The organism is Rhizobium pantanalense (assembly GCF_030182525.1).
In the GTDB taxonomy this organism is placed as follows: Bacteria; Pseudomonadota; Alphaproteobacteria; order Rhizobiales; family Rhizobiaceae; genus Rhizobium.
This window is the reverse complement of record NZ_JAQJCH010000017.1, coordinates 1-95,490: the sequence shown is the minus strand read 5'-3', so window position 1 is coordinate 95,490 and position 95,490 is coordinate 1. Positions and strand designations below refer to the sequence as shown.

The 95,490-nt window shown below is 61.0% G+C and carries 95 protein-coding genes, 1 tRNA gene, 1 other RNA gene and 1 pseudogene; 62 read left to right on the top strand and 36 right to left on the bottom strand.

Features of this window, described 5'->3' with window-relative positions; genetic code table 11:
• The first annotated feature begins 361 nt into the window (after positions 1 to 361).
• On the top strand, positions 362 to 568 hold the full coding sequence (locus PH558_RS31525) for a hypothetical protein (RefSeq protein ID WP_092720247.1): 207 nt from the start codon (positions 362 to 364) through the stop codon (positions 566 to 568).
• 66 nt (positions 569 to 634) lie between these two features.
• Here the strand turns inward: PH558_RS31525 and PH558_RS31520 are convergent, their stop codons facing one another.
• Both PH558_RS31520 and PH558_RS31515 read right to left on the bottom strand, forming a co-directional pair.
• Positions 635 to 1,987 carry an ATP-binding protein gene (locus PH558_RS31520; RefSeq protein WP_285208211.1) on the bottom strand — a complete coding sequence of 451 codons (1,353 nt, stop codon included), beginning with the start codon at positions 1,985 to 1,987 and terminating at the stop codon, positions 635 to 637.
• A 3-nt stretch (positions 1,988 to 1,990) separates the two neighbouring features.
• Entirely contained in the window at positions 1,991 to 2,710 is a 720-nt protein-coding gene (locus tag PH558_RS31515; RefSeq protein WP_285208210.1) for a response regulator, read from the bottom strand.
• A 359-nt stretch (positions 2,711 to 3,069) separates the two neighbouring features.
• Here PH558_RS31515 and PH558_RS31510 point away from each other — a divergent pair, with 359 nt between their 5' ends.
• The 5 genes from PH558_RS31510 (at position 3,070) to PH558_RS31490 (ending at position 9,023) form a co-directional block, all read left to right on the top strand.
• Complete coding sequence (locus PH558_RS31510; RefSeq protein WP_095433534.1) at positions 3,070 to 3,870, top strand: pseudouridine synthase; 801 nt, start codon at positions 3,070 to 3,072, stop codon at positions 3,868 to 3,870.
• Between the two features lie 12 nt (positions 3,871 to 3,882).
• The gene (locus tag PH558_RS31505) at positions 3,883 to 4,566 is read left to right on the top strand and encodes a phosphoribosyltransferase (RefSeq protein WP_285208209.1); all 684 of its coding nucleotides are present in this window, start codon (positions 3,883 to 3,885) and stop codon (positions 4,564 to 4,566) included.
• A 143-nt stretch (positions 4,567 to 4,709) separates the two neighbouring features.
• The gene (locus PH558_RS31500; RefSeq protein WP_285208214.1) at positions 4,710 to 5,654 is read left to right on the top strand and encodes a phosphoribosylaminoimidazolesuccinocarboxamide synthase; all 945 of its coding nucleotides are present in this window, start codon (positions 4,710 to 4,712) and stop codon (positions 5,652 to 5,654) included.
• 349 nt (positions 5,655 to 6,003) lie between these two features.
• A complete protein-coding gene (locus PH558_RS31495) occupies positions 6,004 to 7,467 on the top strand; it encodes an efflux transporter outer membrane subunit (protein WP_095433532.1) in 1,464 nt (487 codons plus the stop codon).
• A 707-nt stretch (positions 7,468 to 8,174) separates the two neighbouring features.
• The gene (locus PH558_RS31490) at positions 8,175 to 9,023 is read left to right on the top strand and encodes an SH3 domain-containing protein (protein ID WP_285208208.1); all 849 of its coding nucleotides are present in this window, start codon (positions 8,175 to 8,177) and stop codon (positions 9,021 to 9,023) included.
• A gap of 228 nt (positions 9,024 to 9,251) precedes the next feature.
• Here the strand turns inward: PH558_RS31490 and PH558_RS31485 are convergent, their stop codons facing one another.
• From PH558_RS31485 to PH558_RS31475, 3 genes are all read right to left on the bottom strand, one after another.
• Positions 9,252 to 9,494, bottom strand: a complete 243-nt coding sequence (locus tag PH558_RS31485) for a DUF982 domain-containing protein (RefSeq protein WP_095433530.1) — start codon at positions 9,492 to 9,494, stop codon at positions 9,252 to 9,254.
• A gap of 232 nt (positions 9,495 to 9,726) precedes the next feature.
• Positions 9,727 to 9,849, bottom strand: a complete 123-nt coding sequence (locus PH558_RS31480; RefSeq protein WP_274538723.1) for a hypothetical protein — start codon at positions 9,847 to 9,849, stop codon at positions 9,727 to 9,729.
• A gap of 86 nt (positions 9,850 to 9,935) precedes the next feature.
• Positions 9,936 to 10,124 (bottom strand): hypothetical protein, encoded by a 189-nt coding sequence (locus PH558_RS31475; protein ID WP_095433529.1) that lies wholly within the window; start codon positions 10,122 to 10,124, stop codon positions 9,936 to 9,938.
• A gap of 335 nt (positions 10,125 to 10,459) precedes the next feature.
• Here PH558_RS31475 and PH558_RS31470 point away from each other — a divergent pair, with 335 nt between their 5' ends.
• The 3 genes from PH558_RS31470 (at position 10,460) to dnaJ (ending at position 16,423) form a co-directional block, all read left to right on the top strand.
• Complete coding sequence (locus PH558_RS31470; RefSeq protein WP_113408830.1) at positions 10,460 to 12,874, top strand: transglycosylase domain-containing protein; 2,415 nt, start codon at positions 10,460 to 10,462, stop codon at positions 12,872 to 12,874.
• A gap of 397 nt (positions 12,875 to 13,271) precedes the next feature.
• Positions 13,272 to 15,191 carry a molecular chaperone DnaK gene (dnaK, locus tag PH558_RS31465; RefSeq protein ID WP_095433527.1) on the top strand — a complete coding sequence of 640 codons (1,920 nt, stop codon included), beginning with the start codon at positions 13,272 to 13,274 and terminating at the stop codon, positions 15,189 to 15,191.
• 86 nt (positions 15,192 to 15,277) lie between these two features.
• Complete coding sequence (gene dnaJ, locus PH558_RS31460; protein ID WP_095433526.1) at positions 15,278 to 16,423, top strand: molecular chaperone DnaJ; 1,146 nt, start codon at positions 15,278 to 15,280, stop codon at positions 16,421 to 16,423.
• Between the two features lie 83 nt (positions 16,424 to 16,506).
• On the opposite strand, the gene PH558_RS31455 is transcribed toward dnaJ, so the two are convergent.
• Positions 16,507 to 17,310: an APH(3'') family aminoglycoside O-phosphotransferase gene (locus PH558_RS31455; RefSeq protein ID WP_285208207.1), complete on the bottom strand. Its 804-nt coding sequence runs from the start codon at positions 17,308 to 17,310 to the stop codon at positions 16,507 to 16,509.
• Positions 17,311 to 17,492: 182 nt separating this feature from the next.
• Between PH558_RS31455 and recF the strand changes: the two genes are divergently transcribed.
• The 3 genes from recF to PH558_RS31440 are packed head-to-tail and all read left to right on the top strand — an operon-like array spanning position 17,493 to position 19,903.
• Entirely contained in the window at positions 17,493 to 18,620 is a 1,128-nt protein-coding gene (gene recF, locus PH558_RS31450; RefSeq protein WP_113232716.1) for a DNA replication/repair protein RecF, read from the top strand.
• A 36-nt stretch (positions 18,621 to 18,656) separates the two neighbouring features.
• Positions 18,657 to 19,427 carry a molybdopterin-synthase adenylyltransferase MoeB gene (locus tag PH558_RS31445; RefSeq protein WP_285208206.1) on the top strand — a complete coding sequence of 257 codons (771 nt, stop codon included), beginning with the start codon at positions 18,657 to 18,659 and terminating at the stop codon, positions 19,425 to 19,427.
• A 5-nt stretch (positions 19,428 to 19,432) separates the two neighbouring features.
• Entirely contained in the window at positions 19,433 to 19,903 is a 471-nt protein-coding gene (locus PH558_RS31440; protein WP_285208213.1) for a GNAT family N-acetyltransferase, read from the top strand.
• A 257-nt stretch (positions 19,904 to 20,160) separates the two neighbouring features.
• Here the strand turns inward: PH558_RS31440 and murA are convergent, their stop codons facing one another.
• Together murA and PH558_RS31430 are read right to left on the bottom strand one after the other, a co-directional pair.
• The gene (murA, locus tag PH558_RS31435; RefSeq protein ID WP_285208205.1) at positions 20,161 to 21,507 is read right to left on the bottom strand and encodes a UDP-N-acetylglucosamine 1-carboxyvinyltransferase; all 1,347 of its coding nucleotides are present in this window, start codon (positions 21,505 to 21,507) and stop codon (positions 20,161 to 20,163) included.
• Positions 21,508 to 21,637: 130 nt separating this feature from the next.
• Positions 21,638 to 22,639 carry a 2-hydroxyacid dehydrogenase gene (locus tag PH558_RS31430; protein WP_285208204.1) on the bottom strand — a complete coding sequence of 334 codons (1,002 nt, stop codon included), beginning with the start codon at positions 22,637 to 22,639 and terminating at the stop codon, positions 21,638 to 21,640.
• A gap of 192 nt (positions 22,640 to 22,831) precedes the next feature.
• Between PH558_RS31430 and PH558_RS31425 the strand changes: the two genes are divergently transcribed.
• Together PH558_RS31425 and PH558_RS31420 are read left to right on the top strand one after the other, a co-directional pair.
• Complete coding sequence (locus PH558_RS31425; RefSeq protein WP_095433519.1) at positions 22,832 to 23,371, top strand: SH3 domain-containing protein; 540 nt, start codon at positions 22,832 to 22,834, stop codon at positions 23,369 to 23,371.
• A 117-nt stretch (positions 23,372 to 23,488) separates the two neighbouring features.
• Complete coding sequence (locus tag PH558_RS31420; RefSeq protein ID WP_244575296.1) at positions 23,489 to 24,082, top strand: cadmium resistance transporter; 594 nt, start codon at positions 23,489 to 23,491, stop codon at positions 24,080 to 24,082.
• Between the two features lie 75 nt (positions 24,083 to 24,157).
• On the opposite strand, the gene PH558_RS31415 is transcribed toward PH558_RS31420, so the two are convergent.
• Entirely contained in the window at positions 24,158 to 25,150 is a 993-nt protein-coding gene (locus tag PH558_RS31415; protein WP_285208203.1) for an adenosine kinase, read from the bottom strand.
• Between the two features lie 394 nt (positions 25,151 to 25,544).
• Between PH558_RS31415 and PH558_RS31410 the strand changes: the two genes are divergently transcribed.
• Positions 25,545 to 26,489 carry an AEC family transporter gene (locus tag PH558_RS31410; RefSeq protein ID WP_285208202.1) on the top strand — a complete coding sequence of 315 codons (945 nt, stop codon included), beginning with the start codon at positions 25,545 to 25,547 and terminating at the stop codon, positions 26,487 to 26,489.
• Positions 26,490 to 26,610: 121 nt separating this feature from the next.
• Positions 26,611 to 27,768: a patatin-like phospholipase family protein gene (locus tag PH558_RS31405; RefSeq protein ID WP_285208201.1), complete on the top strand. Its 1,158-nt coding sequence runs from the start codon at positions 26,611 to 26,613 to the stop codon at positions 27,766 to 27,768.
• A gap of 61 nt (positions 27,769 to 27,829) precedes the next feature.
• Here the strand turns inward: PH558_RS31405 and PH558_RS31400 are convergent, their stop codons facing one another.
• On the bottom strand, positions 27,830 to 28,408 hold the full coding sequence (locus PH558_RS31400; RefSeq protein ID WP_095433515.1) for a c-type cytochrome: 579 nt from the start codon (positions 28,406 to 28,408) through the stop codon (positions 27,830 to 27,832).
• 151 nt (positions 28,409 to 28,559) lie between these two features.
• Between PH558_RS31400 and PH558_RS31395 the strand changes: the two genes are divergently transcribed.
• Both PH558_RS31395 and PH558_RS31390 read left to right on the top strand, forming a co-directional pair.
• Complete coding sequence (locus PH558_RS31395; RefSeq protein WP_095433514.1) at positions 28,560 to 29,312, top strand: 3-deoxy-manno-octulosonate cytidylyltransferase; 753 nt, start codon at positions 28,560 to 28,562, stop codon at positions 29,310 to 29,312.
• 28 nt (positions 29,313 to 29,340) lie between these two features.
• Positions 29,341 to 30,195 (top strand): prephenate dehydratase, encoded by an 855-nt coding sequence (locus PH558_RS31390; RefSeq protein ID WP_285208200.1) that lies wholly within the window; start codon positions 29,341 to 29,343, stop codon positions 30,193 to 30,195.
• A gap of 10 nt (positions 30,196 to 30,205) precedes the next feature.
• On the opposite strand, the gene PH558_RS31385 is transcribed toward PH558_RS31390, so the two are convergent.
• From PH558_RS31385 to PH558_RS31360, 6 genes are all read right to left on the bottom strand, one after another.
• Positions 30,206 to 30,601 carry a VOC family protein gene (locus PH558_RS31385; protein WP_285208199.1) on the bottom strand — a complete coding sequence of 132 codons (396 nt, stop codon included), beginning with the start codon at positions 30,599 to 30,601 and terminating at the stop codon, positions 30,206 to 30,208.
• Between the two features lie 307 nt (positions 30,602 to 30,908).
• The gene (locus PH558_RS31380) at positions 30,909 to 31,277 is read right to left on the bottom strand and encodes a VOC family protein (protein WP_095433512.1); all 369 of its coding nucleotides are present in this window, start codon (positions 31,275 to 31,277) and stop codon (positions 30,909 to 30,911) included.
• 273 nt (positions 31,278 to 31,550) lie between these two features.
• Positions 31,551 to 31,778 (bottom strand): hypothetical protein, encoded by a 228-nt coding sequence (locus PH558_RS31375; protein ID WP_095433510.1) that lies wholly within the window; start codon positions 31,776 to 31,778, stop codon positions 31,551 to 31,553.
• Positions 31,779 to 31,964: 186 nt separating this feature from the next.
• A complete protein-coding gene (locus PH558_RS31370) occupies positions 31,965 to 32,651 on the bottom strand; it encodes a helix-turn-helix transcriptional regulator (RefSeq protein WP_095433509.1) in 687 nt (228 codons plus the stop codon).
• Positions 32,652 to 32,664: 13 nt separating this feature from the next.
• On the bottom strand, positions 32,665 to 33,624 hold the full coding sequence (gene nudC / locus PH558_RS31365) for an NAD(+) diphosphatase (protein ID WP_285208198.1): 960 nt from the start codon (positions 33,622 to 33,624) through the stop codon (positions 32,665 to 32,667).
• Positions 33,621 to 34,031 carry an HIT family protein gene (locus PH558_RS31360; RefSeq protein WP_095436118.1) on the bottom strand — a complete coding sequence of 137 codons (411 nt, stop codon included), beginning with the start codon at positions 34,029 to 34,031 and terminating at the stop codon, positions 33,621 to 33,623. The genes nudC and PH558_RS31360 overlap by 4 nt, the downstream gene beginning before the upstream one ends.
• A gap of 91 nt (positions 34,032 to 34,122) precedes the next feature.
• Here PH558_RS31360 and ffs point away from each other — a divergent pair.
• The 3 genes from ffs (at position 34,123) to PH558_RS31345 (ending at position 36,590) form a co-directional block, all read left to right on the top strand.
• An RNA gene (ffs, locus tag PH558_RS31355) (signal recognition particle sRNA small type) lies at positions 34,123 to 34,220 on the top strand.
• 65 nt (positions 34,221 to 34,285) lie between these two features.
• Positions 34,286 to 36,160 (top strand): DNA polymerase III subunit gamma/tau, encoded by a 1,875-nt coding sequence (locus tag PH558_RS31350; RefSeq protein ID WP_095433507.1) that lies wholly within the window; start codon positions 34,286 to 34,288, stop codon positions 36,158 to 36,160.
• A gap of 106 nt (positions 36,161 to 36,266) precedes the next feature.
• The gene (locus tag PH558_RS31345) at positions 36,267 to 36,590 is read left to right on the top strand and encodes a YbaB/EbfC family nucleoid-associated protein (RefSeq protein ID WP_037155519.1); all 324 of its coding nucleotides are present in this window, start codon (positions 36,267 to 36,269) and stop codon (positions 36,588 to 36,590) included.
• A 16-nt stretch (positions 36,591 to 36,606) separates the two neighbouring features.
• Here PH558_RS31345 and PH558_RS31340 read toward each other — a convergent pair whose 3' ends face one another.
• Positions 36,607 to 37,083, bottom strand: coding sequence for an Lrp/AsnC family transcriptional regulator (locus PH558_RS31340; RefSeq protein WP_285208197.1), 477 nt, complete (start codon positions 37,081 to 37,083; stop codon positions 36,607 to 36,609).
• 112 nt (positions 37,084 to 37,195) lie between these two features.
• Between PH558_RS31340 and PH558_RS31335 the strand changes: the two genes are divergently transcribed.
• Together PH558_RS31335 and PH558_RS31330 are read left to right on the top strand one after the other, a co-directional pair.
• Positions 37,196 to 37,732, top strand: coding sequence for an RBBP9/YdeN family alpha/beta hydrolase (locus PH558_RS31335; protein ID WP_285208196.1), 537 nt, complete (start codon positions 37,196 to 37,198; stop codon positions 37,730 to 37,732).
• A gap of 94 nt (positions 37,733 to 37,826) precedes the next feature.
• Positions 37,827 to 38,438, top strand: a complete 612-nt coding sequence (locus tag PH558_RS31330; protein ID WP_113410214.1) for a LysE family translocator — start codon at positions 37,827 to 37,829, stop codon at positions 38,436 to 38,438.
• A gap of 2 nt (positions 38,439 to 38,440) precedes the next feature.
• Here the strand turns inward: PH558_RS31330 and PH558_RS31325 are convergent.
• Positions 38,441 to 39,065, bottom strand: a pseudogene (locus PH558_RS31325) (MOSC domain-containing protein).
• A 57-nt stretch (positions 39,066 to 39,122) separates the two neighbouring features.
• Here PH558_RS31325 and recR point away from each other — a divergent pair.
• The 13 genes from recR to PH558_RS31260 all read left to right on the top strand — a co-directional run bounded on the left by recR (position 39,123) and on the right by PH558_RS31260 (position 54,447).
• On the top strand, positions 39,123 to 39,728 hold the full coding sequence (gene recR, locus PH558_RS31320) for a recombination mediator RecR (RefSeq protein WP_113410212.1): 606 nt from the start codon (positions 39,123 to 39,125) through the stop codon (positions 39,726 to 39,728).
• A gap of 85 nt (positions 39,729 to 39,813) precedes the next feature.
• On the top strand, positions 39,814 to 41,196 hold the full coding sequence (locus tag PH558_RS31315; RefSeq protein ID WP_285208212.1) for a lytic murein transglycosylase: 1,383 nt from the start codon (positions 39,814 to 39,816) through the stop codon (positions 41,194 to 41,196).
• 159 nt (positions 41,197 to 41,355) lie between these two features.
• Positions 41,356 to 41,961 (top strand): ribosome maturation factor RimP, encoded by a 606-nt coding sequence (gene rimP, locus PH558_RS31310; RefSeq protein ID WP_069613596.1) that lies wholly within the window; start codon positions 41,356 to 41,358, stop codon positions 41,959 to 41,961.
• A gap of 63 nt (positions 41,962 to 42,024) precedes the next feature.
• Positions 42,025 to 43,635: a transcription termination factor NusA gene (gene nusA, locus PH558_RS31305; RefSeq protein WP_047635759.1), complete on the top strand. Its 1,611-nt coding sequence runs from the start codon at positions 42,025 to 42,027 to the stop codon at positions 43,633 to 43,635.
• The gene (locus PH558_RS31300) at positions 43,632 to 44,324 is read left to right on the top strand and encodes an RNA-binding protein (protein ID WP_095433501.1); all 693 of its coding nucleotides are present in this window, start codon (positions 43,632 to 43,634) and stop codon (positions 44,322 to 44,324) included. The genes nusA and PH558_RS31300 overlap by 4 nt, the downstream gene beginning before the upstream one ends.
• 101 nt (positions 44,325 to 44,425) lie before the next feature.
• Positions 44,426 to 47,173 carry a translation initiation factor IF-2 gene (gene infB / locus PH558_RS31295; protein WP_095433500.1) on the top strand — a complete coding sequence of 916 codons (2,748 nt, stop codon included), beginning with the start codon at positions 44,426 to 44,428 and terminating at the stop codon, positions 47,171 to 47,173.
• A 57-nt stretch (positions 47,174 to 47,230) separates the two neighbouring features.
• Positions 47,231 to 47,866: a hypothetical protein gene (locus PH558_RS31290; RefSeq protein WP_285208195.1), complete on the top strand. Its 636-nt coding sequence runs from the start codon at positions 47,231 to 47,233 to the stop codon at positions 47,864 to 47,866.
• A gap of 68 nt (positions 47,867 to 47,934) precedes the next feature.
• Complete coding sequence (rbfA, locus tag PH558_RS31285; protein WP_113410211.1) at positions 47,935 to 48,342, top strand: 30S ribosome-binding factor RbfA; 408 nt, start codon at positions 47,935 to 47,937, stop codon at positions 48,340 to 48,342.
• A 12-nt stretch (positions 48,343 to 48,354) separates the two neighbouring features.
• Positions 48,355 to 49,287 carry a tRNA pseudouridine(55) synthase TruB gene (gene truB / locus PH558_RS31280; RefSeq protein WP_285208194.1) on the top strand — a complete coding sequence of 311 codons (933 nt, stop codon included), beginning with the start codon at positions 48,355 to 48,357 and terminating at the stop codon, positions 49,285 to 49,287.
• Positions 49,288 to 49,379: 92 nt separating this feature from the next.
• Positions 49,380 to 50,231 (top strand): alpha/beta fold hydrolase, encoded by an 852-nt coding sequence (locus PH558_RS31275; protein WP_113410232.1) that lies wholly within the window; start codon positions 49,380 to 49,382, stop codon positions 50,229 to 50,231.
• Positions 50,232 to 50,383: 152 nt separating this feature from the next.
• The gene (gene rpsO, locus PH558_RS31270; protein ID WP_069613589.1) at positions 50,384 to 50,653 is read left to right on the top strand and encodes a 30S ribosomal protein S15; all 270 of its coding nucleotides are present in this window, start codon (positions 50,384 to 50,386) and stop codon (positions 50,651 to 50,653) included.
• Between the two features lie 325 nt (positions 50,654 to 50,978).
• Positions 50,979 to 53,117 (top strand): polyribonucleotide nucleotidyltransferase, encoded by a 2,139-nt coding sequence (gene pnp, locus PH558_RS31265; RefSeq protein ID WP_095436114.1) that lies wholly within the window; start codon positions 50,979 to 50,981, stop codon positions 53,115 to 53,117.
• 313 nt (positions 53,118 to 53,430) lie between these two features.
• A complete protein-coding gene (locus PH558_RS31260; RefSeq protein WP_113410209.1) occupies positions 53,431 to 54,447 on the top strand; it encodes a class I SAM-dependent methyltransferase in 1,017 nt (338 codons plus the stop codon).
• Between the two features lie 305 nt (positions 54,448 to 54,752).
• Here PH558_RS31260 and PH558_RS31255 read toward each other — a convergent pair whose 3' ends face one another.
• From PH558_RS31255 to fabA, 4 genes are all read right to left on the bottom strand, one after another.
• Positions 54,753 to 55,331: a GNAT family N-acetyltransferase gene (locus PH558_RS31255; protein WP_095433496.1), complete on the bottom strand. Its 579-nt coding sequence runs from the start codon at positions 55,329 to 55,331 to the stop codon at positions 54,753 to 54,755.
• Positions 55,332 to 55,408: 77 nt separating this feature from the next.
• Positions 55,409 to 56,215: an enoyl-ACP reductase FabI gene (gene fabI, locus PH558_RS31250; protein ID WP_112338882.1), complete on the bottom strand. Its 807-nt coding sequence runs from the start codon at positions 56,213 to 56,215 to the stop codon at positions 55,409 to 55,411.
• A 4-nt stretch (positions 56,216 to 56,219) separates the two neighbouring features.
• Positions 56,220 to 57,443, bottom strand: a complete 1,224-nt coding sequence (gene fabB / locus PH558_RS31245; protein WP_095433494.1) for a beta-ketoacyl-ACP synthase I — start codon at positions 57,441 to 57,443, stop codon at positions 56,220 to 56,222.
• 53 nt (positions 57,444 to 57,496) lie between these two features.
• Entirely contained in the window at positions 57,497 to 58,012 is a 516-nt protein-coding gene (gene fabA, locus PH558_RS31240; RefSeq protein WP_015338264.1) for a 3-hydroxyacyl-[acyl-carrier-protein] dehydratase FabA, read from the bottom strand.
• Between the two features lie 297 nt (positions 58,013 to 58,309).
• Between fabA and irrA the strand changes: the two genes are divergently transcribed.
• A complete protein-coding gene (gene irrA, locus PH558_RS31235) occupies positions 58,310 to 58,732 on the top strand; it encodes an iron response transcriptional regulator IrrA (protein ID WP_095433493.1) in 423 nt (140 codons plus the stop codon).
• Between the two features lie 119 nt (positions 58,733 to 58,851).
• Here irrA and PH558_RS31230 read toward each other — a convergent pair whose 3' ends face one another.
• Positions 58,852 to 59,487 carry a trimeric intracellular cation channel family protein gene (locus PH558_RS31230; RefSeq protein WP_112340118.1) on the bottom strand — a complete coding sequence of 212 codons (636 nt, stop codon included), beginning with the start codon at positions 59,485 to 59,487 and terminating at the stop codon, positions 58,852 to 58,854.
• A 140-nt stretch (positions 59,488 to 59,627) separates the two neighbouring features.
• Here PH558_RS31230 and PH558_RS31225 point away from each other — a divergent pair, with 140 nt between their 5' ends.
• On the top strand, positions 59,628 to 60,107 hold the full coding sequence (locus PH558_RS31225; protein ID WP_113410208.1) for a hypothetical protein: 480 nt from the start codon (positions 59,628 to 59,630) through the stop codon (positions 60,105 to 60,107).
• A gap of 86 nt (positions 60,108 to 60,193) precedes the next feature.
• On the opposite strand, the gene PH558_RS31220 is transcribed toward PH558_RS31225, so the two are convergent.
• From PH558_RS31220 to PH558_RS31205, 4 genes are all read right to left on the bottom strand, one after another.
• The gene (locus PH558_RS31220) at positions 60,194 to 60,985 is read right to left on the bottom strand and encodes a YdcF family protein (protein ID WP_113410207.1); all 792 of its coding nucleotides are present in this window, start codon (positions 60,983 to 60,985) and stop codon (positions 60,194 to 60,196) included.
• A gap of 425 nt (positions 60,986 to 61,410) precedes the next feature.
• Positions 61,411 to 61,653: a GIY-YIG nuclease family protein gene (locus PH558_RS31215; RefSeq protein WP_113410206.1), complete on the bottom strand. Its 243-nt coding sequence runs from the start codon at positions 61,651 to 61,653 to the stop codon at positions 61,411 to 61,413.
• A gap of 187 nt (positions 61,654 to 61,840) precedes the next feature.
• A tRNA-Ala gene (locus tag PH558_RS31210) sits at positions 61,841 to 61,916 on the bottom strand.
• A 151-nt stretch (positions 61,917 to 62,067) separates the two neighbouring features.
• The gene (locus PH558_RS31205) at positions 62,068 to 62,448 is read right to left on the bottom strand and encodes a TIGR02300 family protein (protein WP_095436113.1); all 381 of its coding nucleotides are present in this window, start codon (positions 62,446 to 62,448) and stop codon (positions 62,068 to 62,070) included.
• Positions 62,449 to 62,721: 273 nt separating this feature from the next.
• Between PH558_RS31205 and aroA the strand changes: the two genes are divergently transcribed.
• The 4 genes from aroA to rpsA all read left to right on the top strand — a co-directional run bounded on the left by aroA (position 62,722) and on the right by rpsA (position 67,348).
• Positions 62,722 to 64,071: a 3-phosphoshikimate 1-carboxyvinyltransferase gene (gene aroA, locus PH558_RS31200; RefSeq protein WP_113410231.1), complete on the top strand. Its 1,350-nt coding sequence runs from the start codon at positions 62,722 to 62,724 to the stop codon at positions 64,069 to 64,071.
• A gap of 95 nt (positions 64,072 to 64,166) precedes the next feature.
• Entirely contained in the window at positions 64,167 to 64,802 is a 636-nt protein-coding gene (locus PH558_RS31195) for an FMN-binding negative transcriptional regulator (protein ID WP_113410205.1), read from the top strand.
• A 29-nt stretch (positions 64,803 to 64,831) separates the two neighbouring features.
• A complete protein-coding gene (cmk, locus tag PH558_RS31190) occupies positions 64,832 to 65,464 on the top strand; it encodes a (d)CMP kinase (protein ID WP_285208193.1) in 633 nt (210 codons plus the stop codon).
• A 180-nt stretch (positions 65,465 to 65,644) separates the two neighbouring features.
• Complete coding sequence (rpsA, locus tag PH558_RS31185; protein ID WP_092720370.1) at positions 65,645 to 67,348, top strand: 30S ribosomal protein S1; 1,704 nt, start codon at positions 65,645 to 65,647, stop codon at positions 67,346 to 67,348.
• A 103-nt stretch (positions 67,349 to 67,451) separates the two neighbouring features.
• Here rpsA and PH558_RS31180 read toward each other — a convergent pair whose 3' ends face one another.
• From PH558_RS31180 to PH558_RS31170, 3 genes are all read right to left on the bottom strand, one after another.
• Positions 67,452 to 69,137: a hypothetical protein gene (locus PH558_RS31180; RefSeq protein WP_113410203.1), complete on the bottom strand. Its 1,686-nt coding sequence runs from the start codon at positions 69,135 to 69,137 to the stop codon at positions 67,452 to 67,454.
• Between the two features lie 236 nt (positions 69,138 to 69,373).
• Positions 69,374 to 70,000: a ribonuclease D gene (locus PH558_RS31175; protein WP_095433486.1), complete on the bottom strand. Its 627-nt coding sequence runs from the start codon at positions 69,998 to 70,000 to the stop codon at positions 69,374 to 69,376.
• 83 nt (positions 70,001 to 70,083) lie between these two features.
• Entirely contained in the window at positions 70,084 to 70,914 is an 831-nt protein-coding gene (locus PH558_RS31170) for a MerR family transcriptional regulator (RefSeq protein WP_113410202.1), read from the bottom strand.
• Between the two features lie 222 nt (positions 70,915 to 71,136).
• Here PH558_RS31170 and PH558_RS31165 point away from each other — a divergent pair, with 222 nt between their 5' ends.
• A complete protein-coding gene (locus PH558_RS31165) occupies positions 71,137 to 72,408 on the top strand; it encodes a 4-aminobutyrate--2-oxoglutarate transaminase (protein WP_113410201.1) in 1,272 nt (423 codons plus the stop codon).
• A gap of 71 nt (positions 72,409 to 72,479) precedes the next feature.
• On the top strand, positions 72,480 to 73,961 hold the full coding sequence (locus PH558_RS31160; protein ID WP_285208192.1) for an NAD-dependent succinate-semialdehyde dehydrogenase: 1,482 nt from the start codon (positions 72,480 to 72,482) through the stop codon (positions 73,959 to 73,961).
• Between the two features lie 7 nt (positions 73,962 to 73,968).
• Here PH558_RS31160 and PH558_RS31155 read toward each other — a convergent pair whose 3' ends face one another.
• Complete coding sequence (locus tag PH558_RS31155; RefSeq protein ID WP_483314215.1) at positions 73,969 to 74,742, bottom strand: metallophosphoesterase family protein; 774 nt, start codon at positions 74,740 to 74,742, stop codon at positions 73,969 to 73,971.
• Between PH558_RS31155 and PH558_RS31150 the strand changes: the two genes are divergently transcribed.
• Positions 74,741 to 75,103 (top strand): hypothetical protein, encoded by a 363-nt coding sequence (locus tag PH558_RS31150; RefSeq protein WP_162751523.1) that lies wholly within the window; start codon positions 74,741 to 74,743, stop codon positions 75,101 to 75,103. The two genes, PH558_RS31155 and PH558_RS31150, sit on opposite strands and share 2 nt — an antisense overlap.
• An 18-nt stretch (positions 75,104 to 75,121) precedes the next feature.
• On the top strand, positions 75,122 to 76,006 hold the full coding sequence (gene copD / locus PH558_RS31145; RefSeq protein WP_113410199.1) for a copper homeostasis membrane protein CopD: 885 nt from the start codon (positions 75,122 to 75,124) through the stop codon (positions 76,004 to 76,006).
• 97 nt (positions 76,007 to 76,103) lie between these two features.
• On the opposite strand, the gene PH558_RS31140 is transcribed toward copD, so the two are convergent.
• Positions 76,104 to 76,874: a TIM barrel protein gene (locus PH558_RS31140; RefSeq protein ID WP_285208191.1), complete on the bottom strand. Its 771-nt coding sequence runs from the start codon at positions 76,872 to 76,874 to the stop codon at positions 76,104 to 76,106.
• Positions 76,875 to 76,934: 60 nt separating this feature from the next.
• Positions 76,935 to 77,888, bottom strand: coding sequence for a helix-turn-helix domain-containing protein (locus PH558_RS31135; protein WP_244575294.1), 954 nt, complete (start codon positions 77,886 to 77,888; stop codon positions 76,935 to 76,937).
• Between the two features lie 86 nt (positions 77,889 to 77,974).
• Between PH558_RS31135 and PH558_RS31130 the strand changes: the two genes are divergently transcribed.
• From PH558_RS31130 to PH558_RS31110, 5 genes are all read left to right on the top strand, one after another.
• Complete coding sequence (locus PH558_RS31130; RefSeq protein WP_069615354.1) at positions 77,975 to 79,249, top strand: ABC transporter substrate-binding protein; 1,275 nt, start codon at positions 77,975 to 77,977, stop codon at positions 79,247 to 79,249.
• 165 nt (positions 79,250 to 79,414) lie between these two features.
• Positions 79,415 to 80,275: a carbohydrate ABC transporter permease gene (locus tag PH558_RS31125; RefSeq protein ID WP_095436111.1), complete on the top strand. Its 861-nt coding sequence runs from the start codon at positions 79,415 to 79,417 to the stop codon at positions 80,273 to 80,275.
• Positions 80,272 to 81,108, top strand: a complete 837-nt coding sequence (locus PH558_RS31120; protein ID WP_095433478.1) for a carbohydrate ABC transporter permease — start codon at positions 80,272 to 80,274, stop codon at positions 81,106 to 81,108. Before PH558_RS31125 ends, PH558_RS31120 begins: the two co-directional genes overlap by 4 nt.
• Before the next feature lie 15 nt (positions 81,109 to 81,123).
• Positions 81,124 to 82,212 carry an ABC transporter ATP-binding protein gene (locus PH558_RS31115; protein ID WP_112722951.1) on the top strand — a complete coding sequence of 363 codons (1,089 nt, stop codon included), beginning with the start codon at positions 81,124 to 81,126 and terminating at the stop codon, positions 82,210 to 82,212.
• A 51-nt stretch (positions 82,213 to 82,263) separates the two neighbouring features.
• A complete protein-coding gene (locus PH558_RS31110; protein ID WP_285208190.1) occupies positions 82,264 to 84,267 on the top strand; it encodes an aldo/keto reductase in 2,004 nt (667 codons plus the stop codon).
• Positions 84,268 to 84,362: 95 nt separating this feature from the next.
• Here PH558_RS31110 and PH558_RS31105 read toward each other — a convergent pair whose 3' ends face one another.
• The gene (locus PH558_RS31105; protein ID WP_113410196.1) at positions 84,363 to 84,896 is read right to left on the bottom strand and encodes a methylated-DNA--[protein]-cysteine S-methyltransferase; all 534 of its coding nucleotides are present in this window, start codon (positions 84,894 to 84,896) and stop codon (positions 84,363 to 84,365) included.
• 254 nt (positions 84,897 to 85,150) lie between these two features.
• Here PH558_RS31105 and PH558_RS31100 point away from each other — a divergent pair, with 254 nt between their 5' ends.
• Entirely contained in the window at positions 85,151 to 85,486 is a 336-nt protein-coding gene (locus PH558_RS31100; RefSeq protein ID WP_112722954.1) for a DUF6665 family protein, read from the top strand.
• A gap of 3 nt (positions 85,487 to 85,489) precedes the next feature.
• On the opposite strand, the gene PH558_RS31095 is transcribed toward PH558_RS31100, so the two are convergent.
• Entirely contained in the window at positions 85,490 to 86,692 is a 1,203-nt protein-coding gene (locus tag PH558_RS31095; protein WP_285208189.1) for an ROK family transcriptional regulator, read from the bottom strand.
• 212 nt (positions 86,693 to 86,904) lie between these two features.
• Here PH558_RS31095 and PH558_RS31090 point away from each other — a divergent pair, with 212 nt between their 5' ends.
• From PH558_RS31090 to PH558_RS31050, 9 genes are all read left to right on the top strand, one after another.
• Positions 86,905 to 88,143 (top strand): extracellular solute-binding protein, encoded by a 1,239-nt coding sequence (locus tag PH558_RS31090; protein ID WP_113410194.1) that lies wholly within the window; start codon positions 86,905 to 86,907, stop codon positions 88,141 to 88,143.
• A 73-nt stretch (positions 88,144 to 88,216) separates the two neighbouring features.
• The gene (locus PH558_RS31085) at positions 88,217 to 89,101 is read left to right on the top strand and encodes a carbohydrate ABC transporter permease (protein ID WP_095433471.1); all 885 of its coding nucleotides are present in this window, start codon (positions 88,217 to 88,219) and stop codon (positions 89,099 to 89,101) included.
• Positions 89,101 to 89,946, top strand: a complete 846-nt coding sequence (locus PH558_RS31080; protein ID WP_095433470.1) for a carbohydrate ABC transporter permease — start codon at positions 89,101 to 89,103, stop codon at positions 89,944 to 89,946. Before PH558_RS31085 ends, PH558_RS31080 begins: the two co-directional genes overlap by 1 nt.
• On the top strand, positions 89,943 to 90,965 hold the full coding sequence (locus PH558_RS31075) for an SIS domain-containing protein (protein ID WP_285208188.1): 1,023 nt from the start codon (positions 89,943 to 89,945) through the stop codon (positions 90,963 to 90,965). The genes PH558_RS31080 and PH558_RS31075 overlap by 4 nt, the downstream gene beginning before the upstream one ends.
• Positions 90,966 to 91,895 (top strand): PfkB family carbohydrate kinase, encoded by a 930-nt coding sequence (locus tag PH558_RS31070; protein WP_285208187.1) that lies wholly within the window; start codon positions 90,966 to 90,968, stop codon positions 91,893 to 91,895. It abuts the gene before it with no gap.
• Positions 91,892 to 92,956 carry an ABC transporter ATP-binding protein gene (locus tag PH558_RS31065; RefSeq protein WP_285208186.1) on the top strand — a complete coding sequence of 355 codons (1,065 nt, stop codon included), beginning with the start codon at positions 91,892 to 91,894 and terminating at the stop codon, positions 92,954 to 92,956. The genes PH558_RS31070 and PH558_RS31065 overlap by 4 nt, the downstream gene beginning before the upstream one ends.
• Before the next feature lie 18 nt (positions 92,957 to 92,974).
• Entirely contained in the window at positions 92,975 to 93,148 is a 174-nt protein-coding gene (locus PH558_RS31060) for a hypothetical protein (protein WP_285208185.1), read from the top strand.
• Between the two features lie 228 nt (positions 93,149 to 93,376).
• Positions 93,377 to 94,006 carry an outer membrane protein gene (locus PH558_RS31055; protein WP_285208184.1) on the top strand — a complete coding sequence of 210 codons (630 nt, stop codon included), beginning with the start codon at positions 93,377 to 93,379 and terminating at the stop codon, positions 94,004 to 94,006.
• A gap of 265 nt (positions 94,007 to 94,271) precedes the next feature.
• Positions 94,272 to 94,544, top strand: coding sequence for a hypothetical protein (locus PH558_RS31050; RefSeq protein WP_285208183.1), 273 nt, complete (start codon positions 94,272 to 94,274; stop codon positions 94,542 to 94,544).
• Between the two features lie 282 nt (positions 94,545 to 94,826).
• On the opposite strand, the gene PH558_RS31045 is transcribed toward PH558_RS31050, so the two are convergent.
• Positions 94,827 to 95,198, bottom strand: coding sequence for a hypothetical protein (locus PH558_RS31045; RefSeq protein WP_483314216.1), 372 nt, complete (start codon positions 95,196 to 95,198; stop codon positions 94,827 to 94,829).
• A gap of 64 nt (positions 95,199 to 95,262) precedes the next feature.
• Between PH558_RS31045 and PH558_RS31040 the strand changes: the two genes are divergently transcribed.
• A complete protein-coding gene (locus PH558_RS31040) occupies positions 95,263 to 95,445 on the top strand; it encodes a hypothetical protein (RefSeq protein ID WP_285208181.1) in 183 nt (60 codons plus the stop codon).
• The last annotated feature ends 45 nt before the right edge of the window (positions 95,446 to 95,490 follow it).

Below are 95,490 nucleotides of genomic sequence, written 5' to 3'. Positions count from 1 at the left end.
ATCGGGCTTATAGACCCTACCTCCGAACCAAGTCAACACTCCAACTGTAAAAATTCTGACATTTTTGTAACTGACTGATTTACAATGGCAATTTGTGGGAATGGACGGAAAGCCGGTGGTTTTTACCTCAAAAGCTGCAAAAATCTTGTCCAAAAGGTCAAATTTTGCTCAGGCGTCAGAATCCGAAGACGTTCTCCCTATTATGCGCCCTGCGCATCCATTAAAGCCCGTCCTTTCAAGCAACCGGATGCCGGATCGAGTTTCTGGGCAAATCCACCGGCTGCAAGCCTCAGAAAAACCAAGATTTTCCATAAGGTTTCTGCTATGGTTGAGGCCAGATATAAAGGGAAGGGAGGAAACAATGCATACAACAAGACCGGAAAGCATCATCGAAGTCAGCTTCGACAGCGCCAATGGCCGCCGTGCGCTCGGTATTATGAGCATGCGCCAGGCATTGGATCTGCCCGACCTGCCGAGCTTCACCTATACGCATCCTGATCCGCAGAAGGCGGCTGCCGGCATTGTCTTGAGCCGGCAAGAGCTGCAGAGCTTCCTGACCTGCCATTGAGCAGGCGACCTTGCACAATGCGTCGATCGTGCCCGGGCGCGATCGACACTTAAGCGACGCCTGTCTTCAGGCCGCTCTTCTTTCCATTACCGCCAACGGCAGCAGGACGACGGCATTCAGGCCGCCTCCTTCGCGGTCTTCCAGACAGAGTGTGCCGCCATGCGCATCGAGAATCTGGCGGACGATCGCCAAGCCGAGCCCGCTGCCACCGAGATCGCGATTGCGCGATTCCTCCAGCCGCACGAAGGGTTCGAGGACTTCTTTCCGCCGCTCCGCCGGAATGCCCGGTCCGCGATCGCCGACGACGATGGCGCAGTGATCGCCACGACGCTCGGCGACAATATCGGCCCGGCCACCATAGCGCAGCGCATTGTCCATGAGATTGTCGAGCACCCGTACCAGAGCGGTCTCGGTCATAGTCACGCCGATCGGCTGCCCGATCGGCGCAAAACCCACGAGGCCCTGCCCGTCCTGCCGCTCCGCAAGGTGACCTCGAATGGCCGCATCGAGATCGACGATGGTCTTGCCATCCGAGACGACGGTGCTGCGGGCAAAGCCGAGCGCATCCTCCACCAGCCGCTGCATGGCCTCGACATCGGCGATCGCCCGCTCTCGATGCGGCGTGTCGGGCATCATTTCCATGCGCAGGCGGAAGCGGGTGAGATAGGTCCTCAGATCATGCGAGATCGCTCCGAGGATCAGGGTACGATTACTGACCAGGGCGGCGATGCGCAGCTGCATGGCGTTGATCGCCTTGATCAGCATGCGCAGCTCGCAGGCGCCTCTTTCGGGAATATGAACTGGCTGCAATCCGTTGCCTATCGAGTTCACGGTTCGCGACAGGCGCGTCAAGGGCCGGGTTTCGCGCGCCACCGCGGCAATGGCGATGACCGCGACCAACATGCCGAGAATGCCCGAGATAAGGCCGATGGGAATTCCGCGCAATCGCACAGTCGGGGTCTCGGGAAGATTGAAGACCGCAATCTTGCCGCCGACGACGCCGATCGACACTTCCATGATCCGGTCCGGTGCACCGACCGAGAACCAGCCTTGCGGTCTTTCCGACAGCGAGCGCATGTTGAAGTAGCGGTTGCCGAAGGCGATGTTGGCGAATTCACGCGCCAGCTTGCCGGTGAGCGTCAGATCCGAAGTGTCGCTCTTCTCACCGGCTGCCGGTGCATCGGCGAGCCGTATCGCCAAACCATTGGCATGCAGCGCCCGCACGGCGATCGGCTGCACCTCAGGCGGAACGGCGTCGAGAAGACGGATCGCCGTCTTGACCTGCATGGCCGGCGACAGCTCCGGATTGAACGGCGTATCCGGCTTGAGCTGCGCGGCAACGAAAGCCGCAAGCTGGATGATGAACAATGCCACGGCGACGATCATGATGATGCGGGCGACGAGACCGAGTTTCAGCATGGCTCAGACATCTTTCACGTCCATTGTAAGGAGATAGCCTGCGTTGCGCACGGTGGTGATGATATGGGCGCCATCGGGCAGGCAATGGCCGAGCTTGGTGCGCAGGCGGGAGACCGTGACATCGATGGTGCGATCGAAAGGATCTGCGCCGCGGCCGCGCGTCCAGTCGAGCAATTGCTCACGCGACAGCACACGGCGCGGCCTTTCGAGGAAGCAGACGAGCAGATCGAATTCGGCCGTCGTCAGATGCACGACCCGCCCGCCGTCCATCTCGATCACCCGTCCATCAAGGTCGACCGTCAACCCGGCAAAGCTCTTTCTCCTCGACGGACGGCTGATATCTTCCGGCCGCTCCGGGCCGGAACGTCGAAGGACGGCGCGGATGCGCGCCAGGAGCTCGCGCGGATTGAAAGGCTTGCCGAGATAATCGTCGGCCCCCATTTCGAGGCCGAGGATGCGATCTATATCTTCCGTTTTCGCCGTCAGCATGAGGATCGGTACCTTGCTGCGGGCGCGGATTCGGCGGCATGCCGACAGGCCGTCTTCGCCTGGCAGCATCAGATCGAGAATGATCAGATCAGGAAAGCCCTTGGACAAAAGGCGATCCATGGCAGCGGCGCTGTCGGCTGCCTGCACGGAGAAACCCTCACGGCTCAGGAACTCCTCCAGGAGCGCCCTAATCTCGCGGTCGTCCTCGACCAGAAGCAGCGATGCGGAAACCATGGCTCTTCCATGCGGGGCGAGAGGCGGTCTTGGCAACAGGGAAACGGCCAGCGTTACAAACTGTAACAAATTTCCCTTCTTTTGAAAAATCCCAGCAAAAGGAGCAGTGCAGTTTCTCTGCAGCCGCGATCCCTCCGGAGCGAATGGCGGCAGCCACCTTGCCGTCTACCCGACCCCATCGCTCGCTCCGGTCCGCGACAGGGCTCGTATCCACGAAATGCGAGCCCTGTCTGCCTTTCAGGCCGGCCTTTCGGTTCTGCCTCGACAATGCGATTTGCGTCCGGTTCGCTGCCATGCGAAAGGATGGTGCTTTCCGGCTCCATGCCGGGCTACGGCAACAAGCACATGAGGCAAGACGGGTGAGCCAACGGCAATCACCGCAAAGAGCCGGCAGGGCGGCGAAAGGCAGGCCGGAGCCAGAGGGCAAGCGCGTGACCTTGCCGCGGGCGCTTTCCAAGCTCGGCTATTGCTCCCGCACCCAGGCAGAGGCACTGATCGCGGCCGGCCGCGTGAGCGTGGATGGGCGCAAAGTGTCGGATCCAACCACCTGGGTTGATCTGGAGCATTCGAAATTCGCGGTCGACGGCACGGAGATCGCTGCGGAGAAAAAGCTCTATTTCATGCTGAACAAGCCGCGCGGGCTGGTGACGACGCGCGACGATCCCGAAGGAAGGCCGACGGTCTATGATTGCCTGAAGGAGATCGATGCCCGCCACCTCGCTCCCGTCGGGCGACTGGACAAGGCGAGCGAGGGGTTGCTGCTCTTTACCAATGATACGGTGCTGGCGCAGGCCCTGCTCGATCCGGTCAGCCATGTCGGCAAGACCTATCATGTGCAGGTCGACCGGATCATGGATCACGAGCAGCTTTCGCGCATGGAGCGCGGCATCATCGACGATGGCGAACTGCTGACCGCCAGTTCCGCCCGCCTCCTGCGCAGCGGCGATCGCAATGGCTGGATCGAGATAGAACTCAAGGAAGGCCGCAACCGTCAGATACGGCGCATGCTCGAGGCGCTCGGCATCGAATGCCTGCGGCTGGTGCGGGTCGCGTTCGGCGATATCGCGCTCGGCGATCTGCCGAAGGGAGCCGTGCGAGCCCTGACCGAAGCCGAAATCCTCGGGTTGCACCGGCGGGCAGGAATGAAGATCAACAGATAGAGGCAGGCTGCCATGCAACCCCATGACTTCTGGCAGGAGCTGCATGCGCCTGACACGTTCGACCCCAAGGAGGAGCACGCGGATTTTCATGTCGCCGAATTGCCGGACGGGCGTCAGCTGCGTCTGCCGATCCGGGTGCTTGCCGATGGCGAACATGCGCTGGCGTCACTGATCGTCAATCAGGCAAGCTTCACCGTGCTGGAAGCTCTGGCGGAGGCGCTTGCGGAGCGGATCGCAGCTTATGATGTCGATGTCGTCGCCGGTTTGCCGACCCTCGGCCTGACACTGGCAGCAGCAACGGCCCGCGCACTCGGCCATGCGCGCTACGTGCCGCTCGGGACATCGCGCAAGTTCTGGTATCGCGACGAGCTATCAGTCGCGCTTTCCTCCATCACCACGCCGAACCAGGAAAAGCGTCTTTATATAGATCCGCGCATGTTGCCATTGCTGCAAGGCAAGCGCGTAGCGCTCATTGACGACGTCATCTCCAGCGGCGCGTCGATCGTTTCCGGGCTTGCCCTCCTGGCATCCTGCGATATCGAGCCTGCCGTGATCGGCGCGGCCATGCTGCAATCCGATCGCTGGCGGGATCGCGTCGACCTGAGCGGCAAGCGATGGAGCGAGAGGATCGTCGGCGTGTTTTCGACACCGATCCTCGAGCAGGGTGAAAACGGTTGCTGGCGCCGGCCGGGCTGACATTTTTCGCGCCCGCAACCCGACGAATGGAGCCGTTTACATATTATTATGTGTGAAAACCGTTCCGATTCCGGCTGCAATGCGCTAAGGGTCCGCTCAAGAAGCACCCGCTAGGCGGATGCACGAGCCTGTTGGTGGACGCGTTGCGAATTCTCTCCGAAGCCCATTTCCCAGAATTGCCCAACTACTATCGCGGCAAGGTGCGCGAGAATTACGATCTGCCCGATGGCAGCCGCATCATCATCAGCACCGACCGGTTGAGCGCCTTCGACCGCATCCTTACCTGCATCCCCTACAAGGGCCAGGTGCTGACGCAGACGGCCCGCTACTGGTTCGAACAGACACGCGATATCTGCCCGAACCACGTCATCGACTATCCGGACCCCAACGTCGTCGTCGGAAAGCGACTGAATATCCTCCCCGTCGAGGTCGTCGTTCGCGGCTATCTCGCCGGCACCACGGGCACCTCGATCCTGACACTTTACAAGAAGGGTCAGCGCGAGATGTATGGCATCACGCTCCCCGACGGCATGCGCGACAACCAGATCCTGCCCGAGCCGATCATCACGCCGACGAGCAAGGAATTCGACGGCGGCCATGATGAGCCGCTGACGCCGACCCAGATTGTCGAGCACGGGCTTCTGACAAAAGAGCAGTGGCAGACGCTGACAAATTACGCTTTTGCCCTGTTCGTGCGCGGGCAGGACATCGCCCGCAAACGTGGGCTGATCCTCGTCGATACCAAGTATGAGTTCGGGACTGATGAAAACGGCACCATCATCCTTGCCGACGAAATCCATACGCCTGACAGCAGCCGCTACTGGCTGGCCGACAGCTATCAGGACAGATTCGAAAAGGGCGCGCGCCCGGAAAGCTTCGACAAGGATTTCGTCCGCGCCTGGGTCACGGAGCGCTGCGATCCTTACAAGGACGAGATTCCGGAGATTCCGAGCGACCTCGTCGAACAGACGTCCAAAGTCTATATTCGTGCCTATGAAGCAATAACGGGCATGTCTTTCGCGCCTGATGATCGCGGCGCGACACCGCTTGACCGGGTTCGCGCAAGCCTCGCCCGCTACTTCCCATAAGGACAGTCCGAACGGACTTTTGTCTGGAGCGATTCTGCGAAGCAACTCCCTGGAGTTGCAGCGTGCGCCGATTTTTGGCCGCGCCACATCCTTGAGTGGTGTGCAAAAGGGTATGTTTTTTGCAACACCTTAGATTTTTTTTAACGGCGCACTGATATTTCGGCCGATCCCACATATGTTCGCAGCCGAGAATTCGTAAAAGCCACTGTGCTATTGCAAAACTCATTGCTAGATTGACGCCGACCGCTTCGGGTCATTGTTTGTATTGCGTAAGACTGGAGCGCCAGCATATGGGGTCACGTCGATCCCGAAAAAAACTGATCAGTAAATTGAATTGTGGGACAATGTGATGGTTTCCATTCGTACTGCCGCCCCCGCCCTGCTGCTTGTTTTGGCAGGCTGCGTCAGCGGCCCAGACCATAAGCCACCGGAAATGCCTCTCCCGGCCAAATTCTCGGAGGGCGGTACGAAGGCGAACGGCGATATCGCCGGCTCGCAATGGTGGACCGCTTTCGGCGATCCCAAGCTGAATGCCTTCGCCGCACAAGGACTTGCCCAAAACCTTACCATCCAGCAGGCACTGGAACGCATCAACCAGGCTGAAGCTGCCGTCGTCACTGCAGGTGCAGGCGGCCTCCCAAGCCTCACCGTCAGCGGCGACAACACGACCAGCGGCCAGAAGGGTGGATCCACGGTTTCTTCGTCGACTGGACGGCGCAACACCACGACCGGCACTGCTTCGGCTTCCTGGCTGCTCGACCTCTGGGGTCAGTATCGCCGCGCAACGGAAAGTGCAAACGCCTCGCTCGACGCCGCCTACTCGACCGTCGACGTCCAGCGTCTGACCTATCTGCAGGATCTCGCCAACAGCTACGTCAATGCCCGCTATTATCAGGCCCTGATCTCGATCGCTCAGGAAAACCTGAAGTCGCGGCGCGACACGCTCTCGCTGACCAAGTTCCAGCTCGAAGCCGGTGCGGCATCCCGCCTCGACGTGGTTCAGGCGGAAGGCCTCGTCAACCAGACGCTGGCACTGGTGCCTGGTTATGAAATCAGCTACCGCCAGCAGGTGCATCATATTGCAACGCTGCTCAACGTTCCCTCATCGACGATCATCGCGCAGATGCAGGGCGGCGGCAGACAGCCGATCTTCCGCGGCAGCGTCCGCACCGGTGTTCCGGCCGACCTGATCCGCAACCGTCCGGACGTTCGCGTTGCAGAACGCACCCTCGCAGCCTCGACGGCCCAGATCGGCGTGGCCGAAGCCAAGCTCTTCCCGTCGATCACGCTCAGCGGCTCGATTTCGCCGACCTACATCCATACTTCGTCGGCGAGTGGCGGTCTGACCACCTGGTCGTTCGGCCCGTCGCTGAACCTGCCGATCTTCGATGGCGGCGCCCTGCGCGCTGGCGTCAAGAGCGCTGAATCGACAAGCCGTGAGAACTATCTCGCCTGGCAGTCGACGGTACGCTCGGCGATCGAAGACGTTGAAAACGCGCTCTCGGCCGTCAGCCGCGACGCACAGACGGTCGCTGCGCTGCAGGCTCAGGTCAAGTCCTACCAGGAAGCTCTGCAGCTCTCGACGGCAAGCTACAAGGACGGTGCATCCTCGCTGCTCGACGTTCTCGATGCCCAGCGCAACGTGACCGCAGCCCAGCAGAGCCTGGCGCAGGCCGTCCAGCAGAGCGCCCTCGACTACATCTCGCTGAACGTCAACATCGGCGCGGGCTATGTCCCGGCCGGAAAGGCGACTGTTGCCCAGGCTCCGGCCAAGGCCAAGGTCGTCAAGGTTTCGGCCAAGAAAGCGAGCTAACGATATCGCCTGCCTGGCGGGCGCATCGCTTAAGGTGAAAAGCCGTCGCGGGCATCTGCGGCGGCTTTTCTTTTGTCACACGAGAGAGGTGAAAATGAAAATGGCGCACTCCGCTTTCGCCGGAAGCACGCCATCGCCGAAAAAACAAAAAGGCCGGAATGATCCGGCCTTTCGCTATCCGCCTTCGCATCAGTGCCAGTACATCCGTGGTCAAAGGCAAGGGCGGAACTGCAGCCAGATTGATCATGAAAGGTCAACGAAGAGTTAACGCTGCTTCCATGATATCGACGGACCAAACGGCTCGCTTTCCAGCGCGCCAGCGCCCATCGGCTGCATGACTGGATGGTATATCGGCGTCCAAGGTGTCAATTTCAAGGCTGCTTTTTAGTTTCTTCGAAAAAACTCTTGAAGCAGCCGACGCTGCCACGTCGGTAGCACCGATGAAGGCAAGTAAGCCTTGTCAAAAAGACTCGCAGCTTTTCAGTTTCGAACTGATGCCGTTCAAGCTGCATTCATGCAATTACTTCTACAACACATGCAAAGATTGAAGAGGCGCCATGGAATCCTATCAGATTCCGTGCAGCGCCAGGTCTTTATCTTGCCGAAATTGGAAGGTCTTACCGAAGAGCGCCGGGGTAGGCGCACGACAGCGGAACAGGCACCAGCCGGCGATTTCGCGGCACGGGTGCGCAAAGGGAGAGTAATCTATGAGGTTCAAGATTCTTGCGGCGGGCATTCTGGCGGCGCTTGTGGCGCTACCAGCCATCGCGGAGGCGGCAGAAGGCTTTGCCACCGCGAACGTCAACATGCGGTCCGGTCCGAGTACCGCCTATCCGGCAGTGACGATGATCCCCGTTGGGGTGCCGCTTCAGATCAACGGCTGCCTTAACGATACGCCATGGTGCGATGTTTCCTTCTATGGCGGCCGCGGATGGGTTGCGGGTCGTTATATCCAGGCAACCTATCAGTCACGCCGCATCTATGTCGGTCCGCAATATTACCGCCCGCTCGGCATCCCGACGGTGGTCTTCAACTTCGACGACTACTGGGGTCGCTATTATCGCGGCCGCGACTTCTATCGTGACCGCGACCGTTGGCGCCGCGGCCCGGGCTGGGTCGATCGCCGCCCGGACAGCGGCTGGGACCGCAATTCCCAGGGCTGGGATAACGGGCCGGACCGCAATTGGGACCGTCGCCCCGATCGCAACCGCGATTGGGATCACGGATCGGACTGGAACGACAGACCGGACCGCAACTGGGATCGCCGGCCCGACCGTGATCGCGACTGGGGCAGACAGCGCCCGGACAACAACCAGGATTGGGGTGACCGGCCGGACCGCCAGCGCGACAACAATCGCCCGGACAATAATCGTCCGGACAACCGCCCGCGTCCGCAACCGCAGCAGGCTCAACCGCAACCACAGCCACAGCCGCAGCCGCAGGCCAATCCGCGAACGAATGCAGGCCAGCCGGGGCCTTATAGCCCTGATCACAGGGATCCATGCCCCGCGTCGGAGCCCAATTGCCGGATGTCCGTGAGAGGCTCGAACCGCTGACGGCCAGCTCTGCGACCGCCTGAAAAATCAAAAGGCCGGCGGCTTCGAAAGTCGCCGGCCTTTTGATGAGATTGCATCGCCTCCGAGGAGAACGCGCTCACCATCATGCGGGAGCTGCATTCAGGAGATGCTTTCGTGGAAGAACACGCGCCCAAAACTCTCTACTTCTACCGCGCTTCCGCCGGTTCGCAAGATTGGACGGTTGATCCGCGATGGTAGCGACATGCTTCAATGCATCTTGAGATGCGCTTCCCGCGTCGCCGAGATGAACATTTCCCGAGCCTCTTCGGCGGACTTGCGGCCGTCGATGGCAGCCCGGCAAAGGCTTCTTGCCGCCACGTAAAGCGGACCGCGCCGGTCAGGCCAGAGATTGGCCATGCAGTTGAGGGCCTCGGATGGGCCTGTGACGACCTGGAACGTACCCTGAGCAAAACCGATCTCGATTGGATTGCTCCATTTGATGTGTCGCATGAACACTCCTCCTCACGCGCTACCAATTGCTTGGAACCGCCCTGCAAGACGGCCACATGCCAATACTATAACCTTGATCAGCCCATTCGAAAATATGGAAGATTGCCTGCGCCGCGCGAAGTATCGACGCATCGGGATCGCAGCCTCGCTCCGTATGGAGGCAAGCGAGAGGCTGTCCTGAGATTTCAGGAGAACGGGCATAGTTGCGGATAACCGAAGCCGCACGGGTGATCTATTTTTCACGTGCGATCCGCCTCGCCTCATCCGGGGAAAACCCGGCGCGGCGTGCAAGCCGTTCGACACCGAATATCCGGTCGATCTGGTCGACCAGCCACAATTCAAAACGTTTCCACATCGGCATAGCCTCCTCCACTGCGAATCCGTCGGGTCGCAGCAGCTCACGAAACATCGCGCCGGCCTGCCAAATCCTTCAGCGACCCCTCAACGGAATTGGGGCGGCCTTTGCGCGTTTGAGAGCAATTCCTGTTTTGTTGCGAAGTCGCCAAACAGCTTTTTCAGCCGGGCTTCCTCCTCCTTGCAAATCCGATGGCGCCGGACAAAATCCTCGACGCTCCAGACCTCGCGCAACTTGCTCTCTACAACTTCCTCTATCTTCAGCAATGAACTCATGGGTTCGCCCTCTATCGTTTTTATGAGGGGATAATGCTCAGGATAGCGAAAAGTTCCCTGCACACGCCTGGCAGGCGCCGGGCGAAGGCAGCGGCAAGCGGACCGGAATGTTCTTAATCCCTCCTTAAATCGCCGCATTTACAGTTCAGGCGGGACTTGATGTCTTCACGAGGGGTGCGTGGACGAATAGCGGGTTGCTCTGCCTTGAAAGCCAATGACGGTTTTCGGGCACGCGCCGCCAGACAACGGAGCAGGTTCAAAGATTTCTACCGCTCCCATAGTCAGCCTGATAGAAGACATGGATTACAAGGGCACCGAGGTACGACCGGCCGGCAATGGCAGATAAGAAGAAATCACGCCAGAGGATAGAACCATCCTTTTCCAGCGGCCGGGAACGCAGCGATGACGGATTCAATGCCGGCGAACGCATCGTCGGCAGCAGGCGTTCGGCCAAGAAATATTCGTCTTCTTCCAAGACATACTACGAAGAGCCGGAACCCGACGAAGAAGAGGATGAAGACGACGAGGATGAGCCCGTGGTCGCAAAGCCTCGTCGCACGCGTAGCCGCCGCAAGCCCGCACGACGTGCGCGGCCGCGACGCGGCTTTTTTGGCTTCATTCGTTCGACGATCTATTGGGGTCTCGTGCTTTGCCTCTGGGCCGGTATCGGCCTTGCTGGGCTTGTCGCCTACTACGGGTCGCGCATGCCGAGCGCCAGCACCTGGTCGATCCCGGAGCGGCCTCCGAACGTCAAGATCAACGATCTCGACGGCAGCCTGATCGCCAATCGGGGCACGACGGGCGGTGAAGCGGTCGCGCTCGGCGACATGTCCCCCTATATCCCGGAAGCCATCATCGCCATCGAGGATCGGCGCTTCTATTCGCATTTCGGCTTCGACCCGATCGGCCTTGCCCGCGCCGTCGTGACCAACGTGGTAACGGGACACGCCGTGCAGGGTGGCTCGACGCTGACGCAGCAGCTCGCCAAGAACCTGTTCCTGTCGCCGGACCGCACGCTGGAACGCAAAGTGCAGGAAGTGCTGCTAGCGCTGTGGCTGGAGCACAAGTACACCAAGGACCAAATCCTGACGATGTACCTGAACCGCGTCTATTTCGGCTCCAACGCCTATGGCGTCGAGGCCGCCTCGCGGCGCTACTTCAACAAATCCGCCAAGGACGTCAATCTCGGCGAAGCCGCCATGCTCGCCGGCCTGGTCAAGGCTCCCTCGCGGCTATCGCCGGCGCGCGATCCCGCCGCCGCCGAGGCGCGCGCGCAGCTGGTGCTGCAGGCGATGCACGACCAGGGCTTCATCAGCGAATCCGACATCAAGACGGCGATGGCGCAGCCGCCGACCCGATCGAAGAGCTATTGGAGCGGCGCCGAGAATTACGTCGCCGACATGGTCATGGACCAGCTCCCGAAACTGATCGGCGGCGACGTCAAGGAAGACCTGATCGTCGACACCACGCTCGACATGTCGCTCGAAGAAAAGGCCGAGAAGGCGCTGAGCGATGTGCTCGAAAAGGAAGGCAAGAAGCTGAATGCCTCGCAGGCCTCGCTCGTCTCCGTCGATGCAACGGGCGCCATCCGCGCGCTCGTCGGCGGCCGCGACTATGCGCAGAGCCAGTTCAACCGCGCTGTCACCGCCAAGCGCCAGCCTGGCTCCGCCTTCAAGCCCTTCGTCTATACCGCAGCACTTGAGATGGGATTGACGCCGAATTCGATCCGCAACGACATGCCGGTCAAGATCGGCAACTGGGCGCCTGAGAATTACGAGCAGCGCTACAGCGGGCCGGTGACGCTGGCGACCGCCGTGGCAAAATCGCTGAACACCGTGGCGGCGCAGCTCGTCGCCGAAGTCGGGCCGGATCAGGTCATCAAGGTTGCCCGCAGGCTCGGCATCGAATCCGACCTGCAGGCCAATGCCTCGATCGCGCTCGGCACCTCCGAAGTGTCGCTGCTGGAGCTTACCTCCGCCTATGCCACCTTCATGAACGGCGGCTACAAAGTGGCTCCCCATGTGATCACCAAGGTGACGACCGCCTCCGGCAAGGTGCTCTACCAGGCCAATACAGACAATCCGGAGCGCGTCTTGAACCCGGATATCGTCACGAACATGAACGCCATGATGGCCGGCGTCATCGCCAATGGTACCGGCAAGGCGGCGCGCATTCCCGGCTGGCAGGCGGCCGGCAAGTCAGGCACGACGCAATCCTTCCGCGATGCGCTGTTCGTCGGCTTCACCAGCCACCTGACGACGGGCGTCTGGTTCGGCAATGACGACGGCAAATCGATGCGCAAGGTGACCGGCGGTGGGCTGCCGGCAAAGGCATGGAAGGAATTCATGGTCGCCGCCCACAAGGGCATTACGCCGACCCCAATCTTCGGCGGCGGCCAGATCATCGACAACGGCCTGCCGATGGCGCAGACGGCGCCGAACGGCGACCAACCGACCACCATCGGCAACATCATCTCCGGCGTCGCCGACGGTGGACAGCCCGTGCAGCAGCCGACCTTGCAGCAAAGGCCATCGCAACAGCCGATCCAGCCGCAGGTTGTCAACCAGACCGCCGCAAACGACGAACCGCTGGACCTGCCGCCGGCAAATCTTGCCGACGACAGCAACCCTTACAGCTCCAATCCCTATGACAGCGATATCCCGCCCGCCGATGTCGGCGAAAGCGGCGCTCCTGTCTCCACCACACGGCCGCACCGCTCGTCGCTGCTTGACGTCATTCTCGGACGATAAAATCGCAATTTTGCGCCTGCAGCGCCGCGCGTTATATATCGCGTGCAAAGGCCGCCGCAGCCCTTCAGATCTGCTGCATAATTTTTTCCTTAAATCGATGCCGATTTAAGGAATCATGCAGCAGACGCTTGCATGGCCGCGGCAAGGCTGCTCTGATACGCGGTCGCGTCAAATCCGCTGATCCCCGGCGCATACGGGACCACGTGGAATTTGGGCGACAAACCATTTGTTTTGCTGGATTTCAGGCCATTTCCTGCCTTGCAGTCAGTAAAACCGCTACTTATATACGCGGCATCACCGCAGTCATGGCTGCGCAATCCTCAAGACCATCCCGTAAGGGGCTGTCAATGGAATGCCTGACAGGGGTTCCGATAGCTTGCTTCAAGGAGAGAATGACATGGCAAAAGTAATTGGTATCGACCTTGGAACGACAAATTCCTGCGTCGCCGTCATGGACGGTAAGGACGCAAAAGTGATCGAAAATGCCGAAGGCGCCCGGACCACCCCCTCTATGGTTGCCTTCACCGACGATGGTGAACGTCTCGTCGGCCAGCCGGCCAAGCGCCAGGCTGTCACCAACCCCACAAACACCCTCTTCGCTGTCAAGCGCCTCATCGGCCGCCGCTACGAAGATCCGACCGTCGAGAAGGACAAGCATCTTGTTCCCTTCAACATCGTTCGGGGCGACAATGGCGACGCCTGGGTCGAAGCCAACGGCAAGGGCTATTCGCCCGCACAGATTTCCGCAATGATCCTTCAGAAGATGAAGGAAACCGCCGAATCCTATCTCGGCGAAAAGGTCGACAAGGCCGTTATCACCGTTCCTGCATACTTCAACGATGCTCAGCGCCAGGCAACCAAGGATGCCGGCAAGATCGCCGGCCTTGAAGTCCTGCGCATCATCAACGAGCCGACCGCTGCAGCACTCGCCTATGGCCTCGACAAGAAGGACGGCAAGACCATCGCCGTATACGACCTTGGCGGCGGCACCTTCGATATCTCCATCCTCGAAATCGGCGATGGCGTCTTCGAAGTGAAGTCGACCAACGGCGACACTTTCCTCGGCGGTGAAGACTTCGACATGCGTCTCGTCGAATATCTCGTTGCCGAGTTCAAGAAGGACAACGGCATCGATCTCAAGGGCGACAAGCTCGCTCTGCAGCGCCTCAAGGAAGCTGCCGAAAAGGCCAAGATCGAACTGTCGTCTTCGCAGCAGACTGAAATCAACCTGCCCTTCATCACGGCAGACGCAACCGGCCCCAAGCACCTGACGCTGAAGCTGACCCGCGCCAAGCTGGAAAGCCTGGTCGACGATCTCGTTCAGCGCACCATCGCTCCGTGCAAGGCAGCGCTCAAGGATGCCGGCGTTACTGCTGCCGAGATCGACGAAGTCGTTCTCGTCGGCGGCATGAGCCGCATGCCGAAGGTACAGGAAGTCGTCAAGCAGCTGTTCGGCAAGGAGCCGCATAAAGGCGTCAACCCGGATGAAGTCGTCGCACTCGGCGCCGCCATCCAGGCCGGCGTTCTGCAGGGCGACGTCAAGGACGTTCTGCTCCTCGACGTGACCCCGCTGTCTCTCGGCATCGAAACGCTGGGCGGCGTCTTCACTCGTCTGATCGAACGCAACACCACGATCCCGACGAAGAAGTCGCAGACCTTCTCGACCGCCGACGACAACCAGTCGGCCGTGACCATCCGCGTTTCGCAGGGCGAGCGCGAAATGGCTGCCGACAACAAGCTGCTCGGCCAGTTCGACCTCGTCGGCCTGCCGCCGGCACCGCGTGGTGTTCCGCAGATCGAAGTCACCTTCGATATCGACGCCAACGGCATTGTTCAGGTTTCGGCCAAGGACAAGGGCACTGGCAAGGAACAGCAGATCCGCATCCAGGCTTCCGGCGGTCTTTCCGACGCCGACATCGAAAAGATGGTCAAGGATGCCGAAGCTCACGCTGCTGAAGACAAGAAGCGCCGCGAAGGTGTCGAAGCCAAGAACCAGGCTGAAAGCCTGATCCACTCCAGCGAGAAGTCGCTGAAGGATTACGGCGACAAGGTCACCGAGGCAGATCGCACCGCGATCTCCGACGCGATTGCAGCGCTGAAGGCGGCAACTGAAGCTTCCGAGCCGGATGCCGAAGACATCAAGGCCAAGACCCAGACGCTCATGGAAGTTTCCATGAAGCTCGGCCAGGCGATCTATGAGTCCCAGCAGGCGGAAGCAGCTTCGGGTGATGCCTCGGCAGCAGCCGGCAAGGACGATGTCGTCGATGCCGACTACGAGGAAATCAAGGACGAAGACGACCGCAAGCGGTCTGCATAAGCGCGAATCGAAAGATTCTCGAGGAAACTTAGCTCCGGCTGCCTTTGGGCAGCCGGAAATCCATTTCCGGGGTTCTAATCCTTAATATGGCAAAAGCGGATTTTTACGAGACGTTGGGCGTCTCCAAGACGGCGGACGAGAAAGAGCTGAAGAGCGCCTTTCGCAAGCTGGCAATGCAATATCATCCGGACAAGAACCCGGACGACAGCAACGCCGAGCGGAAGTTCAAGGAAATCAACGAAGCCTACGAAACGCTCAAGGACCCGCAGAAGCGCGCAGCCTATGACCGCTACGGCCATGCTGCTTTCGAGCATGGCGGCATGGGCGGCGGTGGCGGCTTCGGAGCCGGTTTCGGTGGCGGCGGATTCTCCGATATTTTCGAGGATATTTTCGGCGAGATGATGGGTGGTGGACGCTCGCGCGGGCGTTCATCCGGCGGTCGCGAACGTGGCGCCGATCTTCGCTACAATATGGAAATCTCGCTGGAGGAGGCCTTCAGCGGCAAGACGGCACAGATTCGCGTGCCGACCTCGATCACCTGCGACGTCTGTGCCGGCTCGGGCGCCAAGCCCGGCACGCAGCCGAAGACCTGCGGCACCTGCCAGGGTTCCGGCCGCGTCCGCGCCGCCCAGGGCTTCTTCTCCGTCGAACGCACCTGCCCGACCTGTCACGGTCGCGGCCAAATCATTCCCGACCCTTGCACGAAATGTCATGGCCAGGGCCGCGTAACCGAGGAGCGTTCGCTCTCCGTCAATATCCCGTCGGGCATCGAAGACGGCACGCGCATCCGCCTGCAGGGCGAAGGCGAAGCCGGCCTGCGCGGCGGTCCCTCGGGCGACCTCTACATCTTCCTCTCCGTCAAGCCGCATGAATTCTTCCAGCGGGATGGTGCTGACCTCTATTGCGCCGTGCCGATCTCGATGACGACGGCGGCGCTTGGCGGCACTTTCGATGTCGCGACCCTCGACGGCACGAAATCGCGCGTCACCGTTCCCGAAGGCACGCAAGTCGGCAAGCAGTTCCGTCTGAAGGGCAAGGGCATGCCGGTGCTGCGCTCCAGCCAGGTCGGCGATCTCTATATCCAGATCCAGATCGAGACGCCGCAGAAGCTGACCAAGCGCCAGCGCGAGCTGCTGCAGGAATTTGAGCAGATCTCTTCGAAGGACAACAATCCCGAATCGACGGGCTTCTTCGCCCGCATGAAGGATTTCTTCGACACGTTCAGCGACTGATTCGCCGGACTGTGCAGCGAATCAAAATGTTTCACATGAATCCGGCCGATGATTCGGCCGGATTTTTTGTTGGCGTACGCGAATCAGCCCCAGGTCAGGGGGTCGAGCCGGAGATAGAAGGCGAGACGCTCGCGATCCGGTTCAGCGATCTCCAGGGTTTCGAACAGGATCGAAAAGGCTCGCTCTCCTTGTTCGGGCGTCATCCAGCTCTCCTCGGCATTGGCAATCATCAGCGAGAGATCGACATAGCGATCGGCCTTGCCGACACGACCGAGATCGATGAGCCCGGTACATTGCAAGCTGTGCGGATCGACCATGAAATTGGGCATGCAGGCATCGCCATGACAGAGTACCCTATCGACGACCTCCTGATCGAGCCGAAGTGGCAGGTCGCGCTCGACGCGATCAAGCAGTTCGCGGGCGGGCCTATCCTGATCCTCCGGCGGCAGGAAATCCGGGTTTACGGCATCTCGCGAAACCACATCCTCTGCCTTTGCGAACATCAGCGACAGGCTGCGATCAAAGGGGCATCGATCCGCCAGCACCTCGTGAAGAGATTTCAATTGCCGCGCCATCGATGGCCAGGCCTTCAGCAGCGCATCTCCATCCAGCTCGGCTGCCGGTACGCCTGGAATTGCTATCATGGTCAGGCACGCACCCTCCTCTACCTGCTGCCAATCAATGACTTCGGGGATGGCGATGCCCTTGCCCTGTAGCCAAAGCAGCCGATCACGCTCGCCGGCAAGTTCTGCCGAGCGGGCTGACGTTGCGATTTTCGCATAGGCAAGACCATCCTCACGTCGATAGACGAGATCACCCGATTCGCCCGCCTTTACGCGTGTCCAGTTGCCCTGCGTATCCGCGAGAAGTGTCTTTGCAAATTCCAATTGATGCGCCCCTCATCCAAAACTTTCCCGAGTATCGCGATATAGGAAGCGCGGCCGGCGAGTGCCAGAGCCTCATTGCAGCCAACACGCTTTCGTCCAGAAGGGAGAAAAGCCGCAAAAACCTTGCACTTGTGCGGGGTTCGGCATACGCCTCGGCCATCGATTGCGAATCCTAGGGATCCATGCCGAACAAGGTTTCCATCTCGCGCCTCAAGCTCACGGACTTCCGCAACTACGCGGCGGCAGCGCTGGCGCTTGACGAACGGCATGTGGTGCTGACCGGCGACAATGGCGCCGGCAAGACCAATCTCATGGAGGCGGTCTCGCTGCTGTCGCCCGGCCGCGGCCTGCGCCGCGCTGCCTATGCCGATGTTACCCGGGTCAATGCGCCGGGTGGCTTTTCCATCTTCGCCGAGCTCGAGGGGATGGATGGCAGCGTCGAAATCGGTACCGGTATCGATACGACCGACGAATCGGCCGCCCGCCGGCTGCGAATCAACGGCACGCCGGCCAAGACCGTCGACGAGCTGACCGATCATTTGCGCGTTCTCTGGCTGACGCCGGCGATGGATGGCCTTTTTACCGGCGGTTCCTCGGAGCGTCGCCGCTTCCTCGACCGGCTGGTCCTGTCGCTCGATCCCGCCCATGGCCGCCGCGCCAGCGATTTCGAGCGCGCCATGCGCAGCCGCAACAAGCTGCTATCCGAAAACCGATTCGATCCATCCTGGCTCGGCGGCATCGAGGAACAGATGGCAAGCCTCGGCATCGCCATGGCGATCGCCCGGCATGAAATGCTCGGCCTTCTCTCGCGGCTGATTGCCGAGTCGCGCGAGACGACACCGTTTCCTTCGGCGGCGCTTGGTCTTTCCGGCTTTCTCGACGGACAGTTCGACCGGCCGGCCGTCGATCTGGAAGACGCCTATGCCGATATGCTGCGCGAGGGGCGTTACCGCGATGCAGCCGCCGGTCGGACGCTGGACGGACCGCATCGAGCCGACCTTCTCGTACGCCACCGCGAAAAGGACATGGAAGCGGAACGCTGCTCGACGGGTGAGCAAAAAGCCCTTCTTGTCGGCCTCATCCTTGCCCATGCACGCCTTGTCGGCAACCTGACGGGCTATGCGCCGATCCTGCTGCTCGACGAGATCGCCGCGCATCTCGACGAGGGGCGGCGTGCAGCCCTCTTCGATCTCATCGACGGGCTCGGCGGCCAAGCCTTCATGACCGGCACGGACAAATCCATGTTCTCGGCCCTTGGCGAACGGGCGCAATTCTTTACCGTGGCGCATGGCGGCATTACGAAAACCTAGCGCCTCCTTCGGCGCGATTGTGCTAGACTAGCACCTATGGATCCTCTGAGCTCAGACGAAATCGCCCGCTATCACCGTCATATCCTCCTGCCGGAGGTTGGCGGAGCCGGCCAGCAAAAATTGAAGGCGGCCCGGGTGCTTGTCATCGGTGCCGGCGGCCTTGGCGCGCCGGTACTGCAATATCTCGCTGCCGCCGGTGTCGGGACACTCGGTATTGCCGATGACGACCGCGTTTCGCTGTCCAACCTGCAGCGGCAGGTCATTCACGACACGGGCACGATCGGCGAACTGAAAACCCAGAGCGCGGCAGACGCCATCGCGCGGCTGAACCCGCATGTTCGTGTCGTCCGCTTCGAGGAACGGTTCAGTGCCGATACCGCCACGCGGCACCTTGCCGGTTTCGATCTCGTCATCGACGGCTCCGACAATTTCGATACGCGCTATGCGGCTGCCGATGCGACCGAGGCAGCGCATTTGCCGCTGGTGACCGGCGCTGTCGGGCGCTTCGATGGATCTGTCACCACGTTGAAGCCCTATGAAAGCGATGCGAATGGCAATCCCAATCCGCGCTATCGCGATCTCTTCCCGGCACCACCGCCGGAAGGGCTCATCCCGAGTTGTGCGGAGGCGGGCATCATCGGCGCCCTGACCGGCGTCATCGGCACGCTCATGGCGATGGAAGCGATCAAGCTCATCACAGGCATCGGCGAGCCGCTGATCGGCCGCCTGCTGCTTTATGACGGGCTTTCCTCGCGCTTCGAAACCGTACGCTATCGCCGTAGACGTGCCCGGGCTGCTGCCGAATGAGCGATATGACGCTTCGTCGCCTCGATGGCGGCTTTGATCGTTGGGATGCCTTGCTGGACCTTATCCTGACGTCCTTCGCCTATATGAACGGACGCATCGATCCGCCATCCTCCGCGCTGGCGCTGACATCCGAAACGCTGAAAGCGAAGGCACTCTGCGAGATCGCTTATGTGGCGCTCGATGGCGAACAGTTGGTCGGCTGCATTTTCTGCCGGCCGGAGGCAGGGAGCCTTTATGTCGGCAAGCTCGCTGTGCTGCCGGAAGCACAGGGTAAGGGTATCGGCAAGCGACTGCTGGGCTTGGCCGAGACAACAGCGCGAGAGCTCGGCCTCAAGGCGTTGCGACTGGAAACGCGGATCGAGCTGATCGACAACCATGCCACATTCGCCGCATGGGGCTTTCAGAAGACGGCCGAAAATCGCCACGCCGGTTTCGATCGGACGACATCAATCGAGATGCGCAAGGCGATTGCCTAGAGCAGTTCCAGCAAAAGTGCGAAGCGGTTTTGCGTCCGGAACTGCGTAAAAACAAGAAGGTAGAGCGTTTTCGCGATTCGAAGAAAAGCGGAAATGCTCTAGTATCCTTTCTCCCGCTGAAAGGGCGGGGCCGCAGCATATGGAGCGAACGAGCACCGGAAGCTCCTTCTCCCCTCAGGGAGAAGGTGGCCCGAAGGGTCGGATGAGGGAGCTGGGCGACTTGAATTCGTGGATTTTCGTGCTCTTAGCAGCCCCCCTCATCCGCCTGTCGGCACCTTCTCCCCGAGGGGAGAAGGAGTGCGCGGCGGAATGCGTGTAATGCGGGCACCCATGGCATTCAGCCTCTCTTCGATGCGCTCGTAGCCACGCTCGATCTGCTGGGCATTGTTGATGACGCTCGTGCCCTCGGCGCACATGGCAGCGATCAACATGGCCATGCCGGCCCGGATATCCGGGCTTTCGAGCTGGGCGGCGCGCAGCTTGGAGGGGCCGGCGACGATGGCACGATGCGGGTCGCACAGCACGATACGGGCGCCCATGGCGATCAGCTTGTCGACAAAGAACATGCGGCTTTCGAACATTTTCTCGAACATCAGCACGACGCCATCGCATTGGGTAGCGGTGACAATGGCGATCGACATGGTGTCGGCCGGAAAGGCGGGCCAGGGCTGATCTTCGATCTTCGGAATATGGCCGCCGAAATCAGGCTGGATTTTCATCTCCTGGCCGGAGCGAATGATGAGATCATCGCCGTCGATCTGGCAGCGGATGCCGAGGCGCTCGAAGGTCATCAGGGTGGAGCGCAGATGCTCGACGCCGGCACGGCGGATGGTGATTTCAGAGCCGGTGACGGCGGCAAGGCCGATCAGCGAGCCGACTTCGTTATGATCGGGACCGATGCGATGCGATGCACCGCTCAGCCGCTGGCCACCATGAATGGTCATCATATTGGTGCCGACGCCCTCGATTCGGGCGCCCATGGCAATCAGGAACCGCGCGAGATCCTGCACATGCGGCTCGGAGGCGCAATTGCGCAGGATCGTCGTCCCCTCGGCGAAAACGGCGGCGCAAAGAGCATTTTCCGTCGCCGTCACGGAGGGTTCGTCGAGGAAGACATCGGCCCCACGCAGCCCTTCGGTGCGGAAGCTGTAGACGCTGTTGACCTCGATCCTGGCGCCAAGCTGTTCCAGCGCCAGGAAGTGCGTGTCGACGCGCCGGCGGCCGATGACGTCGCCGCCAGGCGGCGGCAAGGTGATCTCGCCGCAGCGCGCCAGCATCGGGCCGGCAAGCAGGATGGAGGCGCGGATGCGGGCACAGAGATCGGGATCGAGATTGGCGGGACGAAGCTCACGCGCTTCGATTTCGAGTTCGTTGCGACCGAGCCAGCGCACCTTGGCGCCGACGGATTGAATCAGCTCCACCAGCGCCTCGACATCGCGGATACGCGGCACATTGCTGAGTTCGACGCGCTGATCGGTCAGAAGCGATGCGGCGATGATCGGCAATGCGGCGTTCTTGTTGCCGCTCGGCTCGATCTCACCGGAGAGCTTGAAGCCACCCTCGACCACATATTGAATCCGCTCATGCGGCAGCGCTCGCGCCATGATTTCCGCCCTTCCTGATTTGTGTTTGTGGTCACCTCTGGGCCGGCTTTATGACATGCACATGACCGGCGAGAGGGAAGTGAGATCAAATTTGCAGCCGCGTTTCGGCTAGCGAATCAGCATGCTTCCATCATCGAAATGGCAGCACGCGATTGGGCGGGCGATGGCCATCGATGAAGGTGCGGATGTTGATGATGACCTTGTCGCCCATATCGATACGACCCTCAAGTGTGGCCGAACTCATATGCGGCAGGATGACCACCTTGCCCTCATTGGCGAGCTTCACCAGCTTCGGATTGACGGCCGGCTCATTCTCGAACACGTCGAGGCCGGCACCGGCGATCTTGCCCTCGCGCAGAATCTTGATCAGCGCCGTCTCGTCGATGACGTCGCCACGCGCCGTGTTGACGATGTAGCTCGTCGGCTGCAACAGCGCCAGGCGACGCGCCGAGATCAGATGATAGGTGGCCGGTGTCGACGGGCAATTGACCGAGACGATATCGACGCGGGCGAGCATCTGGTCGAGGCTGTCCCAATAGGTCGCTTCCAGCTCGTCTTCGGTCGCCGGATTGACGCGCTTGCGATTGTGATAGTGGATCGAAAGGCCAAAAGCCTTGGCGCGGCGGGCAACGGCCGTGCCGATCCGCCCCATGCCGACGATGCCGATGCGCTTGCCGTGAATGCGGCGGCCGAGCATCCAGGTGGGCGACCATCCGGCCCATTCGCCGGGGCTGTCGGTCAGCACGCGCGCACCTTCCGCCAGTCGCCGCGGCACGGCGAGGATGAGCGCCATGGTCATGTCGGCGGTATCTTCGGTCAGCACATTCGGCGTGTTTGTCACGGTGATGCCGCGGCGCGCTGCGGCCTCGACATCGATATGATCCGTGCCGTTTGAGAAGCTGGCGATCAGCTTCATCTGCGGGCCGGCTTCTTCGATGATCGCGGCATCGATGCGGTCGGTGACGGTCGGCACGAGCACGTCGACCGAGCGGACGGCCTCGATCAATTCGTCCTTGGTCCGCGGGCGATCATCGATGTTGAGTTCGGCATCGAAGAGCTCGCGCATGCGCGTCTCCACTGCATCAGGCAGTTTGCGCGTGACGTAGACCTTCGGTTTTTTCTTCGTCGTCATGGCGAGCGGCGATGCCTTGTTCAGATGTTCTTAACCAAGAAGCAGGATAATTTTCCCGTTCCGGGCATTTCTACCAGACCCGCAGGCGAAGACAAACAAAACTCGCTGACGCGATCCGAGGATTTGCCGCTCACCGGAGCGAAAGGTCGCCGGAATGGCGCGCCTTTGTCATGACGAACGAACGGAAATCCCATGCGTGGCAACGTCTTGAAGTCCTGCGCCATTTTCGCAATCGGCCTAATGATGGCTGCTGTGTCGGCCGATCTTGCCGCCGCCCAGGCCGCCAAGGGTCCGAGCGGCCTGCCGCTGCCGCGCTTCGTCACGCTGAAGTCGAAGCGGGTCAATCTGCGCATCGGGCCAAGCGCGGACTACGCCGTGTCGTGGCTCTATCTCAAGCAGGGCCTGCCGGTCGAAATCATCCAGGAATATGATAACTGGCGGCGGGTGCGCGATGCTGACGGCACCGAGGGTTGGGTCAACCAGTCGCTGCTGTCGGGTCAGCGCTCGGCGATTGCCGCTCCCTGGATGAAGGGCAAGGGCAAGGCCGTGTTCGTCAACATGCGCCGCGAATCCCAGCCATCCGCCGCTGTCATCGCCAAGCTTCAGCCCGGCGTGATGATGACCATCAAGGAATGCACCGGCGACTGGTGCCTCGCGAGTGCCGATGGTACCGAGGGATGGGTGGCGCAATCCGAGATCTGGGGCGCTTACCCCGGCGAAGCCTTCAAGTAACGACCGCTCGCTTGACGCCGAACGCAGCCACACGACTTTCGCTACACAATGCTATATCCGGGCTGTATCCGGGGCTGTATCCGGGATCGGATAGGGAGATCGGCGATCTTGGGTTATGTGCTAGGCGTTTTCGGCGTTGCCATTGTCATGTTCGCATCGACGAACATAGACGACATATTCGTCCTTCTCGGTTTTTTCGCCGATCGGAAATTCCGCCTGAGGCAGATCGTCATCGGTCAATATCTCGGCATCGGCGCACTCTATGGCTTCAGCGCCCTCGCCTCGTTTCTGGTTTTCGTCATTCCAGCCACCTATATCGGCCTGCTCGGCCTTGCTCCGATCTACTTTGGCGTCAGGCGATTGTGGGAACTCTGGAACGGCATCGAGACCGACGAAGATCATGCGAAAGCGTCGGCGGGACATGGAAACATTGTGGCGGTCGCGCTGGTGACGATCGCCAATGGCGGCGACAATATCAGCATCTACACGCCGCTCTTCGCGACGCGTTCCGCCTATGAGATCCTCGCCATCGGCTGCATCTTCGCAATCCTGACAGCGGTCTGGCTTGGCGCCGCGCACTCGCTCGTCAATCATCCGACCTTGGGTGCACCGATCCGTCGCCATGGCCACAGGATCGTGCCCTTCGTTCTGATCGCTCTCGGCATCCTCATCTTTTACGAGGGAGGGACCGCAACGCTCTTCTGGCGCTAGGCAGCCGTGTCAAACGCAAAAGCCGCCCGGCGCTCGGCAGCGGGTGGTTTTACGATCATGTGCGACGGATTTCCGTCAGAGCAGGCCGAATTCCTTCGCAGCCTCTGAGAGTGACCGCATCGGCCGCGGGCCGATCTGCTCGATGACGATGGCAGCAGCGAGGTTGCCGAGCTTGGCGCAGTCTTCCAGGCCGCGGCCCTGCGTATAGCCGAAGAGGAAGCCGGCAGCGAAAAGATCGCCGGCGCCGGTCGTGTCGACACGTTCCTCGATCGGATGGGCATCGACGACATAGCGTTCGCTGCCGCGCACGATGACGGCGCCGTCCTTGCCCGTCGTCACGGCGGCGATCTTGCAATCGGCCGCAATGAGCTTCAAGGCCTTCTCGAAATCGTCGGTCTCGTAAAGCGAGAGGGCTTCGTCGCGATTGGCAAAGACGATATCAACCGTACCGGAGCGCATGAGATCGAGGAATTCGTCGCGGTAGCGGCCGACGCAGAAGCTGTCCGAGAGCGTCATCGACATTTCCCGACCATTGGCATGGGCGATACGGGCGCATTCGCGGATGGCTTCCTTGGCGCGCGGCGGATCCCAGAGATAGCCTTCGAAATAGGTCACCTTGGCATCTGCCACGACCTGTTCCTCGACGTCTTCCGGACCGAGCTCGACGCAGGCGCCGAGATAGGTATTCATGGAGCGCTCGCCATCCTCGGTGACGAAGATCATCGAACGGGCAGTCGGCGGGAAAGTGCCCTTCGCCTTGGTCTCGTAATGCACGCCCTGGGCGCGGATATCGTGGGCGAAAATCTCTCCGAGCTGATCCTCTGCGACCTTGCCGAAATAAGCTGCCCTGCCGCCGAAACTCGCAACACCCGCAGCCGTATTGCCGGCGCTGCCGCCGGAGGCTTCGAGAGCCGGGCCCATGCGCGAATAGAGAAGTTCGGCGCGCTCGGCATCGATGAGGTTCATCGCGGCTTTGGTGATGTTGTTGTCGATCAGGAACTGATCATTGCAACGGGCGATAATGTCGACGATGGCATTGCCAACGGTCAGTACATCGAAGCGAGTCATCTATAGGAAGGTCCCGGATACTGGTGATAGCCGGTATCCGGTATTATCGGTTTTTGTGAAGTTTGGAAGAAAAATCAGCACCAGCGCGGTGAAGTTAATTGCATTCAGTCATTTGCCTGTCACTTTCTATCTTTAAATGCTTATCAAGCGGCTGGAATGGGAAGCTCGAAAGACTTCCGAGCCAGCCTGGGAAGGAATGATGCCTTCCGCCTCACCGGTACGCGGGCCGACCACGGATGAACTGGCGGCATGTGCACCGGGGGGAACCTCCCCACCGGGGCAAGATCGACAAGAGCGGGCCAAGCCCGCTTTTTTTGTTTTGCGGGTTTCCAGCCCCGGGCAAGCTGCTACAAGTTTCGGGTCCAATTTCTCGAATCCAGAGCTTCATACCCGCGTGTCCGAAATCCTCACAGACGTTCTTCCCGTCTTCCTGCTCATTCTCGTCGGCTGGGTCATCGTGCGCACGGGGCTGCTGAAGGCCGAGGTCGGCGAAGCCATGAGCGAGTTCGTCTTCAAGATCGCCGTGCCGCTCTTGCTGTTCCAGACCATCGCCGAGGCGGATTTTCGCGGCGCATCGCCGTTTCGCTTATGGATCGCCTATTTCTCCGGCGTCGCCATCACCTGGGCCGCCGGCCATATTGTGGCGACACGCATGTTCGGCCGGGACGCACGGATCGGCGTGCTTGCCGGCGTCTCGTCCGCCTTCGCCAACACGATCTTCATCGGCCTGCCACTGGTCGGGCGCACGGTCGGGCCTGATGGCGTCATGGCGATGTCGATCCTGATCGCCGTGCATCTGCCGACCATGATGATCGCCGGCACGCTGCTGATGGAACAGGCGGAGCGCAAGGAAAATGCCGGCGCCGGCCGCAGCACCGCCGAACTGCTGCGGCAGGTCGGCAGCAATCTCATGCGCAATCCGCTCGTTATCGGCCTTTTCTGCGGCCTCATCGTCCACCTGACCAGCCTTCCCATTCCCGCAACGCTTGGCACGGCCGTCGACAACATTGCCAACATCGCCGGCCCGGCGGCGCTGATCTCGCTCGGCATGGCACTGCGCCAATACGGGATGTCAGGCAATCTCGGCATCACCAGCGTCATTGCCGCCTTCAAGCTTTTTCTGCTGCCGGCCTGCGTGCTGGCTGCCGGACTTCTTCTCGGCCTGAGCCCAGAATGGCGGGCCGCACTCGTCCTCACGGCCGCCGTTCCGACAGGTGTGAACGCCTGGCTGATTGCCAATCGTTTCGGCGTGGGCCACAGTCTCGCGGCCTCGACGATTACCTTGACGACAGCGCTCGGCGCATTCTCGGTGTCGCTCTGGGCCTATCTGCTCGGATGACCGAGGCCAAAAACCGTCGACGGTAACGGTATCTCTCGGCACTTGGAGAGACAGGCAGGAAAATGGTCATATATTTTGCGCATCTCGGCCTTCCCACCCGGAGCGCAGCAAAGGATGGCACATGAATATTGCAGCTCCGCTCACCAATCCCGCGTCAGCCTATGCGCAGAAAGTCTTCGTGCTCCAAGGCGGCGGCGCGCTCGGCTCCTATCAGGCGGGTGCCTTTCAGGCGCTTAGAGAACAGAATATCGAGCCGGACCGGATCGCCGGCATCTCGATTGGCGCGATCAACGCCTCGATCATGGCCGGCAACGTGCCCGGCGAACGGCTTGAGGCTCTGCGTTCCTTTTGGAACAAGGTGACCGTGCATCTTCCCGTCGATCTGCTGATGGAGGATCGGCGCGAGACCAATCCCTTCTATCGCTCGGTCAGCAGCTGGTGGGTTTCGACCTTCGGGGTGCCCGGCTTCTTTTCCCCCTGGCAGATTCCGGCCTGGTTCCAGACACGAGGTTCGGCGGGCGCAACCAGCATCTACGATACCGAGCAATTGCGCCAGACGTTGCTCGATCACGTCGATTTCGACCGAATCAACCATGGTCCGGTGCGTTTGAGCCTCGGCGCCGTCAATGTCCGCACCGGCAATTTTGCCTTCTTCGACAACAAGGACATCAAGATCGAGCCTGAGCATGTGATGGCAAGCGGTGCCTTGCCGCCGGGTTTTCCGGCGGTCAAGATCGGCAACGAGCATTATTGGGACGGCGGGCTGGTCTCGAACACACCCCTGACCTACGTGCTGCGCAACGGCGCCGATATCGACACGGTCGTGTTCCAGGTCGATCTCTTCAGCGCCATCGGGCCGCTGCCGCAAGATCTCGAGGAAGTGGAAGAACGGCGCAAGGACATTACCTATTCCAGCCGCACCCGGCTCAACACCGATCTCTTTCTCGAGCGTCATCGCCTTCGGCGGGCCATATCCGATCTTTATGCCCGCCTTCCCGAGGAAGCCAAGGCCGATCCGGAGATCAAGAAGCTGGAGCAGCATTGCTCCGATTACGGCGTGACGATCATCCACCTGATCTATCGCAACAAGCAGTTCCGCTCGCATTCGAAGGACTACGAGTTTTCGGCGCTGTCCATGCACGAGCATTGGGAGGCCGGCCTGCGCGATGCGCGAAAGGCGCTGATCGCCGAGGATTGGCGCATGCCGCCAAGCGCCGAGGATGGATTGAAGGTCTTCGACCTCGATCAGCGGACGCGCTCACGCCGTCACGCAATCTGAACGATCAATACAAAAACGCGGCCTGGCGACCGCGTTTTTTCAATCGATCCGCCAATTTGCTTCAGTTCGTCGCGGCCGGTGCGTTCGGATCCGGCAGCGGCACCTGGGTGTCGGCGAGCGTGCGCAAATAGGCGATCACGTTGGCGCGATCCTCTTCCTTCGGCAGGCCGGCAAAGCCCATCGCGGTTCCGGCGACGAATTTCTTCGGAGCGGCCAGGAAGTGATAGAGGTGGTCATAGGTCCACTTTTCCGAACCGCCCTTGGAGAAGTCCTTCATGCCGGCCGAATAGGCAAAGCCCTCGTGCTCGGCCACCGGGCGGTCGACAATACCCCAGAGATCCGGGCCAACCTTGTTTGGCCCTCCCTTCTCTCCGGAATGACAGGCCTGACACTTCTTGAAGATCGTCTCGCCGGCCTTGGCATCAGCCTTCTGCAAGAGCTGAGCGATCGGCGTTTCCGCCTTGGCAGCCGCACCTTTGTCTCCACCTGCAGCCGGTTCTTCGGTTGCGACGATGGCGAAACCGGGCTTTTCCGGCGCCTCCGAATGGAAAATAAATCCTGACGCGAGCGACACGGACTTCAACACGAACAGCGTGGCCAAAAGCGCCCCGACTCCCATGTTCACGTAGGATGAATTCATCTGCTATGCTCCCCTCGCCGCCGGCATCCTCCGCCGGCCCATCTTGAATTCGCGCGAAACCTATGTCTTTTGGCTGTTTCTTGCAACTCTGTAAACGGTCTCCACCATGAGACGTTTTGACACTTTTCCCTTGGGAATAGAAGGCCCAACAATGACTGATCCGAATTTAGACAAGACGCTGGTCCTCATTCCCGCTCGCATGGCCTCCACGCGCCTGCCGGGCAAGCCGCTGGCTGACATTTGCGGCCTGCCCATGATCGTACAGGTTGCCAGGCGCGCGCGCGAGGCGGCGATCGGTCGCATCGTCGTCGCCGTCGACCATGAGGATACCTATGCCGCAGTCGCCAATGCCGGCTTCGAGGTCGTCATGACACGCACCGATCATCAATCCGGCTCGGACCGCATCTACGAAGCGCTGCAGGCCGTCGATCCTGAAGGCCGCGCGGAGATCATCGTCAATGTGCAGGGCGACCTGCCGACCATCGATCCAGCGACCATCCGCGCCTCGCTGCGTCCGCTCGAAAACCCAGCCGTAGACATCGCAACGCTGACGGTCGAGATCAAGGACGAGGAAGAAAAGACCGCGCCGAGCGTCGTCAAGGTCGTCGGCTCACCGATCTCGGACAGCCGTCTGCACGCGCTCTATTTTACCCGCACGACCGCACCGTATGGCAAAGGGCCGCTCTATCACCATATCGGCCTCTACGCCTACCGCCGCGCCGCCCTTGCGAAATTCGTGAGCCTCGGCCCATCGACGCTGGAGCGACGCGAATCTCTGGAACAGCTGAGGGCGCTGGAGGCCGGCATGCGCATCGATGTCGAGATCGTTGACACGATACCGCTCGGTGTCGATACTCCCGCCGACCTCGAAAAGGCCAGACGTATCCTCTCCGCCGCCTCTTAAACGACGGCATTCCCCCAAGGGCAGCCCCATGATTACCAAGACCAACAAGATCTCCTTCCAGGGCGAGTACGGCGCCAATTCCGATATGGCCAGCCGTGACATGTTCCCGACCATGGAGCCGCTGCCCTGCCAGACCTTCGAGGATGCGCTGACTGCCATCGACAATGGCGACGCGGATCTCGGCATGATCCCGATCGAGAACACGATCGCCGGTCGAGTCGCCGACATCCACCATCTGCTGCCGGAATCGCGCCTGCATATCGTCGGCGAATATTTCATGCCGATCCGTTTCCAGTTGATGGTTCTGCCGGGCGTGAAGAAGGAAGAGATCCGCACGGTGCATAGCCACATCCATGCGCTCGGCCAATGCCGCAACATCGTGCGCCAGAACGGCTGGAAGCCTGTCATTGCAGGCGATACGGCGGGCGCTGCCAAGCTGGTGAAGGAAACCGGCGATCGCAGCATGGCGGCGCTGGCGCCCCGGCTTGCGGCCGATCTCTACGGGCTGGAAATCATCGCCGAGAATGTCGAAGACACCGAAAACAATATGACGCGCTTCGTCATCCTGTCGCGCGATGAGGACTGGGCGGAGCGCAGCTCGCCCGACGAAAAGATCGTCACCACCTTTGTCTTCAACGTCCGCAACATTCCGGCCGCGCTCTATAAGGCGCTCGGCGGCTTCGCCACCAACGGCATCAACATGACGAAGCTTGAAAGCTATCAGCTCGGCGGCCGTTTTGTCGCAACGCAGTTCTATGCCGATATCGAAGGCCATCCCTCCGATCCGCATGTGCGCCGCGCGCTAGAGGAACTGCGCTTCTTCTCCGAAAAGGTCCGCATCCTCGGCGTTTACAAGGGTCATCCGATGCGGGGCGATCTTTAAGAAGCGGTTATCACACCGCCTTGGTCACAACCTCGATGCGATGCCCATCGGGATCGATGACGAAGGCGGCGAAATAAGTCGGTCCGTAATGCGGTCGAAGACCAGGTGCGCCATTGTCCTTGCCGCCATGCGCCAATGCGGCCTGATGGAACAGGACGACAGCCTCGCGGCCCGATGCAGCAAAGGCCAGATGAAAGCCCGGGCCTGGCGCATGAGCCTCTTTGCCGCGTAATTTGATGGCGAACTTGTCGCCCCCACCCGGCGGGCCATATCCGATCGCCTGATCGGGATCGCCGGGGCTCAGGTCCTCCCAAACCCTGACATAGCCGAGTGGCGCGAATGCTGCGTCGTAGAATGCAGCGGCTTTCTCGATATCTGCGACACCGAACGAAATATGATGGAGCAATTGGTTCTCCTCTGGCTTTGGGTGCATCGATCAGTGTCTTTTGCAAATGCTGGAAGTCAACTCGGACGAGGGACGCCAGTTCCGTAAAGTGCTGTTATGATCTTTGGTCATCGTCTCAAGCCCCTCATCCGGCCTCCTGAGCTTGCAGAAGGGCGGCCACCGTCTCCTCGTTTTGACGGGGAGAAGGGGATGGAGGCACCCACAGCCTTCTTTCCAACCACCTTCTTAAGCGAGGGAACTGAGATCGTCCCCTCTCCCCGCGTGCGAGGAGAGGGTTAGGGTGAGGGGCAAGCCATTCGCTCAGCACTTACTTATCCGGCTCACAAACGCGAAGGCGGTGGCCGTCGGGATCGAGCACGACGAAAGTCGGGCCGAAATCCATCGTCGTCAGCTCCTGCGCGATCGGCAGGCCGCGTGCCTTCCAATCCTTGTAGTGCTGTTCGACGGCGCCAGCACCTTCGACCATGAAGCCCAGTTCGCCGCGATTGCCGATGGCGGAGGGCTGGGGTTCGACGCTGCTTCGGCGCCAGAGGCCGAGACTTAGGCCGTTGTCGAGCGAGAAGGCCACGAAATTCGGCGATGCAAAGGCCGGTTCGCGACCGAACAGGTCGCGGTAGAACGGCGTGCTTTCGCTAGGGTCCTTGACATAGAAGATGATGAGGTTCGGGCTGGTCATCTGAATAATCCTCTTGTTTTGATGGATTTAAGGGCATGCGGCTGCAGTCCGGCGGACGGAGCTCAGCCCGCCGAAGATGGCTTGGTCTGTCATGATGAGTGCTTGCGAAGCCGCAGTTCCGAAGCCTGCTGCAGCCTTCGGGGTCAACGTCTTACGCTTTAATTTCGATTTTACCGATGTCGTTATTGCAAAGTCGCGGCGAACTTCGCGCAGGACGCTCTGGGGCGGTTCAGTTTTTCACGAACCGCCCTACCTCGTTATTTTCCCGCAATTCTAATGCATCCGCTCTTCCTCACGGTAAGGGGCGCGGCCATCGAGAAAACCGAGATCCCGCATCACGGAACTCGGCGCCTCCTCGATATCGAGACGATTCCAGCGGCGGGTGAAATAGCCAAGCGCGACCTCAGAGAGACGAGCCGGCCATGACTGATGCTTGCCTTTAAGCGCCTCGACGCTACCGCGATGCACATGTTGCGAAATGATGGAAACGTTGCCTGCCATGATCGGTCCTCCTTCCTGATTGGATGGATCCATCATAGCCGCATCTACTGACAGTTTCTGGCAGTAGCATCACACTGAAGCGCGTCGCGATCTCTAGGATTCGCCTCCTGCGCTTTAGGTCTTCGATTTTACGCATGTCGTTGTCGCAGAAACGCTGCACACTTTTGCGCGACATGCTTTGCCGGATCAATTGTGGACCATGCCCTCACGGGCATGCCATTCCCTGGCGAGCGCCACACGCCGGCGCGGATAGCGGGCCTCCAGCACCGCGAAATCGACGATGCGATCGGCGCGGAAATGGCGGAAATCCTGACGCAGCTCGCACCAGGCCATGATGATGCGGGCATTGTCGAAATAACCGAGCGCGAAGGGCCAGATACGCCGGGTGGAAATGGCGCCGTTCACATCGCCATAGGTCAGCTGCACCATGCGCTCCGTGCGGATCGCCTTGCGCATGAGGGAAAGATCGGCCTTGTCTTCGGTGACTCGGCGCGTGGCAACGACCACCGCCGCCTGGTCGACCTCATCGCGAAGGTCGGCCGGCAGCACGGCGGCGATCTTGGCAAGCGCGTCGGCGCCGGCTGCCGCCAGGCGGGCGTCGGTAGCGCGCGCTACCCATCGCGATCCCAGAACCAGCGCCTCGATCTCATCCTGCGAAAACATCATCGGCGGCAGCATGAAGCCGGGCTTCAGGACATAGCCGATGCCCGGCTCGCCCTCGATCATCGCACCCTGCGACTGCAGGCTGGCGATATCGCGATAGAGCGTGCGCAGGCTGACGCCGGTCTCCTCCGCCAGAACGGCACCGCTGACCGGTCGGCGATAGCGTCGCAGCGTCTGCAACAGCGTCAGCAAGCGTTCGGAGCGGGCCATGACACAACAAGACCTAGCGTTTCCATTCCACCCAATCGCGCATCAGGCGATGGGCGATGGCGCCCTTGGGTGGAGATGTGTTGCCGGAGGCCGAAACGCGGTCGAGCATGGCGAGCGTCTCTTCCGGAGTGAACCAGCGGCAATCCTCGAGCTCGGCTTCGTCCATGTGGATTTCCGTGGACTTCGCCTCGGCGTAGCAGCCGATCATGAGGGAATGCGGCATCGGCCAGGGCTGGGAAGCATGATAGCGCACACGGCCGATCTGAATACCGGATTCCTCATGCGTCTCGCGGCGCACCGCATTCTCGATGGTTTCGCCCGGCTCGACGAAACCGGCGAGACAGGAATACATGCCTGGTGCGAAGTGATGGCTGCGGCCAAGCAAGCAGCGATTCCGTTCCTCGTCGATCGTGAGCATGATGACGACCGGATCGGTGCGCGGGAAGATCATATGTTCACAGGCCGTGCAGACGCGCTTGTAGCCACCGATGCGGCTTTCCATGACCGAGCCGCAGCGGCCGCAGAAGCGATTGTCGCTATTCCAGCGGATGAGGCTTATGCCCTGTGCGGCTTCGCCGAGGATTTCGCCTTCGAGCAGAAGATCGCGCCAGAGCGCGCGCATGTCAGCCGGCTTGTACTGGCTGGCAAGCTCGTCTGGATTGACGCGCACGGGCACGGCAAGCCGGGGCTCACCGGTCTTGCGGTAGCCGAGGAGAACGGCCTCATCCCAATTCGGATCGAGATCCTTCAACTCGTAGCGGGCAAAAAGAGGATCCAGCACCTGCCCGTCATGCTTCAGGACAAGCCGGTCCTGAGCGAAGGCCAGGATGTGCGTGCCTTCCTTGGCGAGCGCCTGCTTGATCGATTCCTCGTCGCGATGCTCGGCATCCCGGTTGAGCTGGTTTTCCGCAAAGGCGGTGAGACTGCTGGCTTCCGGATGCGGCGCATCCGAGGAAAAGATGGAATGGCTCATTGTGAAAGCGTTTCCCGCAACTTAGCTATGAGGCTGTTCATGTCTTCGTCCGAATAGGGTTCCGCCTTGCCGTAGCCCCAGACGGGGCCCGGCCAGTTGGCGTCACCTTCGAACCGCGCGATGACATGAACATGCAGCTGACGGACGATATTTCCAAGTGCCCCGACATTGATTTTTGTCGCACTCGTCACCGTCTTCAGGGCGCTTGCGACCTTATCCGTTTCGAAGGTCAGCAGGATCCGGTCGAGCGGGGTCAGCTCGAAAACCTCCGATTTGCCGGGCCTGCGGGGGATCAGCACCAGCCACGGCCAGCGGCTATCCTTCATCAGCCTGACGTCGCACAGGCCGATGATGGCGACGGAAACGCTGTCATTCGCCAGACGGTCGTCGAGCGTAAACTCTTTCAAGGGGGCATCCTCCATTGTTTTATCAAATGTTTAGCAGTTTTTTTTGACCTTGGCTTGCTTTTGATGACGATATTGCCGATATGTGCATCCGGGAGGTTGGTGGTGGACGAGCCACTCGCCAACCGGGTCAGGTCCGGAAGGAAGCAGCCCTAACGAGCCCGGCACGGGTCATTCGTGCCAGCCTCCCACCACTCCGAAAGCAAGACCCGGCTTTCGCCGGGCGACGAGCTAGGCACCGGGCAACAAGCAGGGCGATGAGCGACACCGAGCGACAAGCAAAAGATGCCGCCTCGACCGGCACCGGTTACCGGGTGCTGGCCCGCAAATACAGACCCAAGGACTTCACGGACCTGATGGTCGGCCAGGAGCCGATGGTTCGAACGCTGACCAACGCCTTCGAGACCGGCCGTATCGCCCAGGCCTATATGCTGACCGGCGTGCGCGGGGTCGGCAAGACCACGACCGCCCGCATTCTTGCCCGCGCGCTCAATTACAAGACGGCTGACATCGATCGGCCCACCATCGACCTGCGCGAGCCCGGCGATCATTGCCAGGCGATCATGGAAGGCCGGCATGTCGACGTCATCGAGATGGACGCCGCCTCCCATACCGGTATCGACGATATCCGGGAAATCATCGAGCAGGTACGCTACCGGCCGGTCTCGGCCCGCTACAAGGTCTATATCATCGACGAAGTGCACATGCTGTCGACGGCCGCCTTCAACGGGCTCTTGAAGACGCTCGAAGAGCCGCCCGAGCATGTGAAGTTCATTTTCGCCACCACCGAAATCCGCAAGGTGCCGATCACGGTGCTGTCGCGCTGCCAGCGATTCGACCTGCGCCGCATCAGCGCCTCCGATCTCGTCGGGCTCTTCACCACCATTGCCGGCAAGGAAGGTATCGAGGCCGAGCCGGAAGCGCTCGCCATGATCGCCCGCGCCGCCGAAGGTTCGGCGCGCGACGGCCTGTCGCTGCTCGATCAAGCGATCGCCCATGGCAGCGGCTTCGTTGCCGCGGATGCCGTGCGCGCCATGCTCGGGCTTGCCGACCGCGCCCGCATCGTCGATCTCTTCGGCCATGTCGTCAAAGGCGATGTCTCGGCAGCCCTTGCCGAATTCAACAGCCAGTACGAGGCCGGCGCCAATCCTGTCGTCGTGCTGACCGACCTTGCCGATTTCACCCATCTCGTGACCCGCCTCAAATATGTGCCCGATGCCGCCGACGATCCGTCGCTCAGCGAAGTCGAGCGCACGAAAGCGGCGGAATTCGCACAAGGCGTCGCGGTAACCGCACTTTCCCGCATCTGGCAGATGCTGCTCAAGGGCATTGCCGAGACGGAGAATGCCTCGCGCACCGCCGGCGCTGCGGAAATGGTGCTGATCCGGCTCGCGCATGCGGCTCATCTGCCGGCACCGGAGGATGCGGCGCGCAGGCTGGCCGAATTTTCTGATGGGAATGGCGGCTCCCGCCCCTCGCCGTCTCCGAGCGGCGGCAATGGGGGCGGAGCAGTGTCCTATCAGGGCAGCGCCATGGCCCGCGCGGTCGAAACGCCGGCGCCAAGACCTACGCCTTCCGCACCGGTCGCCATGCTGCGCTCCGTGCCGAATACGCAGCCGGATCCGCAACCCGTCGGCCGCATCGAACCGAAACCCGCGGAAGCGCCGAAGCCGCTCGTGCCTGTTAATTCGATGGCCGATATCGCCGAACTCGCCAGCCAGAAGCGCGATCCGAAGCTGAAGGCGCTGGTGCGGACCTTCGTGCGCCCGGTCAAGCTGGAGCCGGGAAGGCTCGATGTCAGCCTGGCCCCCGGCGCGCCCGGCACGCTGCTGAACGAGCTCGCCGTCAAGCTGAAGGAATGGACAGGCATCCACTGGATCGTCAGCCTCAGCCGCGAGGAAGGGCAGCCGACGTTGGTCGAGGCCGAGGCGAATGCCCAGAAGCAGCGTGTCGCAGATGCACGCCAGGACCCGGATGTCGCTGCGATCCTGGCGCAGTTTCCCGGTGCAAAGATTATCGACGTGCGGGTGCGTGCCCCTGAGGCGGAAGACGAAGAGGAGACTGCTGCTCCTCCGGCTGTCGCCGAATCCATCGATGGCGATATTCTGCCGGGCGACGACATAGAATTCTAAGGCTAGGATGGACGTTGACGGAACCGCTTCGGCTTGAGGCGGTTGACGACCATGACGACATATCCTGCCGCTCAAACAGAGACTTGGAGAAGAAGGACCAAAGACGATGCGCGACATCATGGGCATGATGGGCAAAGTGAAGGAAATGCAGGCGAAGATGGAGAAGATGCAGTCGGAGATTGCCGACATCCGCGTCGAAGGCAAGGCCGGCGGCGGCCTCGTCACCGTCACCGTCAACGGCAAGGGCCTCATGGTCGGCCTCAAGATCGATCCCTCGCTCTTCAAGGAAGACGATGTCGAGATCCTCGAAGACCTGATCGTCGCCGCCAATAAAGATGCTCAGGAAAAGGCCGAGGCGATCGCCGCTGAAAAGACGCGCGAACTGACCGCAGGCCTGCCGATCCCACCGGGCTTCAAGCTGCCGTTCTGAGGCGAGACTATTTCTTTCAGCGGGCGGCCGCCTTGCGAATGAGATCGCGGCCGATCGCCTTTATGGGTTCGTTTCGCAGCACCAGCGATGTTGTCACCGCGCCATGACGGGCAATGGAATCGACGATGGTTTCAAGGTCCGATGGTGTCGGCACGAGAACCTTGAGCAGGAAGCAATCCTCGCCCGTCAGCCTCAGCACTTCGATAATTTCAGGCATTTCCGAAAACTGCTTCAGATACGGCCGGATATGCTCATGCGTGGTCCTGAGGCGTATGATCGCCATCATGCCGAGCCCGACGGCAGCGGGATCGACGACCGCTCGGTAACCAGCGATGACGCCGCGCTCCTCCAGCCGCTTCAGCCGCTCCGATGCCGCCGGCTGCGACAAGCCTATGCGACGGCCGAGCTCCGATACCGAGATTCGTCCGTCCTGTTGCAGGATTTCGATGATCGATAGATCCGTCGGATCCAACCCTCTTTCGATAGTATCCATTGCTGACCTTCAATTCATCGGTTGGGGCAAGTTTTATCCGATGGATTGCAATGTCAATCGACATCCCGACATGCCAGCTTTTCTCCATGAGAGACCATGGAGAAGGATTGGCATGAGCGACATCATCACGCTGCCGGGGCTGGGCGGCTCGGGCGAAAATCATTGGCAGACATTATGGGAACGGGACGATCCGACCATACGACGCTTCCAGCCGTTAAGCTGGGACAGACCGATCCTTTCGGATTGGATTGCCGCGCTCGAGCACGAAATCTCGCGCTCCAAAACGCCACCGATCCTGATCGCGCACAGCCTTGCCTGCCAGCTGATCGCCCATTGGGCGCCAATCAAGAAGACGGCGATCCTTGGCGCGTTCATGGTGGCCGCGCCCGATCCCACCGGCGAAATCTATCTTGCCGAGGCCGGCAGTTTTGCCGATCCGCCACGGCAACGGCTGCCGTTTCCATCCCTGCTGGTCGCCAGCACCGACGATCTGTTCGGCTCCTTCGACCATGCGCGTCGCAGCGCCGAAATCTGGGGTAGCACCTTCGTCGATATCGGGCCACGTGGCCACATCAATGCCGCATCGGGACTGGGGAATTGGCCTGAGGGCAAGGCAATCTTCGAGCGCTTTCGTGGTCAGCTTGGCTGACCTCAAATCAGGCATTTGGAAAAGCCGCGCCGGAATGCTATTTCTGGCCCCTTCTTTCAGAGATCGTCTGGCGTGCCTGACCGGAGGGAATGCGATGAGCCTATCGACGCTGCTTGTTTTTGCCGGTGCCTTGTTCATTGCGGCGGGATCGCCAGGACCGAACATCGCGGCACTCGTGGCGCGCGTGCTGACGAAGGGCGCGCGCAACGTACTGCCGTTCCTGTCCGGCATGTGGCTCGGCGAGGCGATCTGGCTCACCTGCGCCGTTGCCGGCCTTGCGACCATTGCCGAAACCTTCCATTTGGCCTTCGTTGTCATCAAGTGGCTCGGTGTCGCCTACCTGCTCTATCTCGCCTGGAAAATGTGGTTTGCTTCCTCCGATACGGCGGGAGAGGAACTACCGGACGAGCAATCGGCAACGCGCCTCTTCCTCGCAGGCTTCACAGTTACCATGGGCAATCCAAAGATCATGGTATTTTACGTGGCGCTGCTGCCCTCGATTATCGATCTGCATGGCGTGACGATTTCGGGCTGGGCCGAGCTGGTTGCGACGATGTTTGCGGTGCTTGTCGTCATCGACCTCTCCTGGGCGATGCTGGCGGCCAAAGCCAGAACCTTCCTTAGGAGTCGCCGAGCCGTGCGTATCGCCAACAGGGCCAGCGCCGGCACCATGGCAGGCGCGGCCGTTGCGATTGCCATGCGGTGATTTCAGACTGCTGCGTCGCTTTCGATGAGCGCATCGCAGCTTGTGATGGATGGGCGCCGCCAGATAGCGCGCCCGATCCTCCGGTGACAATCGCCTGCCGAATGTCGCCATCATTTCCGGCATGGTTACCCTCTCGCCGGCATAGGGCAGGTAGGTGACCGGCATATCAGCGCTCACTGTGCCGCTCGCAAGAACGCGGCAATAGATGCCGGGCCGCCCCGCCCGGATGTATCGCTTGACGAATTGCGGATCGCCCATCTTGGCCGCGAAGGTGGAGCAGGGAATGCGGGCCGAGTTCACTTCCATAACAAGATCGCCAGCTATGAATTGATCGCCGACAGCGATCTTGCAATTGTCCAGGCCTTCGATGACGAGGTTTTCGCCAAAGGCTCCGGGGTTCAGCAATCGCCCAAGCTCGCTTGCCCACCAGTCCAGAGTCAGCGAGCCCTCGACATAGACGGCCTGATCACGGCCGCCGTGATGCTTGCGATTGCAGATGGCATCGCCGAGCAGCCCCAGCTCGTCGATCATGACGGCACCGCTGACCGCGTGCTTGTTGATCCCGGTCTTCGCCTTCTTGCCCGGCAGCGTTTCCGGAGCACCACAGCAAACGGCCAGAATTTTCATTGCTCCACCATCCCTTCCGTGATTCCGTTCCTTGAGCATATGAGCTAAAAGCCTCCCATGGCAAAGCGAGTCACCGGCCCCGAAATCGAAAAACTCATCCAGCTCCTGGCGAAGGTGCCAGGCCTCGGGCCGCGCTCTGCGCGCCGCGCGGCGCTGCATTTGATCAAGAAGAAGGACCAGCTGCTCGGCCCGCTTTCCCATGCCATGGGCGATGCCTACGATAAGGTGAAGATCTGCTCGCGGTGCGGCAATGTCGATACCATCGACCCCTGCACCGTCTGCACCGACGATCGCCGCGACCAGTCCGTCATCATCGTCGTCGAGGACGTCTCCGATCTCTGGGCGCTGGAACGATCAGGTGCGATGAACGCCGCCTATCACGTTCTCGGCGGCGTCCTGTCGCCGCTCGATGGCGTCGGACCTGACGATCTCAACATTCGCGGGCTAATCGCGCGCGTCAGCGAAGGCGGCATCCGCGAGATCATCATCGCCGTCAACGCGACGGTCGAGGGGCAAACTACAGCACACTATATAACCGACCAGCTTGATGGCCTCGAGGTCAAGATCACCCGCCTTGCCCATGGCGTGCCCGTTGGCGGCGAACTCGATTATCTTGACGAAGGCACGCTTGCGGCGGCGCTGAGGGCGCGGACGGCGATTTGAGAGCCGCAACAAAGGAAAGAGTATGAGGAGAGTTTTTACCCCCCTCTGTCAGCTTTCGCTGACATCTCCCCCACAAGGGGGCAGATTGGTAGCCCGTGGCGCCATCTTCACCAAGCAATTTAATACTGCAATCGCAGAAACTTCAGACCTTCGGTGTGACGCGAAACTCACCGCCAACAATCTCCCCCCTTGTGGGGGAGATGTCCCGAAAGGGACAGAGGGGGGTATCTCGCGGCGCGTTCTACCGCTGCTCATCCTCCTCCTCGCCCTCCTTCCCCTCCCCGCGCTCGCCGCCTCGAAAGCCGATGTCGAAGCGCAGTTTCAAACCTGGATTCAGAAGGATCTCTGGCCGGAGGCGCGAAAGACCGGAATTTCGGAAAAGACCTTCCAGGCTGCCTTTGCCGGCGTGACGTTGAACTGGGATCTGCCTGATCTCGAACCGCCGGGCTTCCCGAAGCCGAAGCAACAGGCGCAGAGCCAGGCCGAATTCTCCTCTCCCGCCCCCTACTTCAATGAGGGACGGCTGCAGAAATTGGCCGCAACGGGGCGAAGCTTCGCCTCGCAATACGGGCCGGTGCTGCGGCGGATCGAAAAGACCTATGGCGTTCCGGGGCCGATCCTGCTTGCCATCTGGGGCCGCGAAACCGGCTTCGGCGCCGCCAAACTGCCGAATTCCGCAATTCAGGTCCTGGCGACGAAGGCTTTCATGTCGACGCGCAAGGATATGTTCCGCAATGAGCTAATCGCTGGCCTGCGCATTCTCGAGCATGGCGACGTCACGCCCGATCAGTTCAAGGGCTCCTGGGCCGGCGCGCTCGGCCAGCCGCAATTTATGCCGACCAACTATCTGAAATATGCCGTCGATTTCGATGGCGACGGCCACCGCAACATCTGGACTTCGGTGCCGGACACCCTGGCATCCATAGCCAACTACATGGTTGAGAAGGGTTGGCAGCGCGGTCGTGGCTGGGGATACGAAGTGACCATTCCGCAGAACGTGTCCTGTGCGCAGGAGGGGCCTGATCTCGCCAAGCCGATCTCGCAATGGGCCTCGCTCGGGATCAAACCGGTTTCCGGCAAGGCCCTCCCGGCGGACGAAATGCGCGCCAGCGGCATGATGCTGGTGCCGGCGGGCCGCGACGGGCCGGAATTCATCGTGACGCCGAATTTCTACGTCATCAAGGAATACAACAATTCCGATCTCTACGGCCTCTATATCGGCAATCTCGCCGACCGCATTGCCAATGGCAGCGGCGCCTTCCAGGAAAAATGGGGCGATGTCGGCAAGATGCTGCGCTCTGACGTCGCTAATATGCAGAAGGTTCTGGAGCACAAAGGCTACGATGTCGGCGGCACCGACGGCCTGCCGGGCTACAAGACCAGGCGCTCGATCGGCCAGTGGCAGGAAAAGAGCGGCATGAAGCCCACCTGCTATCCCGACAGCTCGATGCTAGGTGTGCTGAAATAGCTGCGGAAAAGGCTTTCGGCGCGAATGCCTTGCAATTTGCCGGAAAGAGGCTTATATCCGCATCAAATTCTTGATCGTGTGATGAAGAGTGGGCCGCAAGGACCCGCTCTTTTTTATTAGCGCGATCTCCCAATGCATGAACAATGCAGGAGTGAATGCTTGTCGGACGTGACAAACGCAGACAATACCAATGAACCCCGGCTGATCGTCGAAACCGGCCTTGATCAGCGCGTCGCCGCGATCATCGAGCCTGTGCTTGTGGGCATGGGCTTCCGCCTGGTGCGCGTGCGCCTCCTCAATCTGAACGGGCTGACGCTGCAGGTCATGACCGAGCGCAACGACGGCACCATGACCGTCGAGGACTGCGAAGAGGTCTCCATGGCCATTTCTCCGGTCCTGGATGTGGAAGATCCGATCGATAAGGCGTATCATCTCGAAGTGTCTTCGCCCGGCATCGACCGCCCGATGGTGCGAAAGTCGGATTTTCAACGCTGGATCGGCCACATCGTCAAGTGCGAAACGTCGATCCTCGTCGATAACCGCAAGCGTTTCCGCGGCAAGATCGCCGCCGTCGACAATGACGGCTTCACGATCGAACGCGACCAGGTCGCCTATGGCGAGGAGCCCAAGGTGACCATTCCGTTCAGCACGCTGGCCGAAGCCAAGCTGATCCTGACGGACGATCTCATCCGCGACGCGCTGCGCGCCGACAAGCTGGCGAAAGCCGAGGCAGCGAACCAGAACGAAGCGGACGACCAGGAATAACCGATCAACGAACCGCCTGACGGAACGGGAAACCTGAAGGCAGGAAGACGGAGACTAAGAACAATGGCAGTCAGTGCGAACCGGCTAGAACTTCTGCAGATCGCAGATGCAGTGGCGCGCGAAAAGGTCATCGACCGCGAGATCGTGCTTGCCGCAATGGCGGATGCGATCCAGAAGGCCGCGCGCTCGCGTTACGGCACGGAATCGAACATCCGCGCCGACATCAACCCGAAGACGGGTGAGATTCGTCTGCAGCGTCTGCTCGAAGTCGTCGAGAAGGCCGAAGATTATTCCACTCAGATCCCGCTGGAACTGGCCCGCGACCGCAACCCGGACGCAGCTCTTGGCGATTTCATCGCCGATCCGCTGCCACCGATGGATTTCGGCCGCATCGCTGCCCAGTCGGCCAAGCAGGTCATCGTGCAGAAGGTGCGCGAAGCCGAGCGTGACCGCCAGTTCGACGAATTCAAGGACCGTGTCGGCGAAATCGTCAACGGAACCGTCAAGCGCGTCGAATACGGCAACGTCATCGTCGATCTCGGCCGTGGCGAAGGCATCATCCGCCGCGACGAAATGATCCCGCGCGAGAACTTCCGCTACGGCGATCGCGTCCGCGCCTATGTCTACGACGTCCGTCGCGAGCAGCGCGGCCCGCAGATCTTCCTCTCGCGCACGCATCCGCAGTTCATGGTCAAGCTCTTCACCATGGAAGTGCCGGAAATCTACGACGGCATCATCCAGGTGAAGTCGGTTGCCCGCGATCCCGGCTCTCGCGCCAAGATCGCCGTCATCTCGAACGACTCGTCGATCGATCCGGTCGGCGCCTGCGTCGGTATGCGCGGTTCGCGCGTTCAGGCCGTCGTCGGCGAGCTGCAGGGTGAAAAGATCGACATCATTCCCTGGTCCAGCGAGCCGGCGAACTTCGTCGTCAACGCGCTGCAGCCGGCCGAAGTCGCCAAGGTCGTTCTCGACGAAGATGCAGAGCGCATCGAAGTTGTGGTTCCGGACGAGCAGCTTTCGCTTGCCATCGGCCGCCGCGGCCAGAACGTCCGCCTCGCTTCGCAGCTGACCGGCTGGGATATCGACATCATGACGGAAGCCGAGGAATCGGAACGCCGTCAGAAGGAATTCAACGAGCGTACGAACCTGTTCATGGACGCGCTCGACGTCGATGAGATGGTCGGTCAGGTTCTGGCCTCGGAAGGCTTTGCCGCCGTCGAGGAACTGGCTTACGTCGATCTCGACGAAATCTCCTCGATCGATGGTTTCGACGAAGATACGGCGCAGGAAATCCAGACCCGCGCCCGCGAATATCTCGAAAAGCTCGAAGCCGAAATGGACGAGAAGCGCAAGGCGCTCGGCGTCTCCGACGAGCTGCGAGAGATCAACGGCATGACCGCACAGATGATGGTCGCCCTCGGCGAGGACGGCATCAAGACGATCGAGGACTTCGCCGGCTGCGCCGCCGACGATCTCGTCGGCTGGTCCGAGCGCAAGAACGGCGAAACGAAGAAGTTCGAAGGCCTGTTCTCCAAGCTCGAAGTCTCGCGTGTCGAAGCCGAACAGATGGTCGTGCAGGCTCGCCTGCTGGCCGGCTGGATCACCGAAGCCGATCTCGCCGCCGAAGCCGAAGAGGCGTCGGAAGGTGAAGGCGAGGCCGAGCAGGAAGCATGATGAGCGCAGAGGGGCCGAAGGCCTCGCCCGAAGACGACGATCTTTCGGGTGACGGCGCAAATGGCCGTATGTGCATCGTAACACGCGAAAGCGGATCGCCGGACGAGCTGATCCGCTTCGTAGCCGCTCCGGACGGAACAGTCGTTCCGGATCTGAAGCGGCAGCTGCCGGGACGCGGATGCTGGGTCAAGATTGACCGGGCGCTCGTGGACAAGGCAGTGGCAAAGAAGTTGTTCTCCCGCGCCCTGAAGGCGGAGGTGACCGCGCCGAGCGATCTTGGCGCCACCGTCGACCGTCTTCTAGCGGCGCAACTGGCCGGGATGATGAACATGGCACGCAAGGCGGGTCAGTTCGTCTCCGGCTCGTCGAAGGTGGATGGCGCCGTTCGCAACGGCTCGGCACTTGCCGTGTTCCATGCGATGAACGCCGCCGCCGATGGCGTGCGCAAGATCGATCAGGCAAGGAAGGCCTGGCATCTCGGCATGGAGACCGAAGCGGAAATACCGTCCTTCCGTGTCTTTACGGAGGCGGAAATGGACGAACTGATGGGCCAGAATGCTTTTATCCATGCCGCAGCGCTTGCAGGGCAGGCGGGTGAGGGTGTAGTGAAGCGCGCAAACCTGCTCGAACGGTACCGCAACGGCGGTCAGTCCCGGGCAACGGGCGGCGCTGGCCGGCGAAAACAATGACGCGGTCACCGGCCTTTGCCGGACGCCTCATTAAGGTACATGCATTGAACGACAGGGTCTGACGGACGTTTCCGTGCCCTGTCCGAAGGAACAGGAACGGAATGACCGACAATCAAGACGACAAGACGCTGAGTGTTTCGGGTAAGAAGACCCTCACCTTGAAGCCTTCAGGCGTAAACCAGGGCACCGTGCGCCAGGACATGGGCCGCGGTCGCACCAAGGCGGTCGTGGTTGAGACCCGTAAGCGCCGCCCGCTACGTCCTGAAGACGAAAAGCCAATCACGCCGGTAACGACATCGGCGCCGTCGGTGACGCGCGTCGCGGAACCGACGCCACAGCCGCCGCGCCCGCCGCAGCCGGCTCCGCGCATTCATCAGCCGGGTGGCCAACAGCAGCGACCCGCGCAGTCCAATCAGGGCTATCAGCAGCGCCCGCAGCAGGAACGCCAGTCGCGTCCGGTGGTTCTGAACCACCTGTCGGCCGACGAAATGGACGCTCGACGCCGCGCGCTGGCTGACGCACAGGCCCGCGATGCCGCGGACGCCGTTCGTCGCGCCGAGGAAGAAGCGCGCCGCCGCCAGGAAGAAGAAGCACGCCGCGTCGCCGAACAGGCCGAAGCTGCCCGTCGTGCTGCAGAAGAGGCCGCTCGCGCCGCAGAAGCAGCCAAGGTCGCCGAACAGGCTCCGGCCGCTCCGGTCGAGGCGAAGATTGACGCTCCGAAGCCGGCTACGCAGCCTGCTCCGGCACCGGCCGTTGTACGCCGCCCGGATGCTTCCGCTCCGCAGTCTGCCCGCCCCGGCGCAGCCGCCGCGGAAGCGCCGGCCAATCGCCGTCGCCCCGGCAATGAGGAAGAGGAAGGCCGTGGCCCGTCCCGCGGTGCCCCGGTCCGTGGCAAGATCACCCGGCCTGAGCCGGCAAAGCCCGTCACCACGCGTCCGAAGACCGACGAAGAACGCCGCCGCGGCAAACTGACGGTCACCACGGCCGATGTCGACGAAGACGGCAACGCACGCGGCCGCTCGCTTTCGGCCATGCGCCGCCGCCAGGAAAAGTTCCGCCGCAGCCAGATGCAGGAAACGCGCGAAAAGATCTCGCGTGAAGTCGTGCTGCCCGAGACCATTACCATTCAGGAACTGTCGCAGCGCATGTCCGAACGCGCCGTCGACGTCATCAAGTACCTGATGAAGGAAGGTCAGATGATGAAGCCGGGCGACGTCATCGACGCCGACCTGGCAGAGCTCATCGCCGGCGAATTCGGCCATACGGTCAAACGCGTTTCGGAATCCGACGTCGAACAGGGCATCTTCAACGTTGCCGACGAGGAAGGCGAACTGGTTTCGCGTCCGCCCGTCGTCACCATCATGGGCCACGTCGACCACGGCAAGACCTCGCTGCTCGACGCCATCCGTCATGCGAACGTGGTCGCCGGCGAAGCCGGTGGCATCACCCAGCATATCGGTGCCTATCAGGTCGAGCAGAACGGTCAGAAGATCACCTTCATCGACACGCCCGGCCACGCCGCCTTCACGGCGATGCGTGCTCGCGGCGCCCAGGCGACCGACATCGCGATCCTCGTGGTTGCGGCCGACGACAGCGTAATGCCGCAGACGATCGAATCGATCAACCACGCCAAGGCGGCCGGTGTTCCGATCATCGTGGCGATCAACAAGATCGACAAGCACGAGGCCAATCCGCAGAAGGTCCGCACGGAACTGCTGCAGCACGAAGTCTTCGTCGAATCGATGGGCGGTGAAGTTCTTGACGTGGAAGTCTCCGCTAAGAACCGCACGAACCTCGACAAGCTGCTCGAAGCCATCCTGCTGCAGGCGGAAATCCTTGATCTCAAGGCCAATCCGAACCGCACGGCGGAAGGCACGGTCATCGAAGCCCAGCTCGACCGCGGCCGCGGCTCCGTCGCCACCGTGCTCGTGCAGAAGGGCACGCTGCGTCCAGGCCAGATCGTCGTTGCCGGCGATCAGTGGGGCCGTGTGCGTGCGCTCGTCAACGACAAGGGTGAGCATGTGAAGGAAGCAGGCCCGGCCATGCCGGTCGAACTACTCGGCCTTTCCGGTGCACCGCAGGCCGGTGACAAGTTCGCCGTCGTCGAAAGCGAAAGCCGCGCCCGCGAAATCTCGGAATACCGCCAGCGCCTCACCCGCGACAAGGCAGCCGCTCGCCAGTCCGGCCAGCGCGGCTCGCTGGAGCAGATGATGTCGCAGCTGCAGACCTCGGGCATCAAGGAGTTCCCGCTGGTCATCAAGGGCGACGTGCAGGGCTCGATCGAAGCCATCGCCGGCGCGTTGGAAAAGCTCGGCACCGACGAAGTGCGCGCCCGCATCGTCCACTCGGGCGTCGGCGGCGTGACCGAATCCGATATCTCGCTCGCCGGTGCATCCGACGCAGCGATCATCGGCTTCAACGTCCGTGCGAATGCTCAGGCCCGCACGCTGGCGGAGCGCGAAGGCATCGAGATTCGCTACTACAACATCATCTACGATCTGGTGGATGACGTGAAGGCAGCGATGTCGGGCCTGCTCTCTCCGGAGCGCCGCGAAACCTTCCTCGGCAATGCCGAGATCCTCGAGGTGTTCAACATCACGAAGGTCGGCAAGGTCGCGGGTTGCCGCGTCACCGAAGGCAAGGTCGAGCGTGGCGTCGGTGTTCGTCTCGTTCGCGACAACGTCGTCATCCACGAAGGCAAGCTCAAGACGCTCAAGCGCTTCAAGGACGAAGTCTCCGAGGTCAACATGGGCCAGGAATGCGGCATGGCCTTCGAGAACTACGAAGACATCCGCGTCGGCGATACGATCGAATGCTTCCGCGTCGAGCATATCACGCGCACGCTGTAAGCAATCCTTCGATTTGCCAGATATCAAAACCGCCGGCCGAAACCGGCGGTTTTTTAGATGCCGCCGAATGGGTATGCCATCGAGATGACGACAGAGCTTGCAGACGATCAATCCGTCACCGTCTCCTTCGTTCGCCAGCCGGCGGAACATGTCGCCGTGATGCGCCAGGCAGGACAGCGTTTTGCCCTTCGCCGTCCAAGGAATGCACAGAGCGAGACGGCCTGGTTCTTCGTGTCGGCGATCGTGGTCGGCGCAGCGCTTCCCGTCTTTTTCCATCTCCTTCGGGAATATGTGTTCATTCCCGTGTTCGGGTTGTCGCGGTCGATCGGCTTGGGTGAGATGGCGATCATTTGGCTCGTACCGACACTGATCGTCTACGCACTGATCTTGCTCTATTTTAGGTGGGCCACACGCCGACGCCTAAGGGTGATGCAATCGCGCCTGCGCCTTGATGTCACCGTCACTGTCACGATCACCCCCGAAGGTGCTGCCTGGAATTCGGCGCAGACATCGATTTGGCTTGGCTGGAGCGAGATCTTGAAAATCAGCCGCCGTAGCGGACGGATTGAATTCGATACCGAAACCTTTGTCACCTACATCCCGGCATCCGCCTTTTCCGATCAGCAGGCGCAGGATGCCGCTTTCGCAAGGATTCTCGGCCTCTGGCGGGCCGCAAAGCCTGTCCAGCCTTGACCTTTGCGCCGGATCGAGTCATTTGACCCGCTTTATCGCGTCCAAGGGACGCTGCTAACGGAACAACCATGACCAGACCAACTTCTTCCGCGCCTTCGCAGCGCATGCTTCGCGTCGGCGAGCAGGTGCGCTCAGCGATCACGCAGGTTCTGCAGCGCGGCGAAGTGCGCGACGACCTGATCGAGCGCACTGTGATCTCCATTTCCGAAGTGCGCATGTCGCCCGATCTGAAGATCGCCACCGCCTTCGTGACCCCGCTCGGCGTTGCCGACCACGGCGCCGTCATCGAGGCGCTGAACCGCCATGCGAAATACATCCGCGGCCGCCTCGGCCCGCAGCTTCGCCAGATGAAGTACATGCCGGAAGTCCGCTTCCGCGACGATACGAGCTTCGACAATTACAAGAAGATCGACGCGCTTCTGCGCTCGCCCGAGGTCAGCCGCGACCTCGAAGACGACAACGACCAAGATCAATAACAGAGACAGAGAATGTCCAAACCACGCAAGCCCAAGGGCCGTCCGATTTCGGGCTGGCTCATCCTCGACAAGCCGATCGATTTCGGCTCGACCGAAGCCGTCTCCAAGATCAAGTGGCTGTTCAAGGCCCAGAAGGCCGGCCATGCCGGCACACTCGATCCGCTCGCCTCCGGCATGCTGCCGATCGCACTCGGCGACGCCACGAAGACGGTTCCCTACGTCATGGACGGCCGCAAGATCTATGAATTCACCGTGACCTGGGGTGAGGAACGCGCTTCCGACGACCTTGAGGGCGAAGTCACCGCAACCTCCGACAAGCGTCCGAGCGAAGAGGATATTCGCGCGCTGCTGCCCAAATATACTGGCGTTATCCAGCAGGTCCCGCCGCAGTTCTCCGCCATCAAGATATCAGGCGAGCGGGCCTATGACCTCGCCCGCGAAGGCGAGACGGTCGAGATCCCCTCGCGCGAAGTCGAGATTTTCCGCCTGACGCTGCTTGCCTGCCCGGACGCCAATACGGCGCATTTCGAGGTCGAATGCGGAAAGGGTACCTATGTGCGTGCGCTTGCCCGCGATTTCGGCCGCGATCTCGGCTGCTACGGCCATATTTCCGGTCTGCGCCGCAGCTTCGTTGCCCCCTTCGCCGAAGAAGCGATGGTGCCGCTTGCCGATCTCGTGGCGCTGGAAGAGATCGAGGATGCGGACGAGCGGCTCGCAGCCCTCGATGCGCTTCTGATCGACACGGCGGAAGCGCTGTCTTCGTTGCCGCATCTCGTCATCAGCGACGACCAGGCGCACCGCCTGAAGATGGGCAACCCGATCCTGGTGCGCGGCCGCGACGCGCCGGTTGCCGAAACCGAGGCCTATGCCACGGCCCGCGGCAAGCTGATCGCGATCGGCGAGATCGGCCAGGGCGAATTTCGTCCGAAGCGCGTGTTCGGCTAGTTAAATTCAGCCGGAAATAGCGCTATTGCGAGGCAATGGCGATGCGATATGCTCCCCGGCGGGCCGTCATGGCCCGTTCAAAGGGGGCAAACATGCGCAGAGTTGCATTCGGAATAGTTGCATTCCTTTCCCTGTTCCTGACGGTAACGAACGCCCAATCCGCCGAACGGTGGGCCGGGCTGCCGCCGTTTCCGCCAATGCCGCAGCCGAAGGCGAGCGGCATGGCCGATGTCAATGACATCAAGATGTATTATGCCGAATATGGCGAAGGTGACCCGATCCTCTTCATTCATGGCGGTCTCGGGAATGCCGACGTCTGGGGCGCTCAGGTCGCCGATTTCGCGAGAGATCATCTCGTCATCGTCGCCGACAGCCGCGGGCACGGCCGCTCGACGCGCAGCGAGAAACCCTTCGGCTACGATCTGATGACTTCGGACTACGTTGCGCTGCTCGACTATCTGAAGGTCGGCAAGGTGACGCTGGTCGGATGGTCTGACGGCGGCATCATCGGCATCGACATGGCGATGAAACATCCCGAAAAGCTGAGCCGAGTGATCGCCCAGGCCGCCAATGTCACGACCGACGGCGTGAAGCCCGATGTCATGAGCAACAAGACTTTCAACGACTACATCAACGTCGCTGGCGAGTATTACAAGAAGCTGTCGCCGACCCCGAACGAATATGAGGCCTTCGTCAACCAGATCTCGCAGATGTGGGCGACGCAGCCGGCATGGACCGCAGCCGACCTCGGCAAGATCACGGTGCCGGTGACGCTTGCCATCGGCGACCATGACGAGGCGGTGAAGCTGGACCACACCGAGATGATGGCGAAGGAGATCCCGGGCGCCAAGCTCGTCATCCTGAAGGACGCCAGCCATTTCGCCATGCTGCAGGATCCGAAAGGCTACGATGCCATGATCCGGGATGCCATGGCGGGGCGCTGAAAGGCGCCCAGGGAGAACCCTCTTTCAATTGGCGCTCATTTGGTTTATAGGCAGCGCCAGCATCAGGCACGCCTGATTGCATTCGCGGCCAATGCTGGACGACATCCCGGCGTTTGGCGACTTCAATCTCCTCTCATAGAAAGGACCATCCGATGTCGATCACTGCTGAGCGCAAGGCTGCGCTGATCAAGGAATACGCTACCGCCGAAGGCGACACCGGTTCTCCGGAAGTCCAGGTTGCGATCCTGACCGAGCGCATCAACAACCTCACGGAACACTTCAAGGACCACAAGAAGGACAACCACTCCCGTCGTGGCCTCCTGACGATGGTTTCCAGCCGGCGCTCGCTTCTTGACTACCTCAAGAAGAAGGACGAAGGCCGTTATACCAAGCTGATCACCAGCCTCGGTATCCGCCGCTAACGGAATTTCCGGCGGGCGTTCACCTGAACGCCCGCCGGATGCTTATGAAGGGTATGAACCCTTGAGACCAGTTTCCCTCGCGCCTTATGCCGGTGCGATGCGAAACCGCCGGCAGGCCGGATGGGCCGGTGCTGCCAACAACAACCGTTGACCTGTCATGGGGCAGGATTGCCGGATGCTTTCAGCCGAAGCTTCACGCTTCGGCCGATCTTCGAAAGCCTCTCGTTGTCTTGCCCGTGATGCGTCACATTTCGTGCGGTCGAAGATGTGCCCTGCCGAATTCGTCGGCGACGGCGCCTTTTCCCGCATCATGCAAGGACAAGATATGTTCGATATCCATACCGTCGAAATCGAGTGGGCAGGCCGTCCGCTGAAGCTCGAAACCGGCAAGATCGCCCGTCAGGCCGACGGCGCCGTCGTCGCCACCTATGGCGAGACCGTGGTGCTTGCGACTGTCGTTTCCGCCAAGGCTCCGAAGCCGGGCCAGGACTTCTTCCCGCTCACCGTCAACTATCAGGAAAAGACCTACGCAGCCGGCAAGATCCCCGGCGGCTACTTCAAGCGCGAGGGCCGTCCGAGCGAAAACGAAACGCTCGTTTCCCGCCTGATCGACCGCCCGATCCGTCCGCTCTTCCCGGAAGGCTACAAGAACGACACGCAGGTTGTCGTCACCGTCATCCAGCATGACCTCGAAAACGATCCGGACATCCTGTCCATGGTCGCGACCTCGGCAGCCCTGACGCTCTCCGGCATCCCCTTCATGGGCCCGATCGGCGGCGCCCGCGTCGGCTACATCAACGGCGAATACGTGCTGAACCCGCATCTCGACGAGATGGACGAGTCGAGCCTCGACCTCGTCGTCGCCGGTACGCAGGACGCCGTTCTGATGGTTGAATCCGAAGCCAAAGAACTGCCTGAGGACGTCATGCTCGGCGCCGTCATGTTCGGTCACCGCGGCTTCCAGCCGGTTATCGACGCGATCATCAAGCTCGCCGAAGTGGCAGCCAAGGAGCCCCGCGACTTCCAACCGGAAGATTATTCCGAACTCGAGAAGGAAATGCTCGGCCTTGCCGAAGCCGAACTCCGTGACGCCTACAAGATCACCCAGAAGGCCGATCGCTACGCTGCCGTCGACGCCGTCAAGGCGAAGGTGAAGGCACATTTCTTGCCGGAAGAAGGCGAAGCCAGGTACACGGCCGAAGAAGTCGGCGCCATCTTCAAGCACCTGCAGGCGAAGATCGTTCGCTGGAACATCCTCGACACGTCGAGCCGTATCGACGGCCGTGACCTGCAGACGGTTCGCCCGATTGTCTCGGAAGTCGGCATTCTGCCGCGCACGCACGGTTCGGCGCTGTTTACCCGCGGTGAAACGCAGGCAATCGTCGTCGCCACGCTCGGCACCGGCGAAGACGAACAGTATGTCGACAGCCTGACGGGCATGTACAAGGAGCGCTTCCTGCTCCATTACAACTTCCCTCCCTACTCGGTTGGCGAAACCGGCCGCATGGGCTCCCCGGGCCGTCGCGAAATCGGTCACGGCAAGCTCGCATGGCGCGCTATCCGCCCGATGCTGCCGTCGGCTGAGCAGTTCCCCTACACGCTACGCGTCGTCTCCGAAATCACCGAATCGAACGGTTCGTCCTCGATGGCAACCGTCTGCGGCACCTCGCTCGCTCTGATGGATGCCGGCGTGCCGCTGGCCAAGCCGGTTGCCGGCATTGCCATGGGTCTGATCCTGGAAGGCGATCGCTTCGCCGTTCTCTCCGACATTCTCGGCGACGAAGACCATCTCGGCGACATGGACTTCAAGGTTGCCGGCACGGAAGCAGGCATCACCTCGCTGCAGATGGACATCAAGATCGCCGGCATCACCGAAGAGATCATGAAGGTCGCTCTCAGCCAGGCCCAGGGCGGTCGCACCCACATCCTCGGCGAAATGGCCAAGGCCATCTCCGAGAGCCGTGGCCAGCTCGGCGAATTCGCACCACGCATCGAGGTCATGAACATTCCGGTCGACAAGATCCGCGAAGTCATCGGCTCCGGCGGCAAGGTCATCCGAGAAATCGTCGAAAAGACCGGCGCCAAGATCAACATCGAGGACGACGGCACCGTCAAGATCGCCTCCTCCTCCGGCAAGGAAATCGAAGCGGCCCGCAAGTGGATCCACTCGATCGTCGCCGAGCCGGAAGTCGGCCAGATCTACGAGGGTACGGTTGTGAAGACCGCCGACTTCGGCGCCTTCGTCAACTTCTTCGGCGCCCGCGACGGCCTCGTCCACATCTCGCAGCTCGCTTCCGAGCGCGTGGCGAAGACGCAGGACGTCGTAAAGGAAGGCGACAAGGTCTGGGTCAAGCTGCTCGGCTTCGACGAGCGCGGCAAGGTTCGCCTCTCCATGAAGGTCGTCGACCAGGCTACTGGCCAGGAAATCGCGGCCGACAAGAAGAAGGACGACGCGGCCGAATAAGCCGCGCCTTCATCCAAGTTCCGGGGCGCGGGATCTTTTCCGCGCCCTTTTTATATTGAATGCCGTTCGTTTCGCTGGGTCGTGGAAGCTGCGTGCCTGGCCCCTCACCCTAGCCCTCTCACCGCACATGCGGGGCGAGAGGACATGACTGAACTCGATAACGGCCTCCACACCAAGGGGCATGTTTTTCGGCTCTGTCGTCCCCTCTCCCCGTTCCAACGGGATAGGGCTAGGGTGAGGGGAAAGCGCGAGATACGATAACGCCACAGATATCTGACGGTTCAAGTTCACCTTTCAAGACGAGACCACGCCCATGAGCCGCGATGCCCTGAAGACCCTCTTCCATCCCTTTGCCTCCGGCACTATCGATGCGCCTGGCGAGGGTCAGCGGATCCTGTTTCTCGGTGCCGAGGCCGGCTTTGCGCTGCCGGAGGGATTTGCTGCCGAGCTTTCCGCCGTCCAGGGCTTCCGCCCCTTCTATCGCCAGCTGCAGGCGCAGCGCATCAACGTGACGCCGGAGATCGAAGGCGAAGGCTATGACGGCGCGCTCGTGCTCTGCGGCAAGCACAAGGGCGAGAATGAGGATCACATCGCCGAAGCCCTGGCACGCGTCAGGGAAGGCGGCCTCATCGTCGTTGCCGGCGGCAAGGAAGACGGCATCCAGCCATTGCGCAAGCGCATCGAGGCTTTCGGTCTTGCGATCGAGCATATGCCGAAATATCACGGCGTTGCCTTCTGGTTTGCCCGCCCTGCCGATATCAAGCTGCTGACGGCGCAGCTCGCGAAGCCGGCGACGCTCGTCGACGACAGCTTCACGACGGCGCCCGGCATGTTCTCACATGACCGTATCGATGCCGGCTCCGAACTGCTCGCCTCACGCCTGCCGACCGATTTTACCGGCGATGCCGCCGACTTCGGCGCCGGCTGGGGCTACCTTTCCGTCGAGCTCGCAATGAAATCGCCGAGGATCGAGCGCATCGACCTCTACGAGGCCCATTATGGCTCTCTGGAGGCCGCGCGCACCAATCTGCTGTCGCACTGCCCGAAGGTCGCCCAGCGCTTCTTCTGGCACGATCTGGCGAGCGAGCCGGTCAAGGACAAGTACGACCTGATCATCATGAACCCGCCCTTCCATGAGGGTCATGCCGCCGAACCTTCACTCGGCCAGGCGATGATCAAGACGGCCGCTTCGGCGCTGCGCGGCGGCGGACGGCTGATGCTGGTCGCCAATCGCGGCCTCCCCTATGAGCCGGTGCTGGCGGAAAACTTCAAGGAATTCGGCGAGACCTGCCGCAACGCCCGCTACAAGGTACTCTGGGCAAAGAAATAAGCAATGAATGGCGGTCACAGATGGCCGCCATTTTTATGCGAGACTCAGCCCGCGCTGCTTGACGCCGCAGAGTACCCCAGGGCTCTTCCTCCACCATCTGTACCGTGTCATCCTCGGGCTTGACCCGAGGATCCACGCACACGCGTTCCAATCGGACACGTCATCTCCGGTTGAGCCACAAACGAGAGTGCGGCACGGATCGTTGTTACAACGTCCGCCGACGCGACAACGCACACGGGCTTGTGTCTGGATCCTCGGGTCAAGCCCGAGGATGACGAAGTGCGGTAGCTGCAGTGGCAAAAAGATCACGCCTTACGCGGCGTTCTGGCGGCCCATTCGCGGTTCAGCACGGCATAGACGCATTCGTCGCCCCAGACACCATTGAAGCAATCGTTTTCGATCAGAAGCGCCTCACGGCGCAGGCCGAGCCGTTCAACGACACCGACAGAGCCGGCATTTTTCGCATCTAGCCGTGCAAAAATCCGGTGGAAGCCGAATTTTTCGAAACCGAGGGTAATCATGGCTTCCGCCGCCTCGGTAGCATATCCCTTCCTGGCATAGGCTGGATTAGAGGTATAGCCGAGCTCGGCCTGAAGTGCGGCCTTGTTTGCAAATGTTAGGCTGACATCACCCACCAAAGCGCCATCCTCCCGCCGGATGGCCGCACATAGCAGCGTATCCCCGTCCTCGGCGAAAGGGGAATTCAGCCTGATATCGAAACGTTCCCTCATCACGTCAGGCGAAGGAGGGTCGCGGTAAAGGAAACGATAGATTTCCGGCAGGGAGCGATAGGCGCTATAGGCGGCAAAATCTTCCGGCACAAAGCGGCGGAGGATAAGACGGTCGGTCGATGCCAAAGGTTCTGCGTTGTCGGTGGACGTCATCGGGAATCCTCTGAAAGGATATCCGGAAATTCGATCCTCCCGGCCAAAACCGGGAGGGCACGACTGAGATCGGGAGCTTATTCCGTATCTGCGCTCGACAGCGTTTCCAGCGTCGGCATAGAGGTGATGTTGTAGCCGGCATCGACAAAGTGGATTTCGCCCGTCACGCCGGCCGAGAGATCCGACAGGAGATAGAGCGACGACGAGCCGACCTGATCGATGGTGACGGACTTGCGCAGCGGCGCGTTGCGCTGGTTCCACGACAGGATGGCACGGGCGTCGGAAATGCCGGCGCCGGCGAGCGTGCGGATCGGGCCGGCGGAAACGGCGTTGACGCGAATGCCGCGCGGGCCGTAATCGGCGGCGAGATAGCGAACGGAAGCCTCGAGCGCCGCCTTGGCGACGCCCATGACGTTGTAGTTCGGGATCACGCGTGTCGAACCATTATAGGTCAGCGTCAGCATGCTGCCGCCTTCCGTCATCAGTTCGGCGGCGCGCTTTGCGACCTCGGTGAAGGAGAAGCAGGAAATCACCATCGTGCGAGTGAAATTCTCCCGCGTGGTGTTGGCATAAAGCCCCTTCAGCTCGTTCTTGTCGGAAAAGCCGATGGCGTGGACGATGAAGTCCAGCTTGCCCCAGCGCTCCTTGATGGCGTCGAAAACGGCATCGACCGAAGCGAGATCCTCGACATCGCAAGGCAGAAGGAAATCCGAGCCGACTTCGGCTGCCAGCGGCTTGACGCGCTTGCCGAGCGCTTCGCCCTGAAAGGTGAAAGCCAGTTCCGCGCCTTCGGCTGCCAGCGCCTTTGAGATACCCCAGGCAATCGAGTGATTGTTTGCGACGCCCATGATGAGGCCGCGCTTACCCTGCATAATTCCCGTCATTGCCTTATCCGTTGTAGCGCTGGAATACGAGCGTGGCGTTGGTGCCGCCGAAGCCGAAAGAGTTCGAAAGAGCGATATCGAACTTGGCGTTGTCGATACGCTTGCGCACGACCGGCACGCCTTCGAATTCCGGATCGAGTTCGGTGATATGGGCGCTTTCCCCGATGAAGCGCTCCTGCATCATCAGGATCGAATAGATCGATTCCTGAACGCCCGCTGCGCCGAGCGAATGGCCCGTCAGCGACTTGGTCGACTGGATCGGCGGGATCTTGTCGCCGAAGACTTCGCGGATCGCGCCGATTTCTTTGCTGTCGCCCACCGGCGTCGAAGTGCCATGGGTGTTGATGTAATCGATATCGCCCTTCACCGTAGCAAGCGCCTGGCGCATGCAGCGCACGGCACCCTCGCCCGACGGCGCGACCATGTCGTAACCATCCGAGGTGGCGCCGTAGCCGATGATTTCGGCATAGATCTTGGCGCCGCGGGCCTTGGCATGCTCAAGCTCTTCCAGAACCAGCACGCCGGCGCCGCCGGCGATGACGAAGCCGTCACGCTTGGCGTCATAGGCGCGCGAGGCGGTTTCCGGATGGTTCTCGTTGAAGTCGGAGGACATGGCGCCCATGGCGTCGAAGAGGTTCGACATGGTCCAGTCGAGATCCTCATGACCGCCGGCGAACATGACGTCCTGCTTGCCCCACTGGATCATTTCGGCGGCATTGCCGATGCAGTGCGCCGAGGTCGAGCAGGCGGATGAGATCGAGTAGTTGACACCATGGATCTTGAACCAGGTCGCAAGCGTGGCCGACGCGGTCGACGACATCGACTTCGGCACGGCAAAGGGACCGATGCGCTTCGGGCTGTTGTTCTTGCGGGTAATGTCGGCCGCCTCGATCAGCGTGCGGGTCGACGGGCCGCCGGAGCCCATGATGATGCCGGTGCGCTCGTTGGTGATATCGCTTTCCTCGAGGCCGCTATCGGCGATCGCCTGCTTCATGGCGACGTGGTTCCAGGCACCGCCCTGCGACAGGAAGCGCATGGCCCGGCGATCCACCAGGTCGGTCGTATCGATCTTCGGCGCGCCCCAGACCTGGCACTTGAAGCCATGCTCGGCGAAATCGGGGGAGAAGGAAATGCCGGATTTGGCGTCGCGCAGCGAGGCGGTCACTTCTTGAGCATTGTTTCCAATCGAAGAGACAATACCCAGACCCGTAACAACTACCCGTCTCATGTCGATGACCTTTTCTAAAACATCTGTCTTTGTGGAGGCGGCGATGCCGCGGTTCAGGCAACCTTGTCCTTGGACAGGCCCACGCGCAGGTCCGTCGCCTGATAGATGGTCTCGCCATCGGCCTTCAGCCAGCCGTCGGCGGTGCCGAGGACGAGACGCCCGCGCATGACGCGCTTGAAGTCGATGCCGTATTCGAGAAGCTTCGTGTCCGGACGAACCATGCCCTTGAACTTCACTTCGCCAGTGGAAAGCGCCATGCCCCGGCCGGGCTCGCCGAGCCAGCCGAGGAAGAAGCCGGTCAGCTGCCACATGCCGTCGAGGCCCAGGCAGCCCGGCATGATGGGATTGCCGGCAAAATGGCAGGGGAAGTACCAATCGTCGGGGCGCACGTCGTATTCGGCGCGAATATAGCCCTTGTCGAAGGCTCCGCCCGTTTCGGAAATATCTGTAATGCGATGGACCATCAGCATCGGTGGCAGGGGAAGCTGTGCGTTGCCCGGGCCGAACAGCTCGCCGCGGCCACAGGACAGGATTTCCTCGTAATTGAAGCTGGATTGTCTCGTCGTCATAAAAATTCCGTTTCCCCCGCATGAATGCCGATGGATGTGAAGCTTTAGTGCAAGATCGACAGAAAATGAAGCGTAACCATCACACTCTCATTCAGCCGTTCGATCGAACACAGTAGCTCCTATGTGGTGGTCGCATACAGGAACGCCAGAGCCGCTACCAGTGCCAAATGCGGCAAAAGCCCGATTTTTCCGGCTTTTGAGCACCTTCCCACCCCATGGAAACTATTGAAAGCAATCAAGGCAAAAGTTATATGGCTTAGTAAAGAATTATAGAGATCAGGAATCCGGAGTCCCTGAATGGCGGAAGAAGCCGAAATCGCGATCGAGAGCAGGCTGCGCAGCGTGGGCCTGCGACCGACCAGGCAGCGCATCGCGCTCGGCGATCTTCTCTTCGCCAAGGGGGACCGCCATCTGACGGTCGAAGAGCTTCATGAGGAAGCCGTTGCCGCCGGCGTTCCGGTTTCGCTCGCGACCGTCTACAACACGCTGCATCAATTTACCGAGGCAGGCCTGATCCGGGTGCTCGCCGTCGAAAGCACCAAAACCTACTTCGACACCAACGTCTCCGACCACCATCACTTTTTCGTGGAAGGCCACAACGAAGTGCTGGATATCCCGATCAGCAACCTGACGATCGACAATCTACCCGAGCCGCCGCAGGGCATGGAAATCGCCCATGTCGACGTGGTGATCCGCCTGCGCCGCAAGCAGAGGCAATAGGCAATAGGCAATAGGCAATAGGCAATAGGCAATAGGCAATAGGCAATAGGCAATAGGCAATAGAATTGTTTCATAGCGTCCCGCTATTGCCTACTGCCTAATTCCTAATGCCTCACAGCTCACATAACATCGTCCGGATGCCGGCCTGGCTTGTGGTGATAGGTCGGAAAGGTCCAGCCGAACCAGAGCGCGCCGCCGCGCACCGCAAAGGCCGCGATCACACCCAATCCCGCAGAGGCATAAAGCGGCAGCATCGTCGCATTGGCGGCGGTGAAGACGCCGGCGCCCACGATTGAGGCCGTCACATAGATTTCCGGGCGCAGCAGGACCGAAGGCTCATTCGCCAGCAGATCGCGCAGGATGCCGCCGAACGTTGCCGTCAGCGCGCCGGTGACGATCGCGACGGTGGGCGAGCCTGTCGCCGCCATGCCCTTGGCGGCTCCCATCACGCAATAGGCCGATAGTCCCACGGCGTCGAGCCAGATGAGCAGCCTGTAGCGCGATTCAAAGAGATGCGCGGTGAAGAAGACCAGGACGCCGACCACGGCGCAGATGATGATATAGGTCGGATTCAGCACCCAGAAGACCGGCACCCGGCCAAGGACGATATCGCGCAGCGTGCCGCCGCCGATACCGGTGACGGCCGCCAGGAACAGGAAGCCGATCAGATCGAGCTGCTTGCGCGAGGCTGCGAGCGCGCCGGTTGCGGCAAAAAGAGCGACGCCGGCATAATCAAGAAACGAGAGAAGCGACATCGAAAACTCCAACGGGAGGCCGGCAATTTTTCCGAAATGAATCACGACGGCAAGGGCCGCGCAAGCAGGCACGTGCAAAGATGTCGCAGCGGCTGCGGCTGTTATCGTGGCCGTAACGGCGCTTCGAAAAGGAATCCCCCGTGAAATCCCTGGTGATCGTAATCCTCAACCTCTTCGCTTTCGTGATCATGCCTGCCGTGGCCGAGGCGCAGCAATCGATCCTGCAGGACCCCGTGGCCTTCGAGAAGGACCATTTCACCAAGAGCTGCGACAGCCAGGTGAGCTTCGGCGATCATTTCGCCACCCAGCAGGACATCAACAACGACAAGCTGATGGATATCGTCGTCAACGAAGGCGAGATCACCTGCAAGGGCGAAAAGGGACCCTACTGCACGGACGAAGGCTGCCCCTACAATTTCTACGTCCAGGTGGCCGAGGGCGGCTATCTGCTCGTTGCCACGGCGAAGATCTACGGCTACGATTTCATCCAGCGTTTCGGCAACATGGTGCTCGTCATGAAAATGCATCCGCGCTTCTGCGACCGCAAGGATGGCGAAGCCGTCTGCGAAATCACCGTCAGAGTGCGCGGCGTCAAATTCGTCACGATCTCGAAGAAATAGGCAATTTCAGGAAAAGGCGGATAGGCAAGTTACGGTCCGGACACGTGGTGACGGTCCGAGGCACGTAGTACGGCCTGGGCACGTAGCTACGGCCTGGGATAGAGCGCCGAGGTACGGCCGACGGCGTAATAGCCGACCAGACCGACCCACTCGCGCAGGCCCGTCGCCAGCAGTTGGGCATTGCGCGATGGCTGAGTGAAATCGAAACCGAGGCTTTCCTTGCCGGTGCTCCGATAATCGACCGGCCAAGGCACGACATCAATGCCCTGCTTGCGGAAAATGCCTATCGACCGCGGCATATGGAAGCCCGAGGTGATGAGCAGGCAATCCGAAAGACCGTTCTGCGCCAGCAGCTCCTTCGTGTTAACGGCATTCTCGAAGGTGGTGCGCGAGGTCTTGTCCTCGACCATGCGGCTTGTCGGAATGCCGAGCGCGGTGAAGAAGCGTTCGGAAATCACGGCATCGCCCTCATAGGTGCCACCGATCGAGCCATCGCCACCTGAGATCACGATGCGTGACTGCGGGTATTTCTGTGCCAGTCGCAGCGCTTCAATGAGGCGATCGCCGGCCGAATCAAGCTCGTAGCCGCCACGCGCCGTCGTCACCTCATTCTGCGTGGCGCCGCCGAGAACGATCATGCATTTGAGATCCGCAGGGTCGGCGGCTGGATGCGGAAAGCGCTCTTCCAGCCCCTGAACGACATAGGCACCGGCCGTCGTATAGAGCGAAACGAACAGAATCAGCGCCGACAAGAGTGCAGAGGTGATGACGGTCGCGCGCCAGCGCAGCAGAGCGGCGATGAATGCCAGAAGGACAAACAGAAAGGCCAGCGACAGCGGCTGACCGAAAATCCAGACAAGTTTCGAAAAAACGAACACGGCACATCCTTACGCTTGTCGGCAAAACGATTCGCTTTACTCCCTAGCAGATTTTTGTGCACTGCAATGTGGCTATTTCGCCCGCCGCGCCGTCGAGGCCGCCACCGTCGACCGCTAGCTGAAGCGGAGCTGCAGCGGGCATGGGATAAACAGAGTGACGAGCGCGGCCATCGAAACCAGCCAAAGCGCCCGGGCGCCAAAGGTGCGGGCGAGGAGAGCTCCGACGGCGGCGCCTAATATCATGCTGCTTAAGGGCACGATCTGACCCTATCGGCAAGATTCCGGTCGCCCAGCAGAAAGCGGCCAAATCGCGAGAGCCCACCGATCCGCCGCATGGGCGACGACGATGTAGAGCGCATTGCCGGCAATGAAGGTCAGGATGGCGGAAACAGCGTCGCCGCATGGCCGAATCCCCTGCCTGTCTCTTAGAGCAACCTTTTCCTTGCAAATGCTCTACCAGAATGAGACTTCAGATAGGCCTCAAATTCAAGAGCACGGTATTTGTCAGGAAAGGCAGAATACCAGAGGAGAACCCACGGCGTGAACTTTGCGGTGTGGGTCGACTTACCAGCATTGTGGTCGGCAAGCCGCTGCTTAAGGTCCGAAGTCGATCCGGTATATTGCTGGTCGGGAAAATCAGCGCTTTGAAGGATGTAAACGTACCACATCCGCCCCTCGCTCAATCGGCATCCGGTGATTCGAACGCAAATTCTATATGCAATCGAGCTTATCGCTGTATCTGGAAATATCTGGTGGGGATTTCAGCCCGTCGTCGCCCTACAGGCTTTGCCGGGCACTGCTTCGGCCTAACGCTTTCCCGCGGCTGCGCCACGCGAAGCCCGTAAGGGCGAAGCGTGGTGGAGCTAAGCGGGATCGAACCGCTGACCTCTTGCATGCCATGCAAGCGCTCTCCCAGCTGAGCTATAGCCCCATCAAGATGGTGCCGTTTGACCGGCCCTGGGTCCCTTCCGAGCGCTTCGCCCGTCGGGGTGGCGGCTTATTACTTGTGGTTTTCACAGATAGCAAGCCGAAAAATTCGGCCCGGGAAATTTTTTCTTTCACCGGGCCGATTGTCTTTCAGATCAGACGTCGTCTTCGTCGCCGGTGACGCCGATGATGTCGCTCATGTCGTCATCATCTTCATCTTCGTCGGCTTCGAGGAAGGTGTCGTCGTCATCGTCGCCGATTTCGACATCATCATCGCCGATATCCGGAATGTCGTCGCCGCCGGCAGCGTCGTCGGCATCCTCGAGCGAGACCAGTTCGACTTCCGTGTTTTCGGTATCGACTTCGGCCACTTCGTCTTCTTCCGGAACTTCCTTGGAAGCGGAGGTTTCTTCGAAGAAGGACAAGGGCCAGGACTTGCCGGTATAGGGCGAGACCACCGGATCCCGGTTCAGGTCATAGAACTTCTTGCCGGTATCGGGATCGGTACGTTTTGTTCCAAGTTCCGCTTTCGCCACTGTCAAAGCCTCATGAATGGCCGAATGAAAATTCGGCAATGCCGGGGAAGCCGGCGTTTTAAGGGAAATATCAGCCGGTCCCCTTAATCGTTGCGGCCGTTTCTGTCAAAGCTAAAGTTCAAGCTACCTCGCACGTGCTTTTTGCTTATGGCGGGATGACTGGGGAACGGGCCTGTGCTAACCAGCTGGCGTGAACCGCAGAACATCTGGCGCAAGAGCAACGCAGCCAGCACAGAATGCGGATGGAATACCGGCATCGCAAAGGAATTGCCCATGCCGCACGATACCCTTCCCCAACCAGCCGTGGCACGCCGCTCGGCCGGCCTTTCCGGCACGATCCGCATTCCCGGCGACAAATCCATTTCCCATCGCTCCCTCATGTTCGGCGGCTTAGCCGCGGGCGAAACCCGCATCACCGGCCTGCTCGAAGGCGAGGACGTTCTCAATACGGGCAAGGCCATGCAGGCGCTCGGTGCTGCGATCCGCAAGGACGACGACGTGTGGATCGTCGACGGCACCGGTAATGGCGGGCTGCTGGCGCCGGAGGCACCGCTCGATTTCGGCAATGCCGGCACCGGCTGCCGCCTGACCATGGGCCTGGTCGGCGCTTATGATTTCGCGACAACCCTCATCGGCGATGCCTCGCTTTCGAAGCGGCCGATGGGGCGTATCCTCGATCCGCTGCGCCTCATGGGAACGCAGATCAGAGCCGTCGCGGGCGACAAGCTACCCGTCACCCTGCGCGGCCCCGGAGTGGCAAGCCCGCTGACCTATCGCGTGCCGATGGCTTCGGCGCAGGTCAAATCGGCGGTGCTGCTGGCAGGACTCAATGCGCCCGGCATAACAACAGTCATCGAACCGGTCATGACCCGCGACCACACGGAAAAAATGCTGGCCGGTTTCGGCGCAGCACTTTCGGTCGAGACCGATGCGGCAGGCGTCCGCACCATTCGCCTTGAGGGTCAGGGCAAGCTCACCGGCCAGACGATCGATGTCCCCGGCGATCCCTCCTCCGCGGCCTTCCCGCTGGTGGCGGCATTGATCGTGCCCGGCTCCGACATAACCATCCGCAACGTGCTGATGAACCCGACGCGCACCGGCCTCATCCTGACGCTGCAGGAGATGGGCGCGGATATCGAGATCCTCGACCGGCGCATGACGGGCGGCGAGGATGTCGCCGACCTCCGCGTGCGCTCTTCTACGCTCAACGGCGTGACTGTGCCGGCTGAGCGCGCGCCGTCGATGATCGACGAATATCCGGTGCTGGCCGTCGCCGCCGCCTTTGCCGAGGGCACGACCATCATGCAGGGGCTGGAAGAGCTGCGGGTGAAGGAATCCGACCGGCTTTCGGCCGTCGCCGAGGGGCTGAAGCTCAACGGTGTCGACTGCATCGAAGGCAAGGATATGCTGACGGTTCAAGGCAGGCCTGACGGCAAGGGTCTCGGCAATACCGGCGGCGCCAAAGTGAGCACCCATCTCGACCACCGCATCGCCATGAGCTTTCTCGTCATGGGACTTGTGAGCGAACATCCTGTCACGATCGATGATTCCGCCATGATCGCCACCAGCTTTCCGGAATTTTTTGCTATGATGACAAGATTGGGCGCGACGATCGAAACTTAAGCCTGATAGACCGCGCCATTGGCCATCCGAAGCCTTATCGCACAAGGTTTCCCGGCAAGGCTCCCTGGGAATGGCACAGCAAACGGACCGAAGCCATGTATCAGCCGCCCCATCACCGCGAAGACGATCTCGGCACGCAGCACCAGCTGATCCGCGCGCACCCGCTGGGAATGCTCATCACTGCTGGTGACGGCGGGCTGATCGCCAATGCCGTGCCGTTTCACCTGAACGCGGAGCTTTCGCCGAAAGGGGCGCTGCAGGCGCATGTGGCCAGGGCGAACGACCAGTGGAAGGAGATTGCGGCCGGCGCGCCAGTGCTAGTCGTCTTCCAGGGCGCCGACACCTATATCACGCCCTCCTGGTATGCGACCAAGCGGGAGACCGGCAAAGTAGTGCCGACCTGGAACTATGCGATCGTACAGGTGCGCGGGAAGGCGCGAACGATCGAGGACCCCGCCTGGCTGCGCGCGCAGATCGGTGCGCTGACCGGCGAGAATGAGAGCGATCGCGCCCAGCCCTGGACGGTGGAAGATGCGCCGCCGGAGTTCATTGCCGCCCAGCTGAAAGGCATCATCGGCATCGAAATCGACATCGAGACGATTGACGGAAAATGGAAGGTGAGCCAGAACCGGCCGCTGGCTGATCGACAGGGCGTGGCCGAAGGTCTTGGCGCAATCGATCGAACGGATGCCGCCGAGATGGCCGATCTGGTGCGTCGCTACAGCAAATAACGGGATATCGGGTAGGGACGGAAGAAGACATGATCATCGCCATCGACGGACCAGCGGCTGCCGGCAAGGGAACTCTGGCGCGCCGGATCGCCGAAGCCTATGGTTATCATCATCTCGATACCGGCCTCACCTACCGCGCCACCGCCAAGGCCCTGCTCGATGCCGGACTGCCGCTTGACGATGAGACGATTGCCGAAGGCATGGCGCGCAAGGTCGATCTCGCCGGGCTCGACCGGGCCGTTCTCTCCCGGCACGAGATCGGCGAGGCCGCCTCGAAGATCGCAGTCATGCCGGCCGTGCGCCGCGCTCTGGTCGAAGCGCAGCGTCGTTTTGCGCAGAAGGAGCCGGGCGCCGTGCTCGACGGCCGTGATATCGGCACCGTGGTCTGCCCGGATGCGCCGGTAAAACTCTATGTGACGGCTTCGGTCGAAGTCCGGGCGAAACGGCGCTACGAAGAAATCATCGAAGCCGGTGGCAGCGCCGATTACGACGCCATTTTCGAGGATGTGAAGCGCCGCGACGAACGCGATATGGGCCGCACCGACAGCCCTTTGAAACCAGCTGAAGAGGCATACTTGCTAGATACCTCAGAAATGAGTATAGAAGCGGCGTTTCAGACGGCAAAGTCGATCATCGACGCCGCTCTGAGCCGAAATGCCTGAAAATTTGAGCGGCCTTCGCGCGCCTCGCGCCGGAAACCGCCGATTTCAAGATAGCCTGACATTCCGTCCAAGCGCCGGATAGCTTCCCGAAGGGAGGCGGACTGGGGTCAGGCCTGTTCAACGCGAACCACCGGCGCATCAGTGTCCAGATTGCATGATCGGGACACGCCAGGAGATTTTATGTCTGTAACTTCCCCCTCTCGCGAAGATTTCGCGGCCCTTCTCGAAGAATCCTTTGCCAAGAACGATCTGGCTGAAGGCTATGTCACCAAGGGCATCATCACCGCCATCGAAAAGGATGTCGCCGTTGTAGACGTCGGCCTCAAGGTCGAAGGCCGCATCGCCCTGAAGGAATTCGGTGCACGCGCCAAGGACGGCACGCTCAAGGTTGGCGATGAAGTCGAAGTCTATGTCGAGCGTATCGAAAACGCGCTTGGCGAAGCTGTTCTTTCGCGCGAAAAGGCTCGCCGCGAAGAAAGCTGGATCAAGCTCGAAGCCAAGTTCGAAGCTGGCGAGCGCGTTGAAGGCGTTATCTTCAACCAGGTCAAGGGCGGCTTCACCGTCGATCTCGACGGCGCTATCGCCTTCCTGCCACGTTCGCAGGTCGACATCCGTCCGATCCGCGACGTGACCCCGCTGATGCACAACCCGCAGCCCTTCGAAATCCTCAAGATGGACAAGCGCCGCGGCAACATCGTCGTTTCGCGACGTACGGTTCTGGAAGAGTCCCGTGCCGAGCAGCGTTCTGAAATCGTTCAGAACCTCGAAGAAGGCCAGGTTGTTGACGGTGTCGTCAAGAACATCACCGATTACGGTGCGTTCGTTGACCTCGGCGGCATCGACGGCCTATTGCACGTCACCGACATGGCATGGCGCCGTGTGAACCATCCGTCGGAAATCCTGTCCATCGGCCAGCAGGTCAAGGTACAGATCATCCGCATCAACCAGGAAACCCACCGCATCTCGCTCGGCATGAAGCAGCTCGAGAGCGATCCGTGGGATGGCATCCAGGCCAAGTATCCGGAAGGCAAGAAGATTTCCGGTACCGTCACGAATATCACCGACTACGGTGCGTTCGTCGAGCTGGAGCCGGGCATCGAAGGCCTCATCCACATTTCGGAAATGTCCTGGACCAAGAAGAACGTTCACCCCGGCAAGATCCTGTCCACGAGCCAGGAAGTCGAAGTCGTCGTTCTCGAAGTCGATCCGACCAAGCGTCGTATCTCGCTCGGCCTGAAGCAGACGCTGGAAAATCCGTGGGCAGCATTCGCCCGCAACCATCCGGCTGGCACCGAAGTCGAAGGCGAAGTCAAGAACAAGACCGAATTCGGCCTGTTCATCGGCCTCGACGGCGATGTGGACGGCATGGTTCACCTCTCCGACCTCGACTGGAACCGTCCGGGCGAGCAGGTCATCGAAGAGTACAACAAGGGTGACGTCGTCAAGGCTGTCGTTCTCGACGTTGACGTCGAGAAGGAACGCATCTCGCTCGGCATCAAGCAACTCGGCAAGGACGCAGTCGGCGAAGCAGCAGCTTCCGGCGACCTGCGCAAGAATGCAGTCGTTTCCTGCGAAGTCATCGCAGTCAACGACGGCGGCATCGAAGTGAAGCTCGTCAACCACGAAGACATCACCTCGTTCATCCGCCGCGCCGATCTGTCGCGTGACCGTGACGAACAGCGTCCGGAGCGTTTCTCGGTTGGTCAGGTTGTCGACGCCCGCGTCACCAACTTCTCCAAGAAGGACCGCAAGATCATGCTGTCCATCAAGGCTCTGGAAATCGCAGAAGAGAAGGAAGCCGTTGCTCAGTTCGGTTCGTCCGACTCGGGCGCTTCGCTCGGCGACATCCTGGGTGCGGCTCTGAAGAACCGCAACGCCGAATAATCTTCGGTAGATGCCTGAAAACAAAAGACCCGCCGGAGCGATCCGGCGGGTTTTTCTTTGTCCGTTCTGCGGCGTCCATGCCGCCTGTCCGTTGCAAGGTCGCCTATTCCCAGGTCACCATGCGCCGATAGAAATCGAAAGCGTGGTCTTGAAGCGGGTCGCGCAGAGGCTGCGGCAAGGCAACGAGTTCCGGCCTGACATTATCGTCCCCCGCAGAGGCCGGGCCAGCTTCCGCTTCGTCGGATGCCCCGCCCTCTGCCTGTGCCGACGATTCCTCCGCATGGGCCTGCTCTTCATCCTGATCTTGCGGGTTCTCCTCGTCCCGAGCTTGGCCGCCCTCCTCATCGCCGACGGGATCGACGCGATTGAGCAATTTCGATTCGCTGTGCTTATCAGGAGTGTCGACCGGCAGATAATTGGCCACAACGAAGGGAACGCCGAGCGGCAGGGGCGCCGACATCATCGCCTGCTCCGCAGCCTCATACACCCCTATCGGCGTTGCAGGCGACGTCTGCAACGGCGGCTTGCCGGAAGCGATGGGAAGAGCACCGGATGTTTCAGGCCCTTCCGCCAATGACGCCGGCATGGCCGCCACTGCGACCGGGCGATTGGGGCCTTCGTTAACGGCCGGTGGCTGCGTTGACGATGCCTGCGCCGCGCTATTGCCGGTCAGCGCCTGGGCGATGATCTTCTCCACGGAAGAGGAGGGATTGTTGATGATCTGCAAAAGGTCTGGATCGGTCGCCATCGCGGGCGGACTGATGACGACCTGCAGGCCCTGTTTGATGTCGGCTTCTATCTGCTGGATATCGCGCGGCACGGGCGGCGGTGTCAGCGGCGACCGGATCAATGCGACTTCGGTCGGGAGTTCGGCTTCGGCGGCAATTGCCGTCAGCAGCACGCTTGCAGTGAGATCATCGACAAGAGACGCGAGCGCGGAAGGCTGGACAGTAGCGGCCGTGGCGGCAGTGCTGCCGGCAGGTGCAGTTTGCGGGGCGGCGGCAACGTTTTGGGCGGCCGCCTGTGCTTGGGTCGGCTGTGCTTCGGCCACAGCCGACGCGGATTGAAGTTGTACGGAAACGCTCGATTGTGGCGTCTGCTGTAGCGCAGTCGGCTGTGCGGCGGGCTGAGCCGCCGCCGGTGTACCCACCGCAGGCGCAGGGGTCGGGATAGCGGAGGCCGGTTCGTCTGCAGCAGCGGCAAGCGCCGTTGCCAGGGCGGCCAGATCGGCTGCCTTCTGCAGCGGGGCAGATATAGGTGCCTGGGGGGCTGGCGTTTCCACTTCCCCGGCGTTCTGCCCATAGGAATTGACGACGGCCTTCAGCACGGCATCCGGCTCGGTGACCGACGCCTGTTCAAGGCTGAGGGCCAGCTGTACCGCTTGCGGGCTTTCGGGGTCCTCCAATGCTGCGGCCAGAAGCGGCAACGGCACCGGCGTCCTCATCTGCGCATCCATACGCTGCTGCGCGGCGGCGAGCTGCGGTGGCGTCAGGCTGCGGATTGCGGCGGCAACACGCTGCGCATAGGCAGTATTGCTTTCACCCGGCTCACGGGAAACATTCACCACCTTGCTGGCGGCATCGATCGCGGAAAGCAGACTGTCGAGCATGCGTTCGCGGGCCGCGACCAGCAGCATGTTCAGCTTGCCCTCGACGCTGGCATTGACCGCACTCGACAGGACGGCGAGCGGCGTTGCCGTCGTCTGAAGCCCGGAGGTCTCGGCCGTTGCGGCGATCGGCTTCTCAATGGACACACCCACAGCGGACACGGCACCAACGGGAAGCAACATGACATGCTCCTTTGTCTGGCAAGGCGACGATGGAAGCGGGAAGCAGGTTCAATCGAGGTCGCTCATGCGGCCTGTGGATTTCCTAGCGCCGAGTGGCCGAATTGGCGAGGCGCGAACGCGCAGACCTGGAAATCATCCGCAAAATAGCAGTCGAGTCCTTAACAGATCCCTAAATAAAGGAGCCGATGCCGCTTGTGCAGCACCGGCCCCTGGATTTCGCCCTGCAAGCCAAGCAATCAGCTGTGCGCGAAGATATCCGCCTCTTCCCAGCCGAGAAGGTCGAGCTTGGCGCGCGTCGGCAGGAAGGCGAAGCAATCATCCGCATAGTCCATGCGGCCATCGCGCAGCAGGCGTTGCGTCAGCTTTTCCCGTAGCGCATGCAGATAAAGTACGTCGGAGGCGGCATATTCGAGCTGCGCCGGGGACAGCGTTTCCGCCGCCCAGTCTGACGATTGCTGCGCCTTGGAAATATCGACGTCCAACATCTCCTTGAGATTGTCCTTCAGGCCGTGACGGTCGGTATAGGTACGGCAGAGACGCGAGGCGATCTTGGTGCAGAAGACCGGCGTCGTGGTAACGCCGAACGTATGGAACAACACGGCGATATCAAAGCGGCCGTAATGAAAGATCTTCTGATGCGTCGGGTCGGCGAGCATGGCAACGAGATTGGGCGCCTGCTTCTGGCCGGCCGCGATGCGGATGATGTCGGCCGTGCCGTCGCCCGGCGAAAGCTGCACGAGGCAAAGCCGGTCACGGCGCGGAACGAGGCCGAGGGTTTCGGTATCGATGGCAATGGCGCCGGTGTAGCGTGCGGCATCCTCAGTGGAAATATCGCCTTCGTGATAGCGGATGGTGGCAGCCATGAGATTCTCCCGGCTCTGTCCTTCTGAATTCGCTTTTCGTCCGTTCTATAGAACAGATGGGGTGAGAACCATACCGGCGCCTGTCAAAAAGTCGGCGGCGTATTGATCCAGAGCAATATGGTCTCACCATCATGGCGGTTGCGCCAGGAATGATAGCGGCGGCTTTCGAAATAAAGGGAATCACCCGGCAGGAGATCGAAGAATTGGTCGCTGTCGAGCACCAGCTCCAGGCGACCGGCGAGAACGTGAATGAATTCCTCTCCCTCGTGGCGATAAGCGCCTTCGCTCGTCGCACCAGGTGCGAGCACGAAGCGATGGCAATCCATCATCGTCCGTCCTTCGGCAAGAAGCTGGACAGTGACGCCCGGCGTCGTCGCCGGCCAGGAACGCCATTCGCCTGACCGGATGAGTGCGGGAACATCTTCCCGCTCCTCACCAGACAGGCGCGATACCGTCGTGCCATAATAATCCGCGAGGTCGTGCAGCGTCTTGAAGCTGACACCCTGCGAGGTGCGTTCCAGAGTCGAGAGCGTCGACGACGTCATACCGATGTCGCCGGCAACCTGCTCCAGCGTCTTGCCGGCGGCGTGGCGTAGCGAGCGAAGTCTGCGGCCGATATCCGAAGCGGCCAGTTGCTCGCCATTCTCCGATCCGGCGGCACCGCCCTCCTCCATCTCGAGCGCTTCGCGAATCGCCGCCGGATTGAGGCCGCGCTCGGCGCGGAACCAGGAGATACGCTTCAGCCGTGCCACGTCGTCGGCGCTGTACTGGCGGTGCCCGGTCTCGGAGCGGGAGGGGACGACAAGCCCCTGGCTTTCCCACAGGCGCAAGGTGGAGGCCGATACGCCGGCAAGACGCGCCGCTTCCGCCACCTTGTAGCGCACGGGGTAGCGCTCCGGCTCGATGCTGCTCATTTGCCAATATCCCTGATTTTTGTCTTTCGATCCGTTTAGCATGGATGGCGCGGCTTAGCGCGCCTTAAAAGCCGCGTGGCACTCCATGGGAGCCTTTCGCGCGTTCTTGTCACCCGCATAAAATCCCACTTGAAATCTTGCAGGAAAAATGTAGGAGTTTTCTAAATAACTTGCAGAACTTCTGCAAGATAATTCGAAAACGCCTTCCTGGGAGCCACTGCAATGACCCTGACAGAGCGGAAGAACGCCGCCATTTCCCGCGGCATCGGCATGACGACGCAGATTTACGCCGACCGCGCCGAAAACGCCGAGATCTGGGACAAGGAAGGCAGTCGCTATATCGACTTTGCCTCCGGCATCGCCGTGGTGAATACGGGCCATCGCCATCCCCGCGTCATTGCTGCCGTCAAGGAACAGCTCGATCGCTTCACGCATACCTGCCACCAGGTCGTGCCCTATGAGAGCTATGTGCATCTGGCCGAGCGGCTGAACGCGATCGTCCCCGGCGACTTCGCCAAGAAGACGATCTTCGTGACGACGGGCGCAGAAGCGGTCGAAAACGCCGTGAAGATCGCCCGCGCCGCTACCGGCCGTTCCGCCATAATCGCTTTCGGCGGCGGTTTCCATGGCCGTACCTTCATGGGTATGGCGCTGACCGGCAAGGTCGCGCCCTATAAGATCGGCTTCGGCCCGATGCCGGGCGATGTCTTCCATGCGCCCTTCCCGGTACCGCTGCACGGCATCAGCGTCGAGCAGTCGCTGGCGACGCTGAAGAAGCTCTTTGCCGCCGATGTCGATCCGCAGCGCGTGGCCGCCATCATCCTCGAGCCCGTCCAGGGCGAAGGCGGTTTCTATCCGGCGCCGTCAGCCTTCATGAAGGCGCTGCGCGAAATCTGCGACCAGCACGGCATTCTCCTGATAGCCGACGAGGTTCAGACCGGCTTTGCGCGCACCGGCAAGATGTTCGCGATGGATCACCATGAGGTGGCGGCCGATCTTGTCACCATGGCGAAGAGCCTTGCCGGCGGCTTCCCACTCGCCGCCGTCACCGGTCGTGCGGAGATCATGGATGCACCGGCTCCAGGCGGTCTTGGCGGCACCTATGGCGGCAATCCGCTCGGCATCGCCGCAGCCCATGCCGTGCTCGACGTCATCGCCGACGAAGGCCTATGCGACCGCGCCAATCAACTCGGCTCACGCCTGAAACAGCGGCTGGAATCGCTGCGCGACAAGGTGCCGGAGATCGCCGATATCCGCGGTCCCGGCTTCATGAACGCGGTGGAATTCAATGATGCGGCGACCAAGCTGCCGAGTGCGGATTTCGCCAACAAGGTGCGGCTGATCGCGCTCGACAAGGGGCTGATTCTTTTGACCTGCGGCGTCTATGGCAATGTCATCCGGTTCCTGTCGCCGATCACCATTCAGGACGGCGTGTTCAGCGAAGCTCTCGACATTCTCGAGGCATCGCTGATCGAGGCGAGCGCCTCGCATTAACGAAGCCGACCCGCGTAGTTCCCTTATCCGTCCGTGCAGCCTGCCGGGCGAAACCTGTCGGAGTGCATAGCATGTCCTTTACAACAGCAATGACCAAGCATGTTCCCTTCTCTTCGCCCCTCCTGCGCGCCGCCGGCTATATCAACGGCGCCTGGGTGGGCGGCGGGGCGACGAAGACCTTCGATGTCATCAATCCCGCGACAGGCGAAGTGCTTGCCTCGCTGCCGGATATGGGCGCCGCCGAGACGACGGCAGCGATCGATGCCGCCTATAGTGCCCAAGTAGCCTGGGCCGCCCGCCCGGCCAAAGAACGAGCCGCAATCTTACGCAAATGGTTCGACCTCATGATCGCCAATGCCGATGAGCTGGCGACAATCCTGACTGCCGAGATGGGCAAGCCGCTGCCGGAAGCCAGAGGCGAGATCCTCTACGCCGCGTCCTATGTCGAATGGTATGCGGAAGAGGCCAAGCGTATCTATGGCGAAACCATCCCCGCGCCGTCCAACGACAAGCGCATGGTCGTCATCAAGCAGCCGGTCGGCGTCGTCGGCACGATCACGCCCTGGAATTTCCCGGCCGCCATGATCGCCCGGAAGATCGCACCGGCCCTTGCTGTCGGCTGCACCGTCGTCTCGAAGCCGGCCGAGCAGACGCCGCTGACGGCGATCGCGCTGGCCGTTCTCGCCGAAGAAGCAGGCATTCCCCCAGGCGTTCTCAACATCATCGTCGGCCTCGATGGCCCGGCGATCGGCCGCGAGCTTTGCGGCAATGCGAAGGTGCGCAAGATCAGCTTCACGGGCTCGACGGAGGTCGGCCGCATCCTGATGCGCCAGTGCGCCGACCAGATCAAAAAGGTCAGCCTCGAACTCGGCGGCAACGCGCCTTTCATCGTCTTTGATGACGCCGATCTCGATGCCGCCGTCGAAGGCGCCATGGCTTCGAAATATCGCAATGCCGGCCAGACCTGCGTCTGCGCCAACCGCATCTATGTTCAGTCCAACGTTTATGACGCCTTTGCCGCCAAGCTTGCCGCGAAAGTGGGCGAACTTTCCGTGGGTGACGGCTTCAAGCCAGGCGTGACCGTAGGGCCGCTGATCGACGAACAGGGTGTCGCCAAGGCCGAGGATCATGTGCGGGATGCCGTCTCCAAGGGCGCCCGCATTGTGGCGGGCGGGAAGCGCATCGAGGGTGTCGGCACCTTCTTCGCGCCGACGATCCTGACCGGCGTCGACCGGAGCATGAAGGTCGCCCGCGAGGAAACCTTCGGTCCTGTTGCACCGCTTTTCCGCTTCGACGCCGTCGAGGATGTCATTCAGCAGGCGAATGATACCGAATTCGGCCTCGCCGCCTATTTCTTCGCCGGAGACCTGAAAAAGGTCTGGCGCGTGGCGGAAGCGCTGGAATACGGCATGGTCGGCATCAATACCGGCCTGATGTCGTCGGAAACGGCACCCTTCGGCGGCATCAAGCAATCGGGGCTCGGCCGCGAAGGCTCGCGCCACGGCGCCGACGACTATCTGGAAATGAAGTATCTCTGCATCGGCAATCTATAGCCGGCTATCAAGTTGAAGTGATATGAATGCGGCCCTGCCACAGCCGGGCCGCGCTCAACCGATCGGTATAAAAGGCGCCGGTATCGAGATTGAGCCTGAGGCCATTGACTTCGGCCCGCTGGACTGGCGTGTGGCCATGGATGATCAGCTTCGGCAGCGGCTGTGCGCTGTCGTGGAAGCGCGAGCGGATGAAGACCAGGTCGTCGTCCTGCTGGTCGGCAATCGACCGATCCGGATCAATGCCGGCATGGACGAACAGCACCTCTGGCGTATCCAGCATAATAGGCAGTCGGCGCAGGAAATTGACGTGATCATCGGGCAGCCAGGTGCGGATAAACGTGTCGAGCTTCTTCTGCTTGGGATATAATTGCTGAAGGCGAGGGATATCCACGCCATATGAGGCGAGCGTCGCATCACCACCCAGCGCCACCCAATCCTCGAGAGATATCTCGCCATCGACATAGGCGAGCATCGCCATTTCGTGATTGCCGGTGAGGCAGATGCGGTCGAAACCGTTCGGCGGCGGCGCCATGAGGCGGCCAACCACTTGCGCTGACGCCGGACCGCGATCTATGAAGTCGCCCAGCATGATGATGAGCTTTCGACCGGGAAGCCCCGCCGCGTCGGCAAAAATCTTGCGCTCCAGTGCGCTGAGGAGATCGTAACGGCCGTGGACATCCCCGATGACGTAGGTGGGCATGTCGAGATGTTCGAGCCAGTCCCGGCGCCGACGGTGGCCGAAGCCATTGGCCATTTTTTTGCGTATCCTGGATGCCGCCATGAAACTGCCTTTCGAGCGTACGCCCCGGAACGCCTCAACTGTGTCTGCAAAAAGGACTCAAAAGCGACGATTCTTTGCCAGAAAGACGGAAATCATCGCTGATAATGGTTCCGACGGCAGACCTCGGCCAGCGGCACCAACCCGCCTTGCGGCAAAGCGTCCCGAACGGCGCCTTTATGCATGGAGAAAGTTGACAGTGCGTATCCGCAATCTTATCGCGCTGACAACGTTGGTGCGAGAAATTCCCACCGTTCAACCCGAGAAAAACATGGGTGCCGGGCAGCTTCGGCATATTGCCTGCCGGATTGCCGCCGCAAACGACATGCCTCAAACTGGAACGTCCCATTCATGGCGCCTGTAAACTTATCGTGAAATCCTGATGGAACCGACGACAGCGCTCCAACTCTGCCGCTTCCTGCATGACGCATCCCTGATGTTTCTATGGGGCGCCTGTGCCTATCTCTCTCTGTTCGTGCCGAGAGCGCTTGCCGACGCCGTTTGGCGTATGGCTGCAAAACCGCTTTTGCTGATTGTTGCGACTGCGGTTTTAACGGCACTGGCCGCATTGCCGGTAACGACGGCGAATATCGGCAACGGCTGGAGCGATGCGCTCAATGGCGGCATGATGCATGATGTGGTTTTCGAAACCACGGTCGGGATTGCATGGCAGGCACAAGTGCTGGCAGCCATCGTGATGGTTTGCACCTTGCTGTTGCCACAGAGCCGGCGCCGCCATGGGATGGCCCTGGGCGCCGGCCTCGGTCTTGCCTCGCTGTCATTAACCGGGCATGCCTCGATGCTGGAGGGATGGATGCAGCAGGTGCACAGGGCCAATGATATCCTGCATGTGCTTGCCGGCGGCGGCTGGCTGGGGGCGCTGGTGCCGCTGATCCCTATCCTCACGCTTCTCGGACAGCCGGAATGCCGGGCAGAAGCGCAAGTGGCGTTGCGCCGGTTCTCCAATGCCGGTCACGCAGCAGTCGCGCTTGTCATCCTCTCCGGCATCGTCAATACGCTGCTGATCCTGAAACGCCTGCCGATGGACTGGTCCTCGTCCTATCAGAGGCTGCTTGCCATCAAGATCGGGCTGGTCGCCATCATGGCGGTGCTGGCCATCGTCAACCGCTACGTCTTCGTTCCCTGGATCGGCCGCAAGCCGGCTCGCGCGCTGCTGGTCCTCCGGCTTGGAAGCATCGCCGAGATCGTCATCGGCATTGCCGTCATCGGGCTCGTCGCCGTCTTCGGCATGATGGAGCCGGTCTAGAGCCGTTTCGCTTTTCTTCGAATCGCGAAAATGCTCTATCTCCTTGTTTTACGCAATTCCTGACGGAAAACCGCTACGCACTTTTCCTGGAATTGCTCTAACCGCCGAGCGATTTCACGACGGCGCGAACGGCCGCCGGATCTTGCGTCGCCGGCTTGTATTCCAGCCCCACCCTGCCGCGATAGCCTTGGGCGAACAGCCAATCCAGCCGCTCCGCCAGATCGATGTGGCCGGTGCCGGGATCGTTACGGCCGGGATGATCGGCAACATGGAGATGGACGATACGGTCGATGCGATCGCCGACGGCCTCACGCGTATCCTCGCCCATGACAGCCGAATGATAGAGATCGTAGACGATGCCGATTTCCGGGCGGCCGACCTCATCGACGATATCGAGGCCTTCTACGGTCGAGGACAGATAGTAGCCGGCATGGTCTATTTTCGTGTTCAGCGGCTCGAGGCCGAGCCGCACGCCGGACCCTTCGAGAATATTGGCACCGGCGCCGAGGGCAGCGACGATGGCCGCGCGCTGCTCGGCACGGGAAAACTCCGGCAGATCATCGCCGGCCTGCGCGATCAGAACCGGCGCGCCAAGGCGCTGGGCGATAGCAACGGACTCTCGCAACCCCTTCAGCCACGCCTCTTTGTTTACCGGTTTCGTCAGCGCGATCATCGGCTCCGCGACAAGACCGGAAACCACAATGCCGGTCTCGGCGACGGCAGCCGCGATCGCGTCCAGGTCCTTGTTGGTCCAGTGCCAGAATTCGACCGCATCGAACCCCGCGGCATGTGCCAGCCGGACACGATCGGCAAAAGCGTCGCCGTCGCGCGCGAATAACCACTCGATACAAGCCGAAAACTGCCGCATGAGATTCTCCTCCCTCATCGGTGAGGAGCAATGCGCGAGATCGCTCATGGCCGCAAGGTCTCACGAACGATAATGTTGCTGCGGCGGTCGATGCATCGAAGGCTTGATGGCTTCGACATTCATTGCCGATAGCACGCGCATGTCGCGACGGAAATCGGAAGGCGTCATGCCGGCAATGTGACGGAAGGATTTGTTGAAGGCACTGATCGAGCCGAAGCCGCTGTCCATCGCCACCTGCAGCACATTGGCGCCATCCCGCATCAGCATCGCCTGGGCGCGCGACAGGCGCAGCAGGTTCACATATTTGGCCAACGTCATGCCGGTGGATTTCTTGAAAAGGTTCATCGCATATTTCGGGTGGAGATGCGCGGCCTTGGCAATATCGACCGTATCGATGTCGTGCAGGAAATTATCGGCAATGAAGTCGCACATGCGCGCCAGGCTACGCGAGGATTGCGGATGGGCCTGGTCGTTCGTCAGGCTTTCCTGCTTCTCCGGCACCATGCGATAGGGCTCGAAGGCGATGCGCTCCAGGCGCAGGAGAAGTTCCGCGACGGCATGTTCGGCCTTGGCGCCGTCTTCGGACATGACATAACGATGCCACCGGGCGAAATTTTCGTCGTCTGCAGCATCGGTCGCCGAGCTTATCAGCGCCTGCCCGCGAATGAGGCGGCCGGAAATATCGAGCGGCAGCCGCAGGCGGAAAAAATGGACGAGCGGCAGATGCGCGCCCGCATAGATCGAATCCTCCGACAGCTCGTCCAGCTGATGCGGCTGGCCGCCCCAGAAAAGGCAGATCTCGCCGGCTCTCAAAGTAAGCTCGTGATCGCCGATGCGGTAATGCACGGTGCCGCGGACGATGTAGTTGACTTCCACCTGCGCGTGCCAATGCGGCTTTGCCATCGGCAACGGGTGGTTATGAAACATCTGCAGGACGTTTGGGAGCCCTTCGACGCTGCTCGCGCCCGGCTGATAAACCGCCCGTTGACCTACCTTACTTTTCGCCAAGTCGATGTTCCTTTTTTAGGAGACAGAAGCGTACCGACAGCTAGTTTAAGCGTGTTCTCTTGAGGACGGCAATTGAAAAGGGAGGATTTTCAATGCGTTTAAAACTTGCTGGAGCGACGGCCCTTGCTGCCCTGCTCGCTTCCGGTTCTGCCTTTGCTGAGCAAACCACCATTACGGTCTGGAGCTGGAACATCGCCGCATCGGCGCTGAAGTCCACAGTCGAGGGGTTCAACAAGAAATATCCTGACATCAAGGTCGAGGTTCAAGACATCGGCAACCCGCAGGTCTTCGATAAGATGCTGGCCGCTTGCGCCGCCGGTGGCGACGGTCTGCCCGACGTCATGTCGATCGAAAACCACAAGGCTTCGATCTTCTGGAACCGCTTTCCGGACTGCCTGACCGATCTCACGAAGCTCGGCTATAACGACGAGCTGAAGAAGCAGTTCCCGGATTTCAAGCGCGCCGAGCTTGAAGTCGGCGATGCCGCCTACGCGATGCCGTGGGATTCCGGTCCGGTTACCATGTTCTATCGCCGCGACATGTATGAAAAGGCCGGCGTCGATCCGGCAACGATCAAGACCTGGGACGATTTCATTGCCGCCGGCAAGAAGATCTCAGCCGCCAATCCCGGTGTCGTCATGACGCAGGCCGATCTCAATGGCGATAGCGAATGGTTCCGCATGCTCGCCAACGAACAAGGCTGCGGCTATTTTTCGAGTGACAGCCAGAGCATCACCGTCAACCAGCCCGGCTGCGTCAAGGCGCTGGACAAGGTGAAAGAGATCAAGGACGCGGGCCTGATGACCGCGGCAAACTGGAACGAGAAAATTCAGGCGAACACTGCAAGCAAGGTGGCATCGCAGCTCTATGGCGGCTGGTATGAAGGCACCGTCCGCTCCACCTCGCCTGATCTCGCCGGCAAATGGGGCGTCTACCCGATGCCGAGCATGACGGCCGACGGCCCGCACGCGGCCAATCTCGGCGGTTCCTCGCTCGCAATCGCCAGCGGCTCCAAGCACAAAGAGGCTGCCTGGAAATTCCTCGAATACACGCTTGGCACCAATGAGGGCCAGGTGACGATGCTGAAGTCCTTCGGTCTCGTGCCGTCGCTATTGACGGCGGTCAAGGATCCCTTCGTCAACGAACCGCAGCCCTATTGGGGCGGGCAAAAGGTCTGGGCCGATATCCTCGCCACCCTGCCGAAAATCCATCCGAGCCCAGGTACGCAATATTTCAGCGACGCCGATGAGATCATCAAAGCCGTCCAGACGAAATATCTTGCCGGCGGCTATCCAAACGGCAAGGCCGCGCTCGATGATGCGGCACAGCAGATCGCCTCGGCGACGGGCTTGCCGCTTGCGAAATGAGTGACACTGCCGGGCGCGCATCCCAAGCCGCGCCCGGCATCCCCGCCGCCCTCTAGAGCCTGACGTCGCCCGAAAACCGCCTACACTTTTCGGCGTCACGCTCTAGAGGGCGGCGGGGATGCGATGTCACGCATCATTTCCCTGCGCTTAAAGGAGAAGGCTTTCATGCGGTTGCGAAACCGGAGCGCCTATGCGTTCCTTGCACCCTATCTTCTGGTATTCGCCGCTTTCTGGGTTTGGCCGATCATCGATTCGTTCCTGATCTCGTTCCAGAATACCCGGGTTAATCCGTGGACCTTCAACCTGTCGCTAAATTGGGGGCGGCTGTTCGGTGATCCGGCATTCTACAACGCGCTTGAAAATACGCTGATCATTCTGATCGTTCAGGTGCCGGTCATGATCACGCTCGCCACTGTCATGGCGGTGCTGCTGAATTCACCGCTGTTGAAGGCACGTGGCATTTTTCGCTTCGCTTTCTTCGCGCCCGTCGTCGTTGGCGAGGTCGCCTATGCCGCGGTCTTCCGCCTGATGTTCAACGTCGATTTCGGCATCATCAACAAGCTGCTCGGTGGCATCGGCATAGCACCCATATCGTGGTTTGCCGACTCCCATGCCGCCATGGTCCTCATCATCATCGCCGTCACCTGGCGCTGGGCAGGTTATAACGCCATCATCATCCTGTCCGGGCTGCAATCGATCCCCGAGGATGTCTACGAGGCTGCAACCCTCGACCGCGTCAGCCGCTTCAAGCAGTTCATCCACATCACACTGCCGCTCCTGAAGCCGATCATTCTATTCTGCGTGGTCCTGTCCGTCATCGGCACCATGCAGCTCTTCACCGAACCATATCTGATCACCAACAGGGGTGGCCCCGGCGGCGGGACGGAAACGCTCGGCCTGCTGCTCTATCGCCAGGCCTTCCAGTCGACCAACTTCGGCTATGCCTCGGCGATCGCCTATACGATGGCGGCGCTTGCTGTCGCCATCTCTCTTCTCAATCTCTGGGTGGGGCGCGAACCGAAATGAAATCAAAATCCAGATCCACTCTGATCCGCTCGATCGCCTTGCATGGCCTGCTGGCGCCGCTCGCCATCATCTGGCTGTTTCCGCTCTGGATGATGTTCGTCTTCTCGACCATGCCCGATTACGGCATTTTCAGCCCGGGCATCATCCTGACACCGTCGACCGGTTTCATGGACAACTTCCGGAACCTGCAGGCCGACACCAACTTCATCGGCGCGATGACGATCTCCATCGTCGTTGCGGTCGTCTACACCTTCCTGTCCGTCCTGCTGACATCGATGGCCGGATGGGCGCTGGCGCGTTACCAGTTCGCCGGCCGTTCGGGCGTCATCGGCATCATCCTCGGCACAATCACGCTGCCCTACTCCGTCGTCATCATTCCGCAATTCATCATGGTGGCGCGCGATTTCGGGCTGGCGAATACATGGGTTGCGCTGATCGTACCGCCGCTCTTCAATTCGCTCGGCGTGCTGTTCATGCGTCAGGCCTTCTCGATGATGCCAGGCGAGCTCTTTGACGCCGCCCGCGTCGAAGGCGTCAAGGAATGGCAGATCTTCCTGCGCATCGCCCTGCCGCTCGCAAGGCCGACGATGGCGGCACTCGCCATCATCCTGTTTCTGGCCTCCTGGAATAACTACCTATGGCCGCTGCTCATCAACTCCCGGCCGGGGATGATGACCGCACCCGTGGCGCTCGGAACGCTGATCGGCCTCACAAGGGTCTCCTGGGGCGGCATCATGGCCGGTGCCGTAATGCTGACGGCGCCGATCCTCATCATCTTCGTTCTCCTGCAACGCCACTTCATCGCCGGCATTGCCGCCGGCGCAATCAAATAATTCCGGGAGATCCGTATGGCTGAACTTTCTCTCACCAATATCGTCAAACGCTACGGTTCGCTGGAAATCATCCACGGCGCCAATCTCGAGGTGAAGGACGGCGAATTCGTCGTCTTCGTCGGGCCGTCCGGATGTGGCAAGTCGACACTGCTGCGTATGATCGCCGGGCTGGAGGATATTTCCGGCGGCGAGCTCAAGATCGGCGGCCGTATCGTCAATGACGTGGAACCGGCCGATCGTGGCATCGCCATGGTCTTCCAGTCCTATGCCCTCTACCCGCACCTGACCGTCGAGCAGAACCTTAATTTCGGGCTGCGCATGAACGGCAATCCGAAGGCCGACACCGATCGTCGCGTCAAGCAGGCCGCCGAGATCCTGCAGATTACGGAGCTGATGCAGCGTCGGCCGAAGCAGCTTTCCGGCGGTCAGCGCCAGCGCGTCGCCATCGGCCGCGCCATCGTGCGCGAACCGCAGATCTTCCTGTTCGACGAGCCGCTCTCCAACCTCGACGCCGAACTGCGCGTGCAGATGCGCGTCGAAATCTCGCGCCTTCACAAGAAGCTCGGCACGACGATGATCTACGTCACCCACGACCAGACGGAAGCCATGACGCTCGCCGACAAGATCGTCGTGCTGCGCGGCGGCAATATCGAGCAGGTAGGCGCGCCGCTTGACCTTTATGACGACCCGGCCAACCAGTTCGTCGCAGGCTTCGTCGGCTCGCCGAAAATGAACTTCCTGCAGGCTGAGGTGGCTGACAATCAGCAGGGCCGCATCGCCGTCGTGCTCAAGGGCCAGCGCAACATCCGCCTGACGTTGCCCGTTTCCTCGGCAAAGGTGGAAGTCGGCCAGCCGGTGACGCTCGGCGTCCGTCCGGAACATTTCCTCGAAGCGGGGCGCGGCGACGTCGACATGACCGTCGATGTCGATGTCGCTGAGCATCTCGGCAATACCAGCTACATCTACGCCAATATCGAAGGCGGCGAGCAGATCGTCATCGAGCGCGAGGAGTCCCGCAACACGGGCAACCGCGACAAGCTCACCGTGGCGCTTTCGGCCGCCAAGACATTCCTGTTCGACAGCGCTGGCAACCGATTGCGGTAAGCGCTGCCTATTCTCCCAAGACAGCATGCAGATTTAGGAAAGGATCGTTCCATGACCACTGAGACACGAATCCGCTGGGGCATCATCGGCCCCGGCAGGATCGCACAGACTTTTGCCGATGGTATTGCCCATTCCCGCAGCGGCAAGCTGGTGGCGATCGCCAGCCGCAACCCGGACAAGCCGGGTCTCGGCGACGGTTTCCCGGGCGCGCGCATCGTCAATGGCTATGAAGCCCTGCTCGCCGACAAGGAGATCGACGCCGTCTACATCGCCACGCCGCACACCGGCCATGCCGAATGGGCGATCAAGGCGATCCGCGCCGGCAAGCATGTGCTCGTCGAAAAGCCGATCGCGCTTTCGGCCTTCGATGCGGAAGCCATCTACTATGAAGCCAAGAAGGCCGGTGTCTTCGCCGGCGAAGCCTTCATGTATCGCGTCCATCCGCAGACGGCGAAACTGATCGAGCTCGTCAAGAGCGGCGTGATCGGCGACTTGCGCATCATCCGCTCATCCTTTGGTTTCAACATGGGCAAGGTCAATCCGGAACACCGGCTGTTTGCCAATGAGACGGCCGGCGGCGGCATTCTCGATGTCGGCGGCTATCCGGTCTCTATGGCCCGCCTGATCGCCGGTGCGGTCGATGGCAAGCCGTTCCTCGATCCGGAAAAGGTATCGGGCGTCGGCCACCTCGGCCAGACCGGTGTCGACGAATGGGCTTCCGCCGTCCTGAAGTTCCCCAATAGCATCATCGCCGAAGTGTCCTGCTCGATCATGGCGAACCAGGACAACACGCTGCGCATCATCGGCTCCGAAGGCCGTATCGAAGTCAAGGACTTCTGGTTCGCCTCAGGCCACAAGGGCGGCATCGGCAAGATCGACGTCATCAAGGGTGGCGAGACAGAGACGATCGAGGTCAAGGAAGATCGCTGGCTCTATTCTTTCGAGGTCGATGCGGCCGGCGATGCCATCCGCGCCGGAAACAAGGAATTCGCATATCCCGGCATCAGCTGGGTCGATTCGATCGGAAACCTCAAGGTGCTCGACCAATGGCGCACGTCGATCGGCCTGGAATATAGCGTCGAGAAGGCAGCAAAACGGACGCAGAACATCGCCGGCGCGACCGTCACCAAGGGCAACAGCATTCCGAAGCGCAGCATTCCGGGTATCTCAAAGCCGGCATCGATCGTCACGCTCGGCTTCGAATTCTTCCCGAATTTCGCAGCCGCCTCGCTGACGCTCGACGCCTTCTATGAAGCCGGCGGCAATGCCTTCGACACGGCCTACGTCTATGGCGGCGGCAAGACGGAGAGCATCTTCGGCGACTGGCACACCAGCCGCAACGTGCCGCGCGAGGAGATCGTGCTGATCGGCAAGGGTGCGCATTCGCCGCTCTGCTATCCGGATGTGATCGCCAAGCAGCTCGACCAATCCCTCAATCGCCTGAAGACCGACTATGTCGACATCTACTTCATGCATCGCGACAATACCGACGTTCCGGTCGGCGAGTTCGTCGATGCGATGGATGCCGAAGTGAAGGCCGGCCGCATTCGCGGCATCTTCGGCGGCTCAAACTGGACGCGCGCCCGCTTCGACGAGGCGATCGCCTATGCCGAGAAGAACGGCAAGACGGCACCGGCGGCCCTTTCCAACAACTTCTCGCTCGCGGAAATGCTCGACCCGATCTGGGCCGGCTGCATCGCCGCCTCGGACGATGAGTGGAAGGCCTGGCTGAATGCCAAGCAGATCCCGAACTTCGCCTGGTCGAGCCAGGGCCGCGGCTTCTTCACCGACCGCGCCGGCCGCGACAAGCGCGACGATGAGGAACTGGTTCGCGTCTGGTATTCCGACCGCAATTTCGGTCGTCGCGACAGGGCGATCGAACTGGCGCAGAAGCTCGGCCGCAGCCCGATCCATATCGCGCTTGCCTATGTCGTCGCGCAGCCCTTCCCTGTGATACCGCTGATCGGACCGCGCACGATCGCCGAGCTGGAAGACAGCCTCTCGGCGCTCGACATCAAGCTGACGCCGGAACAGGTGAAGTGGCTCGAGGGCTGAAATAGGTCTGGCGCCGTCAAGCAGCGCTGAAACAAAACGCCCATCCGGGAGATCGGATGGGCTTTTTCATGCCTGCCTGAATGACCATCAAACGATCACGCGGCAAAGCCGAATGTCGCCGCATCAGCCCCTTCGAGCCGCAGCAGATAGGCCTTGCGCTCGAGACCGCCGGCGAACCCGCGCAAATCACCGGCCGATCCCACGACACGATGACAGGGTGCGATGATCGAGATCGGGTTGCGGCCGTTGGCGGCGCCGACGGCGCGGATTGCCTTTGCCGAGCCAATCTCGGTCGCGATCTGCCGGTAGCTGCGCGTTTCGCCGAAGGGAATGGCGAGCAGCGCCTGCCAGACCTTCTGTTGGAACTCCGTACCGGCAAAATTGAGCGGCAGATCGAAAGTCCGTCGTTTGCCGGCGAAATATTCGCGCAGCTGCCGCTCGGTCTCCACCAGCACAGGATGGCTGTCATCTTCGGCTACGATCGACAGCGGCACGCGGCCGGGCCGGTCATTGTCCCAGAGGATCGCGGCAAGGCCATCATCACTGCCGACGAGCTTCAAGGCGCCAACGGGCGAGTTCATGATGCGATAGACATACTGCTTTTCCGCATTTTTCTGCGCTTTGGTCATGCCGATATCCTTTCTTTGAATTGCGCTCGTGGCATCGGGCGAGATTGCCTCTGATGGAGCACTTATGTCGCTATTGGACCTCAAATGACGGCTTGCAACCACCCGAAAACGGACGGCAGGCAGGAAAATCCCGCGATTTTCGGATTCATGTGCTCAGCCGCAAGATGACGCAGCCTCTATGCGCACGCTTGGGGAATAGGCTGGAATTGTGTAGAATCGGCGAAGAACAGATCATCCAGCATGCGGAGCCCGATATGACAGTTCGCCCGCCGCGCAATTTCAATCCTTCGCAGACAAACGAGACCGGCCTCGGCATTCTCGAATATGAGATGATGTCGGAACGCGCCAGTACGCTCGGCCATCACGGCATGAAGGTGGAAGCGGCGCTTGCAGCCTTGCAGGAGGGCGAGGCCAAGGGCAAGGAGGGCATCGAGCACGAGCGGCTGGTGGATATCGCCGCGCAAGCCGTCTGGGCCATGTTCATCCATCGCGAGATCTGCGGCCTGCGCAACGGCCGCGATGTCATCCAGCGCTACGGCATTCCGAACAAGGTGCTTGCCCGCCTCGGCGCCAGCCCGAGACATCCCTGAATATCAGGATTTCAAGATCGCCTGGAAACGCGGATCGAAGGCGTGGCCTATCGGCTCTGCCGCCGCACCGCGCGCCACTGCCCAGGGATCGGTCATGCCGAGCTGCAGGCGCGGCAGCAACCGGTCGGGACGATCGGCATTGGAGGGCAAAAGCGGCTGCATGGCGGCCATCAGCCGCGTTGCGAGCGCCGGGGGCGCGCCGCCGCACAGAATCACCGTCTGCGGATCGAAGATGGTTTCGATGAGCTGCACGCTCCAGCGCAGGTCGATCGCCGCCCTTTCGATCCAGGCGAGAATATCGGGATCGTCGGCAGCGGCGCGCTTGTCTATCAGCGAATAGATATCCGGCGCCATCGGATCGACGCTGAGGTGATCGTAGAGCGAAGCCAACGAGGCGCGATGCTCCAGCTGGGTCTGTTTTCCGCCTGATGTCAGCAGCGCCATGCCGATTTCGCCGGCATTGCCATGCGCACCGCTATAAAGCTCGCCGCCGAGGATGAGCCCGGCACCGATACCATAGCCGACATAGAGGCAGACGGCATGGTCAAGGCCATGTGCGGCGCCGACCATGCGTTCGGCGGTCGCGCAGGCGGCGGCGTCATTCTGCAGGGTGACGTTGAGGCCGGTTCCGGCCGAGAGCGTTTCCAGCAGCGGAAAGCGCTGCCAGGCACCCATCATCCAGGGATTGTCGGCATCCTCCTGCTCGATACCGAACGGGCCTGGCATTGCGACACCGAGGCCGACGAGGCGCTTCTCCGACTGAGCCGCGCGCTGCTTCAATTCGCTGCGCACGTCTTCCACGAGCTGCAAGACGACGGGCGTGCCAGTTGCCGGGCCGCCCGCTGGCAGGTTCGCTTCCTTACGAATGAGGACATTGCCGACGAGATCGACGGCAATGGCGCGTGTGATGTGGCGGTCGATCTGCAGGCCGATGGCGAAGGCGCCTTCCGGTACAAGACCATAGGGCGTCGAGGGCTGGCCGCGACCGCGGCGCACCGTTTCCCTCGATGTGACGAGCCCATCGTTTTCCAGCTCCTCCATGATGTTGGAGACGGTCTGTTTCGTCAGGCGGGTGGCGCGGGCGAGATCGGCGCGGGAGAGCGCACCATTCAACCGCAGGGCATCGATGATCACCCGCCGGTTATGGGCGCTGGTGCCTTCGTGGTTCGTTCCGCTGGTAGCCCTGATCGGGCGAATATCGTTCATCCGCTTTTGCCCTCTTGACAGCAATAGAATATTGAAGAACAAATTAGTCAAGACAATTGACTTAAAAGAAACCACAGAGTTTCACCGGGGAACTTAAGCGACGCTCCGATCAATGTTCGGCAGCCAGCCCGGCCAATTGCCTGCTCGACAACCGATGGCGACGTCAGCCGCCAAGGGAAAAATCGCGTGACTGTCAAAAACTGGAGGATGGAATGTTGAAATCATTGAACAAGACATTGCTCGGCGCAGCGCTGATCGGCGTATCCTTCGCCTCGCACGCCTTTGCCGAAACCACGATCAATGCGCTCTTCATGGCGCAGGCTGCCTATAGCGAAGCCGACGTGCGCGCCATGACGGATGCCTTTTCCAAGGCCAATCCCGATATCAAGGTCAATCTCGAATTCGTCCCTTATGAAGGCCTGCACGATAAGACCGTGCTCGCTCAAGGGTCCGGAGGCGGCTACGACGTCGTGCTCTTCGACGTGATCTGGCCGGCCGAATACGCGACCAACAAGGTTCTGGTCGACGTTTCCTCGCGCATCTCCGACGACACGAAGAAGAGCGTGCTGCCGGGTGCCTGGACGACGGTCCAATATGACGGCAAGTACTATGGCATGCCGTGGATCCTCGATACCAAGTACCTGTTCTATAACAAGGACATCCTTGACAAGGCCGGCATCAAGACGCCGCCGAAGACCTGGGACGAACTGAACGAACAGGCGAAAATCATCAAGGACAAGGGTCTTCTGGCAACGCCGATCGCCTGGAGCTGGTCACAGGCCGAAGCCGCAATCTGCGACTACGCCACGCTCGTCAGCGCCTACAAGGGCGACTTCATCAAGGACGGCAAGCCGGACTTCCAGACCGGCGGCGGCCTCGATGCCCTGAAATACATGGTCACCAGCTACAAGTCCGGCCTCACCAACCCGAACTCCAAGGAATTCCTCGAAGAGGACGTCCGCAAGGTCTTCGAAAACGGCGATGCCGCCTTCGCGCTGAACTGGACCTATATGTACAACATGGCAAACGACCCGAAGGACAGCAAGGTCGCGGGTAAGGTCGGCGTCGTGCCAGCACCTGGCGTTGCCGGCAAGAGCGAGGCTTCCGCCGTCAACGGCTCGATGGGCCTCGGCATCACCTCTGCCAGTAAACATCAGGACGAGGCCTGGAAGTACATCTCCTTCATGACCTCGCAGGCAACGCAGAACCAGTATGCCAAGCTCAGCCTGCCGATCTGGGCCTCTTCCTATAGCGATCCGGCCGTGACGAAGGGTCAGGAAGAACTGATCGCGGCCGCAAAGGTCGGCCTAGCCGCCATGTATCCGCGTCCGACGACGCCAAAATATCAGGAACTGTCTACCGCACTTCAGCAGGCGATCCAGGAATCGCTGCTCGGCCAGTCTTCTCCGGAAGACGCACTGAAGTCTGCTGCCGACAATAGCGGTCTCTGATACCCTTATCGGGCGGCGCCAATCGCCGCCCGCCTCTTACCTCCTCCATGAAGAATGAAAGAAGGGGCCCGCCATGTCCGGCACCTCTATGACAACTCGCGCCTGGCTTTTGATGCTGCCGCTGCTTGTGGTGATGATCGCCGTCATCGGCTGGCCTCTCGTCGACACGGTCGGCCTTTCTTTCACCGATGCCAAGCTTGTGGGAACCGGCGGTAATTTCGTCGGCATCGACAATTACGCGAAGATGCTGGCGAATTCCAATTTCCAGCGCACCCTGATTACCACGGCGTGGTTCGCGATCGTCTCCGTTGCCGCCGAAATGGTGCTCGGCGTGCTGGCCGCCCTGCTGCTCAACCAGAATTTTAAAGGTCGCGGCGTGCTGCGCGCGCTGATGATCCTGCCGTGGGCGTTGCCGACCGTCGTCAACGCAACGCTGTGGCGGCTGATCTATAATCCCGAATATGGCGCGCTGAACGCAGCCCTCACCCAGCTTGGCCTCGTCGACGCCTATCGCTCCTGGCTCGGCGAGCCGGGCACGGCACTGACGGCGCTCATCGTTGCCGACTGCTGGAAGAATTTCCCGCTCGTGGCGCTGATTGCGCTCGCCGCCCTGCAGGCCGTGCCGCGCGATATCACCGCCGCCTCGCTGGTCGATGGCGCCGGCCCCTTCAAGCGCTTCCGCTTCGTTATCCTTCCCTATCTTGTGGGACCGCTTATGGTGGCGCTGGTGCTGCGCACCATCGAGGCCTTCAAGGTCTTTGACATCATCTGGGTGATGACACGCGGCGGCCCGGCAAACAGCACGCGCACGCTATCGATCCTCGTCTATCAGGAGGCTTTCTCCTTCCAGCGAGCGGGGTCCGGCGCGTCACTCGCCCTCATCGTCACGCTGCTGGTCACGCTACTTGCCGCGGCCTATGCCGCCCTTGTCCGCAAAACCGCAGGGAGTGCCACCTGATGGAACGCCAAAGCCCGCTCTTCACCTGTTTCATCTATGTCTGCGCCCTCCTCCTCGCCATCGTTATCCTGGCACCGATCGCCTGGCTCTTCATCATGAGCATTTCGCCGGCTGCCGATCTCGCCGCCAAGCCGTTGCGCTGGTGGCCGCAGACGGCGGATTTCTCGCGCTACAAGCTGCTGCTGTCGACGCTGGAAAACAGCGAGGGTGCCGCCTTCACCTCGTCGCTGCGCAACAGCATCGAAGTCGCAGGCATGGCGACCATCGCGGCAATCGCGCTCGCTATCCCTGCCGGCTGGGCCGTGTCGCGCACGCCGTCCGTCGGATGGTCGCTTTCCATGGTCATCGCCACCTATATGCTGCCGCCGGTGGCGCTTGCCGTGCCGCTCTATATGGGCCTTGCCCATCTCGGCATGCTCAACAACGTTTTCGGCCTGGCGCTCGTCTATCTGACGATTCTCGCGCCATTCACGACCTGGCTGATGAAATCCGGCTTCGATTCCATTCCGAAGGAGATCGAAGCGGCTGCCATGATCGATGGCGCCGGGCTGTTCCAGACGCTGCGAATCATCACACTGCCGCTTGCGATGCCCGTGATGGCGACCTCGGCGCTTTTTGCCTTCCTGTTAGCCTGGGATGAATTCTTCTATGCGCTGCTCTTTACCTCGGACCAGCGCGCCAAGACCCTCACTGTCGCCATTGCCGATCTCGCCGGCGGCCGTGTCTCGGATTACGGACTGATCGCGACTGCCGGTGTGCTGGCCGCCCTGCCCCCGGTGCTGATCGGCCTTGTCATGCAACGTGCCCTGATCTCGGGCCTCACCAATGGCGGCGTCAAGGGATGACCATGACCAAAGAGAAAACCCGCCCCGCCGGCCTTGCCGCTATCGACCGCGAAATGGCCCGCCAGCATGCCGATGCACTCGCCTCCTTCGAGGCCGCTGCCGAGATGGCCACCAAGGCCGCTGCCTCGCTGAAACGCACCGGCAGGCTCCTGCTGCTCGGCATGGGCGGTTCCCACGCGGTCAATCGTGCCGTCGAGCCGCTCTATCGCGCCGCCGGCATCGATGCGATCGCCCTGCCGCTTTCCGAACAGCTCGGCCAGCCATTGTCGCTGGATGGCCGTACGATCTTCATGACCTCGCAATCCGGTGAAAGTGCCGAAGTGCTGCGCTGGTTCAACGAGACGGGCGGCACTGCCGAGACTTTCGGCCTGACGCTGGAGGGCAGCTCCTTTCTTGCAAAAAACGCGCTTTCTCTTGTCGGCGCCGGCGGTACCGAGCTTGCCTTTGCGGCAACCCGCAGCCTCACCGTCACCTTCGCGCTGCATCTGGCGATCTTCACCGCCCTCGGGCAGGATCCGGCGCCTGCGCTCGCCGTGCTTCGCGCGCCCGAAGCCCTCGATATCAAGCCGGCGCTTGCGGCCCTCGCCAATGTCGCGACGGTCGTCACCTCGGGCCGCCGGCTGCAGGGCGTTGCCGAGGCCTTGGCGCTCGGCCTCACCGAACTTTCCCGTCGTCCCTGCTTCTCGCTTGAAGGCGGCCAGCTGCGCCATGGTCCGATGGAAATGCTCGGCCCCTCGATCGGCGTCGTCCTCTTCCGCGGCAATGATGCGACGGCCGGCCTCGTGACGGCTATGGCCGTTTCCGCGATCGAAACCGGCGCGCCGGTTATCGTCTTCGATGGTTCCGAAGAAGAGCCGGTTCCCGGCTGTGTCACCCTACGCTTCAAGCCGGAAACCGGCCTTGCCGCCATCTTCCGGATGTTGCCCGTCGCCCAGTCGCTGATGATCACCTTTGCGGACCAGCGGGTGCAGAATGCCGGCACGCCGGTGCGCTCCACCAAGATCACCCGGAGCGAATGAATGAAGCCGCTTGCAGTCATCGGCAACGTCAATATCGACCTGATCCTTGGGCCGGCGGCACCATGGCCTAAGGCCGGCACTGAGATCATCGTCGATCATGACGAGCTGCGTGTCGGCGGCCAGGCGGGCAATAGTGCGCTTGCCTGGGAAGGCCTCGGCGTCGATTACGAGATCGCGGCCAACGTCGGCAGCGATCAGTTCGGGTGCTGGCTCAGCGAAGCCTTTGGCGCGCGCAGCAGCAAATGGCCGGTACGTCCCGAGGGAACGACGCTCTCGGTCGGCATCACGCATCCCGACGGCGAACGCACATTCTTCACGACGCGCGGGCACCTGCCGCGCTTCAATTTCGGCGATGTGCTGACGGTGCTCGACGGCAAACGACTTGCCGGTGGCTATGCGCTGCTCTGTGGCGCCTTCCTCACAGAAGATCTCAAGCGGGATTACGACGCCCTGTTCGACTGGGCCGACAAGCATGGAATCACCGTCGCGCTCGATACCGGTTGGCCGCTCGACGGCTGGACTAAGGAAAATTGCGATGCCACGCGACGCTGGCTTTCCCGCTGCGGCGTGGCGCTGATGAACGAGGTCGAGACGACGACCTTAGCCGACATGGACGATCCCGCTGAAGCCGCCCGCGCACTCCATGCATTGATGCCAGAAGGCGCCATCTTCGTCGTCAAGCGCGGTCCGGATGGTGCGATCGCCATCGATGCCGACGGCAAGCTTGTTTCGGCTACAGCGCCAAAAGTTACGGTGGTCGATACGATCGGCGCCGGCGATGTCTTCAATGCCGGCTTCCTGGCCGCCCTTGTCCGCGGCGAGCCGACTGCAGCCTGCCTTTCGGCCGGGACCGCGGTCGCGTCCCGCGCCATTTCCACTCTGCCGCGCAGCTATGGCCCGGCCAACGCATCCGAGGAGGCCGTTCAATGAGCGCGCTCGAAATCCAGAACATCCGCAAGAGCTACGGCGAAGTGGAGACCCTGAAGGGCATCGATATTTCGCTCCAAAGCGGCGAGTTCCTGGTGCTGCTCGGCTCGTCCGGCTGCGGCAAATCCACGCTTCTGAACATCATTGCCGGCCTTGCCGAGGCGACGAGCGGCGATATCCGCATCGGCGAACGCTCCGTGCTCGGCGTGCATCCGAAGGACCGCGACATTGCCATGGTGTTCCAGTCCTACGCGCTCTACCCGAACCTCTCTGTCCACCGCAACATCGGCTTCGGCCTGGAAATGCGCAAAGTGCCTGCCGCAGATCGCGACAAGGCGGTGCGCGAGGCGGCGAAACTCTTGCAGATCGAAGCGCTGCTCGAACGCAAGCCGAGCCAGCTTTCGGGCGGTCAGCGCCAGCGCGTGGCGATCGGCCGTGCCCTTGTGCGCAAGCCGGAAGTCTTCCTCTTTGACGAGCCGCTCTCCAACCTCGACGCCAAGCTGCGCATGGAGATGCGCACCGAGCTGAAGCGCCTGCACCAGATGCTGAAGACAACCGTCGTCTACGTGACGCACGATCAGATCGAGGCGATGACGCTCGCAACCCGGATCGCCGTGATGCGCGACGGCCGTATCGAACAGCTCGGCACGCCGGATGAGATCTACAATCATCCGGCAACACTCTATGTCGCGACCTTCGTCGGCGCGCCGCCGATGAACCTTTTGAACGCGACTGCCGATCAAGGTTTGCTCCGCATCGACGGAACATCGATCACCCTGCCGATGCCGGCGACAAAAGCCGATATCAGCCCAGGCCAGCAGCTGGTGATCGGCATCCGGCCGGAAACGCTGCGCCTTGAGGAAGGCGGCAAGCTTGAGGCTATCTGCGAGGTCGCGGAACTCACAGGCCCCGAGCTCATCGTGACGGCGCAGGCGGGCTCGCAGCGGCTGATGGCCTGCCTGCCGCCGCGCACCGCGATTGCGGAAGGGCAGACGCTCAAGCTCGCCTTCGATGCCAGCGCGCTACATCTCTTCGATCGCGCAAGCGGCCAGCGCTGCGAGTAGATCTTTCGAATTCAGATAATGGTCGCCGAGGATGGCGCCCGCGATCCCGGAGATGGTGCGATCGGGATTCCTGTCATCATCAGCGTGGAAGGACGCGGCATGGCGCATATCATGCCGATCTGCCCCGATTTCGCCCGACATTCCGCGACGGCTGCCCTCAGGGCCTGGCAGCACCTCATCCTTAAAAAATGATTAAGAAATTCTGCTCAACCCTATAAAAATATTCAATAATTTTTCAATATTTTCGAATCCTGCAATGTACCCGCAATTCTCACCGGCAAAATGACCTGCATCTCCTGACGTTGATCCGCTCCCAAGACGGACAGCATCGGAGAGCAGCAGGAACCGATATCCGGTTCTCCAACGCAAACAGAGACTTGCGAGCCAGGAATGGCGCATGGGTTTCGTATGGAGTTAGCAATGTCGCTCAGCGCAAAATCTATTCTATTCACGGCTCTGGCCATGACGGCCGCGACCAACGCTTCCGCAGCCGATCTCACCACCTATCAAGCCCCGGATGCCGGCTATGACCGGCCGCCGGCCTTCCAGTGGAGCGGCGCTTATTTCGGCGCTCATGGCGGTATCGCCTCGCCTAAGTTCAACCCTTTCGCCAGCGGCAAGGGTCTGACCGGCGGCGTGCAAGCCGGCTACAATTTCCAGGTGGGGCCAGGCATTGTCGGCGCCGAGCTGGAGGGCTCATACCTCGGAAACAACGAGATACGCGTACCGAACGGCAAGGTGGAAGAACGCTTCCGGGGTGCTGCCAAGGCGAAGGCCGGCCTGACCTTCGATCGCACGCTCGTCTATGGCACGGCGGGTCTGACGATGACGAAGTTCGAAGGCGGCAAGGGCGTTTCCACCTCCGGCGGCTGGAAGCAGGGCTATCTTGTCGGCGGCGGCGTCGAACAGGGCTTCGGCGTCGGGCTGTCGGCCAAGATCGAATACAACTACGTCATGACTAACGACGTCTCCACGACGACATCGAGCGGCAAGTCGAAAACCGATCTGCGCGATCACGTCATCAAAGCAGGCCTGAACTATCGCTTCTGATCGCCTATTTGCAGAGGTCGGTACGGCTTTTCAAGCCAGGGCCTACCCGACGGAGAGCGGTGGAGGATGATTGATCAAACCCCGAATCGGTCCCTTCGCCGCTCTTAGTCATGAAAATCAGCCGTTTCATCTGCATGCAATCGAAACCATTCGTAGCCACCACGTGTCGCACGATTGGCGGTCTTGCCGTTGCTCGAAAGTTGACTGACAATGCTGGTGAAGAAGCGCAGCGGAGCAATGACCGCTCCACCGAAGGATCGACGGTATGAGAAACCAAGCCCCATGGTTCCATGTCAAAGCATACGGCTACGGAGCCGACCTGTCTTACCGTTGGCAAGGCTGGATCGCACTTGTTATCTATGCGCTGTTGTTGACGGCCATTATCTTCGTCGGTGGGCCTCACGCGGAGAGTCATCCAATCGGCTACGCCGCGGCGATCATCTTCTCGACTGCAGTGCTGATTTGTGTTGCCTGGTGGAAAAGCGATGCCCCATGGCGTTGGCGATGGGGCAAAATTGACGAACCAGGCCGGGATTGAGGTGATCCCTTGCGAACAGCGGCATCATCACTTCGCTGGATAGTCATGGCTCGTTGAGTGCCGACATCCGTGGTCTGCGAGAATCCTTCGGCGCCTATCGAAGACAGCGGAATGACAAGCGCCCCGGAGATGTCGAGCCAGCCTGCGTCTGGATCACCTCTCCCTCTTCCAATCGTGATATTATCGGCAAATTGCGCGCGAATTGGTACTGTAAATATCAAGCCATGGCGGCCGAGATGACGAACTGCCTTTCAGACCTTGGAGCCAAGCAGCCAGCGGGACTTATTCGCACTCGAGCAAAGGCTGGCGGAAGCTCGTCACATACCAATCGGAGCCGGAGCCTCGGGTATAGAATGTGTAGAAACATTCCGTATGCTCGACGTAGCCAGGCGTTTCGGTGACTTCATAACGCTTGCCGCGACGCGTATCCCGGATTTCGCCGCTGGATTGGCCTGCCACTACCTGCGTCTTCTGCTTGCGCCACTGATAGGCGCGCGCGCCGGGGCCGAGATCATAGACATTATCCGGCGGACCGTAGTCCAGCATCACGCTGCTGATCGGCGCCCCGATATAGCTCTTCATGATCTGTGAAGCGCAGGCCGACAGGATCAGCAGGACCGTAAGCGCGGCAATTTCGCGATAGAGCCGCTTCATGCGAGTGGCAATCATCAGAACGTCCTTTGCAACTGAAGGGAGATTGCGGACAGGGGTACGTCTCATGGATTACGGCAGCATTGCGCTCTGCGGCATCAGCCGCAATCTTTTCGGGATCGGAATTGCGCTGTTCTCAGCGCGCGCTTTGCTGGATCGCGTCTTGTCGTTCTGGTTGCGGGGTAGCTGGGCGCTAAAGCAGCGCGATGCTCGTGCCGGTGCCGGAGCAATGCTGCATTCTGGAATCTGAAGAGTAAGAGACACGCTGAGCTAGGATTGCCATCGAAGAAGAAGT

Bases quoted from the DNA above. Each gene is read 5' to 3' on its own strand.
- PH558_RS31525 (WP_092720247.1), top strand. From the start codon at position 362: ATGCATACAACAAGACCGGAAAGCATCATCGAAGTCAGCTTCGACAGC.
- PH558_RS31520 (WP_285208211.1), bottom strand. From the start codon at position 1,987: ATGCTGAAACTCGGTCTCGTCGCCCGCATCATCATGATCGTCGCCGTG.
- PH558_RS31515 (WP_285208210.1), bottom strand. From the start codon at position 2,710: ATGGTTTCCGCATCGCTGCTTCTGGTCGAGGACGACCGCGAGATTAGG.
- PH558_RS31505 (WP_285208209.1), top strand. From the start codon at position 3,883: ATGCAACCCCATGACTTCTGGCAGGAGCTGCATGCGCCTGACACGTTC.
- PH558_RS31495 (WP_095433532.1), top strand. From the start codon at position 6,004: ATGGTTTCCATTCGTACTGCCGCCCCCGCCCTGCTGCTTGTTTTGGCA.
- PH558_RS31490 (WP_285208208.1), top strand. From the start codon at position 8,175: ATGAGGTTCAAGATTCTTGCGGCGGGCATTCTGGCGGCGCTTGTGGCG.
- PH558_RS31485 (WP_095433530.1), bottom strand. From the start codon at position 9,494: ATGCGACACATCAAATGGAGCAATCCAATCGAGATCGGTTTTGCTCAG.
- PH558_RS31480 (WP_274538723.1), bottom strand. From the start codon at position 9,849: ATGTGGAAACGTTTTGAATTGTGGCTGGTCGACCAGATCGACCGGATA.
- PH558_RS31475 (WP_095433529.1), bottom strand. From the start codon at position 10,124: ATGAGTTCATTGCTGAAGATAGAGGAAGTTGTAGAGAGCAAGTTGCGC.
- PH558_RS31470 (WP_113408830.1), top strand. From the start codon at position 10,460: ATGGCAGATAAGAAGAAATCACGCCAGAGGATAGAACCATCCTTTTCC.
- dnaK (WP_095433527.1), top strand. From the start codon at position 13,272: ATGGCAAAAGTAATTGGTATCGACCTTGGAACGACAAATTCCTGCGTC.
- dnaJ (WP_095433526.1), top strand. From the start codon at position 15,278: ATGGCAAAAGCGGATTTTTACGAGACGTTGGGCGTCTCCAAGACGGCG.
- recF (WP_113232716.1), top strand. From the start codon at position 17,493: ATGCCGAACAAGGTTTCCATCTCGCGCCTCAAGCTCACGGACTTCCGC.
- PH558_RS31445 (WP_285208206.1), top strand. From the start codon at position 18,657: ATGGATCCTCTGAGCTCAGACGAAATCGCCCGCTATCACCGTCATATC.
- PH558_RS31440 (WP_285208213.1), top strand. From the start codon at position 19,433: ATGACGCTTCGTCGCCTCGATGGCGGCTTTGATCGTTGGGATGCCTTG.
- murA (WP_285208205.1), bottom strand. From the start codon at position 21,507: ATGGCGCGAGCGCTGCCGCATGAGCGGATTCAATATGTGGTCGAGGGT.
- PH558_RS31430 (WP_285208204.1), bottom strand. From the start codon at position 22,639: ATGACGACGAAGAAAAAACCGAAGGTCTACGTCACGCGCAAACTGCCT.
- PH558_RS31425 (WP_095433519.1), top strand. From the start codon at position 22,832: ATGCGTGGCAACGTCTTGAAGTCCTGCGCCATTTTCGCAATCGGCCTA.
- PH558_RS31415 (WP_285208203.1), bottom strand. From the start codon at position 25,150: ATGACTCGCTTCGATGTACTGACCGTTGGCAATGCCATCGTCGACATT.
- PH558_RS31405 (WP_285208201.1), top strand. From the start codon at position 26,611: ATGAATATTGCAGCTCCGCTCACCAATCCCGCGTCAGCCTATGCGCAG.
- PH558_RS31400 (WP_095433515.1), bottom strand. From the start codon at position 28,408: ATGAATTCATCCTACGTGAACATGGGAGTCGGGGCGCTTTTGGCCACG.
- PH558_RS31395 (WP_095433514.1), top strand. From the start codon at position 28,560: ATGACTGATCCGAATTTAGACAAGACGCTGGTCCTCATTCCCGCTCGC.
- PH558_RS31390 (WP_285208200.1), top strand. From the start codon at position 29,341: ATGATTACCAAGACCAACAAGATCTCCTTCCAGGGCGAGTACGGCGCC.
- PH558_RS31380 (WP_095433512.1), bottom strand. From the start codon at position 31,277: ATGACCAGCCCGAACCTCATCATCTTCTATGTCAAGGACCCTAGCGAA.
- PH558_RS31375 (WP_095433510.1), bottom strand. From the start codon at position 31,778: ATGGCAGGCAACGTTTCCATCATTTCGCAACATGTGCATCGCGGTAGC.
- PH558_RS31370 (WP_095433509.1), bottom strand. From the start codon at position 32,651: ATGGCCCGCTCCGAACGCTTGCTGACGCTGTTGCAGACGCTGCGACGC.
- nudC (WP_285208198.1), bottom strand. From the start codon at position 33,624: ATGAGCCATTCCATCTTTTCCTCGGATGCGCCGCATCCGGAAGCCAGC.
- PH558_RS31350 (WP_095433507.1), top strand. From the start codon at position 34,286: ATGAGCGACACCGAGCGACAAGCAAAAGATGCCGCCTCGACCGGCACC.
- PH558_RS31345 (WP_037155519.1), top strand. From the start codon at position 36,267: ATGCGCGACATCATGGGCATGATGGGCAAAGTGAAGGAAATGCAGGCG.
- PH558_RS31340 (WP_285208197.1), bottom strand. From the start codon at position 37,083: ATGGATACTATCGAAAGAGGGTTGGATCCGACGGATCTATCGATCATC.
- PH558_RS31335 (WP_285208196.1), top strand. From the start codon at position 37,196: ATGAGCGACATCATCACGCTGCCGGGGCTGGGCGGCTCGGGCGAAAAT.
- PH558_RS31330 (WP_113410214.1), top strand. From the start codon at position 37,827: ATGAGCCTATCGACGCTGCTTGTTTTTGCCGGTGCCTTGTTCATTGCG.
- recR (WP_113410212.1), top strand. From the start codon at position 39,123: ATGGCAAAGCGAGTCACCGGCCCCGAAATCGAAAAACTCATCCAGCTC.
- nusA (WP_047635759.1), top strand. From the start codon at position 42,025: ATGGCAGTCAGTGCGAACCGGCTAGAACTTCTGCAGATCGCAGATGCA.
- PH558_RS31300 (WP_095433501.1), top strand. From the start codon at position 43,632: ATGATGAGCGCAGAGGGGCCGAAGGCCTCGCCCGAAGACGACGATCTT.
- infB (WP_095433500.1), top strand. From the start codon at position 44,426: ATGACCGACAATCAAGACGACAAGACGCTGAGTGTTTCGGGTAAGAAG.
- PH558_RS31290 (WP_285208195.1), top strand. From the start codon at position 47,231: ATGCCGCCGAATGGGTATGCCATCGAGATGACGACAGAGCTTGCAGAC.
- rbfA (WP_113410211.1), top strand. From the start codon at position 47,935: ATGACCAGACCAACTTCTTCCGCGCCTTCGCAGCGCATGCTTCGCGTC.
- truB (WP_285208194.1), top strand. From the start codon at position 48,355: ATGTCCAAACCACGCAAGCCCAAGGGCCGTCCGATTTCGGGCTGGCTC.
- PH558_RS31275 (WP_113410232.1), top strand. From the start codon at position 49,380: ATGCGCAGAGTTGCATTCGGAATAGTTGCATTCCTTTCCCTGTTCCTG.
- rpsO (WP_069613589.1), top strand. From the start codon at position 50,384: ATGTCGATCACTGCTGAGCGCAAGGCTGCGCTGATCAAGGAATACGCT.
- pnp (WP_095436114.1), top strand. From the start codon at position 50,979: ATGTTCGATATCCATACCGTCGAAATCGAGTGGGCAGGCCGTCCGCTG.
- PH558_RS31260 (WP_113410209.1), top strand. From the start codon at position 53,431: ATGAGCCGCGATGCCCTGAAGACCCTCTTCCATCCCTTTGCCTCCGGC.
- PH558_RS31255 (WP_095433496.1), bottom strand. From the start codon at position 55,331: ATGACGTCCACCGACAACGCAGAACCTTTGGCATCGACCGACCGTCTT.
- fabI (WP_112338882.1), bottom strand. From the start codon at position 56,215: ATGACGGGAATTATGCAGGGTAAGCGCGGCCTCATCATGGGCGTCGCA.
- fabB (WP_095433494.1), bottom strand. From the start codon at position 57,443: ATGAGACGGGTAGTTGTTACGGGTCTGGGTATTGTCTCTTCGATTGGA.
- fabA (WP_015338264.1), bottom strand. From the start codon at position 58,012: ATGACGACGAGACAATCCAGCTTCAATTACGAGGAAATCCTGTCCTGT.
- irrA (WP_095433493.1), top strand. From the start codon at position 58,310: ATGGCGGAAGAAGCCGAAATCGCGATCGAGAGCAGGCTGCGCAGCGTG.
- PH558_RS31230 (WP_112340118.1), bottom strand. From the start codon at position 59,487: ATGTCGCTTCTCTCGTTTCTTGATTATGCCGGCGTCGCTCTTTTTGCC.
- PH558_RS31215 (WP_113410206.1), bottom strand. From the start codon at position 61,653: ATGTGGTACGTTTACATCCTTCAAAGCGCTGATTTTCCCGACCAGCAA.
- aroA (WP_113410231.1), top strand. From the start codon at position 62,722: ATGCCGCACGATACCCTTCCCCAACCAGCCGTGGCACGCCGCTCGGCC.
- PH558_RS31195 (WP_113410205.1), top strand. From the start codon at position 64,167: ATGTATCAGCCGCCCCATCACCGCGAAGACGATCTCGGCACGCAGCAC.
- cmk (WP_285208193.1), top strand. From the start codon at position 64,832: ATGATCATCGCCATCGACGGACCAGCGGCTGCCGGCAAGGGAACTCTG.
- rpsA (WP_092720370.1), top strand. From the start codon at position 65,645: ATGTCTGTAACTTCCCCCTCTCGCGAAGATTTCGCGGCCCTTCTCGAA.
- PH558_RS31180 (WP_113410203.1), bottom strand. From the start codon at position 69,137: ATGTTGCTTCCCGTTGGTGCCGTGTCCGCTGTGGGTGTGTCCATTGAG.
- PH558_RS31175 (WP_095433486.1), bottom strand. From the start codon at position 70,000: ATGGCTGCCACCATCCGCTATCACGAAGGCGATATTTCCACTGAGGAT.
- PH558_RS31170 (WP_113410202.1), bottom strand. From the start codon at position 70,914: ATGAGCAGCATCGAGCCGGAGCGCTACCCCGTGCGCTACAAGGTGGCG.
- PH558_RS31165 (WP_113410201.1), top strand. From the start codon at position 71,137: ATGACCCTGACAGAGCGGAAGAACGCCGCCATTTCCCGCGGCATCGGC.
- PH558_RS31160 (WP_285208192.1), top strand. From the start codon at position 72,480: ATGTCCTTTACAACAGCAATGACCAAGCATGTTCCCTTCTCTTCGCCC.
- PH558_RS31150 (WP_162751523.1), top strand. From the start codon at position 74,741: ATGAAACTGCCTTTCGAGCGTACGCCCCGGAACGCCTCAACTGTGTCT.
- PH558_RS31155 (WP_483314215.1), bottom strand. From the start codon at position 74,742: ATGGCGGCATCCAGGATACGCAAAAAAATGGCCAATGGCTTCGGCCAC.
- copD (WP_113410199.1), top strand. From the start codon at position 75,122: ATGGAACCGACGACAGCGCTCCAACTCTGCCGCTTCCTGCATGACGCA.
- PH558_RS31140 (WP_285208191.1), bottom strand. From the start codon at position 76,874: ATGCGGCAGTTTTCGGCTTGTATCGAGTGGTTATTCGCGCGCGACGGC.
- PH558_RS31130 (WP_069615354.1), top strand. From the start codon at position 77,975: ATGCGTTTAAAACTTGCTGGAGCGACGGCCCTTGCTGCCCTGCTCGCT.
- PH558_RS31125 (WP_095436111.1), top strand. From the start codon at position 79,415: ATGCGGTTGCGAAACCGGAGCGCCTATGCGTTCCTTGCACCCTATCTT.
- PH558_RS31120 (WP_095433478.1), top strand. From the start codon at position 80,272: ATGAAATCAAAATCCAGATCCACTCTGATCCGCTCGATCGCCTTGCAT.
- PH558_RS31115 (WP_112722951.1), top strand. From the start codon at position 81,124: ATGGCTGAACTTTCTCTCACCAATATCGTCAAACGCTACGGTTCGCTG.
- PH558_RS31110 (WP_285208190.1), top strand. From the start codon at position 82,264: ATGACCACTGAGACACGAATCCGCTGGGGCATCATCGGCCCCGGCAGG.
- PH558_RS31105 (WP_113410196.1), bottom strand. From the start codon at position 84,896: ATGACCAAAGCGCAGAAAAATGCGGAAAAGCAGTATGTCTATCGCATC.
- PH558_RS31100 (WP_112722954.1), top strand. From the start codon at position 85,151: ATGACAGTTCGCCCGCCGCGCAATTTCAATCCTTCGCAGACAAACGAG.
- PH558_RS31095 (WP_285208189.1), bottom strand. From the start codon at position 86,692: ATGAACGATATTCGCCCGATCAGGGCTACCAGCGGAACGAACCACGAA.
- PH558_RS31090 (WP_113410194.1), top strand. From the start codon at position 86,905: ATGTTGAAATCATTGAACAAGACATTGCTCGGCGCAGCGCTGATCGGC.
- PH558_RS31085 (WP_095433471.1), top strand. From the start codon at position 88,217: ATGTCCGGCACCTCTATGACAACTCGCGCCTGGCTTTTGATGCTGCCG.
- PH558_RS31080 (WP_095433470.1), top strand. From the start codon at position 89,101: ATGGAACGCCAAAGCCCGCTCTTCACCTGTTTCATCTATGTCTGCGCC.
- PH558_RS31075 (WP_285208188.1), top strand. From the start codon at position 89,943: ATGACCATGACCAAAGAGAAAACCCGCCCCGCCGGCCTTGCCGCTATC.
- PH558_RS31070 (WP_285208187.1), top strand. From the start codon at position 90,966: ATGAAGCCGCTTGCAGTCATCGGCAACGTCAATATCGACCTGATCCTT.
- PH558_RS31065 (WP_285208186.1), top strand. From the start codon at position 91,892: ATGAGCGCGCTCGAAATCCAGAACATCCGCAAGAGCTACGGCGAAGTG.
- PH558_RS31060 (WP_285208185.1), top strand. From the start codon at position 92,975: ATGGTCGCCGAGGATGGCGCCCGCGATCCCGGAGATGGTGCGATCGGG.
- PH558_RS31055 (WP_285208184.1), top strand. From the start codon at position 93,377: ATGTCGCTCAGCGCAAAATCTATTCTATTCACGGCTCTGGCCATGACG.
- PH558_RS31050 (WP_285208183.1), top strand. From the start codon at position 94,272: ATGAGAAACCAAGCCCCATGGTTCCATGTCAAAGCATACGGCTACGGA.
- PH558_RS31045 (WP_483314216.1), bottom strand. From the start codon at position 95,198: ATGAAGCGGCTCTATCGCGAAATTGCCGCGCTTACGGTCCTGCTGATC.
- PH558_RS31040 (WP_285208181.1), top strand. From the start codon at position 95,263: ATGGATTACGGCAGCATTGCGCTCTGCGGCATCAGCCGCAATCTTTTC.